Origin of the sequence: Caulobacter sp. 17J80-11 (assembly GCF_014349105.1) — a bacterium.
Lineage (GTDB): Bacteria > Pseudomonadota > Alphaproteobacteria > Caulobacterales > Caulobacteraceae > 17J80-11.
The window spans coordinates 54,555-164,684 of record NZ_JACSJI010000009.1 but is presented as its reverse complement, the minus strand read 5'-3'; the positions used below and the strand labels follow the sequence as shown (position 1 = coordinate 164,684).

114 protein-coding genes, 1 pseudogene and 1 riboswitch (1 of these 116 cut by a window edge) are annotated in these 110,130 nt (G+C 70.7%); of the genes and pseudogenes, 64 read left to right on the top strand and 51 right to left on the bottom strand.

The annotated features are described in order from the left end of the window. Positions 1–81: 81 nt before the first annotated feature. Positions 82–2,157, top strand: a complete 2,076-nt coding sequence (locus tag H8B08_RS11520; protein ID WP_187450337.1) for an outer membrane beta-barrel family protein — start codon at positions 82–84, stop codon at positions 2,155–2,157. 122 nt (positions 2,158–2,279) lie between these two features. Beyond that, positions 2,280–2,438, top strand: a complete 159-nt coding sequence (locus H8B08_RS11515; protein WP_187450336.1) for a hypothetical protein — start codon at positions 2,280–2,282, stop codon at positions 2,436–2,438. Between the two features lie 12 nt (positions 2,439–2,450). Here the strand turns inward: H8B08_RS11515 and fliP are convergent, their stop codons facing one another. Together fliP and H8B08_RS11505 are read right to left on the bottom strand one after the other, a co-directional pair. Then, positions 2,451–3,230: a flagellar type III secretion system pore protein FliP gene (gene fliP / locus H8B08_RS11510; RefSeq protein WP_187450335.1), complete on the bottom strand. Its 780-nt coding sequence runs from the start codon at positions 3,228–3,230 to the stop codon at positions 2,451–2,453. Then, positions 3,230–3,526, bottom strand: a complete 297-nt coding sequence (locus H8B08_RS11505; protein ID WP_187450334.1) for a flagellar biosynthetic protein FliO — start codon at positions 3,524–3,526, stop codon at positions 3,230–3,232. Before H8B08_RS11505 ends, fliP begins: the two co-directional genes overlap by 1 nt. Positions 3,527–3,674: 148 nt before the next feature. Here H8B08_RS11505 and flgB point away from each other — a divergent pair, with 148 nt between their 5' ends. Genes flgB through fliE form a run of 3 tightly spaced genes read left to right on the top strand, consistent with a single transcriptional unit; the run spans position 3,675 to position 4,859 of the window. Beyond that, positions 3,675–4,103: a flagellar basal body rod protein FlgB gene (flgB, locus tag H8B08_RS11500; RefSeq protein ID WP_187450333.1), complete on the top strand. Its 429-nt coding sequence runs from the start codon at positions 3,675–3,677 to the stop codon at positions 4,101–4,103. Positions 4,104–4,158: 55 nt separating this feature from the next. Then, positions 4,159–4,545 (top strand): flagellar basal body rod protein FlgC, encoded by a 387-nt coding sequence (gene flgC / locus H8B08_RS11495; protein WP_187450349.1) that lies wholly within the window; start codon positions 4,159–4,161, stop codon positions 4,543–4,545. A gap of 11 nt (positions 4,546–4,556) precedes the next feature. Then, positions 4,557–4,859: a flagellar hook-basal body complex protein FliE gene (gene fliE, locus H8B08_RS11490; protein WP_163263007.1), complete on the top strand. Its 303-nt coding sequence runs from the start codon at positions 4,557–4,559 to the stop codon at positions 4,857–4,859. Between the two features lie 90 nt (positions 4,860–4,949). On the opposite strand, the gene H8B08_RS11485 is transcribed toward fliE, so the two are convergent. Both H8B08_RS11485 and folE read right to left on the bottom strand, forming a co-directional pair. Continuing rightward, positions 4,950–5,354 carry a response regulator gene (locus H8B08_RS11485; protein ID WP_187450332.1) on the bottom strand — a complete coding sequence of 135 codons (405 nt, stop codon included), beginning with the start codon at positions 5,352–5,354 and terminating at the stop codon, positions 4,950–4,952. 67 nt (positions 5,355–5,421) lie between these two features. Beyond that, entirely contained in the window at positions 5,422–6,090 is a 669-nt protein-coding gene (folE, locus tag H8B08_RS11480) for a GTP cyclohydrolase I FolE (RefSeq protein WP_187450331.1), read from the bottom strand. A gap of 173 nt (positions 6,091–6,263) precedes the next feature. Here folE and fliQ point away from each other — a divergent pair, with 173 nt between their 5' ends. The 7 genes from fliQ to H8B08_RS11445 all read left to right on the top strand — a co-directional run bounded on the left by fliQ (position 6,264) and on the right by H8B08_RS11445 (position 16,589). Then, the gene (gene fliQ / locus H8B08_RS11475; protein WP_187450330.1) at positions 6,264–6,527 is read left to right on the top strand and encodes a flagellar biosynthesis protein FliQ; all 264 of its coding nucleotides are present in this window, start codon (positions 6,264–6,266) and stop codon (positions 6,525–6,527) included. Between the two features lie 8 nt (positions 6,528–6,535). Continuing rightward, entirely contained in the window at positions 6,536–7,297 is a 762-nt protein-coding gene (gene fliR, locus H8B08_RS11470; protein WP_187450329.1) for a flagellar biosynthetic protein FliR, read from the top strand. 4 nt (positions 7,298–7,301) lie between these two features. Further along, the gene (gene flhB / locus H8B08_RS11465) at positions 7,302–8,402 is read left to right on the top strand and encodes a flagellar biosynthesis protein FlhB (protein WP_187450328.1); all 1,101 of its coding nucleotides are present in this window, start codon (positions 7,302–7,304) and stop codon (positions 8,400–8,402) included. Positions 8,403–8,449: 47 nt separating this feature from the next. Beyond that, entirely contained in the window at positions 8,450–10,507 is a 2,058-nt protein-coding gene (gene cckA, locus H8B08_RS11460) for a cell cycle histidine kinase CckA (protein ID WP_187450327.1), read from the top strand. A 220-nt stretch (positions 10,508–10,727) separates the two neighbouring features. Continuing rightward, positions 10,728–12,572 carry a DUF885 family protein gene (locus H8B08_RS11455; RefSeq protein ID WP_187450326.1) on the top strand — a complete coding sequence of 615 codons (1,845 nt, stop codon included), beginning with the start codon at positions 10,728–10,730 and terminating at the stop codon, positions 12,570–12,572. Positions 12,573–12,744: 172 nt separating this feature from the next. Continuing rightward, the gene (locus H8B08_RS11450) at positions 12,745–14,601 is read left to right on the top strand and encodes a DUF885 family protein (protein WP_187450325.1); all 1,857 of its coding nucleotides are present in this window, start codon (positions 12,745–12,747) and stop codon (positions 14,599–14,601) included. 170 nt (positions 14,602–14,771) lie between these two features. Beyond that, entirely contained in the window at positions 14,772–16,589 is a 1,818-nt protein-coding gene (locus tag H8B08_RS11445) for a DUF885 family protein (protein WP_187450324.1), read from the top strand. A 64-nt stretch (positions 16,590–16,653) separates the two neighbouring features. Here the strand turns inward: H8B08_RS11445 and H8B08_RS19585 are convergent, their stop codons facing one another. Continuing rightward, positions 16,654–17,736 (bottom strand): S41 family peptidase, encoded by a 1,083-nt coding sequence (locus H8B08_RS19585; protein ID WP_187450323.1) that lies wholly within the window; start codon positions 17,734–17,736, stop codon positions 16,654–16,656. A gap of 167 nt (positions 17,737–17,903) precedes the next feature. On the opposite strand from H8B08_RS19585, the gene H8B08_RS19580 reads away from it, so the two are divergent. The 3 genes from H8B08_RS19580 (at position 17,904) to H8B08_RS11425 (ending at position 20,852) form a co-directional block, all read left to right on the top strand. Continuing rightward, positions 17,904–19,028: a histidine kinase gene (locus tag H8B08_RS19580; protein WP_187450322.1), complete on the top strand. Its 1,125-nt coding sequence runs from the start codon at positions 17,904–17,906 to the stop codon at positions 19,026–19,028. After that, a complete protein-coding gene (locus H8B08_RS11430) occupies positions 19,025–19,756 on the top strand; it encodes a LytTR family DNA-binding domain-containing protein (protein ID WP_222934424.1) in 732 nt (243 codons plus the stop codon). The genes H8B08_RS19580 and H8B08_RS11430 overlap by 4 nt, the downstream gene beginning before the upstream one ends. A gap of 85 nt (positions 19,757–19,841) precedes the next feature. Then, positions 19,842–20,852, top strand: coding sequence for a hypothetical protein (locus H8B08_RS11425; RefSeq protein WP_187450321.1), 1,011 nt, complete (start codon positions 19,842–19,844; stop codon positions 20,850–20,852). Positions 20,853–20,891: 39 nt separating this feature from the next. On the opposite strand, the gene H8B08_RS11420 is transcribed toward H8B08_RS11425, so the two are convergent. Further along, positions 20,892–21,104 (bottom strand): DUF2945 domain-containing protein, encoded by a 213-nt coding sequence (locus H8B08_RS11420; RefSeq protein WP_187450320.1) that lies wholly within the window; start codon positions 21,102–21,104, stop codon positions 20,892–20,894. A gap of 189 nt (positions 21,105–21,293) precedes the next feature. On the opposite strand from H8B08_RS11420, the gene recA reads away from it, so the two are divergent. From recA to H8B08_RS11405, 3 genes are all read left to right on the top strand, one after another. Next, a complete protein-coding gene (gene recA, locus H8B08_RS11415) occupies positions 21,294–22,367 on the top strand; it encodes a recombinase RecA (protein ID WP_187450319.1) in 1,074 nt (357 codons plus the stop codon). 341 nt (positions 22,368–22,708) lie between these two features. Then, positions 22,709–25,354 (top strand): alanine--tRNA ligase, encoded by a 2,646-nt coding sequence (alaS, locus tag H8B08_RS11410; protein WP_187450318.1) that lies wholly within the window; start codon positions 22,709–22,711, stop codon positions 25,352–25,354. 286 nt (positions 25,355–25,640) lie between these two features. Then, positions 25,641–26,150, top strand: coding sequence for a DUF4136 domain-containing protein (locus H8B08_RS11405; protein WP_187450317.1), 510 nt, complete (start codon positions 25,641–25,643; stop codon positions 26,148–26,150). Between the two features lie 15 nt (positions 26,151–26,165). Here H8B08_RS11405 and H8B08_RS11400 read toward each other — a convergent pair whose 3' ends face one another. Continuing rightward, positions 26,166–28,076: an APC family permease gene (locus tag H8B08_RS11400; RefSeq protein WP_187450316.1), complete on the bottom strand. Its 1,911-nt coding sequence runs from the start codon at positions 28,074–28,076 to the stop codon at positions 26,166–26,168. 119 nt (positions 28,077–28,195) lie between these two features. Here H8B08_RS11400 and H8B08_RS11395 point away from each other — a divergent pair, with 119 nt between their 5' ends. After that, positions 28,196–29,119, top strand: a complete 924-nt coding sequence (locus H8B08_RS11395) for an alpha/beta hydrolase (protein WP_187450315.1) — start codon at positions 28,196–28,198, stop codon at positions 29,117–29,119. A 128-nt stretch (positions 29,120–29,247) separates the two neighbouring features. Here the strand turns inward: H8B08_RS11395 and H8B08_RS11390 are convergent, their stop codons facing one another. Then, positions 29,248–30,150 carry an AEC family transporter gene (locus H8B08_RS11390; protein ID WP_187450314.1) on the bottom strand — a complete coding sequence of 301 codons (903 nt, stop codon included), beginning with the start codon at positions 30,148–30,150 and terminating at the stop codon, positions 29,248–29,250. Between H8B08_RS11390 and H8B08_RS19575 the strand changes: the two are divergent. Beyond that, a pseudogene (locus tag H8B08_RS19575) lies at positions 30,149–30,316 on the top strand (hypothetical protein); the annotation flags it as partial. The gene H8B08_RS11390 and the pseudogene H8B08_RS19575 overlap by 2 nt on opposite strands. 3 nt (positions 30,317–30,319) lie before the next feature. Here the strand turns inward: H8B08_RS19575 and H8B08_RS11385 are convergent. From H8B08_RS11385 to H8B08_RS11375, 3 genes are all read right to left on the bottom strand, one after another. Further along, on the bottom strand, positions 30,320–30,721 hold the full coding sequence (locus H8B08_RS11385; protein WP_187450313.1) for a VOC family protein: 402 nt from the start codon (positions 30,719–30,721) through the stop codon (positions 30,320–30,322). Positions 30,722–30,796: 75 nt separating this feature from the next. Continuing rightward, entirely contained in the window at positions 30,797–31,348 is a 552-nt protein-coding gene (locus tag H8B08_RS11380) for a DUF2939 domain-containing protein (protein ID WP_187450312.1), read from the bottom strand. Between the two features lie 181 nt (positions 31,349–31,529). After that, positions 31,530–32,750 (bottom strand): NADP-dependent isocitrate dehydrogenase, encoded by a 1,221-nt coding sequence (locus H8B08_RS11375; RefSeq protein ID WP_187450311.1) that lies wholly within the window; start codon positions 32,748–32,750, stop codon positions 31,530–31,532. A 278-nt stretch (positions 32,751–33,028) separates the two neighbouring features. Here H8B08_RS11375 and H8B08_RS11370 point away from each other — a divergent pair, with 278 nt between their 5' ends. The 8 genes from H8B08_RS11370 (at position 33,029) to H8B08_RS11335 (ending at position 37,422) form a co-directional block, all read left to right on the top strand. Then, the gene (locus H8B08_RS11370) at positions 33,029–33,823 is read left to right on the top strand and encodes a DUF2092 domain-containing protein (protein ID WP_187450310.1); all 795 of its coding nucleotides are present in this window, start codon (positions 33,029–33,031) and stop codon (positions 33,821–33,823) included. Continuing rightward, positions 33,820–34,131 (top strand): hypothetical protein, encoded by a 312-nt coding sequence (locus H8B08_RS11365; RefSeq protein WP_187450309.1) that lies wholly within the window; start codon positions 33,820–33,822, stop codon positions 34,129–34,131. Before H8B08_RS11370 ends, H8B08_RS11365 begins: the two co-directional genes overlap by 4 nt. A 53-nt stretch (positions 34,132–34,184) precedes the next feature. Continuing rightward, positions 34,185–34,967, top strand: a complete 783-nt coding sequence (locus H8B08_RS11360; RefSeq protein ID WP_187450308.1) for an RNA methyltransferase — start codon at positions 34,185–34,187, stop codon at positions 34,965–34,967. Positions 34,968–35,083: 116 nt separating this feature from the next. Then, the gene (locus tag H8B08_RS11355; protein ID WP_187450307.1) at positions 35,084–35,290 is read left to right on the top strand and encodes a hypothetical protein; all 207 of its coding nucleotides are present in this window, start codon (positions 35,084–35,086) and stop codon (positions 35,288–35,290) included. Between the two features lie 124 nt (positions 35,291–35,414). After that, positions 35,415–35,654, top strand: a complete 240-nt coding sequence (locus H8B08_RS11350; protein WP_163261300.1) for a BolA/IbaG family iron-sulfur metabolism protein — start codon at positions 35,415–35,417, stop codon at positions 35,652–35,654. Between the two features lie 6 nt (positions 35,655–35,660). Beyond that, entirely contained in the window at positions 35,661–36,602 is a 942-nt protein-coding gene (locus H8B08_RS11345; protein WP_187450306.1) for an aldo/keto reductase, read from the top strand. 53 nt (positions 36,603–36,655) lie between these two features. Continuing rightward, entirely contained in the window at positions 36,656–37,000 is a 345-nt protein-coding gene (gene grxD, locus H8B08_RS11340) for a Grx4 family monothiol glutaredoxin (protein WP_187450305.1), read from the top strand. Further along, the gene (locus H8B08_RS11335; RefSeq protein WP_187450304.1) at positions 36,997–37,422 is read left to right on the top strand and encodes a thioesterase family protein; all 426 of its coding nucleotides are present in this window, start codon (positions 36,997–36,999) and stop codon (positions 37,420–37,422) included. The genes grxD and H8B08_RS11335 overlap by 4 nt, the downstream gene beginning before the upstream one ends. A 149-nt stretch (positions 37,423–37,571) precedes the next feature. Here the strand turns inward: H8B08_RS11335 and H8B08_RS11330 are convergent, their stop codons facing one another. Next, positions 37,572–37,955: a hypothetical protein gene (locus H8B08_RS11330; protein WP_187450303.1), complete on the bottom strand. Its 384-nt coding sequence runs from the start codon at positions 37,953–37,955 to the stop codon at positions 37,572–37,574. Positions 37,956–38,115: 160 nt separating this feature from the next. Here H8B08_RS11330 and H8B08_RS11325 point away from each other — a divergent pair, with 160 nt between their 5' ends. Continuing rightward, positions 38,116–39,249: an NADH:flavin oxidoreductase/NADH oxidase gene (locus H8B08_RS11325; RefSeq protein ID WP_187450302.1), complete on the top strand. Its 1,134-nt coding sequence runs from the start codon at positions 38,116–38,118 to the stop codon at positions 39,247–39,249. A gap of 65 nt (positions 39,250–39,314) precedes the next feature. On the opposite strand, the gene rpsD is transcribed toward H8B08_RS11325, so the two are convergent. Beyond that, positions 39,315–39,932 carry a 30S ribosomal protein S4 gene (rpsD, locus tag H8B08_RS11320; protein ID WP_187450301.1) on the bottom strand — a complete coding sequence of 206 codons (618 nt, stop codon included), beginning with the start codon at positions 39,930–39,932 and terminating at the stop codon, positions 39,315–39,317. A 295-nt stretch (positions 39,933–40,227) separates the two neighbouring features. Between rpsD and H8B08_RS11315 the strand changes: the two genes are divergently transcribed. Both H8B08_RS11315 and H8B08_RS11310 read left to right on the top strand, forming a co-directional pair. After that, positions 40,228–41,472 (top strand): NRAMP family divalent metal transporter, encoded by a 1,245-nt coding sequence (locus H8B08_RS11315; RefSeq protein WP_370545459.1) that lies wholly within the window; start codon positions 40,228–40,230, stop codon positions 41,470–41,472. Positions 41,473–41,623: 151 nt separating this feature from the next. Then, positions 41,624–42,142, top strand: coding sequence for a DUF3617 family protein (locus H8B08_RS11310; protein ID WP_187450299.1), 519 nt, complete (start codon positions 41,624–41,626; stop codon positions 42,140–42,142). 30 nt (positions 42,143–42,172) lie between these two features. On the opposite strand, the gene fghA is transcribed toward H8B08_RS11310, so the two are convergent. The 3 genes from fghA to H8B08_RS11295 all read right to left on the bottom strand — a co-directional run bounded on the left by fghA (position 42,173) and on the right by H8B08_RS11295 (position 45,875). Continuing rightward, positions 42,173–43,051 carry an S-formylglutathione hydrolase gene (gene fghA, locus H8B08_RS11305; protein WP_187450298.1) on the bottom strand — a complete coding sequence of 293 codons (879 nt, stop codon included), beginning with the start codon at positions 43,049–43,051 and terminating at the stop codon, positions 42,173–42,175. After that, entirely contained in the window at positions 43,051–44,160 is a 1,110-nt protein-coding gene (locus tag H8B08_RS11300; RefSeq protein ID WP_187450297.1) for an S-(hydroxymethyl)glutathione dehydrogenase/class III alcohol dehydrogenase, read from the bottom strand. The genes fghA and H8B08_RS11300 overlap by 1 nt, the downstream gene beginning before the upstream one ends. 197 nt (positions 44,161–44,357) lie before the next feature. Next, positions 44,358–45,875, bottom strand: a complete 1,518-nt coding sequence (locus H8B08_RS11295; protein ID WP_222934423.1) for a M20 family metallopeptidase — start codon at positions 45,873–45,875, stop codon at positions 44,358–44,360. Positions 45,876–46,006: 131 nt separating this feature from the next. On the opposite strand from H8B08_RS11295, the gene H8B08_RS11290 reads away from it, so the two are divergent. Further along, positions 46,007–46,696, top strand: a complete 690-nt coding sequence (locus tag H8B08_RS11290; protein WP_187450296.1) for a hypothetical protein — start codon at positions 46,007–46,009, stop codon at positions 46,694–46,696. 4 nt (positions 46,697–46,700) lie between these two features. Here H8B08_RS11290 and H8B08_RS11285 read toward each other — a convergent pair whose 3' ends face one another. Then, positions 46,701–48,533: a hypothetical protein gene (locus H8B08_RS11285; protein WP_187450295.1), complete on the bottom strand. Its 1,833-nt coding sequence runs from the start codon at positions 48,531–48,533 to the stop codon at positions 46,701–46,703. Between the two features lie 103 nt (positions 48,534–48,636). Continuing rightward, positions 48,637–50,838 carry a phosphoribosylformylglycinamidine synthase subunit PurL gene (gene purL / locus H8B08_RS11280; protein ID WP_187450294.1) on the bottom strand — a complete coding sequence of 734 codons (2,202 nt, stop codon included), beginning with the start codon at positions 50,836–50,838 and terminating at the stop codon, positions 48,637–48,639. A gap of 202 nt (positions 50,839–51,040) precedes the next feature. On the opposite strand from purL, the gene H8B08_RS11275 reads away from it, so the two are divergent. From H8B08_RS11275 to H8B08_RS11265, 3 genes are read left to right on the top strand one after another with little or no spacing between them, the layout of a single operon-like run. Continuing rightward, positions 51,041–51,355, top strand: a complete 315-nt coding sequence (locus tag H8B08_RS11275; protein WP_187450293.1) for a hypothetical protein — start codon at positions 51,041–51,043, stop codon at positions 51,353–51,355. Between the two features lie 14 nt (positions 51,356–51,369). Next, positions 51,370–52,053 (top strand): hypothetical protein, encoded by a 684-nt coding sequence (locus H8B08_RS11270; protein ID WP_187450292.1) that lies wholly within the window; start codon positions 51,370–51,372, stop codon positions 52,051–52,053. 2 nt (positions 52,054–52,055) lie between these two features. Then, positions 52,056–52,271: a hypothetical protein gene (locus H8B08_RS11265; RefSeq protein WP_187450291.1), complete on the top strand. Its 216-nt coding sequence runs from the start codon at positions 52,056–52,058 to the stop codon at positions 52,269–52,271. Between the two features lie 65 nt (positions 52,272–52,336). On the opposite strand, the gene purQ is transcribed toward H8B08_RS11265, so the two are convergent. From purQ to purC, 3 genes are all read right to left on the bottom strand, one after another. Then, positions 52,337–53,002, bottom strand: a complete 666-nt coding sequence (gene purQ, locus H8B08_RS11260) for a phosphoribosylformylglycinamidine synthase subunit PurQ (protein WP_187450290.1) — start codon at positions 53,000–53,002, stop codon at positions 52,337–52,339. A 4-nt stretch (positions 53,003–53,006) separates the two neighbouring features. Continuing rightward, complete coding sequence (gene purS / locus H8B08_RS11255) at positions 53,007–53,246, bottom strand: phosphoribosylformylglycinamidine synthase subunit PurS (RefSeq protein ID WP_163262467.1); 240 nt, start codon at positions 53,244–53,246, stop codon at positions 53,007–53,009. An 86-nt stretch (positions 53,247–53,332) separates the two neighbouring features. Beyond that, positions 53,333–54,088, bottom strand: a complete 756-nt coding sequence (gene purC, locus H8B08_RS11250) for a phosphoribosylaminoimidazolesuccinocarboxamide synthase (protein WP_163262465.1) — start codon at positions 54,086–54,088, stop codon at positions 53,333–53,335. Positions 54,089–54,320: 232 nt separating this feature from the next. On the opposite strand from purC, the gene H8B08_RS11245 reads away from it, so the two are divergent. After that, positions 54,321–54,644: a DUF1476 domain-containing protein gene (locus tag H8B08_RS11245; protein ID WP_187450289.1), complete on the top strand. Its 324-nt coding sequence runs from the start codon at positions 54,321–54,323 to the stop codon at positions 54,642–54,644. A gap of 7 nt (positions 54,645–54,651) precedes the next feature. On the opposite strand, the gene H8B08_RS11240 is transcribed toward H8B08_RS11245, so the two are convergent. Continuing rightward, positions 54,652–55,383, bottom strand: coding sequence for a 2OG-Fe(II) oxygenase family protein (locus H8B08_RS11240; RefSeq protein WP_187450288.1), 732 nt, complete (start codon positions 55,381–55,383; stop codon positions 54,652–54,654). Position 55,384: 1 nt separating this feature from the next. Beyond that, positions 55,385–56,692: an adenylosuccinate lyase gene (gene purB / locus H8B08_RS11235; protein WP_187450287.1), complete on the bottom strand. Its 1,308-nt coding sequence runs from the start codon at positions 56,690–56,692 to the stop codon at positions 55,385–55,387. A 43-nt stretch (positions 56,693–56,735) separates the two neighbouring features. Between purB and H8B08_RS11230 the strand changes: the two genes are divergently transcribed. Then, entirely contained in the window at positions 56,736–57,458 is a 723-nt protein-coding gene (locus H8B08_RS11230; protein WP_187450286.1) for a Stf0 family sulfotransferase, read from the top strand. A 66-nt stretch (positions 57,459–57,524) separates the two neighbouring features. After that, positions 57,525–58,166, top strand: a complete 642-nt coding sequence (locus H8B08_RS11225; RefSeq protein ID WP_187450346.1) for a glutathione S-transferase family protein — start codon at positions 57,525–57,527, stop codon at positions 58,164–58,166. Between the two features lie 55 nt (positions 58,167–58,221). Here H8B08_RS11225 and radC read toward each other — a convergent pair whose 3' ends face one another. Both radC and H8B08_RS11215 read right to left on the bottom strand, forming a co-directional pair. Continuing rightward, a complete protein-coding gene (gene radC / locus H8B08_RS11220) occupies positions 58,222–59,025 on the bottom strand; it encodes a DNA repair protein RadC (protein ID WP_187450285.1) in 804 nt (267 codons plus the stop codon). A 49-nt stretch (positions 59,026–59,074) separates the two neighbouring features. Beyond that, positions 59,075–60,730, bottom strand: coding sequence for an FAD-dependent oxidoreductase (locus tag H8B08_RS11215; protein WP_370545458.1), 1,656 nt, complete (start codon positions 60,728–60,730; stop codon positions 59,075–59,077). Positions 60,731–60,810: 80 nt separating this feature from the next. On the opposite strand from H8B08_RS11215, the gene ligA reads away from it, so the two are divergent. Next, positions 60,811–62,937 carry an NAD-dependent DNA ligase LigA gene (ligA, locus tag H8B08_RS11210; protein ID WP_187450284.1) on the top strand — a complete coding sequence of 709 codons (2,127 nt, stop codon included), beginning with the start codon at positions 60,811–60,813 and terminating at the stop codon, positions 62,935–62,937. Between the two features lie 15 nt (positions 62,938–62,952). Here ligA and H8B08_RS11205 read toward each other — a convergent pair whose 3' ends face one another. The 3 genes from H8B08_RS11205 to H8B08_RS11195 all read right to left on the bottom strand — a co-directional run bounded on the left by H8B08_RS11205 (position 62,953) and on the right by H8B08_RS11195 (position 67,723). Next, the gene (locus H8B08_RS11205; RefSeq protein ID WP_187450283.1) at positions 62,953–64,773 is read right to left on the bottom strand and encodes an aspartyl protease family protein; all 1,821 of its coding nucleotides are present in this window, start codon (positions 64,771–64,773) and stop codon (positions 62,953–62,955) included. 111 nt (positions 64,774–64,884) lie between these two features. After that, on the bottom strand, positions 64,885–65,913 hold the full coding sequence (locus tag H8B08_RS11200; RefSeq protein WP_187450282.1) for a DUF2272 domain-containing protein: 1,029 nt from the start codon (positions 65,911–65,913) through the stop codon (positions 64,885–64,887). A gap of 4 nt (positions 65,914–65,917) precedes the next feature. Beyond that, entirely contained in the window at positions 65,918–67,723 is a 1,806-nt protein-coding gene (locus H8B08_RS11195) for an aminopeptidase P family protein (protein ID WP_187450281.1), read from the bottom strand. A gap of 112 nt (positions 67,724–67,835) precedes the next feature. Between H8B08_RS11195 and H8B08_RS11190 the strand changes: the two genes are divergently transcribed. Beyond that, positions 67,836–68,066 (top strand): hypothetical protein, encoded by a 231-nt coding sequence (locus H8B08_RS11190; RefSeq protein WP_187450280.1) that lies wholly within the window; start codon positions 67,836–67,838, stop codon positions 68,064–68,066. Between the two features lie 4 nt (positions 68,067–68,070). On the opposite strand, the gene H8B08_RS11185 is transcribed toward H8B08_RS11190, so the two are convergent. Next, positions 68,071–68,937 (bottom strand): 50S ribosomal protein L11 methyltransferase, encoded by an 867-nt coding sequence (locus H8B08_RS11185; protein WP_187450279.1) that lies wholly within the window; start codon positions 68,935–68,937, stop codon positions 68,071–68,073. A gap of 235 nt (positions 68,938–69,172) precedes the next feature. Here H8B08_RS11185 and H8B08_RS19465 point away from each other — a divergent pair, with 235 nt between their 5' ends. Continuing rightward, positions 69,173–69,850 carry a hypothetical protein gene (locus H8B08_RS19465; protein ID WP_304516285.1) on the top strand — a complete coding sequence of 226 codons (678 nt, stop codon included), beginning with the start codon at positions 69,173–69,175 and terminating at the stop codon, positions 69,848–69,850. Between the two features lie 107 nt (positions 69,851–69,957). Further along, on the top strand, positions 69,958–70,584 hold the full coding sequence (locus tag H8B08_RS11175; RefSeq protein WP_187450278.1) for an Hsp20/alpha crystallin family protein: 627 nt from the start codon (positions 69,958–69,960) through the stop codon (positions 70,582–70,584). Positions 70,585–70,611: 27 nt separating this feature from the next. Here H8B08_RS11175 and H8B08_RS11170 read toward each other — a convergent pair whose 3' ends face one another. Next, positions 70,612–71,244 carry an FMN-binding negative transcriptional regulator gene (locus tag H8B08_RS11170; protein ID WP_187450277.1) on the bottom strand — a complete coding sequence of 211 codons (633 nt, stop codon included), beginning with the start codon at positions 71,242–71,244 and terminating at the stop codon, positions 70,612–70,614. Between the two features lie 88 nt (positions 71,245–71,332). Here H8B08_RS11170 and H8B08_RS11165 point away from each other — a divergent pair, with 88 nt between their 5' ends. Continuing rightward, a complete protein-coding gene (locus tag H8B08_RS11165) occupies positions 71,333–72,790 on the top strand; it encodes a M20 family peptidase (protein ID WP_187450276.1) in 1,458 nt (485 codons plus the stop codon). 36 nt (positions 72,791–72,826) lie between these two features. Here H8B08_RS11165 and H8B08_RS11160 read toward each other — a convergent pair whose 3' ends face one another. Further along, on the bottom strand, positions 72,827–73,633 hold the full coding sequence (locus H8B08_RS11160) for an outer membrane beta-barrel protein (RefSeq protein ID WP_187450275.1): 807 nt from the start codon (positions 73,631–73,633) through the stop codon (positions 72,827–72,829). A 144-nt stretch (positions 73,634–73,777) separates the two neighbouring features. Beyond that, a riboswitch (glycine riboswitch) is annotated at positions 73,778–73,874 on the top strand. Positions 73,875–74,015: 141 nt separating this feature from the next. Here H8B08_RS11160 and gcvT point away from each other — a divergent pair. The 4 genes from gcvT (at position 74,016) to gcvPB (ending at position 78,520) form a co-directional block, all read left to right on the top strand. Next, entirely contained in the window at positions 74,016–75,134 is a 1,119-nt protein-coding gene (gcvT, locus tag H8B08_RS11155; RefSeq protein ID WP_187450274.1) for a glycine cleavage system aminomethyltransferase GcvT, read from the top strand. 12 nt (positions 75,135–75,146) lie between these two features. Continuing rightward, a complete protein-coding gene (gene gcvH / locus H8B08_RS11150) occupies positions 75,147–75,512 on the top strand; it encodes a glycine cleavage system protein GcvH (RefSeq protein WP_187450273.1) in 366 nt (121 codons plus the stop codon). 96 nt (positions 75,513–75,608) lie between these two features. Next, positions 75,609–76,952: an aminomethyl-transferring glycine dehydrogenase subunit GcvPA gene (gene gcvPA, locus H8B08_RS11145; RefSeq protein ID WP_187450272.1), complete on the top strand. Its 1,344-nt coding sequence runs from the start codon at positions 75,609–75,611 to the stop codon at positions 76,950–76,952. After that, positions 76,949–78,520, top strand: coding sequence for an aminomethyl-transferring glycine dehydrogenase subunit GcvPB (gcvPB, locus tag H8B08_RS11140; protein ID WP_187450271.1), 1,572 nt, complete (start codon positions 76,949–76,951; stop codon positions 78,518–78,520). Before gcvPA ends, gcvPB begins: the two co-directional genes overlap by 4 nt. Positions 78,521–78,590: 70 nt before the next feature. Here gcvPB and H8B08_RS11135 read toward each other — a convergent pair whose 3' ends face one another. Continuing rightward, complete coding sequence (locus tag H8B08_RS11135) at positions 78,591–79,853, bottom strand: DUF2382 domain-containing protein (RefSeq protein ID WP_187450270.1); 1,263 nt, start codon at positions 79,851–79,853, stop codon at positions 78,591–78,593. Between the two features lie 453 nt (positions 79,854–80,306). On the opposite strand from H8B08_RS11135, the gene H8B08_RS11130 reads away from it, so the two are divergent. Continuing rightward, positions 80,307–80,750, top strand: coding sequence for a hypothetical protein (locus H8B08_RS11130; RefSeq protein WP_255500782.1), 444 nt, complete (start codon positions 80,307–80,309; stop codon positions 80,748–80,750). 123 nt (positions 80,751–80,873) lie between these two features. Beyond that, positions 80,874–81,362 (top strand): DUF6789 family protein, encoded by a 489-nt coding sequence (locus tag H8B08_RS11125; protein WP_187450269.1) that lies wholly within the window; start codon positions 80,874–80,876, stop codon positions 81,360–81,362. 13 nt (positions 81,363–81,375) lie between these two features. On the opposite strand, the gene H8B08_RS11120 is transcribed toward H8B08_RS11125, so the two are convergent. The 9 genes from H8B08_RS11120 to H8B08_RS11080 all read right to left on the bottom strand — a co-directional run bounded on the left by H8B08_RS11120 (position 81,376) and on the right by H8B08_RS11080 (position 89,511). Next, complete coding sequence (locus H8B08_RS11120; protein ID WP_187450268.1) at positions 81,376–81,867, bottom strand: F0F1 ATP synthase subunit B; 492 nt, start codon at positions 81,865–81,867, stop codon at positions 81,376–81,378. A 14-nt stretch (positions 81,868–81,881) separates the two neighbouring features. Next, positions 81,882–82,460: a hypothetical protein gene (locus H8B08_RS11115; RefSeq protein WP_187450267.1), complete on the bottom strand. Its 579-nt coding sequence runs from the start codon at positions 82,458–82,460 to the stop codon at positions 81,882–81,884. 90 nt (positions 82,461–82,550) lie between these two features. Beyond that, complete coding sequence (locus tag H8B08_RS11110; RefSeq protein ID WP_163261252.1) at positions 82,551–82,775, bottom strand: F0F1 ATP synthase subunit C; 225 nt, start codon at positions 82,773–82,775, stop codon at positions 82,551–82,553. Positions 82,776–82,824: 49 nt separating this feature from the next. Continuing rightward, positions 82,825–83,586 carry a F0F1 ATP synthase subunit A gene (locus tag H8B08_RS11105; RefSeq protein WP_187450266.1) on the bottom strand — a complete coding sequence of 254 codons (762 nt, stop codon included), beginning with the start codon at positions 83,584–83,586 and terminating at the stop codon, positions 82,825–82,827. 40 nt (positions 83,587–83,626) lie between these two features. Continuing rightward, positions 83,627–83,989: an AtpZ/AtpI family protein gene (locus H8B08_RS11100; RefSeq protein ID WP_187450265.1), complete on the bottom strand. Its 363-nt coding sequence runs from the start codon at positions 83,987–83,989 to the stop codon at positions 83,627–83,629. Positions 83,990–84,184: 195 nt separating this feature from the next. Continuing rightward, on the bottom strand, positions 84,185–87,628 hold the full coding sequence (gene smc / locus H8B08_RS11095) for a chromosome segregation protein SMC (RefSeq protein WP_187450264.1): 3,444 nt from the start codon (positions 87,626–87,628) through the stop codon (positions 84,185–84,187). 9 nt (positions 87,629–87,637) lie between these two features. Next, a complete protein-coding gene (locus H8B08_RS11090; RefSeq protein WP_187450263.1) occupies positions 87,638–88,243 on the bottom strand; it encodes a DsbA family protein in 606 nt (201 codons plus the stop codon). Continuing rightward, complete coding sequence (locus H8B08_RS11085; RefSeq protein ID WP_187450262.1) at positions 88,240–88,851, bottom strand: DsbA family protein; 612 nt, start codon at positions 88,849–88,851, stop codon at positions 88,240–88,242. The genes H8B08_RS11090 and H8B08_RS11085 overlap by 4 nt, the downstream gene beginning before the upstream one ends. Before the next feature lie 105 nt (positions 88,852–88,956). Continuing rightward, positions 88,957–89,511: a DUF721 domain-containing protein gene (locus H8B08_RS11080; protein WP_187450261.1), complete on the bottom strand. Its 555-nt coding sequence runs from the start codon at positions 89,509–89,511 to the stop codon at positions 88,957–88,959. An 87-nt stretch (positions 89,512–89,598) separates the two neighbouring features. On the opposite strand from H8B08_RS11080, the gene mutY reads away from it, so the two are divergent. Further along, entirely contained in the window at positions 89,599–90,636 is a 1,038-nt protein-coding gene (gene mutY, locus H8B08_RS11075) for an A/G-specific adenine glycosylase (RefSeq protein ID WP_187450260.1), read from the top strand. On the opposite strand, the gene H8B08_RS11070 is transcribed toward mutY, so the two are convergent. The 3 genes from H8B08_RS11070 to H8B08_RS11060 all read right to left on the bottom strand — a co-directional run bounded on the left by H8B08_RS11070 (position 90,620) and on the right by H8B08_RS11060 (position 92,397). Continuing rightward, on the bottom strand, positions 90,620–90,967 hold the full coding sequence (locus tag H8B08_RS11070; RefSeq protein ID WP_187450259.1) for a hypothetical protein: 348 nt from the start codon (positions 90,965–90,967) through the stop codon (positions 90,620–90,622). The two genes, mutY and H8B08_RS11070, sit on opposite strands and share 17 nt — an antisense overlap. 2 nt (positions 90,968–90,969) lie before the next feature. After that, entirely contained in the window at positions 90,970–91,236 is a 267-nt protein-coding gene (locus H8B08_RS11065; RefSeq protein WP_187450258.1) for a hypothetical protein, read from the bottom strand. An 87-nt stretch (positions 91,237–91,323) separates the two neighbouring features. Beyond that, positions 91,324–92,397: a site-specific DNA-methyltransferase gene (locus H8B08_RS11060; protein ID WP_187450257.1), complete on the bottom strand. Its 1,074-nt coding sequence runs from the start codon at positions 92,395–92,397 to the stop codon at positions 91,324–91,326. 151 nt (positions 92,398–92,548) lie between these two features. On the opposite strand from H8B08_RS11060, the gene H8B08_RS11055 reads away from it, so the two are divergent. Then, complete coding sequence (locus H8B08_RS11055; protein ID WP_163261315.1) at positions 92,549–92,740, top strand: hypothetical protein; 192 nt, start codon at positions 92,549–92,551, stop codon at positions 92,738–92,740. 49 nt (positions 92,741–92,789) lie between these two features. On the opposite strand, the gene H8B08_RS11050 is transcribed toward H8B08_RS11055, so the two are convergent. After that, positions 92,790–93,473: a ribonuclease HII gene (locus H8B08_RS11050; RefSeq protein ID WP_187450256.1), complete on the bottom strand. Its 684-nt coding sequence runs from the start codon at positions 93,471–93,473 to the stop codon at positions 92,790–92,792. Then, a complete protein-coding gene (locus H8B08_RS11045; protein WP_187450255.1) occupies positions 93,460–94,056 on the bottom strand; it encodes a DNA-3-methyladenine glycosylase I in 597 nt (198 codons plus the stop codon). Before H8B08_RS11045 ends, H8B08_RS11050 begins: the two co-directional genes overlap by 14 nt. 142 nt (positions 94,057–94,198) lie before the next feature. Here H8B08_RS11045 and H8B08_RS11040 point away from each other — a divergent pair, with 142 nt between their 5' ends. Next, positions 94,199–94,858 carry a hypothetical protein gene (locus H8B08_RS11040; protein ID WP_187450254.1) on the top strand — a complete coding sequence of 220 codons (660 nt, stop codon included), beginning with the start codon at positions 94,199–94,201 and terminating at the stop codon, positions 94,856–94,858. 15 nt (positions 94,859–94,873) lie between these two features. Here the strand turns inward: H8B08_RS11040 and H8B08_RS11035 are convergent, their stop codons facing one another. Next, positions 94,874–96,628 carry a serine hydrolase gene (locus H8B08_RS11035; protein ID WP_187450253.1) on the bottom strand — a complete coding sequence of 585 codons (1,755 nt, stop codon included), beginning with the start codon at positions 96,626–96,628 and terminating at the stop codon, positions 94,874–94,876. Positions 96,629–96,679: 51 nt separating this feature from the next. Next, complete coding sequence (locus H8B08_RS11030; RefSeq protein ID WP_187450252.1) at positions 96,680–97,492, bottom strand: folate-binding protein YgfZ; 813 nt, start codon at positions 97,490–97,492, stop codon at positions 96,680–96,682. Between the two features lie 47 nt (positions 97,493–97,539). On the opposite strand from H8B08_RS11030, the gene H8B08_RS11025 reads away from it, so the two are divergent. Then, a complete protein-coding gene (locus tag H8B08_RS11025) occupies positions 97,540–98,529 on the top strand; it encodes a glycosyltransferase family 9 protein (RefSeq protein WP_187450251.1) in 990 nt (329 codons plus the stop codon). Then, complete coding sequence (locus H8B08_RS11020; RefSeq protein WP_187450250.1) at positions 98,513–99,841, top strand: dihydroorotase; 1,329 nt, start codon at positions 98,513–98,515, stop codon at positions 99,839–99,841. Before H8B08_RS11025 ends, H8B08_RS11020 begins: the two co-directional genes overlap by 17 nt. A 219-nt stretch (positions 99,842–100,060) precedes the next feature. Here the strand turns inward: H8B08_RS11020 and H8B08_RS11015 are convergent, their stop codons facing one another. Further along, on the bottom strand, positions 100,061–101,482 hold the full coding sequence (locus H8B08_RS11015) for a hypothetical protein (RefSeq protein ID WP_187450249.1): 1,422 nt from the start codon (positions 101,480–101,482) through the stop codon (positions 100,061–100,063). Between the two features lie 164 nt (positions 101,483–101,646). Between H8B08_RS11015 and H8B08_RS11010 the strand changes: the two genes are divergently transcribed. From H8B08_RS11010 to H8B08_RS10995, 4 genes are all read left to right on the top strand, one after another. Beyond that, on the top strand, positions 101,647–102,720 hold the full coding sequence (locus H8B08_RS11010) for an MBL fold metallo-hydrolase (RefSeq protein WP_187450248.1): 1,074 nt from the start codon (positions 101,647–101,649) through the stop codon (positions 102,718–102,720). Positions 102,721–102,731: 11 nt separating this feature from the next. Then, entirely contained in the window at positions 102,732–103,502 is a 771-nt protein-coding gene (locus tag H8B08_RS11005) for an enoyl-CoA hydratase-related protein (protein WP_187450343.1), read from the top strand. Positions 103,503–103,609: 107 nt separating this feature from the next. After that, on the top strand, positions 103,610–104,080 hold the full coding sequence (locus tag H8B08_RS11000) for a PEGA domain-containing protein (protein ID WP_187450247.1): 471 nt from the start codon (positions 103,610–103,612) through the stop codon (positions 104,078–104,080). A gap of 195 nt (positions 104,081–104,275) precedes the next feature. After that, positions 104,276–104,779: a GNAT family N-acetyltransferase gene (locus H8B08_RS10995; RefSeq protein ID WP_187450246.1), complete on the top strand. Its 504-nt coding sequence runs from the start codon at positions 104,276–104,278 to the stop codon at positions 104,777–104,779. Between the two features lie 3 nt (positions 104,780–104,782). Here the strand turns inward: H8B08_RS10995 and H8B08_RS10990 are convergent, their stop codons facing one another. After that, on the bottom strand, positions 104,783–105,775 hold the full coding sequence (locus H8B08_RS10990) for a MoxR family ATPase (RefSeq protein WP_187450245.1): 993 nt from the start codon (positions 105,773–105,775) through the stop codon (positions 104,783–104,785). Positions 105,776–105,936: 161 nt separating this feature from the next. On the opposite strand from H8B08_RS10990, the gene H8B08_RS10985 reads away from it, so the two are divergent. Genes H8B08_RS10985 through H8B08_RS10965 form a run of 5 tightly spaced genes read left to right on the top strand, consistent with a single transcriptional unit; the run spans position 105,937 to position 109,502 of the window. Then, positions 105,937–106,521, top strand: a complete 585-nt coding sequence (locus tag H8B08_RS10985) for a DUF1285 domain-containing protein (protein WP_370545457.1) — start codon at positions 105,937–105,939, stop codon at positions 106,519–106,521. Beyond that, positions 106,518–107,189, top strand: coding sequence for a CoA pyrophosphatase (locus H8B08_RS10980; protein ID WP_187450244.1), 672 nt, complete (start codon positions 106,518–106,520; stop codon positions 107,187–107,189). Before H8B08_RS10985 ends, H8B08_RS10980 begins: the two co-directional genes overlap by 4 nt. Before the next feature lie 23 nt (positions 107,190–107,212). Beyond that, entirely contained in the window at positions 107,213–108,403 is a 1,191-nt protein-coding gene (locus tag H8B08_RS10975) for a CCA tRNA nucleotidyltransferase (RefSeq protein WP_187450341.1), read from the top strand. Continuing rightward, positions 108,400–108,804, top strand: coding sequence for a DUF3052 domain-containing protein (locus tag H8B08_RS10970; protein WP_187450243.1), 405 nt, complete (start codon positions 108,400–108,402; stop codon positions 108,802–108,804). The genes H8B08_RS10975 and H8B08_RS10970 overlap by 4 nt, the downstream gene beginning before the upstream one ends. After that, positions 108,801–109,502: a type 1 glutamine amidotransferase gene (locus tag H8B08_RS10965; protein WP_187450242.1), complete on the top strand. Its 702-nt coding sequence runs from the start codon at positions 108,801–108,803 to the stop codon at positions 109,500–109,502. Before H8B08_RS10970 ends, H8B08_RS10965 begins: the two co-directional genes overlap by 4 nt. Here H8B08_RS10965 and H8B08_RS10960 read toward each other — a convergent pair whose 3' ends face one another. After that, positions 109,503–109,913, bottom strand: coding sequence for a MarR family winged helix-turn-helix transcriptional regulator (locus H8B08_RS10960; protein ID WP_222934422.1), 411 nt, complete (start codon positions 109,911–109,913; stop codon positions 109,503–109,505). Positions 109,914–110,006: 93 nt separating this feature from the next. Between H8B08_RS10960 and H8B08_RS10955 the strand changes: the two genes are divergently transcribed. After that, a protein-coding gene (locus H8B08_RS10955; RefSeq protein ID WP_187450241.1) for a rhodanese-like domain-containing protein crosses the window boundary here: on the top strand, positions 110,007–110,130 show its start. It continues 218 nt past the right edge of the window; the window shows 124 of its 342 coding nt (coding positions 1–124); the start codon lies at positions 110,007–110,009; the stop codon falls past the right edge of the window.

The window sequence follows — 110,130 nt, the reverse complement described above, 5'->3', positions numbered from 1 at the left end:
CTCCTGGCCGATTTAGGCTTCGCTTTCGCCACAATTGCTCAGCTAGAATTCGCCCATAGGTCTGCCTTAGGGGGCGTCGGCGTGCTATGCGTGTGTCTGGCCGTGCTCGCCCTCGGCGAGCCGGCGGGTGAAGCGTCGGCTGCGGCGCACACGCCGGTCCAGGCCGACGCGGGGCCGGATGTGGAAACCGTCACCGTGACGGCCGAACGGCCGCCGGTGGTCCACCTCATCGATCGCGAAATCTATTCGGTGAAGGACAATCCGCAGGCGCAGGCCGGATCGGCCGTGGACGCGCTGAAGTCGGTCCCGTCCGTGAGCGTTTCGGCGCAGGGGCGGGTGACGCTGCTGGGCAGCCCGGGGGTCACCGTCCTGATCGACGGAAAGCGGCCGCAGAACCAGGACGTGGTCTTGCGGGCCCTGCCGGGCGCCGACATCGACCGCATCGAGGTGATGACCAACCCGTCGGCGCAGTTCCGGCCGGACGGCGGGGGCGGGATCATCAACATCGTCACGCGCTCGCGACGGCCGTCCGGGGGCTCGGGAGCCGTGCTGGTCAGCGCCGACAGCCAGGGCGGCCGGCAGCTGACCCTGTCGCCCAACCTGACGCGCGGGCGCTGGACCTTCGGGGCCACCCTCGGCGACGGCCATAACGAACGCTCGAGCGCTGGCGGCCGGGATCTCACGACGTTCGACAGCGGCGGCGGGACAGTCATGCAAACGTCCGAGCGACGGGACGAGAGCCAGCGCTCCGACGACCGCTCGGCGTCCGTGAAGGTCGGCTTCAAACCCGCCGACGACCGCACCCTGACCCTGACGGCGAGCGGTAACGACAGCCAAAGTGTGAACCGTCAGGACATCTCGCGCGTGGTTCTTGTCGGCCCGTCCGGGAGCGCGGCGGAAACGGCCGACACGCGCAGTCTGGTCCGCATGGGCTCGCTCGGCCTCGACTACCAGTGGAGCAAGCCCGACGAGAGTTCGAGCCTGACGGTCTCCGCGTTGGCGAGCACCATGGACTGGGATCTCGACCGTCGGTTCCGGGCCGAAGGCGGCGCGGATTACCGCACCGACTCCCGCTGGCGCGTCGACGAAGTGCTCGTGAAGCTGGACTACCGGCGTCCAGCCGGCGCGGCGGTTCTGTCGCTGGGCGGCGAGCTGAACCGCGAGGACACCCGCATCGCCGAGGCGCTCGAGGCCGGGACGGGCGGGGCGCCGTTGCCCGATTACGCGTGGTCGCTCGACGGGCGGCGGGACATCGCCGCCGGCTACGGCACGCTGCAGTTCGACCGCGCCGGCTGGACGGTGTTGCCCGGTTTGCGCGTGGAGGGGGAGGCGCGTGAGGTGCGCTCGGCCGGCGCGTCGGCCGACCGTACGTTCGTCAGCCTGTATCCCAGCCTGCACCTCAGCCGCGCGCTCACCGAGCGGACGAAGCTGCGGCTGAGCTATTCGCGCCGGGTGGACCGGCCGGACATCACGGAGCTGAACCCGGCCGTCCGCCTGTTCGACTCGAACACAGCTTTTGTCGGCAATCCCGACCTGCGGTCCGCCAGCCGCGACGCCTTCGAGGTGCGGCTGCAGCACGCCACGGACGAGCTCGACTGGACCGTGACGCTCTATGATCGCGAGAGCCATGACGTCTGGGACAGCTACACGGAGCTGACCCCGGAGAACGTGAAGCTGTCGATGCCGATCAACGCCGGCGACGCGTCCAGTCGGGGGGCGGAAGTGTCCCTCCGCAAGAATTTCAACGAGCGGTGGCGGGTGAACCTCACAGCAAATCTGGCCTGGCGGGGGATCCAGGTGCTGGAGGCGGGCCGGTTCCGCTCCGCGGCGGACACGACCTATTCGCTGAACGGCCAGCTGGAGCGGCGCGGTCCGGCACGCGCCGACGGCGCGGACGGCGACCAGTTGCAGCTGCAGGTGCGCTACTTCGGCCCGCAGCAGTCCCTCCAGCGCGAGACGTCGGGCTTCGTGTACGCGGACCTGACCTGGCGGCGCTCGATCACGAAGAAGGCGGCGCTAACCCTCACTGCGAGCGACCTGCTGGACGGTACGGACTTCCGGTCCAAGGTCGCGGGCGAGGGCTTCAGCGAAGTCGAGACATCCCGCGGCGCCGGCCGGCAGGTGAAGGCGTCGCTGTCGTATCGATGGGGCGGATGAGCCTCGGCGTTGAGGCCGATCCGCCCGGTCAGGTCAGCGCCGGGCGGCGATGATCGCGAGCGCCTTCTGCAGCACCTCGTCCTTCGGCGGCTGGCAGGGCTTATCCCGAACAGGCGCTGCGCGTGTACCGCTGGCGGCCCGAGCTCGGCGTCGAGATCGCCCGCAGCTACGCCGGCCTGGGCCGCGCGGCGGAGGCGGCGGCGTGGTACCGCCGCGTGCTCGAGGACACGCCGCAGTATCCGGCGGCGTTGGACGGGCTTGGGGCGGCGAAGCGCGGCTGACCGCGGGCGTCGCTAAGTCCCCGGCGCGCCGTGCTGGAAGCTCTCGACCAGCGAGCCGCACACCAGGCGCCAGCCGTCGACCAGCACGAAGAAGATCAGCTTGAAGGGCAGCGAGACGACCACCGGCGGCAGCATCATCATGCCCATGCTCATCAGCACGCTGGACACCACCAGGTCGATGACCAGGAACGGCACGAACAGCAAAAAGCCGATCTCGAAGGCGCGCTTCAGCTCGGAGATCATGAAGGCCGGGGTGACCACGCGCAGCGGCAGGTCCTGAAGCGTCTGCGGGCGCTCGATCTTCGACAGGCGCACGAACAGGTTCAGGTCCTCGCGGTCGACCTGGCCTAGCATGAAGGTCTTCACCGGGGCGGAGGCCGCGTCGAAGGCCTGGGGCAGCTCCATCTGCTTGTCCATCAGCGGGCGGATGCCGTCCTGGTAGGCCTCCTCCCAGGTCGGGGTCATGACCACCGCCGAGAGGAAAAGGGCCAGCGACACCAGGACCGCGTTCGGCGGGCTCTGCTGCAGGCCCAGCGCCGTGCGCAGCAGCGACAACACCACCGTGATCCGCACGAACGAGGTGGTCATGATCACGATGGACGGGGCCAGCGACAGCACCGTCATCAGGCCGACCAGCTGGACCACCCGCTCGGTCAGGCCCGCGCCGGTGCCGAGGTCGACGTTGATCGCCTGGGCGGCGGACACCGCCGGGAACACCAGGGTCGCGGCCGTGGTGAGCGCCGACAGCAGCAGGGCGCGCCGGGTGTCCTCGTTGAGGAAGCGCTTCTTCATTATTGCACCGCCTTCGGGGCCGGCTTGGCGGGGCGACGGCGCGGCTCGACCAGCTCGCGGCCCTCGCCCAGCAGGATCAGGCGCTCTTCTTCGTCGACGCGGACCAGCAGGAGGCGCCGGGTGGGGTCCAGCACCAGGCTCTCGACCACCTTCAGCCGGCGCTCGCCCGGGCGGACGGCCTGCAGGCGCGCCATCAGGTCGGGGGCGTACTTGCGCACCGCCCAGGCCGCCAGGCCGATCAGGCCCAGCGTCACCGCAAGGGCCAGGATCGCCCGCAGGAAGTCGAGAAAGTCCATACGCCCCGCCCAGACCGCGTGAATCGGCTTAAGCCGACCATAGGGCGAAAGTTACCGCGCAGGGTTAACGCGACCTTTCTGAAAGGACTCGTTAACCCGCGGCTCGGCATTTTCTTCCCGGTGTAGAGTTAACGCTCTGGGGATTCGGATGCGCCTGGACGACATTCCGCTGTTCTCGATGCTGAAGGGGCGGCTCGGCTATCTGAACGAGCGCCAGCGGCTGGTGTCTGAGAACGTCGCCAACGCCGACACGCCCGGTTACGTGCCGCGCGACCTGAAGGCCTACAGCTTCTCCGCGGCGCTGGCGAAAGAGACCGGCGGCGCGTCGCTGGCCGGGGCTGGCGAGGGCGGCCTGGCCCTGACCCAGGCGGGGCACATGACCACCGAGTCCAGACCGATGCGGAACAGCCCGGTGCTGTCGCGCGACTCCGAGACCACGCTCGACGGCAACGCGGTCGTGCTCGAGGAGCAGATGGTGAAGATGGCCGAGAGCCGCATGGCCTACGACGCGGCGATCGGCTTCTACCAGAAGTCCATGAACATGCTGCGCATGGCCGCCCGCGCGCCGGGCCGTTGAGTTTTCGGGGGATTGAGCCGTGCCTGACGCCGTGAAGCCAGCCCACAACTCGACCATGGCCGTGGCCGCCAGCGCGCTCAAGGCGCAGCAGGCGCGCATGCGGGTGATCGCCGAGAACATCGCCAACGCCGACTCGACCGCCAAGACGCCGGGCGGCGATCCCTATCGCCGGCAGGTGCCGGTCTTCCAGACCGCCCGCATCGACGGGGCCAACGGGGTGAAGCTGGCCGAGGTCCGCCCGGACCAGAAGGACTTCGACCTCGAATACGACCCGTCGAACCCGGCCGCCGACGCCAAGGGCTATGTGAAGAAGCCGAACGTCGACGGGCTGATCGAGGCCTTCGACCTGCGCGAGGCGCAGCGGGCCTACGAGGCCAATCTGAACGTGATCGAGACCGCGCGCGCCATGGAGGCGCGCACCCTCGACCTGCTGAAGAAGTGAGGGCCTAAGCCGTGGTGTCCCCGCTCATCGCCGCCAAGGCCTATGCGGCCGCGCAAGGCTCCTCGTCGCCGACCGGCGGCGCGCAGAAGGCCGGCGCGACCGGCTTCGCCGAAATCCTGCAGAACACCCTGGGCCAGACCACCCAGGCGACGCGCCAGGCCGAACACATGATGGCCTCGCAGGTGGCGGGAAAGGCCGAGCTGGTCGACGTGGTCACCGCGGTGGCCAGCGCCGAGGCCTCGCTGGAGACGGTGATCGCCGTGCGCGACCAGGTCATCCAGGCCTATCAAGAGATCATGCGGATGCCGATCTGATCGGGGGCTGCGAAATCCTCGTCCTTCGACAAGCTCAGGATGAGGATTTCCACTGCGCTCTCAGTAGCCCTCCCTGTCCGAGGGCGGGCGTCAGCGCTCCAGCCGCTCGCGCACCGCGCCGACCAGTTCGTCCGGGGTGAACGGCTTGAGCACGAAGGCGCCGTCGGACACCGAGTTCGCCGCGTCGGAGCCGGTCGCAGCCCCGGTCACGTAGATCACCGGCAGGTCCGCGTTCTGACGCCGCGCGAACCGCGCCACGTCGAAGCCGGTGGTGCCTTCGCGCAGGTTGATGTCGGCGATCAGGGCCGAATAGCCGTGCGGATCGCGCTCCAGGGCCGCGTAGGCCTCGGCGTCGCTGTAGACGCAATCGACGGAATATCCGCTTTCGGCAAGGGCGTCCTCGATCAGGGCGCAGACGTCGGGTTCGTCTTCGACCACCAGGACGCGGAAGGCCGCGGTCCTGGGGACCCGGCTGGTCTGTCCGCTACGCTGCAACTCAAACGACCTTTCGACGCTTCACGACACGCAACTGCCGACGGACCATCCCGCCGAAGCCGCCTCCTCAGGAGCTTCGGGTCAGGCGCAAGAATTCTTCTCGCGTTCTGGGATCGTCGCGAACGACTCCGAGCAAATGGCTGGTGGTCAAAGAAGTTCCCGGCGCGTTGACGCCGCGTAGCGTCATACAGCTGTGCTCAGCCTCGACCACCACGCCTACGCCCTGCGGCTTCAGCACCTCCTGAATGGTGCGAGCGATGTCCGCGGTCATCTTCTCCTGAATCTGCAGCCGGCGCGCGAACCCCCGCACCACCCGGGCCAGCTTGGAGATGCCGACCACCCTGTCGGTGGGCAGGTAGGCCACGTGGGCGCGGCCGACCACCGGCAGCATGTGGTGCTCGCAGAAGCTGACGAAGCGGATGTCGCGCAGCACCACCAGCTCGTCGTAGCCCCCGACCTCCTCGAAGGTGCGCTCCAGGTATTCGCGCGGATCGACCTCGTAGCCGGCGAACAGTTCGCGATAGCTGCGCGCGACGCGGGCGGGGGTGTCGGTCAGGCCCTCGCGGTCGGGATCGTCGCCGGCCCAGCGGATCAGCGTGCGCACCGCCGCCTCGACCTCCTCGAAGTGCGGGCGGTCGGCGTCATGCGCGGGCTCGCCGCGGCGGGGCAGGGGCGTGCCGGCCTGGCGGGCCACGGCGGCGGGGTCGAAGGTGCGGTCGAGGTCGTCGCTCGTCATGGCGATTGAACGAACGAACCGGCGTTCCTTTTCCCGAAAGGCGTCGGTTAACAGCCCCGCAGGAAGAAGGAGGTCCGTTAACGCTTCGCCACCCTTCGTTAACCATCGGGGCGGCAGATTCTGCCCAGCGGGGGCGCGTGGAGCCGATTCCCGCCAGTCGAGGGGTTAACGGGATGACCGGGGCGGAAGTGTTGGACGTCGGTCGCGACGCCATCTGGTTGACCATCCAGCTGTGCGCGCCGGTGCTGATCGTGGGCCTGGTGGTCGGCGTCGCCATCGGCCTGATCCAGGCCCTGACCCAGATCCAGGAAGCGACCCTGATCTACGCGCCGAAGATCCTGGCGGTGTTCGTGACGCTGCTGCTGTTCCTGCCGCTGATGGGCGCGCTGCTCAGCGGCTTCATGCGCGACATCGCCGCCCGCATCGCCGGAATGTGAGGACGTAGGTGGAATCCTACGCCGCCGCCGACGAGGTCTGGGCCGCGGGGCTGGTGTTCGTCCGCGTGGCGGCGATCGTCATGCTGTTGCCGGGGCTGGGCGAAGCGATGGTGCCGCCGCGCGTGCGCCTGTCCTTCGCCCTGCTGCTGACGCTCGCCCTGACCCCGATCGTGTCGACCAGCCTGCCGGCCCTGCCGGGCACCGTCGGCGGCATGGGCGGCTGGGTGCTGCGCGAGACCCTGATCGGCCTGATGATCGGGGGGCTGCTGCGCATCCTGATGATGTCCCTGGCGGTGGCCGGCGAACTGGTCTCGCTGCAGACCGGCCTGTCCTTCGCCCAGACCGCCAACCCGCTGCAGGCGCAGCCGGGCACCACCGTCGCCTCGTTCCTGGCCCTGCTGGGCGTGACGCTGATCTTCGCCACCAACACCCACCACCTGTTCATCGGCGCCGTGGCCGACAGCTACAAGCTGTTCGCCCCGGTGAAGGGTTTGCCGACGGCTGACGCGGCCACCCTGGCCGCCCGCACGGTGTCGCAGGCGTTCGCGCTGGGCGTGCAACTGGCCGCGCCGGTGATCGTGTTCTCGCTGCTGTTCAACCTGGCCACCGGCCTGGTCGGGCGGGTGATGCCGCAGTTCCAGATCTTCTTCGCGGCCACGCCGCTCGGCGTGCTGCTGGGCCTGTCGGTCTTCGCGCTGAGCCTGGGCGTGATCGGCATGGTGTGGATCGAGGCCTATCGCGAATTCACCGACGTCTTCCTGAGGGGATAGGGCCGTGGCCGAAGAGCACGATCCGTCCTCCAAGACGGAAGAAGCGTCTCCACGCAAACTAGAAGAGGCCCGAAAGAAGGGCGACGTCGCCAAGTCGCCCGACGTCGCCAGTTGGCTCTCGCTGGCCGCGGTGTGCGGCGTGCTGGCGGTCAGCGGCGGCGCCTTCGCCGGCAAGATGGCCGAGGCCTTCCTGCCGTTCGTGGCCGCCCCGCACCAGCTCGTGCCGGCGCTGGAGAGCGGCGCGGGCGGCGACCTGGTGCGCCAGGCCCTGTGGGGCGCGGCGCCTCTGCTGGGCGCCGTGCTGGCCGCGGCCGCGATCGGCGGGGCCGGCGGCAACCTGATCCAGCACGGCTTCCTGTTCACGCCGGACAAGCTGAAGCCGGACCTGAACAAGGTCTCGCCGATGGCCGGCTTCAAGCGGATCTTCGGGGCCGATGGCCTGGTCAACTTCCTGAAGACGGTGCTGAAGCTGGCCGCGGTCTGCTGGGTGTGCTGGCTGGTGATGAAGCCGCACGCCGGCGAGCTGCAGAACATGGCGGCCATGAGCCCGCTGGCGCTCCTGCCGTTCGCCCGCGAGCTGATGCTGGCGCTGGGCGGGGCGGTGCTGGCCCTGCTGGGCTTCGTGGCCGGCGGGGACTTCCTGTGGCAGCGCATCCGCTTCCTGCAGCGCATGCGCATGAGCCGCGAGGAGACCAAGGAAGAATACAAGCAGACCGAAGGCGACCCGCACGTCAAAGCCAAGCTCAAGCAGCTGCGCGCCGAGAAGGCCCGCAAGCGCATGATGGCCAACGTGCCCAAGGCCACGGTGGTGATCACCAACCCGACCCACTACGCCGTGGCCCTGCGCTACGTGAACGGCGAGGACGCCGCGCCGGTGTGTCTGGCCAAGGGCGTCGACGCCATCGCCCTGAAGATCCGCGAGATCGCCGGCGAGCACGAAATCCCGATCGTGGAAGACCCGCCGCTGGCGCGCGCGCTGTACGCCACGGTCGACGTCGACGGGATCATCCCGCGTGAACACTTCGAGGCGGTCGCCAAGGTGATCGGCTTCGTCATGAACAAGGGCCGTGGCGCCGCGCGGTCGCAGCGCGCCACGCCCAGGTAGGAGCTATGATCGTGTCCGATTCGCAGGGCCTTACGGGGGCAGGGCCGATGACGCGCGCCGAACGCACCGGCTTCAAACTCGACCCGTGGTTCGCGGCGGTCGTGGTCTTCTTCCTGCTCGCCGTCGCCGGCGCGGCCTATCCGGCCCTGCGCAGCGATCCCAGCGCGCCGGGCCTTTTGCTGCTGGTCGGCCTGGCCGGCGTGGCGCTGATGGCCGTGTTCGCCTTCGGGGCCGCCGACGGCAAGGCCAAGCCCGAGGCCGGGCCAGAAGCCCTGGTCGAAGCTCTGGAAGAACCCGCCGCCCTGGTCACCCCCGACGGCCGCGTGCTGGCCGCCAACGCCGCCTGGCGCGAGACCGGCGCCGACGCCAGCCGCCTGCCGCGCGGCACCGCCGCGCCCGCCCTGTTCGTCGCCCTGTCGGAAGCCCGCGCCGGCCGCGTGGGGCGCGCCGACCTGAAGCTGGGCGAGCAGGAGTTCGAGACCGTGGTCTCGACGCTCGGCTCCAACCGCTTCCTGGTGCGCGCCGCCGCCGACGGCCTGGTCTCGGAACACCGCCGCCTGGCCGCGCCCGAGCCGGTCGTCGCCCTGAGCGCGCCGCCGGCCGCGCCTGCCGTGACGGGACCTGACCTGTATTCCGCCGCCGCTCCGTTCGGGGCCGCGGTGATCGACGCCGCCGACCCGCTGGCCGCCGCCATCACCGAGGCCAACCCGGCCCTGGTCCGCCTGACGGACGGCCGCGCCAAGCCGGGCGCGCGCTTCGCCGAGCTGTTCGACCCGGCCTCCCTGGCCGAGGCGGGCAAGAAGCTGGCGGCCGGCGCCTTCCCAGTCGAGGTCGAGCTGGCCGGGACCAAGCGCGCCGCGCACCTGTACGTCGCCGCCGACGCCGACCGCCGTCTCGTCTACGTCTTCGACGTCACCGATCAGAAGCAGCTGGAGCTGCAACTGGCCCAGTCGCAGAAGATGCAGGCCATCGGCCAGCTGGCCGGGGGCGTGGCCCACGACTTCAACAACCTGCTGACCGCCATCCAGCTGCGCCTGGACGAACTGCTGCAGCGCCACCCGGTCGGCGATCCCTCCTATGAGGGCCTGAACGAGATCCGCCAGACCGCCACCCGCGCCGCCGACCTGGTGCGCAAGCTGCTGGCCTTCTCGCGCAAGCAGACCGTCAAGCGCGAGACGCTGGAGCTGGGCGAGCTGATCAGCGAGTTCGAGGTCCTGCTGCGCCGCCTGCTGCGCGAGGACGTGAAACTCGAGACGTCGTACGGCCGCGACCTGCCGCTGGTGCACGCCGACAAGAGCCAGCTCGAGACCGCGGTCATGAACCTGGCGGTCAACGCGCGCGACGCCATGAAGGGCATGGGCGGGGGCGTGGTGCGCATCAAGACCGCGCGCCTCACCCCGGCCGAGGCCCGCGCCCAGGGCTGGCCGGAGGCCCCGGCCGGCGACTGCGCCTTCATTGAGGTCAGCGACACGGGCCCCGGCATTCCGCCCGACCTGGTGACCAAGATCTTCGAGCCGTTCTTCACCACCAAGGCGATCGGCGAGGGCACGGGCATGGGCCTGGCCACCGTCTACGGCATCGTCGAGCAGGCCGACGGCCACATCTCGGTCGCCAGCCCGCCGGGGCAGGGCGCGCACTTCCGCATCTTCCTGCCGGCCTACACCCCGCCGGCCGACGCCGCCCCGGTGGTCAAGCCGGACGCCAAGGCCAAGCCGGCCGCGCGCGACCTGTCCGGCGCCGGGCGCATCCTGTTCGTCGAGGACGAGGACGCCGTGCGCGGCGTCGCCGCCCGCCTGCTGCGCGCGCGCGGCTACGAGGTGATCGAAGCGGCCGACGGCGAGGAGGCTCTGATCCTGGCCGAGGAGAACGCCGGCCAGATCGACATGCTGATCTCCGACGTGATCATGCCCGGCATGGACGGCCCGACCCTGCTGAAAAAGGCGCGCGGCTATCTGGGCGCGGCCCCGGTGATGTTCATCTCCGGCTACGCAGAGGCCGAGTTCTCCGACCTGCTGGAGGGCGAGACCGGCGTGTCCTTCCTGCCCAAGCCGATCGACATCAAGACCTTGGCCGAGCGCGTGAAGCAGGAGCTGCGGACGGCGTGAGGGCCCGAAATCCTCGTCCTTCGACACGCTCAGGATGAGGATTTCTACTCCGGTCGCAGGAGGCCTCATCCTGAGCCTGTCGAAGGACGAGGGCGGCCACGCCGAGCTGCGCCATTACCAAAGCTTAACGCTCGCGGACCGCCGGTCTTATTGCCCGGGTTGGAACGCTGCCGTACCCCTGACAGTCCAAACGAAAAGACGCCTTCAGGGGAACGTCCACATGCTCGACCGTCGTCGACTTCTGCTTTCCGCCGCCGCCGTCGGCGCGACGAGCTTCGCCGCGGGCGGCGCGCTCGCCCGCGCCGCCGCGCCGACCGGGTCCGACCCGGCCACCGCCGCCAAGCTCAACGCCTTCTTCGACAAGGTCTTCCAGGAATCCCTGAAGTTCTCGCCGGAGGGCATGACCAGCCTGGGCCTGGACCGCACGCCCGACGGCGCCTGGGCCAAGTCCAAGCTGGACGACCGCTCCACCAAGGAGATCGAGCGGCAGATCGCGGTAAACCGCGGCTACGCGACGGAGCTGAAGGCCATCGACCGCAAGAAGCTGGCCGGCATGGACGCGGTCAACTACGACACCGTCGACTTCGCCGGCCGGGTCGGCCTGCACGGCATGGAGACCTTCACCTACGGCGCGCGGACCTATCCGCAGGCCTACGTGGTCAACCAGCTGAGCTCGGCCTACCTGACCATCCCGGACTTCCTGGACAGCCAGCACCAGATCTCCGACAAGGTCGACGCCGACGCTTACCTGTCGCGCCTGGCGGCCTTCGCCACCGCGCTGGACCAGGAGACCGACCGGGCCCGCGCCGACGCCGGCGCCGGGGCCGCGCCGCCGGACTTCATCATCGACAAGACCCTGCTGCAGCTGCGCGGCATGCGCGCCACGCCGGCCGCCGACACCACCATGGTCAAGTCGGTCGCCCGCCGCGCCAAGGAAGCCGGCGTGACCGGCGACTACGGCGCCGACGCCCAGAAGATCGTCGAGACCCAGGTCTATCCGGCGCTGGACCGCCAGATCGCGGCCATGGAGGCCATGCGCCCGAAAGCGACGCACGACGCCGGCGTGTGGCGCCTGCCGAACGGCGACGCCTATTACGACTGGGGCCTGGAGTCCTACACGACCACCAAGATGACCGGCGCCGAGATCCACAAGATGGGTCTGGAGCAGGTGGCCGAGATCTCCGGTCGCATCGACGCGCTGATGAAGGCCCAGGGCATGACCCAGGGCACCGTCGGCCAGCGTCTGAGCGCCATGTCCAAGGACCCGCGCTTCCTCTACCCGAACACTGACGCCGGCAAGGCCGAGCTGATCGCCGACCTGAACCGTCACATCCAGGTGGTCAGCGCCAAGCTGCCGGCCTGGTTCGGGGCCCTGCCGAAGGCGGGCGTCGAGGTGCGGCGGGTGCCGGCGGCCATCGAGGCCGGGGCGCCGGGCGGCTACTACCAGGGCCCGACGCTCGACGGTTCGCGTCCGGGCGCCTACTACATCAACCTGCGCGACACGGCCGAGTGGCCGAAGTGGTCGCTGCCGACCCTGACCCACCACGAGGCGATCCCGGGCCACCACCTGCAGATCACGCTCGCGCTGGAAGCCCAGGGCATTCCGATGCTGCGCAAGGTGATGGGCTTCAGCGCCTATTCGGAAGGCTGGGCGCTGTACGCCGAGCAGCTGGCCGAAGAGATGGGCATGTACGACAACGACCCGTACGGCCGCATCGGCTTCCAGCAGAGCTACCTGTTCCGGGCCGTGCGCCTCGTGGTCGACTCCGGCCTGCACTACAAGCGCTGGACCCGCGAGCAGGCGATCAAATACATGACCGAGCACCTGGGCGAGCCCGAGAGCGCCCACGTCACCGAGGTCGAGCGCTACTGCGTGTGGCCGGGCCAGGCGTCCAGCTACAAGGTCGGCCAGACCAAGTGGATGCAGCTGCGCGAGAACGCCAAGAAGACGCTCGGTCCGAAGTTCGACATCAAGAGCTTCCACGACGCGGGCCTGCTGTCGGGCGGCATGCCGATGGCGGTGCTGGAGCGGGTGATCCAGGACTGGACCGCCTCGAAGGCCTGATCGCCGCCGATCGCGTTCGAATGATCACGCCGCCGACGGCCCGCGCCGTCGGCGGCGTTTTCATTTGCGGCGGTTGTTGGCGGCGAAACATTTGCAGCCGCTCGTCTTGCCGAGCTTGAGGCGAGCGCCTACGCCTTGGCGGTAACGCCGAGATACGCCGAGGAAACTCCCGATGCTGGATCGCCGCCGCCTCTTGCTCTCCGCCGCCGCGACCGGCGTGGCCGGACTGGTCTCCGGATGCGCGACCACGTCTGCGGCGCCGAAGCCGGCCGCCAGGCCTTCGCCGTCGGCCGCGGCCGAAGAGGCCAAGCTGAATGACCTGTTCGACCGGATCTTCCAGGAGCAGCTGAAGGAATCGCCGACCACGATGACGAGCCTCGGGCTCGACACCGGCGAGGGGGCCTGGGCGCGCAGCAAGCTCGACGACCAGTCGGCCGCGACCATCGAGAAGAACCTGCAGATCGGCCGAGCCTTCTACGGCGAGCTGAAGGCCATCGACCGCCAGGTCCTGTCGGGCATGGCGGCGGTCAACTACGACACGCTCGACTTTTCCAGCCGGGTGTCGCTGGAGGGCGCCGATCGCTTCCACTACGGCGCGCCGGGCTATCCGGCGCCTTACGTGCTCAGCCAGCTGAGCGGGGCCTACCAGGGCATTCCCGACTTCCTGGACAGCCAGCACCCGGTCGAGACCCGCGAGGACGCCGAGGCTTACCTGTCGCGCCTGGCGCAGTTCGCCACGACGCTCGACCAGGAGACCGAGCGGGCCCGCGCCGACGCCGCGCGTGGGGTGATCCCGCCGGACTTCGTCATCGACCGCACGCTCGAGCAGATGAAGACCCTGCGCGGCACGCCGGCGGACAAGACCACCCTGGTCGCCTCGCTGGCGCGGCGCACGGCCGAAAAGCAGATCGCCGGCGACTGGGCCGGGCGGGCCAGGCCCCTGGTCGAGGGGCCCGTCATGGCCGCGCTGGACCGGCAGATCGCCCTGCTGCAGAGCTGGCGGCCGAACGCCGTGCACGACGCCGGCGTGTGGCGTCTGCCGGACGGCGAGGCCTACTACCGCTTCGGCGTGAAGCTGCAGACCACCACCGACATGGCCCCCGACGAGATCCACGCCCTGGGCCTGCAGTTGGTCGGCGAGATCTCCGGCAAGATGGACGCCATCTTCCGCGCCCAGGGCATGACCCAGGGCACGGTCGGCCAGCGGCTGAACGCCCTCTACAAGGATCCGAAGTTCATCTACCCGAACACCGAGGCCGGCAAGGCGCAGCTGCTCAGCGACCTGAACGGCCTGGTGAAGGTCGTCTCCGCCAAGCTGCCCGACTACTTCGGGACCCTGCCCAAGGCCGGGCTGGAAATCCGGCGTGTGCCGGCGGCCATCGAGGCCGGGGCGCCGGGCGGCTCCTACCAGCCGGGCACGCTCGACGGTTCGCGCCCGGGCGCCTACTACATCAACCTGCGTGACACCGCCGAGGTGCCGCGCTGGACCCTGCCGACCCTGACCTACCATGAGGGGGTTCCGGGCCACCACCTGCAGGGGACGCTGGCCCTGGAGGCGCAGGGCATCCCCATGCTGCGCAAGACCATGTGGTTCGCCGGCTACGGCGAGGGCTGGGCGCTGTACGCCGAGCAACTGGCCGACGAAATGGGCATGTACGAGAACGACCCGTTCGGCCGCATCGGCTACCTGCACGACGCCCTGTTCCGGGCCGTGCGTCTGGTGGTGGACAGCGGCATGCACGCCAAGCGCTGGAGCCGCGAGCAGGCGGTCCGCTACAACGTCGACACCCTGGGCGATCCGGAGGCGTCGGCGATCACCGAGATCGAGCGCTACTGCGTGTGGCCGGGCCAGGCGTGCAGCTACATGGTCGGCAAGATGACCTGGCTGCGCCTGCGCGAGGCCGCCAAGGCCAAGCTGGGGCCGAAGTTCGACATCCGTGGCTTCCATGACGCCGGCCTGCTGGCCGGGGCCATGCCGCTGGAAGTGCTGGAGCGCGTGATCGGCGACTGGGCCGCGTCGCGGGCCTGATCCGGGAGCGGCCGCCGGCGGGCGATGCGCCGGCGGCCGCGTCCGATTGTTTGTGCGGCAACGTTAGCCGCTTGCCCAGCTTCGGCGTCTCCCTTACCCCTTTGCGTCGACGAGCTCCGCAGGGAGCCGCACGGCCCCGCGAGGGCCCGCATCATCGGGGAGTGAATAGCGTGATCGATCGTCGTCAACTGCTCGCCGCGGGGGCGGGCGCCGGCGCCCTGGCCGCCGCCGTTCCGGCTCTGGCTCAGGTCCAGACCGAAGACCAGAAGCTCGACGCGCTTCTGACCCGCCATCTGGAAGAGAACCTGAACGACTCGCCCGAGCAGGTGACGAGCCTCGGCCTCGACACCGGAGCCCGCGCCGCGATGAAGTTCAAGCTGGACGACCGTTCGCTGGCCTCGGTCGCCGACGACCGCGCCCGCGCGGCGCGCCGGCTGAAGGAGTTCGGCGCCATCAACCGCGCCAAGCTGTCGCCGGCCTCGCAGGTCACCTACGACATCACCCAGTTCCGCTACCAGGTCTCCGCCGACGGCGCGAAGACGTTCAACTACGGCTCGATGGGCGGGCGTCCGAACCCGTACATCGTCAGCCAGCTGGGCGGCTCCTACCAGGGCCTGCCGGACTGGCTCGACAACCAGCACAAGATCGCGACCAAGGACGACGCCGACGCCTACGTCTCGCGCCTGAACGCTTTCGCCACGGCGCTCGACCAGGAGACCGAGCGGGTCAAGCACGACGCCGGCGTGGGCGTGATCGCCCCCGACTTCGTGCTGGCCAAGGCCATCGTCCAGCTGAGCGCGCTGCGCGACACCGCCCCGGGCGAGACTTCGCTGGTGCGCTCGCTGGTCCGCCGCGCCCAGGCCGCCGGCGTCGCCGGCGACTACGAAGCCACCGCCACGGCCATCGTGGCCGGCCCGGTCCGCGCCGCCCTGGATCGCCAGATCGACGCCCTGAAGGCCCTGCAGCCGAAGGCGACCCACGAGGCCGGCGTGTGGCGCCTGCCCAAGGGCGAGGCGCTCTACGCCCACGGCCTGAAGTCCAACACCACCACCAGCCTGTCGGGCGAGGAGATCCACAAGATCGGCCTCGACCAGGTCGCCAAGCTGCAATCGGAAATCGACGTGATCCTGAAGGCCCAGGGCATGACCCAGGGCACGGTCGGCGAGCGCATCACCGCGCTCAGCAAGGACCCGCAGCACCTCTATCCGAACACCGACGCGGGCAAGGCCGAGCTGCTGTCCGCCCTGAACGCCCAGGTCCAGGCCATGTGGGCGCGTCTGCCGGAAGTGTTCGCCACCGTGCCGAAGGCGCGCGTGGAGATCCGCCGGGTGCCGGTCACCATCGAGGCCGGCGCGCCGGGCGGCTACTACAACCGCCCCTCGCTCGACGGCTCGCGCCCGGGCGCCTACTACATCAACCTGCGCGACACCTCGGAGTGGCCGAAGTGGGGTCTGCCGACCCTGAGCTACCACGAGGCGGTGCCGGGCCATCACCTGCAGAACGCCCTGGCACTCGAAGCCGGCGAACTGCCGCTCTACCGCCGTCTGGGCAGCTCCTCGTCCTACAACGAGGGCTGGGGCCTGTACGCCGAGCAGCTGGCGATGGAGATGGGCGTCTATGACAACGACCCGCTGGGCCGGGTCGGCTTCCTGCAGTCCTATCTGTTCCGCGCCGTGCGCCTTGTGGTCGACACCGGCATGCACCACAAGCGCTGGAGCCGCGAGCAGGCGATCAAGTGGATGGTCGACAACTGCGGCGAGCCGGAGACCTCGGCCGCCCGCGAGATCGAGCGCTACTGCGTGTGGCCGGGCCAGGCCTGCAGCTACAAGATCGGCCACACGGTCATCGCCCGCATCCGCGACGAGGCCAAGGCCAAGATGGGCGCCAAGTTCGACCTGAAGGGCTTCCACGACGCGGTGCTGCTGAACGGCTCGGTGCCGCTGACCGTGCTGGAGCGCAACGTCGCCGGCTGGGCGGCCAACGCCTGATAGCCCAAGACTGAAATTGCGAAGGCCCCCGGCGTTTCCGCGCCGGGGGCCTTTTGCTTTCAGATCAGGGCGTGCGGGCGAGGGCGGCCTCGGCGTCGGATCTGGCCTTGTCCAGCTCGCGCGCCTGGCCGGGCGTCAGGCCCTCGGTCGGCAGGTCCTGCAGCGCGCGGGCGTAGGCGACCTTGAGCGCGTCGGCCGGCGCGGTCGGCACGTCGGGCTTCACCCCCGTGCCGTTGGGCGTGCCCTTGGTCACCGGGTGCTCGGAGCGGCCGTTCGAGACCCAGGCGCGCAGGCCCGCGCCCAGATCGTACGGCGGCCGGTTCATCGGGTTGGCCCCGCCGCGGGTGGTCTCGCCGACCACGGTCACGCGCCCGGCCGCCTGCAGGTCGTAGGCGAAGGCCTCCGCGGCGGAGATAGTGAAGTTGGCGGTCAGCAGGAAGACCGGGCGGGCGTAGCGCTTCTCGGCCGGATAGTCGGTGGTCTCGCCTGGGACGCGGGTGAAGGTCTCGCCCTCGCGCCAGATCAGCTCGGAGCGGGGGATCGGCGTCGAGGCCATGCGTCCGATCAGGGCGGCCATGGCCGCGCCGCCGCCGCCGCGGTTGGCGCGCAGGTCGATGATCAGGGCCTGCGTGTCCTGCACCAGGTCCATGGCCGCCTCCGCGCGCCTGGCGCCCTCCGGGCTGTCGGAGAACTGGCGCAGGTCGATGTAGCCGATATTGCCCGGCATGCGCTGGACGGTCGCGAAGCCGTAGGCGTCGGCGGCTTCGGTCGCCAGCGGGTTCGCCGGGGCCGGGCGCGGGCCCGGCGCGCTGGCGCGGACGTAGAAGTGGTGGTCGTCCAGCGCCGCGCCGATGTCGCGGGTCAGCCGCTCGGCGAAGGCCGCCTTGTCGCCGATCGCCAGATAGTCGTTCCAGCCGGCCTTCAGCGCCTTGCGCGCCTTCGCGGCCGCGTCGGGGAAGATGTAGGTGTCGAGCGCGGCGTCCAGCGCCTTCAGGGCGGCCGTCGCTTCGGCGCGCGTCAGGGGCTCGGAAGTGGCGGCGGGCGTGGCGGCCTGCGGCGTGGTTTGGGGCGCCGTCTGGGCGGTCACGCCGGCGGCGGATCCGGCCAGCACGGTGGCGAGCACGGCGGCGGCGAGGGTCTTGTGCACGGGGCGGCTCCGAAGCTTTGCTTTGACGCTTGTATCACCCTCTCCGCGCGTCGCGTCCGCCGCCCTGCGACCGAGCGCCGGAACCGCGACGAAGCTGCGACGAAGGTCCGAGCGCTCAGACGCCTGTCCGTGTAGGGTCGATGCGTGTCTTGCTCAGGTTCACGCCCGTGACGTCCACCGCCCAGCCTGTCGTTTCCGATCGCCACTGGCCCCAGGCCCTGCGGCTGATCGGGGGCGTGTGGACGCTGGGCCTGCTGCTGATGATGGCGGGCGGTCTGGCCGAGCCGGACCTGTTCTCGCCGCGCGAGGCGGTGCGGTGGACCGCGCTGGCCGCGCTCGGCGTGATCCTGTGCGCCGGCGCCTGGCGGCTCGCGATCGCCCTTCCCGAGAACCGCCGGCCGGGGCGGATCGTGGTCCTCGGCCTCGTGCTTGCCCTGGCCTGGGCGCTGCACGTCACGGCCGACCTGCAGACCGCCGGCTGGCTGCATCCGGGCGAGGCCCCGCAAGGACAGGTCGTGTCCGACAACCCCCTGTTCGCCCTCACCATGCGCTTGGTGATCACCACCAACGCGGTGCTCTACCTGGCGCTCTACGGCTTCTTCGGCATGGGAGCGACCGGGCTGATCTCGGTGATCGAGACCCGCGAGCGCGACCGTCGCCTGGCCGAGGCCCTGGCGGCGGCCAGTCGCGCGCAGCTGGCGGCGCTGCGCTTCCAGCTCAACCCGCACTTCCTGTTCAACACGCTGAACGCCATCGGCAGCCTGGTGGTCACCAAGCGCGCCAAGGAGGCCGAGGCGATGATCGGCAAGCTGTCGGACTTCCTGCGCGCCTCGCTGGCGGCCGACGCCGAGCCGTTCACGCCGCTGGAGGACGAGCTGGCCGTGACCCAGGCCTATCTGGACATCGAGGCCGAGCGCTTCCGCGACCGCATGCGGGTGGTCTGGGACTGTCCGCCGGAGCTGCTCCGGGCCATGGCGCCCAGCTTCCTGCTGCAGCCGCTGGTCGAGAATGCGGTGAAGTACGCGGTCAGCCCGGCCCTGCGGCCGGTGACCCTGCGCGTGGCGGCGAGCCGCGAGGGCGAGGATCTCGTCCTTTCGGTCGAGGACGACGGGGCCGGCGAGGTGCAGACTGGTCCGCGTCCGCCGGGAATCGGCGTCGGCCTGAACAACGTGCGCGAGCGGCTGGCCTTGTTGTACGGGGCGCGCGCCGCGCTGGACGCGGGCGCGAATGGCGAGGGCTTCCGGGCCGCGGTCCGGTTCCCGCTGACCTGGGCGGAGAGGGCTGCCGCGTGAGCGAGACGATGAGGGTGGTGCTGGCCGACGACGAGCCGCTCGCGCTGGAGCGCCTGGCGGTGGCCTTCGAGGACGTGCCGGGGACCGAGGTGGTGGCGACCGCCCGCAACGGCGTCGAGGCGCTGGACGCCATCGCGCGCCTGCAGCCGGACCTGGCGGTTCTGGACATCCAGATGCCGGGCCGCTCGGGCCTGGGCGTCGCGGCCGACATTCCGGCCGAGCGGCGCCCGGAGATCATCTTCCTGACCGCCTTCGAGCACCACGCGGTCGACGCCTTCGACGTGGAGGCGGCCGACTATCTGCTCAAGCCGCTGCGGCTGGACCGCCTGCGTCAGGCGGTGGACCGGGTGCGCCGCCGCCGTGAGGGCCGCCGGCCGGCGGCGGTGGACGCGCCGCCGGTGGCGGGAGACTTCTGGGTGCAGGGGCGCCTGGGGCTGGAGCGGGTGCCGCTGAAGGCGATCGAGTGGATCGAGGCGGCCAAGGACTACGTCTTGCTGCACACCGCCCAGCGCAGCCATATCCTGCGCGCCACCATGGCGGCGCTGGAGGAGCGGCTGGATCCGCAGGAGCTCATGCGCGTGCATCGCTCAGCCTTCGTGCGGCCTGAAGCGGTGCGCGAGTTCCAGCCGAACGGAGCCGGCGGGGCGGTGCTGATCCTCGCCGACGGCGTCGCCGTGCCGGTCGGCCCCAGCTACATGCCCGCCGCGAAGCGCAAATTCTCGACCTGAGGCGACCATACCTGCGGCCAGGGTGAACTGCGGCGGACACAAGCCATGAGGTCCTGAGTTGAGCCGCCGTTTGGAGGCGCTTTCCATGACCGTGATCATCAATGACGATCCGATTTTCGGGACCGTGGAGTTTGGCGACGACTCCGGCACCCTCGCCGACCGGACGCGTGCCGGGGACCAGACCATCCACGAACTGGAGGGTGGGTTCGGCGCGCTGGTCGGCGACGCCCGCACGCTCGCTGAAGGGGCCAGCGGCGGGGACGACGATATTCTCGGGCAGAACGAGAGTGCGGTCACCGTCGTCGGCGATGCGTTCGACATGCTCGGCAAGACCCGCGGCGGCGACGATATTCTCAGCGCGCGCGGGACGTTCGAGGCCAAGGCCGTCGGCGACGCCTTGACCATGAGCGACCGGGCTGTCGGCGGGAACGACGATATCCGCGTCGCCGGCGACTTTGGCGCGATCGCTTACGGCGACGCCGTGAGCATGACCGGCCGGACCCGCGGTGGGGACGACCACCTGGGCGGCGTCACCCCCTTCCACGGCGGCATGGAGCTGTACGGCGACGCCGACACGATGAGCGGTCGCGCCGGCGGCGGCGATGACACGATCATGGGTGACGACCTGTTCAGCAGGCTCGTCGGCGACGCCAAGACCCTGAGCGACAACGCCCGCGGCGGGAACGACGTTCTGATCGCGAAGGACCAGAACCCGACCTTCTTCCCCGCCATCACCGAGATGTACGGCGACGGTTTGACGCTGGAGGGCCAGGCCCGGGGCGGAAACGACCGGCTGGTCAGCGGCCAGGGCGAGACGGACCGGATGTGGGGCGACGCAGCCGCCATGTCCGATCAGGCGCGCGGCGGGGCGGACCGGTTCGTGTTCGGCGCGGAGAACGGCAAGGACACCATCGAGGACTTCCAGACGAGCCGCGACCGTATCGAACTCCACGACACCGACGTTCACAATTTCCGCGAGCTCTCGGCGCTGTTCGAGCAGACGGCGGACGGCGTGCTGATCCAGTTCGACGCGGACAACTCGATCCTGGTGAAAGGCGTGAGCGAGCTGCACCGCGGCGACTTCCTGTTCACCTGAGCGGAGCAGAGCCGCGGCGAACGAGTTTGAGCGCGGCTTTCAGTCGCGGCGCAGGGCCTCGGGGCGGTGGATCGCCTCGCCGCCGGTCCTGTCGCTGCGCACCCGGTATTCGGGGTGGGCCTTGTCCGGCCTGGCCAAGTGTCCGCCGGCGCGGGTGGTCTTGGTCTCTTTCCGCACGACCTCGCCGCGGGTCTCGCCCTGCGGCGTGTTCCAGCGGACCTTGTCGCCCGGCTTGAAATCCTTGTCGACCATGGGGTTCGCCTCCGTTTCGGGGAGAGCGGGCGAGGGCGGAACGCGTTCCGTTCGCGGGGTGAAAGAGAACATCTTGCGAACATGGAACGAAACGAGTACGGTTCAGCTCATGGGGACGCTTCGAGCGGTCGAGACGGCGGGGCTCTCCGGCAGACACGGTTTGGAATCGTGCGATAGGGGAGGCCCGAAGTGACACAGGCGGCATTGAGACTCGTGGGCAAGGACGAAGCGGACAAGCAACGCGCGCTGGAAGCGGCGCTGGCTCAGATCGACCGGGCGTTCGGCAAGGGCTCGGTGATGAAGCTGGGCGCCGGCGGCAAGGTGGTGGAGATCGAGTCGGTCTCGACCGGCTCGCTTGGCCTCGACCTGGCGCTGGGCATCGGCGGCCTGCCGAAGGGCCGCATCGTGGAGATCTACGGGCCGGAAAGCTCGGGCAAGACGACGCTGGCCCTGCACACCGTGGCCGAGGTCCAGAAGGCCGGCGGCGTGGCCGCCTTCGTGGACGCCGAGCACGCGCTGGACCCGGTCTACGCCAACAAGCTGGGCGTCAACCTCGACGACCTGCTGGTCTCTCAGCCGGACACCGGCGAACAGGCGCTGGAGATCACCGACACCCTGGTCCGCTCCGGCGCGATCGACATCATCGTGATCGACTCGGTGGCGGCCCTGACGCCCAAGGCCGAAATCGAAGGCGAGATGGGCGACAGCCTGCCGGGCCTGCAGGCCCGCCTGATGAGCCAGGCGCTGCGCAAGCTGACCGCGTCGATCTCCAAGTCCAAGTGCCTGGTGATCTTCATCAACCAGATCCGCCACAAGATCGGGGTGATGTACGGTTCGCCGGAGACCACCACCGGCGGCAACGCCCTGAAGTTCTACGCCTCGGTGCGCCTGGACATCCGCCGCACCGGCGCGATCAAGAACCGCGACGAGGTGGTCGGCAACGCCACCCGTGTGAAGGTGGTGAAGAACAAGGTGGCCCCGCCGTTCCGCGAGGTCGAGTTCGACATCATGTACGGCGAGGGCGTGTCGAAGATCGGCGAGATCATCGACCTGGGCGTCAAGGCCGGGGTGATCGAGAAGTCGGGCTCCTGGTTCTCCTACTCCAGCACCCGCATCGGCCAGGGCCGCGAGAACGTGCGCGAGTTCCTGAAGACCAACCCCGACGTGGCCGCCGAGATCGAGCGCCGGGTGCGCGGCCAGTCCGCCAAGCTTTCCGAAGAGCTGCTGGGCACGCCCGAGCCCGACGAAGGTCAGGACTCCTGACCCTCTAGAGTTCCCGTCGAGGGCGACCGGCGCGACCCGCCGACCGACCCCGCGCCGTCAGCGTCCTCACGGTCCCTGAGGCGCCCGCCCTCCCGGCGGGCGCCTCAACTTTATCTGGGGAAACCAGGCGCCCGCCCTCCCGGCGGGCGCCTCAACTTTATCCGGGGAAACCAGGCGCCCCGCCTTCCCGGCGGGCGCCCGGTTCTTTTCCGTGGCGCGACCTTCGTGCGCCTGGAAGGCCCGTCAGCCCGCTTGCCGCGCCGCAGCAAAGCGCTTGGCTCCCCGGGGGGGCTCTCTCTATATGAGCGGTCTCTTTTCCGCTCCCGCGCGCGCGAGTCCCCATGGCCTCCCTGAACCAGATCCGCAGCACCTTCCTCGACTACTTCGGCAAGAACGACCACGAGGTGGTGCCCTCGGCTCCGCTGGTGCCGCAGAACGACCCGACGCTGATGTTCGTCAACGCGGGGATGGTGCCGTTCAAGAACGTGTTCACCGGCGGCGAGACCCGGGCGATCCCGCGCGCGACCTCCTCGCAGAAATGCGTGCGCGCCGGCGGCAAGCACAACGACCTGGACAACGTCGGCTACACCGCGCGCCACCACACCTTCTTCGAGATGCTCGGCAACTTCTCGTTCGGCGACTACTTCAAGGAGCGCGCGATCGAGCTGGCCTGGAACCTGGTCACCAAGGAGTACGGCATCCCCCAGGACCGTCTGATGGTGACGGTCTACATCGACGACGACGAGGCCCACGGTCTGTGGAAGAAGGTCGCCGGCCTGTCCGACGACCGCATCGTCCGGATCGCCGGGTCCGACAACTTCTGGTCCATGGGCGACACCGGGCCGTGCGGCCCCTGCACCGAGATCTTCTACGACCACGGCCCGAGCGTGGCCGGCGGCCCTCCGGGCAGCGCGGACGCCGACGGCGACCGCTGGGTCGAGATCTGGAACCTGGTGTTCATGCAGTTCGAGCAGTCGGCCGACGGCTCGCGCAAGCCCCTGCCCAAGCCGTCGATCGACACCGGCATGGGCCTGGAGCGCCTGGCCGCCGTGCTGCAGGGCGTGCACTCCAACTACGACACCGACCTGTTCCGCGCCCTGATCGCGGCCAGCGAAGAGGCCACCAAGGTGAAGGCCGAGGGCGACCGCGCCCCGTCGCACCGGGTGATCGCCGACCACCTGCGTTCGTCGTCGTTCCTGATCGCCGACGGGGTCACCCCGTCCAATGAGGGCCGCGGCTACGTGCTGCGCCGCATCATGCGCCGGGCCATGCGCCACGCCCACCTGCTGGGCGCGCAGGAGCCGCTGATGCACCGTCTGGTGCCGGCCCTTGTGGCCCAGATGGGCGACGCCTATCCGGAGCTGAAGCGGGCCGAGGCCTTCGTCACCGAGACCCTGCGCCAGGAGGAGGAGCGGTTCCGCACCACGCTGGGCCGCGGCATGAGCCTGCTCGACACCGCCACCAAGGACCTGGGCGAAGGCGGGGCCATTCCGGGCCAGACCGCCTTCACCCTGTACGACACCTACGGCTTCCCGCTGGACCTGACCGAGGACGAGGCGCGCCGCCGCGGCCTGACCGTCGACGTCGAGGGCTTCAACGCCGCGATGGACGAGCAGCGTCAGCGCGGCAAGCAGAACTGGAAGGGCTCCGGCCAGGTCGCCGCCGCGGCCGAGTGGTTCGCCATCCGCGACCGCCTGGGCCCGACCCAGTTCGTCGGCTACGACCACACCGAAGCGACGGCCGAGACCCTGGCCATCCTGAAGGACGGCCAGCCGGTCGACCACGCCGACGCCGGCGACACCGTCGAGGTCGTGTTCGACCGCACGCCCTTCTACGCCGAGAGCGGCGGCCAGGCCGGCGACACCGGCGAGATCGAATGGGCCGGCGGCTCGGGCCACGTGCTGGACACCGCCAAGCAGGCCGGCGACCTGCACGTGCACAAGATCCGGATCGGCTCGGCGCGCCTGTCGGTCGGCGACCACGCGCACCTGTACGTCGACGCCGAGCGGCGCACCCGCACCCGCGCCAACCACTCCGCCACCCACCTGCTGCACGCCGCGCTGAAGAACGTGCTGGGTCCGCACGTGGCCCAGAAGGGCCAGATGGTCGACGGCGAGCGCATCCGCTTCGACTTCAGCCACGGCCAGCCGCTGACCGCCGCCGAGCTCGACCGGATCGAGGACGAGGTGAACGCCGTCGTCCGCCAGAACCTGCCGGCCGACATCCAGGTCATGGCTCCGCAGGCGGCCATGGAGGCCGGCGCGGTCGCCCTGTTCGGCGAGAAGTACGGCGACGAGGTCCGCGTGCTGACGCTGGGCCAGGCGCTGGAAGGCGAGGGGGCCTATTCGGTTGAGCTGTGCGGCGGCACCCACGTGGCCCGCACCGGCGACATCGCCCTGTTCAAGATCGTCTCCGAAGGCGGCGTCGCCGCCGGCGTGCGCCGCATCGAGGCCCTGACCGGCGAGGCGGCGCGCCGCTACCTGCTCGACCAGGCCAACGTCTCTGTCGGGCTGGCCCAGCAGTTCAAGGTGCAGCCGGCCGACGTCCCGGCCCGCATCGAGGCCCTGATCGCTGAGCGCCGCAACCTCGAGAAGCAGCTGGCCGACGCCAAGCGCCAGCTGGCGCTGGGTGGCGGCGGCGGCGCGGCCGCCGGCCCCGAGGAGATCGGCGGGGTGAAGTTCATGGGCCGCGTGCTGGACGGCGTCGGCGGCAAGGAGCTGCGCCCGATCGCCGAGGAGTTCAAGAAGCAGGTCGGCTCGGGCGTCGTCGCCGTGGTCGGCGTGGCCGAGGGCAAGGCGGCGGTGACCGTCGCCGTCACCCCGGACCTCACGGGGCGCTTCAACGCCGCCGAACTGGCTCGCGCCGCGGTGATCGCCATGGGCGGCCAGGGCGCCGGCGGCAAGCCGGACTTCGCCCAGGGCGGCGCGCCGGACGCCACCAAGGCCGACGCCGGCGTCGAGGCGGTGAAGGCGGCGCTGGCCGGCTGAGGCGGCGCACAGGCTGAAATGCGAAGGGCCCGGAGCGAGAGCTCCGGGCCCTTTCGTTTGCGCGGGCGTTCGATCTTGCCGAGGCCGGTGCCGCCTATCCTGTTCCTCGTCGTTTTCGGCCTGCTCGTGCTTCAGGATATCCTGCCCGCTTGGCGTCAAGACCGCAGCAGAGCCTAGACCTGCGAGTTTCGTCGAGGCGCCTGCGCCTTCGCCGCCTGCGATAGCGCGAACTTCAAACAGTCCGAGCCGGTTCTCCGCAGGCAGCTGCCGAGTGAGGGCGGTCGAGATGTCGAAGATTTTGGCGCCCCTTCTGGCGTCCGCGTTCGTAGGTCTCGCGGGATGCGCGACCGAGGTCACGACCGAGACCGCGCCCGACGCGAACCTGTCGGCCTATCGCAGCTACGCCTGGAACGATCAGACCGCGCCTCAGGGCATGAGCCCGGTCCTGTTCGACAACGTCCGCGCGGTGATCGACCGTGACCTGCAGGCGCGCGGCTTCGCCCGTGGGCCCAATCCCGATTTCATCGTCTCGATCGAGCTGATCTCGTCGGCCTGGAACAACACCTACGACTACTACGACATGCCGAGCTGGTATTTCGGTTGGGGCATCACGCCGGACACCCGCGTGAACGGTTCGCTGATGATCACCGTCTACGACGCCCGCACCCAGCAGCCGGTCTGGCACGGCAAGGGCACCAAAAGCCTCGGATCGCACGTGAGCCAGTCCGACATCGAACAGATCGTCGATCCGGTCGTGGCGCAGTTTCCCGTCGGCGCCCCGCCGCCTTCCCGCTGATCCGGGCACGTCCGCTCACTCCAGCCGCCACGGCACGTCGATCAGGGTCACGTCCTCGCCGCCGTGCTTGAGGATGTGGGCGCGCAGCGCCCGCGCGCGGTGGGCGTGCAGCGGGTACTCCCACCAGCGCCGGCCGACGATCTGGGGGATCAGCACGGCGATGCTTCGTCGAGGGCCGAAGCTCTCCTCCAACTCCTCGGTCAACTTCAGGAACGGCTCGTGCAGCGAGCGGCGCTGGGCCGCCAGAACGAACAGCCTGGGCGGCGGCCGTCCGGCCGTGCGCGCCGGGTCCTCGACATAGATCCGCCAGTCCCGCTTGAGGCCGGTCAGGTCCTCGTCCTCGTCGGGGCCGGAGAGCTGGCTCAGGTGCACGCCGATGACGTCGGGCGACAGGGTCAGGGCGAACTGCACCGCCTTTTCCGCGACCCGGTTCCACCGCTCCAGAGCGACCAGGACCAGCATCGGCCGCCCGGGGCGGAAGACCACCGGGCGGGTGGCGGCGACCTCTTTCTCCAGCCGCCGATAGTAGCGGCCGATGGTGTGCAGGAGGGCGATCACCAGCGGGATGGCCAGGGCGGTGATCCAGGCGCCCTCGAAGAACTTGGCGGTCAGGATCACCGCCAGGGCCGCGCCCGTGGTCAGGGCGCCGACGGCGTTGATCGCCAGGTGGGCCGAATGGCCGCGGCGCTCGGCGGCGCTTTTCGCCTGCCTCAGCATGCGCCGCCAGTGCAGCACCATGCCGGCCTGCGACAGGGTGAAGGTCAGGAAGGCGCCGATGGCGAACAGCGGGATCAGCCGGTCGGTGATGCCCCCGAACGCGACCAGCAGCACGCCGGCGCAGGCGCAAAGGTAGAGCATGCCCACCGAGAACACGAGGCGGCGTCCCGACAGGGTGAAGGACTTGGGCAGGAAGCCGTCGGCGGCGACCGTGCGGCAGAGCCGGGGAAAGCCCGCGAAGCTGGTGTTGGCCGAGAGCGCCAGCACGCTCAGCAGGGCGCCGATCGCCACGTAGTAGAACACGCCCTGGCCGACCACGGCGGCGGCCAGCTGGGACAACACGCTGCGATAGCCGGCGCGGCTCTGGTCCATGGCCCCGACGTGGTAGGCGCTGGCCAGCCAGGCGATGCCGGCCAGCAGCACGCCCAGTATGGCGACGATGGCGGCGAGCGTCCGGTGGCCGTAGCGCACGCGCGGCTCGCGAAAGGCGCCCATGCCGTTGCTGACCGCCTCTACGCCGGTCATGGCCGTGCAGCCGCTGGCGAAGGCGTGCAGCAGCAGCCAGGCCGACGCCGCCTGGGTGGCCGGCCCCAGCGGCGCCGGGCTGACCAGCGGGTGCGGCGCGCCGGCGGCGGCCAGAGTCCGCACGACCCCGATCAGCAGGATCAGCAGGAAGCTGGCGACGAAGAGGTAGGTCGGGATCGCGAACAGCCGCCCGGCGTCGAGCGTGCCCCTCAGGTTCACGACCGTGACGACGGCGAGGATGCCGAGGCACAGGGGCAGGATGTGCGGGTGCAGGGCCGGCACGGCCGAGACCAGGGCGCCGACCCCGGCCGATATGCCGACCGCCACGTTCAGCACGTAATCGATCATCAGGGCGGCGGCGGCCAGAAGGCTGGCCCCGGTCCCCAGGTTCTCGCGCGCCACGATGTAGGCTCCGCCGTTCGACGGATAGGCGGCGATGGTCTGCCAGTAGGAGGCGAACAGGACGGCCAGCAGGCACACGATCGGGGCCATCACCCAGCCGATGAAGGCCAGGCTCGCCGCGCCCAGCGGCATGAGGATGGTCAGCGCCGCCTCCGGCCCGTAGGCCGAGGAGCCCAGCCCGTCCAGGCCCATGGCCGGCACGCCCTCGAACGCGCCGATCTTGCGTTCGGGAGAGTCCCGGTTGGCCAGCCGGCGGCCCAGGATCAGTCGCCAAAGGTTCAAGCCGCCTCCGCTCGCCGTCGGCGGCTAAACTGCCGGGCGCGGGGATTGTGCGGGCGCTCAGGGCCGCCGTGTCGCCACATTCTCGCTTACGGTCGAACGGCTCAGCTGGGGGCAAGCGTATGAAGGCTCTGGTCTCAGTGGCGGTCCTGGCCGCCGCCCTGCTCACGGGCGCCTGCGGCGAGCGCGCCGACGCTCAGGCCGCCGCGCCGGCTTCGACCGCCGCGTCCGAGGGCGGGCCTTACGTGCTGACGGGCACCCAGGTCTGGAGCGTTCCGGACCCCGTGTCCGGGCGCCAGTACGAGGTGTTCGTCAGTCTGCCGGCCGACTACGAGGCGCATCCTGAGCGGCGCTATCCGGTGCTCTACGTCACCGACGCCGACTACGCCTTCCCGGTGATCCGCAGCATCGCCCGGCGCGTGAACCTCGACGGTCCGGTGCTGGAGGACTTCATCCTGGTCGGACTGTCCTACGCCCGCGGCGACAGCGGCGCCGACAGCCGCCGGCGCGACTACACCCCCACCCCGAACGGCCCGAACAAGGCCGTGCATGGCCAGGGCGCAGCCTATCAGGCCTATCTGAAGTCGCAGGTCCTGCCCTTCGTCGAAGGCCGCTTCCGCGCCGATCCGGCGCGCCGGGTGCTGCTGGGCCATTCCTACGGCGGCCTGCTGGGCGCCCAGATCCTGCTGACCGACCCGACCCTGTTCCACGGCTACGTGCTGGGCAGCCCGTCCTTCTGGTACGACCAGCGCCACGTCATGAAGATGGAGGCGGCCTACGCCCGCGCGCACCGCGACCTGCCGGCCGAGGTGTTCATGTACGTGGGTGGTTTTGAGACGATCGGGCCGGGCCCGCGCCAGAACCGCACAAACGACCTGGTCGGCGACATGGCCGCCTTCGAGCGGGTGCTGAAGTCGCGCCGCTATCGCGGCCTGCACGTCCGGTCCGTGGTGTTGGACGGCGAGGATCACCTGACCGTGGCGCCGGTGGGCTTCACGCGTGCGCTGATGGCGGTGCTGCCGGCGAAGGCCGATGCGGGCGCGTAGACGTCAGGCGAACGCCACGCTGGCGACGACCAGCAGGATGAGCGCGGGAAGGATCACTTTGTGCATGGCCGGGGTGTCCCACACGTGGATGTCCGCCCGGGGTGCTGCAAGGCCGGCGCCGTTGCGGCTCAGGCGGTGAGCCAGCCGGCCAGCAGGGTCAGGGTCACGGCCGAGGCCAGGGTGGCCAGGGCCACGACCTGGGCCGCGCCGCGCGCGAACACGCCGTAGGCCCGGGCCTGGACGAAGACGGTGACCGCGGTCGGACAGGCGGCCATCAGCACCGCGACCGTGCGGAAGGCGGCCGAGGCCCCGACCAGGCCGGTGGCGATCCAGACCAAGGCGGGGGAGACGAGCAGCTTGGACGCCGCCGCCCAGGCCACCGGCGGCAGCTCGGCCCGGGGCGCGTGGCCGGCCTCCAGGGTTAGCACCGCGCCCAGCGCCACCAGGGCCACGGGGCTGGCGGTGGCGGCCAGGGCGCCGGCCGCGGCGTCGATCGGGCCGGGCAGGACCAGGCCCGCCGCCAGCATGATCGCCCCGACCAGGGCGGCTACGACCACGGGGTTGCCAGCCACGCTCTTCAGCGCGCCGGCCCCGCGGATCACGCCGACGCTGCACGACAGCAGGATCACCGCGTCTATGGCCATGATGGCGCTGGCGGCCGAGCGGGCGTCCTCGCCCAGCACCGATACGGTCAGCGGCAAGCCCAGGAAGGCGGTGTTGCCGACGGTCGCCGCCATGGCCGCCCCGGCCCGCACCTCGCGCGGCCAGTTGAGCGCCCGGCCGAGGCCTATGGTCAGCAGCAGGGGCAGGGCGGCGGCGGCGACGTAGGCGCCAAGCCCGCGCGCGTCCGCCAGGCTGGGCGGCGCCGCATGCGACAGGCCGAAGATGAGCAGGGCCGGAAAGCCGATCCAGTAGACGTAGCGCGACAACCCCTGTGCGGCGGCCGCGTCCAGCAGCTTCAGCCGCGCGGCCAAGCCGCCCGCGCCGATGATCAGGAAGAAGGGGAGGACGCGCGAGAGGACGAAGAGCATGACGCCGCCTCGGTGCGCGCGCGTGGGCGGCGGGTCAAGGCGAGAGAGCGCTGCGGACCTGAGCGGGCCCGAAATCCTCGTCCTTCGACAAGCTCAGGATGAGGATTTCTACAGCGCTCCCATTAGCCCTCACCCTGAGCTTGTCGAAGGGCGAGGGCGGCTCCTCAGCTCACTCGGCCGGCTGGTACGTCGTGCAGAACGCCGCCAGCTTGTTGCCGACCGGGTCGCGCACATAGGCCAGGTAGTAGTTCGGGCTGCCGTACTGCGGGCGCGGGCCAGGCGCGCCTTCGCAGGTCCCGCCGGCGGCCAGGGCTGCGGCGTGGAAGGCGTCGACGTGGGCCGGGGTCGGGGCGTGCAGGCCGACCATGATGCCGTTGCCGGCGCGCGCGGCGTTCCCGTCGGCCGGCTTGGCCAGCATGACGCCCGGCGCGTCCGGATTGGCGGTCGAGCCGTAGCCGGCCCAGCCGTCCTTGTCCCACTTGCGCTCGCAGCCCAGCGCCGCCAGCACCGGGTCGTAGAAGGCCATGGCCTTGTCGAGGTCGTCGTGGCCGATGGTGACGTAGCTGATCATGTCGCTCTCCTGAGGGCGGCCGAAGCGTAGCGCTTCGTGCGAACGAAGCAAGAACGCAGTTCGCCGGTCAGGACGCTAGTGCGCGGGAACGGGCGCGGGCGTGGCGGCCGGGGCCGTCGCCGCCGACGCGGACGTCGGCAGGCCGAGGTGCACCAGCTTCCACTTGAACAGGCCCTTGCGCTCGAAGGTGAAGATGGTTTCGCCGGACGGGCCGGGTACGCCCAGGCGGGCGCGGTTCGGCCCCCAGTAGCGCACCGAGGGCGTGTTCGCCGGCTGGTCGACCGGCGTGTCCTTGGGCGCGGCGCGGCCGGCGCCGAGGGTCAGCCGATAGAGCGCCTTGGGCGAAAGGTAGGCGTCGGCCCCGGGCGCGGTGAACGGCTCGATGGCGTGCTTCAGCGCGCCGAGCGGGTCCTGGAACACGTCGGGGCCCGGCGTCGGGGCGGCGACCAGCTGCGGCTGCAGGCTGCGGCGCACGGCGGCGAAGTCGACCAGGTCGGAAAGCGCGTCCACGTCCTCGGTCTGGGCGGCCGAGCGCAGGGCGAAGAACGCGCCGATCGGCGCGAACACGAAGGCCCCGGCCGCGCCGAGCACGGCGACGATCAGCAGGATCGGCAGCAGGCGTTGCATCTTCCCCTCGCTTCCCCGAGCGAGCGGCGGACCATGCGCGTCGCGCCGCTGTTAACCTTCACCTTGTCCCGGTTTTGCGAAGGTTTGTCGAGGAACGTCGGTCGACGAGCCGCGCAAACGAAAACCCCCGCCGCGCGGAGCGCGCGGCGGGGGCTGATGGTGGACCGTAAGGTCAGGCGGCTCAGGCCGCCTTGGCCATGGCCTTCTCGAGGTTCTCGGCGACCTTGTCGAGGAAGCCCTCGGTGGTCAGCCAGCCCTGCTGGTCGCCGACCAGCAGCGCCAGGTCCTTGGTCATGAAGCCGTCTTCGACGGTCGCGACCGTGACCTTCTCCAGGGTCTCGGCGAAGGTCTGCAGCTCGGCGTTGCCGTCCAGCTTGGCGCGGTGCTTCAGGCCGCGGGTCCAGGCGTAGATCGAGGCGATCGAGTTGGTCGAGGTCGACTCGCCGCGCTGGTGCTGGCGGTAGTGGCGGGTGACGGTGCCGTGGGCGGCTTCCGACTCCACGACCTTGCCGTCCGGGGTCATCAGCACCGAGGTCATCAGGCCCAGCGAGCCGAAGCCCTGAGCCACGACGTCCGACTGCACGTCGCCGTCGTAGTTCTTGCAGGCCCAGACGAAGCCGCCCGACCACTTGATGGCCGCGGCCACCATGTCGTCGATCAGGCGGTGCTCGTAGGTCAGGTTCCGCGCCTTGAACTCGGCCGCGAACTCGGCGTCGAACACCTCCTGGAAGATGTCCTTGAAGCGCCCGTCATAGGCCTTGAGGATGGTGTTCTTGGTCGACAGGTAGACTGGGAAGTTGCGCTGCAGGCCGTAGGCGAAGCTGGCGCGGGCGAACTCCGCAATCGAGTCGTCGAGGTTGTACATGCCCATGGCCACGCCGGCCGACGGGAACTGGAACACCTCGTGCTCGATGGTCTTGCCGTCCTGGCCTTCGAACTTGATGGTCAGGCGACCCGGGCCCGGGACCTTGAAGTCGGTGGCCTTGTACTGGTCGCCGAAGGCGTGACGGCCGACGACGATCGGCTGGGTCCAGCCCGGCACCAGGCGCGGGACGTTCTTGCAGATGATCGGCTCGCGGAAGACCACGCCGCCCAGGATGTTGCGGATGGTGCCGTTCGGCGACTTCCACATCTTCTTGAGGTTGAATTCCTTCACCCGGGCTTCGTCCGGGGTGATGGTGGCGCACTTCACGCCCACGCCGTGGCGCTTGATGGCCTCGGCCGCGTCGACCGTCACCTTGTCCTCGGTGGCGTCGCGGTTCTCGATCGACAGGTCGTAATAGTCGAGCTGCAGGTCGAGGTACGGGAAGATCAGCTTGTCCTTGATCAGCTTCCAGATGATGCGGGTCATCTCGTCGCCGTCGATGTCGACGACCGGATTGGCGACCTTGATCTTGGCCATGTGACTTCCATCCCTCTCTTACAGTTCGCGCGAGCGCAGGCGGCGCACAGGGCCGGGCCGCGGCGCGGGTGGGCGCCCGTATAAACGCTCGGACGAAGCGGCGCCAGCGGGGACCCGGGGCGGAGGCGCGTCAGGCCCTCGGCAGAATCCCGGGTGAGGGTCGGGATTAGGCCTGAGCGACTTCGGGACGGGATGGCCGGATGGTCGGCGGCCACGCGTGGTCGCCCGGCCGGGCTCCGCGTGCGTCACGACGAGGGGGCCGGGGAGGGAGCCGAACCATGACCCGAGCCGTCCCGCGCTCGACGCTCGCGCTCGCGACCAGAGCCCTGGCCGCCGCGGCCGTTCTCGCCGCCGCGGCCTCGCCGGCCTCGGCCGACGACGACGCGCGCGCGATCCTGAAGTCCATGTCGGACTATCTGGCCAGCCAGAACAATCTCTCCGCCCGGTTCGACGTCGACCTGGACGTCATCACCCCGGAGATCGAGCGGATCAGCTACAGCGCCTCGGGCGAGCTGGCGCTGGCCCGGCCCGACAAGCTCCACGTCCAACGCACCGGCGGCTACTCCGACGTGGAACTGGTGTTCGACGGCAAGACCGCCACGGTGTTCGACCGCTTCCACAAGACCTACAGCCAGGTGCCGGCGCCGGGCTCGGTGGACCAGCTGATCGACCTGCTGCGCACCAAGTACATGTTCGAGATGCCGGGCGCGGACCTGCTGCTGACCCGCAGTTACGACGAGCTGATGTCCGGCGTGATCGAGGCCAAGCACATCGGCGAGGGCGTCATAAACGGGGAGGAGTGCGAGCACCTCGCCTTCCGCAACGTCGACACCGACTGGCAGCTGTGGGTCCGCAAGGGCGCCCAGCCGCTGCCGTGCAAGTACGTGATCACCAGCAAGATGGTGGCCGGCGGGCCGCAGTACGCCGTCACCCTGCACGACTGGAAAACTGGCGCCGCGCCCGCCACGGCGTTCTCGTTCAACGCGCCCGCGGGGGCGAAGTCCGTCGCGCTCGACGCCATGTCGAGCATCGGCGAACTGCCCGCGCCTGCGCAGGCCGGAGCCAAGCCATGATCGCCCGACGCCTGTTCACCGTCGCCGTCGCGGCCGCCGCCTTCGCGGGCGGCCTGTCGTGGAGCGGCGTGCTGCTGCCCGCCAAGCCCTCAGACCTGGTCAGCCAGGCCCAGGCGGTGGTCGGGCGGCCGGCGACCCCGGTCAGCTACGCCGGCGTGGCGCGCCGCACGACCCGGCGCACCGTCGCCGCCACGGCCGCGGTGACCGCCCCGGTCTACGCCGCCCCGGTCGCGGCCGCGGCGGTCTACGCGCCCGGGTGCGTGGCGGTGGTCGACAGCTACGGGCGCACGGTCTACCGCTGCCCCTGAGGAGAGGCTACGCGGGGTGACGGCCGGGGCGGAGCGGCGTAAACGCCTCGCCCATGACCGAGCTCGTTCCGCCCTGCGTGATCCTCAACGAACCCCAGCTGGCCGAAAACATCGGCGCGGTGGCGCGGGTGATGGCCAACTTCGGCCTTAGCGACCTGCGCCTGGTGCGACCGCGCGACGGTTGGCCCCAGGAGCGGGCCTGGGCCTCGGCGTCCGGGGCCAACTGGCCGCTGGACGGGGCCAAGGTGTTCGAGCGGATCGAGGACGCGATCGCCGACCTGCGGCTGCTCTACGCCACCACCGCGCGGCCGCGCGAGACCCAGCTGCCGGTGATCACGCCCCGCGAGGCGGCCGCCAAACTGTACGACGCCAGCGCCGAGGGGCTGGGCACGGGCCTGCTGTTCGGCGGCGAGCGGGCCGGCCTGGAAACCCACGACATCGCCCTGTCGCAGGGCATCGTCACCATTCCGATCGACCCGAAGTTCCACTCGCTGAACCTGGCCCAGGCGGTGGCGGTGAACGCCTACGAGTGGCGCACGCGGGTGCTGGACGCGCCGCCGCCGCGCTTCCGCGAGGGCCCGCCTCCGGCCGACCAGGCGATGATGATCGGCCTGTACGAACAGCTGGAGCACGAGCTCGACGAGGCCGGCTTCTTCCATCCGCCGGAGAAGCGCCCCTCGATGGTGCGCAACCTGCGCGTGGCCCTGTCGCGGGCCCGCTTCTCTGATCAGGAGGTGCGCACGTTCCGCGGCGTGGTCACCGCGCTGAGCCGCGGGCGCGGCCGTGTGCTGGCCAAACTGGCGGCGGCCCGCGAGGCGCAGAAACCGCAGGGGTGAACCGACGCCGCGGACGGACGCGCAACTCGCAAGCCGGCCGTGAGTTTGAAGAGGCGCAACTTCGTCCGTTTGCGGCGCAGGCTCCGGCCGCGCCGATCGTTGCCGGAGCGCGAGCCATGGGCCGCGGTATGAAGCGCCTCTTCATCTTCCTGACCATCCTCTACTGGGTGGCCATGGGCGCATGGGCGCTGGACGGGACTTCCGTCGGCTTCGACTCCGAGGACGTCAGCGGCGACCGGATCGGCTTCGCGCTGGGCCTCTACGCCTTCGCCTTCGGCGTCGGCTGGACCATCTGCGGGTTCATGCCGAGGAACCGGGATTGACCTTCGCGGCGCGTCCGCCGGGGTGACGGGAAGGGGCGACTTGCGATAGGTCGCCGTCGGAGCCCGGCCGTCAGGCGGATGTTAACCGGAATCCGCCATTCACCATTCCAGAGAGGACCCGCCCATGCCCATGTCGCAGGACGATCTGAAGGCGCATATCCGCGAGGCGTTCCCGGACGCGGACATCGTCATCCAGGACCTGGCCGGCGACGGCGACCACTATCGTGCGAAGATCACCTCCAAGGCCTTCGCCGGCGTGCCGCGCGTGAAGCAGCACCAGATGGTCTACGCGGCCCTCAAAGGCAAAATGGGCGGCGAACTGCATGCCCTCGCGCTGGAGACCAGCGCGCCCAGAGAGGACTGAAAGCGCGTGCGCTACCGTCAGTTCGGCCGGTCAGGCATGACCCTGTCGGCCATCACCCTGGCCCTGACCGACGAAGCCACCATGCGCGGGCCGCAGGCCTGCCGCGAGCTGATCTACGCGGCGCTGGAGCAGGGCATCAACAGCTTCCACATGGCCAGCGCCGACCCGGACCTGCCGGGCATCGTGGGCGAAGCCCTGTCGGTGGTGGACCGCAACCTGGTGTTCGTGTCCCAGCGCCTGGGCGTGGTCGCCGACGGACGCAAGACCACGCGCGACTTCTCGGGCGAGGCGCTGAGCGCCGCGGTCGACCACGCGCTGGAGACCTCCAGCCTCGAGCAGATCGACCTGGTCATGCTGGACAACCCCAGCGCCGACGAGTTTCCGCAGCGCGCCCTGTCGGCTCTGAAGGCCCTGCGCTCGGTCGGCAAGGTGCGCCTGCTGGGCGTGGCCGGCGACAACGACGCCATGGAGGCCTACGTCTCGACCGGCGCCTTCGACGTGCTGGCGACGCCCTACCACCTGCGCTCGGGCTGGAAGGAGCGCAACCGCCTCAAGGCCGCGGTCAGCCTGGACATGGGCGTGCTGGCCTACGACTGGTACCCGGCCGAGCTCTCCAGTCCGAAGAAGGTCGAAGCCATGGCCCAGCCGCAGCCGGCGCGCCGCGGCTTCCTGTTCGGCGGCGCCAAGCCTGCACCGGCGGCCCCGACCAACAGCCCGTTGCAGGGCATGGGCACCTACGCCTTCCTGCACCAGACCAAAGGCTGGACCGCCGAGGAGATCTGCCTGGCCTACGCCCTGACCGAGCCGGCGGTGGCCAGCTGCATGGTCTCGGCGGCCGACGCGGTCCGCCTGGGCTCGCTGGGCGCGGTGCCGGATCGCGATTTGCCGTCCGGCCTGCCGGCCCAGATCGAGATGGCCCGCTTCGGGCCGGACCATTCGTCGTCTTGACCCAGCGGGATCAGGCCCCTAGCTCAGGCTCGAGATTCTAAAGGGGTATCCCCGTGACCGAAGCCGCCGCCGCCGATCCCGTCCACGCCTTCATCGCCGACACCGTCGGCCAGAACGACGTCGTCCTGTTCATGAAGGGCACGCCCGACCAGCCGCGCTGCGGCTTCTCGTCGGTCGTGGTGCAGATCCTCGACCACCTGGGCGTCGGCTTCGTGGGCGTGGACGTGCTGCAGGACGAAGACCTGCGCAACGGCATCAAGTCCTACTCCGACTGGCCGACCATTCCGCAGCTCTACGTGAAGGGCGAGTTCGTCGGCGGCTCGGACATCGTGCGCGAGATGTTCCAGTCGGGCGAGCTTCAGCCGTTCTTCACCGAAAAGGGCGTGTCGGCGGCGTGAGGAACGCCTTCCAGCCGCCGGCCGACCGGAAGGTCTTCACCCTTCCGCTCGAGATCCGCCCCGAGCACATCGACGACAACGGCCACGTCAACAACGTGGTCTATGTCGGCTGGCTGCAGGACGTCGGCACGGCGCACTGGAATTCGCTGTTTCCGGCCGACGAGCGGGCCAGGTGGTCGTGGGTGGCGCTGCGCCACGAGATCGACTACCGCCGCCCGCTGATGCCCGGCGACGCCGCCCGGGCCGTGACCTGGGTGGGTGAGCCGAAGGGCCCGCGCTTCGATCGCTTCGTGCTGATCGAGGGGCCGAACGGGATCGCCGCCCAGGGCCGCACCGAATGGTGCCTGGTGGACGCCCGGACCATGCGCCCGGTGCGCATCCCCGACGTCATGCTGGAGCCCTTCGCCCAGGCGGCGGAGTAGATTTCCCTCTCCCATAGGGAGAGGGCGGGGCCCACGCGAAGCGTGGGAGGGTGAGGGGTTAGGCGGCTGGCCGCGGGTCCCTCATCCTTCCCATCCACCTTCGGCGGACGGGCCCCTTCCTTCTCCCGGCCGGGAGAAGGAAAGCGTTCTCACCACGGCATGAAGCTGTTCTGCACCTCGACCACCTGCTCCTTGGAGAGGCCCAGCTCCTCCAGGCTCCAGGTCAGCCACACGCCTTCACGCATGAAGGCGCGGCAGTTGTCGGGCTTCAGGCGGACCACGGCGATCTTCGGGCGGGCGCCCGAGCGGTCGACGCGCGCCTCGACCGTGTCCTTGGTGGTGCAGCCGTTGGAGTTCAGACGGGCGGAGAAGCCGCGCTCGTCGAACTGGGCGCCGTAGATCGATTCAAAGCGGGACGAGGCCGGCGTGGTGACGCGCACGTCCGCGTCGGTGTCGGCGGCCACGATCACGCAGCCGGACAGGGCGGGCGCCACGGCCAGGGCGGCGACGACGGCGAGAGACTTCACGTTCATAGGGTGGGAGATCCCCGTTCTTGTTGACGGGGCTACCTGCGCCGTTTCGCGCTGAACCGCACGTGAACAATCGGCAAGACGGGCGGGTTCGGACGCCGGGGTTGAAACCGGCGGGGGACAACTTAGCTGTTCAGCCGGATCCGCAACACAGGTTGTTTCAATGACGCGTCTGTTCTCCCCGATCCAGCTGGGCGGCCTGACCCTGCCCAACCGGGTCGTCGTCGCCCCCATGTGCCAGTACAGCGCCGTCGACGGCGTGCCCCAGCCCTGGCACGCCATGCACCTGGGCTCGCTGGCCGTGGGCGGCCCCGGCCTGGTGATCGTGGAGGCGACCGGGGTGGAGGCGGCCGGGCGCATCTCCCCCGGCGACACCGGCCTGTGGAACGACGCGCAGGAAGAGGCTTTCGCGAAGCTGCTGGCCGGGATCCGCACCTATTGCGATACGCCGATCGGCGTCCAGATCGCCCACGCCGGCCGCAAGGCCTCGACCAACGCCCCCTGGAACCGCCACGGCGCGCCGCTGACGCCGGAGGAGGGGGCGTGGACCACGTTCGCCCCCTCGGCCGTGCCGTTCGACAACGGCTGGCATACGCCGCAAGCCCTGGACGAGGCCGGCCTGACGCGCGTGCGCGACGCCTTCGCCCAGGCGGCCCGCCGCGCCGACCGCGCCGGCTTCGACGCGGTCGAGCTGCACGCCGCCCACGGCTACCTGCTGCACGAGTTCGCCTCGCCGCTGTCGAACAGGCGCGAGGACCAGTACGGCGGCTCGCTGGAGAACCGCCTGCGCTTCCCGCTGGAGGTCGCCGCCGCCGTGCGCGAGGCCTTCCCGCGCCACAAGGCGCTGGGCGCGCGCATCACCGGCTCGGACTGGATGGAGGGCGGGATCACGCCGGACGAGGCGGTGGCGTTCGCCGTGGGTCTGAAGGCGCTGGGCTACGACTTCGTGGACGTCACCAGCGGCGGGGTCGCCCCGCGCGCGCCGATCCCCGGCGCCGAGCCGGGCTACCAGGTCAGCTTCGCCGAGCAGGTGAAGCGCGAGGCCGGCCTGCCCACCATGGCGGTCGGCATGATCGTCGAGCCGGCCCAGGCGGCGGCCATCGTCGCCTCCGGCCAAGCCGACATGGTCGCGGTCGCCCGCGGCTTCCTGGACGACGCGCGCTGGGCGCTGCACTCGGCCGCCAAGCTCGGCGACGAGGTGCGGCCGCCGGTGCAGTACGCCCGCGTGGTCCCGCAGCACTGGCCGGGCTGGCGGCTGGCGCACCCGACGCTCGAGGAGAGCGGCAGCGGGGACTGAACGCCAAAAAGAAAGGGCTCCCCGAGGGGAGCCCTTTCCAGATCCGTTGGTCGGATACGGGTCGATTACGACGCGTAGTATTCGACGACCAGGTTCGGCTCCATCTTCACCGGGTACGGCACTTCGGCCAGTTCCGGGGCGCGGACGAAGCGGACCGAGAAGCCGCGGTCGCCCTGCTCGATGTAGTCCGGGATGTCGCGCTCGGCCGACTGCAGGGCTTCCAGCACCAGGGCCATGTTGCGCGAACGCTCACGCACTTCCACGACGTCGCCGGCCTTCACGCGGTAGGAGGCGATGTTGACGCGCTTGCCGTTCACCAGCACGTGGCCGTGGTTGACGAACTGACGGGCGGCCCAGACGGTCGGCACGAACTTGGCGCGGTAGACCACCGCGTCCAGGCGCGACTCGAGCAGCGAGATCAGGTTTTCCGAGGTGTTGCCCTTGCGGCGCGCAGCTTCCGTGTAGGTGCGGACGAACTGCTTCTCGGTGATGTTGCCGTAGTAGCCCTTCAGCTTCTGCTTGGCCTTCAGTTGCAGGCCGAAGTCCGAGACCTTCGACTTGCGGCGCTGGCCGTGCTGGCCGGGGCCGTAGGAGCGCTGGTTGACCGGGGACTTCGGGCGACCCCAGAGGTTTTCACCCATCGCCCGGTCGAGCTTGTACTTCGCGTTGTGACGCTTCGACATAAGTCGTCTCTTTCACTCGACGCGGGCCGGCGATCCCCCGATGGGACCGCGATTTCAACGGCGGCGCTCACGTCACCCGTCATGGATTTCCGGCGCGCAGGCCGAGGGCCGCGCGGGAAAGCGGGCCTTATGGCGGGGCGGGGCGGGGGAGTCAACGGGGCGGGACGGTTCGCGCGCTCATAGGGCCTCCGGACAAGCCCTCGCTTTCATCCGCCGTCGCCAGCTGCAATCCTGCGGCCCGCCAGACTTGGGGGTCGGTATGGCGTTGACCGTGAGCGCTCCTGCCGGAGCCCGAGTGCGCAAGTTCTTCGAACAACTGGGCCCGGGCCTCGTCACGGGCGCGGCCGACGACGACCCGAGCGGCATCGGCACGCACAGCCAGGTCGGGGCGCAGTTCGGGTACGGCCTGGCCTGGACCTTCGTGTTCAGCTTCCCGCTGATGGTGGCCATCCAGGAGGTGGCCGCGCACATCGGCTGCGTGACGGGCGCGGGCATCGCTCGGAACCTGCGCCGCCACTATCCCCGGCCGCTGCTTTGGGCGGTCGTGCTGCTGTTGCTGGTCGCCAACGTCGTCAACCTGGGCGCTGATCTCGGCGCCATGGGGGCTGCACTGGCGCTGTTGCTGGGCGGGGGCGGCGCGGCGTTCACGATCATGTTCGGCATGATCTGCGTGGTGCTGGAGGTCACGCTGAACTACGCCCGCTACTCAGCGGTCCTGAAATGGACGACGCTGTCGCTGTTCTCCTACGTCGCGGTGGTGGCGGTGGCGGGCGTGCCGTGGGGGCGGGCGCTGAGCGCGCTGGTGATCCCGGAAATCCAGTGGAACGCCGCCTACGCCATGGCGATGGTGGCCATCCTGGGCACGACGATCAGCCCCTACCTGTTCTTCTGGCAGGCCGCGCAGGAGATCGAGGAGCAGCACCGGCATCACGCCAAGCCGCTGTGCGTCACCCCGCGCGAGGCCGGCCCGGAGTTCCGGCGCATCCGCGTCGACACCCTGACGGGGATGGCGTTCAGCACCGTCATTTCTGTCGCCATCGTCTTCGCCACCGCGGCCACCCTCAACGCGAACGGGGTGACCGACATCACCACCTCGGCGCAGGCGGCCGAAGCGTTGCGGCCCATCGCCGGCCCCTTCGCCTTCGCCCTGTTCGCCGTAGGCATCATCGGCACGGGTCTGCTGGCCGTGCCGGTGCTGGCGGGGTCGGCCGCCTACGCGGTGACCGAGATGGTCGGGGTCGCCGGCAGCCTGGACGCCAAGCCGCTCAAGGCCCGGCTGTTCTACGCCACCATCGCCGTCACCACCTTGCTGGGAGCGTCGCTGAACTTCTTCGGCGTCGACCCCGCGCGCGCGCTCTACTGGGCGGCCGTGGTGAACGGGGTGCTGGCCGCCCCGCTGATGGTGGTGATGATGCTGATCGCGCGTAACGGCCGCGCCATGGGCCGGCTCACCCTGCCGGGGCGGGCGACCGTCTTTGGGTGGGCCGCGACGGCGGTCATGGCCGCCGCGACGGCGATCTTCTTCCTCACGGCCTTCTGACGCGGTCGGCGATCACTGCACCTCGACCAGGAGCGCGCTTGGTCGCGCCTGCGCCGGGCCTGGCCGCAAACCGGCTGGAGCGGGCGCGGCGGGCGCGCGAGCCATCGGCGACCGGCTTCCAATCCTGGACGCCCCTCGCTTGGAAGCTCGTATGCGCCGCCTGTTCCTGCTCTCCGCCGCCGTCCTGGCCCTGGCCGCCTGCGACCGCAAGGCCGACGCCCCCGCCGACAAGGCGTCGACCTCGACCGAGGCGGCCCCTGCCGGGGTGGTGCTGGACGCCGCCGGCCTGCCGAAGGTGCGATCCGGGCTGTGGGAGGTGACCAGCACCGAAGACCGCGGCAAGACCACGAAGGTCGAGAAGCAATGCGTCGGCGAAGAGGGCACGCGCGAACTGCGCGAGATCCTGACGCGCCGGGACACGCCGGAGTGCAAGTTCACTCAAGGGCTCAAGGCGGGCGGGTTCGTCGTGACGGCCGTCTGCGAGCAGGGGGGCGGCGTGAAGTCCCTGTTGACGGTGGTCTGGCACGGCTCGGAGACCGCGTTCGACATGAAGATGTCGGTCGGGGCCGAAACGCCTCAGGGCAAGATCGACGCCGGTGAGATCCGCGCCAAGGGCCAATGGACCGGGCCCTGCCCGGCGGGCGTGAAACCGGGTGACGAGATCGAATGAGGCTTTGGCCTCTCCCCGAAGGAGAGAGCGTTACTGCACCTCGACCCGGCCGCTCAGCTTCACGCCGTCGCCGCCCAGGCGCGCGGCGTGGAAGGCCAGGTGGTCGTCGATGAAGGTCTGGATGAAGAAGTAGCTGTGGTCGTAGCCCGGCTGCATGCGCAGGGTCAGCTTCTGGCCGGCCTTTTCGCAGGCCTCGGCCAGCAGCTCCGGCTTCAGCTGCTCCTTCAGGAACGGGTCGCTGTCGCCTTGATCGACCAGGATGTCGTCGAAGGCGCCAGCGCCGACGCCGTCCTCGATCAGCAGGGTGGCGTCATGCGCGCGCCAGGCCGAACGGTCCGGGCCGAGATAGGCGGTGAACGCCTTCTCGCCCCAGGCGCAGCGCGTCGGCGAGACGATCGGCGCGAAGGCCGACACCGACTTGAACAGGTCCGGATTGCGCAGCGCGATGGTCAGCGCCCCGTGGCCGCCCATGGAGTGGCCGAAGATCCCGCGCGCGCCCGGCAGGGTGTTGAAGCTGGCGTCCACCGCCTTCAGCAGGTCCTGGGTGACGTAGGACCACATGTGGAAGTGCGGCGCCCACGGCGCCTCGGTGGCGTCGACATAGAAGCCGGCGCCCTGGCCCAGGTCGTAGTCGGGGCTGTCGGCCACGCCCTCGTCGCGCGGGCTGGTGTCCGGCGCGACCACGATCAGGCCGTAGCGTGCGGCGGCGCGGTAGGCGCCGGCCTTCACCGTGAAGTTCTCCTCGGTGCAGGTCAGGCCCGAGAGCCAGACCACCACCGGGAAGGGACCCTCGCCGGCCGGCACGAAGGCCGAGAACCGCATCGGCACGCCGGTCGCGGTGCTGAAGTGGCGGCAGTAGTTCAGGGTGCCGCCGAAGACGCGATGCTGGGCGAGGGTTTCGATCGTCATTAGAAGACAACCACCGAGCGGATGCTTTCGCCCGCGTGCATCAGGTCGAAGGCCTCGTTGATGCGGTCCAGCGGCAGGACGTGGGTGATCATCGGGTCGATCTCGATCTTCCCGTCCATGTACCAGTCGACGATCTTCGGCACGTCGGTGCGGCCGCGCGCGCCGCCGAAGGCCGAGCCCTTCCAGACGCGGCCGGTGACCAGCTGGAACGGGCGCGTGGAGATCTCCTTGCCGGCCTCGGCCACGCCGATGATCACGCTCTCGCCCCAGCCGCGGTGGCAGGCTTCCAGCGCCGTGCGCATGACGTCGGTGTTGCCGGTGCAGTCGAAGGTGTAGTCCGCGCCGCCGTCGGTCAGGGCCACCAGGTGGGCGACCAGGTCGCCGGAAACGTCCTTCGGGTTGACGAAATGGGTCATGCCAAAGCGGGCGCCCCACTCGGCCTTGTCCGGGTTGATGTCGACGCCGACGATCTTGTCCGCGCCGACCATCTTCAGGCCCTGGATCACGTTCAGGCCGATGCCGCCCAGGCCGAAGACGATGCAGTTCGAGCCCGGCTCGACCCCGGCGGTGTTCACGACCGCGCCGACCCCGGTGGTCACGCCGCAGCCGATGTAGCAGGCCTTGTCGAAGGGGGCGTCGGGCCGGATCTTGGCCACCGCGATCTCGGGCAGGACCGTATGGTTCGAGAAGGTCGAGCAGCCCATGTAGTGGTAGATCGGCCGGCCCTTGTAGGAGAAGCGGCTGGTGCCGTCCGGCATCAGGCCCTTGCCCTGCGTGGCGCGGATCTTGGTGCACAGGTTGGTCTTGCGCGACAGGCAGCTTTTGCACTCGCGGCATTCGGGCGTGTAGAGCGGGATCACGTGGTCGCCCGGCTTCACCGAGGTCACGCCCGGCCCGACCTCCAGCACCACGCCCGCGCCCTCGTGGCCCAGGATCGAGGGAAACAGGCCTTCGGAATCTAGGCCGTCCAGGGTGTAGGCGTCGGTGTGGCAGATCCCCGTCGCCTTGATCTCGACCAGCACCTCGCCGGCCTTCGGCCCCTCCAGGTCGACTTCCACGATCTCCAGCGGCTTCTTGGCTTCGAAGGCGACGGCGGCGCGGGTCTTCATGGGCGGGCTCTCTGGTTCGGCGAACGACGGCCGGCAGATGGCCCGCGCCGCGGGACAACGTCAACGGGTAGGGACGGCGGCGCCGCCGCAAATACGGCGTCACCCTCGGGCTTGTCCCGAGGGCCCATGGTCAGGCTTGGCGCGAACGGAACGATGGGCCCTCGGGACAAGCCCGAGGGTGACGATCGTTGGCGGGTTCACTTCTTCCCGAACAGTCCGCCGAACAGGCCGCCGCGGGCCTTCGGCTGGGGCGCGCCGGCGCCGACCGGGGTCGCGGTCGGCGCGGCCTTGGCGGGCGCGGTGCGGGCGTGGTGGTCGGCCAGCACCATGGCCACCACCTGGGTGACCTTCTCGCCGGTCGGGACGTGCAGGAATTCGTTGGGGCCGTGGGCGTTGGACTGCGGGCCCAGCACGCCGGTGATCAGGAACTGGGCCTTGGGAAACTTCTCGCCCAGCATGGTCATGAACGGAATGGAGCCGCCTTCGCCCATCAGGGCCGCGGGCGCGCCGAACGCCGCCTGCGAAGCCTTCTGCACCGACTCCTCCAGCCACGGCGCCAGCGGCGGGGCGTTCCAGCCGGGGTTGGCCTGCTCGGCCTCGAAGGTGACCACAGCGCCGTAGGGCGGGTTCTCGGTCAGCAGCTTCTGCACCACGGCGGCGGCCTTCCCGGCGTCGGCCGTGGGCGGCAGTCGGACGCTCAGCTTGGCCGAGGTGAACGGGCGCAGCACGTTGCCGGCGTTGGCCGACGGCGGCAGGCCCTCGGCCCCGACGGTGGCCAGCTGCGGGCGCCAGGTGCGGTTCAGCACCAGCTCGGCCGGATCAGCGGTCACCGGCTTCATCCCGGCCTCGAACGGGAACTTGGTCCACACCTCGTCGCCCAGCGACGCGGCGGCGCGCCTGGCCTGCTCGACCCGCTCGGCCGGGATGTCGACCCACAGCTCCTTGGGGCGGATCTCGCCGGTGGTCTCGTCCTCCAGGCGCGAGATCAGCTGGCGCAGGATGCGGAAGCTGGAGGGCACCACGCCCGAGGCGTCGCCGGAGTGCACGCCTTCGGTCAGCACCTTCACCGTCAGCTGGCCGCCCATCAGGCCGCGCAGCGAGGTGGTCAGCCACAGCTGGTCGTAGTTTCCGCAGCCCGAGTCCAGGCACACCACCAGCGACGGCTCGCCGATGCGGGCGGCCAGATGGTCGACGTAGAAGGGCAGGTCGTAGCTGCCGCTCTCCTCGCAGGCCTCGATCAGGATTACGCAGCGGGCGTGCGAGACGCCCTGGTCGCGCAGGGCCAGGATGGCGGCCAGCGCCCCGAACATGGCGTAGCCGTCGTCGGCGCCGCCGCGGCCATAGAGCTTGTCGTCCTTCAGCACCGGGACCCACGGCCCCAGCCCCTCGGCCCAGCCGCTCATCTCCGGCTGCTTGTCGAGGTGGCCGTAGAGGAGGACGGTCTCCGGCCCGGTCCCGGGGATCTCGATCAGGATCACCGGCGTGCGGCCTTGCAGGCGCACCACCTCGAGGCTGGCCCCCGGGACGCTCGCGATCTTGGCGCGCGCCCAGCCTTCCAGCAGCGAGACCGCCTGATCCATGTAGCCGTGCTCGGCCCACTGCGGGTCGAAGTGCGGCGACTTGTTGGGAATGCGGATGTAGTCGGTCAGGGTCGGCACGATCTCGTCGCGCCACACGCCGTGGACGAAGCCCTGCAGCTTGGCGGCGTCGATCATGGCGGAGGCTCCCTGGCGGCGACGGCGCCCATCTAGGCCGATCGATCCGCGTTCGTCGAGGGAGGTGCGACAAGCTTGACAGTTGGTGCCGCGACGTCGCTCCCTTGCCGTCTCGCTCGGAGGAGACGGTCATGGCCAGCCCATGGAAGCGTGTCGTCTGCTTAGCGTTCGCTTTCTCAGCCGGCCTTTTGCTGTCGGCCTGCAACCTGGTCACGACCGAAGCGCCGCTGTTCACGGCCGCCGACGCCGCGCCGACGCCCCCGCTGCGCGAAGGAATCTGGGTGGGCGGCAAGGAGAAGGACTGCCGGTTCGACGAGACGCGGCCGGTCACCAGCTGGCCCAAGTGCGCCAACTGGTTCCTGGTCCGCGGCGACACCCTCAGCCACTACGACGCCGACAAGAAGTCCTGGGAGTACGCGATCCTGCGCGACGGGCGAGTCTCGACCTTCGAGGACGGCAAGTGGAAGGAGGAGGGCGGCTTCCTGCTGGTGGCCGGCGATCCGATGATCGGCCAGCTCGGGGAGGAGAAGCCGGACCAGCCCAAGGCGTACTTCTACATGGGCCTGCGGCCGACGCTCGACGACCAGGGCCGGGTGATCCAGATGAGCGTCTGGCCGGTGCAGTGCGGGCCGCCGCCGCCCCCGGCCAAGGACGGCGAGAAGCCGGCCTTCGCCACCCAGGCGCCGTTCGCGGGCATGACCATGGTCGAGAACAACTGCACGACCTCTTCCCAGGACGCGCTGCGCGCCGCGGCGAAGGCCAGCGAGGGGCTGGACGCCACGACGCCCACCGCGCACTGGCTGCGCGAAGGGGACCATTGAGCCCTCAGTTCGCGGCGGCGAGCTCCGCGTCCATCCGCTCGAACAGCCGGGCCATAAATGCCCGGCAGGTTTCCCGGCGGGCCTTGTCGTAGGACCAGCGGGCCTGGCTCGCGCGCATCACCGCGCCCTTGCCCATGCGCGCGGCCCAGGCCGCCTGGCCGGCGGCCTCGGCGGCCATCTTCACCGCCCAGGCGCAGTTGTGGCTGCGCGCCTTGTCGGGATCGCGCCGGTCGGCGGCGTTGAGCGCGGCGACGCGCGCGTCGGCGCGGGCCAGCAGGCGCGCCTCCGTCGCGGCCGGGCCCCGGCCGGGGATGACGCCCAGGGCGTCGCGGCCTTCCCAGCGCGTGATCTCGTCTCGCGAGCGCATCTGCCGGAGCGCGTCCAGGTACATGCGCCAGCGGGGCTCGGCGCGCGGCGCGTTCGCGGCCGCGGCTTCGGCGTGCGCCACCGCGGCGTCCAGCAGGTCGAGTTCGATCCGCTCCCAGGCGGCGGCGTCCAGGGCCGGCCAGGCGCGCGCCCGGGCCACGAGGCCGGCGCACAGCTCGGCCTGCCCGTCTTCGCCCAAGCCTTCGCCCAGCTTCATGGCCAGATCGGCCAGCCAGCCCGGCATGAGATCGTCAGGGCAGAGGTTCTCGTCGTAGATGTCCCAGCCGAACACGGCCAGCGGACACCACCACTCTTCGGTTTTCAGCGGGAAGGCCGGCCGGCGCGTCGCCGCGACGACCGCGCCGTTCGCCACCAGGCGCTCGGCCAGGACCACGCGCTGCTCGCGTGTGGGGTCCGGGCCCGGGTTCGCGCATTCCCGCGCGTACGGCCGGTGCTCGCGCGTCTCGCGCTCTTCCTCGGCGACCTCGATCTCCTCCAGCGTCGGCGGGCTCGGCGCCGGCGGGGCGGGGGACAGGCCGGCCGCCGCGTCCATCGCCCGGACCAGCACGTCGATCAGTCGTACCGCCGCTTCGGCGCGCGCCTGCTCGCGGGCGAGGTCGGCGCCCAACGTCGCGTGGATCATGTGCCCGCCGCTTCGCGACAGCTCCGTCGCCCAGGCGGCCCAGCCGGCGGCGTCCACCGCCAGCAGCGCGTTTTCTTGCGTCCGCACCGATCTCGCGTCCTCGCGCGCCCGCGCGGCCGCCTGGCGCACGCCCGCGCGCCCGGCCAAGACGACGGCCCGCCAGCGGCGCAGGTCTTCCAGCGTCTGCTTGCCCTCGACCAGGTCGCGAAGGCCCGCGAACCCGTGGGCCACGCCCCGCAACGGAGATCTTGGACGCGGCAGGGCGGCGACCGCCGCCGCGGCGATTCCGACGGCCGCGGCGCGGGTCAGCGCCAAGGCCCGCTCGACCCCGGCCGGATCGGCGTCGCGCCATTCCCGCTTGGCGCGGTGGAAGTGCGCGTCCGACCAGTCCCGCGCCCACCGGCCGGCCCAACGCGGCTGCGCCAGCGACAGATTTCCGCCAAGACGGCCCAGCAGGGTGATGGTGTGGGAAATCTGCGCGTCCGTGTCGCGATCCCACAGCCGCCGCCGCGCCCCGGACTCCACGTCGATTCCGGCCAGCAGCCGGTCTATGAGGCGCTCGGCGACGGCCTTGGGATTGCTTTCGGTGAAGGCGCGCAGGCCGCTCTCCAGCCGGTCCCAGGCGGCCGCGTCGAAGGCGGACCACGCCTGCGCGCGCTGGGTCAGGCCATAGGCGAGCCGGGCCTCGTCCGACGGGTTCAGCCTGTTGCGGAGCTCGGCGACCATTTTCGGCAGCCAGGCGGGCACGCCTTCGGCCTGCAACTGCGCGGCCAGGGTCTCAGGCGGGGGCGCCCACGCCGCCTCGGTTTCCGTCGACTCGCCCTGCACGCACGCTCTCCCCGCTCGCGCCGAACATAGGGCCGCCCCCCAAACGAAAGAAGCCGCCGTCTTCCGACGGCGGCTTCCTCGCGTTTCAGTCCGACTGGGGGCCTCAGGCCATGTAGGCCGGCATCCAGCCTTCGTGGGCCTTGCGCAGTTCGGCCAGCGGCACGCTGAACAGCTCGCGCGAGGCGAAGGCGTCGCCGCCGGCCTCCCCGGCCACGATGGCGTGCACGCCCGCCGCCTTGGCCTCGGCCAGCAGGGCGTCGGCGTCGCGGGTGGCGATCAGGTAGCGGCCCTGGTCTTCGCCGAACAGGAACGGGTGGGCGTGCTCGGTCGAGGTGGCGATCAGGGTCACGCCGACGTTGGCGGCGAGCGCCATGTCGGCCGCGGCGGCGACCAGGCCGCCGTCCGACAGGTCGTGCACCACCTTGGCCCGGCCCGAGCGGATCAGGCCGCGCACGAAGTCGCCGTGCTTCTTCTCGATCGCCAGGTCGACCGGCGGCGGGGCGCCTTCCTCACGGCCGAACAGGGCGCGCAGGTACATCGACTGGCCCAGCTCGCCCTTGCTGTCGCCGATCAGCACCAGGGTGTCGCCGTCCTTCAGCCCGCCGAAGCCGGCGCGCAGGTCGTAGTCGGGGATCAGGCCGACCGCGCCGACCGTGGGGGTCGGCGGAATGGCGACGCCGTTGGTCTCGTTGTAGAGGCTGACGTTGCCGCTCACGACCGGGAAGTCGAGCGCGCGGCAGGCCTCGGCCATGCCTTCAATCGCGCTGACGATCTGGCCCATGATCTCCGGACGCTCGGGATTGCCGAAGTTCAGGTTGTCGGTGATGGCGATCGGGTCGGCGCCGACGGCGGTCAGGTTGCGCCAGGCTTCCGCCACCGCCTGCTTGCCGCCCTCGTACGGATCGGCCTGCACGTAGCGCGGGGTGCAGTCGGAGACCACGGCCAGCGCCTTCTTGGTGCCGTGCACGCGCACGATGCCGGCGTCCGCGCCGGTGGCGCTGTCGGCGACCGTGTCGGCCATGACGTGGCGGTCGTACTGCTCCCAGATCCAGCGCTTGGACGCCATGTCCGGGGTGCTCATCAGCTTCAGCACCGCGTCGTTCCAGTCGGCCGGGGCCGGGACCTGCTTCGGGTCGAGGCGGGCCGGCGGGGTCGGCTTCACGAACGGACGCTCGTACAGCGGCGCGTCGTCGGCCAGCGGGGCCAGCGGCAGGTCGCAGACCACCTCGCCCTTGTGGCGCAGCACGATGCGGCCGGTGTCGGTGGTCTGGCCGATCACCGCGGCGTCGAGGTGCCACTTGGAGAAGATGCGGTGGGCGTCGGCCTCGCGGCCGGGCTTCAGGATCGCCAGCATGCGCTCCTGGCTCTCCGACAGCATCATCTCGTAGGCCGACATGTTCTCTTCGCGCTGCGGCACGGCGTCGAGGTCGAGCTCGATGCCGACGCCGCCCTTGCCGGCCATCTCGACCGACGAGGAGGTCAGGCCGGCGGCGCCCATGTCCTGGATCGCCTCGACCGCGCCTGAGGCCATCAGCTCCAGCGTGGCTTCGATCAGCAGCTTCTCGGCGAACGGGTCGCCGACCTGCACGGTCGGCCGCTTCTCCTCGGAGTCCTCGCTGAACTCGGCCGAGGACATGGTCGCGCCGTGGATGCCGTCGCGGCCGGTCTTGGAGCCGAAGTAGACCACCGGCAGGCCGGCCGCCGGGGCGGCCGAGTAGAAGATCTTGTCGGCGTCGGCCAGGCCCACGCACATGGCGTTGACCAGGATGTTGCCGTTCCAGCCGGGGTGGAAGTTGGTCTCGCCGCCGACGGTGGGCACGCCCACGCAGTTGCCGTAGCCGCCGATGCCGGCCACGACGCCGGCGACCAGGCGCTTGGTCTTCGGATGGTTCGGATCGCCGAAGCGCAGCGCGTTCAGCAGGGCGACGGGACGCGCGCCCATGGTGAAGACGTCGCGCATGATGCCGCCCACGCCCGTCGCCGCGCCCTGGTAGGGCTCGATGTAGGACGGGTGGTTGTGGCTCTCCATCTTGAACACGGCCGCCTGGCCGTCGCCGATGTCGACCACGCCGGCGTTCTCGCCGGGGCCCTGAATCACCTTGGGGCCGGAGGTCGGGAACTTGCGCAGGTGGGCGCGCGAGGACTTGTAGGAGCAGTGCTCGCTCCACATCACGCTGAACACGCCGAGCTCCACCAGGGTGGGCTCGCGCTCCAGGCGCTTCAGGATCAGAGCGTACTCGTCGGGCTTCAGACCGAACTCGGCGGCGAGCTCGGCGCTGGTCTTGGCGGGGGCGGCTGAGGTCATGGCCGGGCGAATTAGCGGATTCAGACGCCGGGGAACAGGGCGCCTCGCTCGCGCGCTTCACCCATGTGGTCCGGCCCCAACAGGTGGTCCCCGGCTGTTGGGGTGAGGCCGGACCACAAGCTTATGAATCTGCGGCCCTACTCCGGGAGGCGGAACTGCCTGTCGGAGGAGGGCCGCGGGGGGTGTGTATGGAGTTTTTGTGATGAGTCCGGACGTCCGAGACCAGTCCTCCGGCGGCCATGCGGCGTCGCCGTACGGCCGCGACATCCATCAGAACGAGAAGGCCCCGGGCGAGGAGAAGGTGTTCGCCTCGGACGTCGACGGCGGCGCCGGCGGCGACGCCGAAGAGGTCGACATCGCGGCCGACGACGTCGGCGCCTCGGCCATGGCCCAGCATTTCGAAGAAGAATGCCGCGCTCACCAGGACAAGCGGGTCGGCTCGACCCCGGCGATCAATCGCAGCGGCGCGATCGTGTGCGGCCCCGAGGGCGACGAAGTCGACCCGGGCGCGGGCTGAGGAGAGGTCAAACCATGCCGCATCTTCCCGACCTGCCGCAGACCCCCGACCTGGACAGCCCCGAAGAGCGCCGCGCGTTCGAGCGCCGGGCGGCTGAAGAGGCGATGGAGAGCGAACACCAGGTCTTCGCCGGCAGCGCCCGCCACGTCGGCGGCGTCGAGTTCGACGACCCGGGCGTGTTCGAGATCGACGATCCGGAAGTGGACCCGGACGACCTGATCGTGCCCGGCGAGGTCAGCGGCGGGCCGCTGGAGACCGGCTACGAATTCCGCACCGAGGCGGAGATCCGCGACCGCGATCCCGGCGATGCGGCCGGCAGCCTCAGTCCCGACCAGCCCGGTGTGACCACCGTGGTCGCCCGGGCCGACGCCGACCTTGGCGGCGCGCCCGCGCCGAACGTGGTCGCGCCCCAGCAAGGAGCCGCCGAGATGAGCGCCGGCAGAGACGATCATGAACGGGACCGCGCCTCCGCGCGGCGCGAATGGAAAGGCGATCGTACCGGCGAGCCGGCGGACGACCTGTACAACCCGACGGAGGTGAGCTCCACGCGCATGCGCCAGCAGGGCTTGGGCATGGGCGAGGAGGAGCTGCGCATGCAGCGCGACGCCCGGCGCGAATACCACGTCCGCGAGGACATGCCTGGCGGCGAGCCGCCCCCGCCTGAGCCGCGGCCGCGTCGCCCGGACAAGCGGCAGTAGTCGTGTTCGGCCGTCGCGGCACCGCCCGGGCGGCCGCCGCCCGGCCGCAGATCGTACGCTTCGAGAACTGGGGCGCGCGCCGGCTGAACGCGCCGTTCGTCCAGGAGCGGCGCGCCTGGCGCACCGCGCCGGACACGTCGTGGCTCCAGCCGTTGGCGGCCGAAGCCGTGGCGCTCTGGAACCGGCTCAGGACCCGGGCGGCCGCGCCGATCGCCTGAAAAGCAAAAACCCCGGCGTGCCGAGCGGCGCGCCGGGGTTTCCGATTTCAAGTTCGGTCAGCGCCTCAGGCGGCCGAGGCCATCACGCTCTGGAACAGGGCGGCGCCGTCGGCCGAGCCCAGGGCCGCTTCGAAGGCGCGGTCCGGGTGGGGCATCATGCCCAGCACGTTGCCCTTTTCGTTGACGATGCCGGCGATGTCGCGGGCCGAGCCGTTCGGGTTCTCGACGTAGCGGAACACGACCTGACCCTCGCCCTCGATGCGATCCAGGGTGGCTTCGTCGGCGAAGAAATTCCCCTCGCCGTTGCCCTGGGTCATCATCACGTGGCGCTTCTCGCGGTAGCCCGAGGTGAAGCGGGTCTGGGCGTTGGTGACTTCCAGCTCGATCGGCTTGCAGACGTACTTCAGGCCCGAGTTGCGCAGCAGGGCGCCGGGGAGCATGCCGGCCTCGCACAGGATCTGGAAGCCGTTGCAGATGCCGACCACGGCCACGCCGCGCTCGGCCTCGGCCTTCACGGCGCGCATCACCGGCGACTGGGCGGCCATGGCCCCGCAGCGCAGGTAATCCCCGTAGGAGAAGCCGCCCGGCAGCACGATCAGGTCGAGACCCGACGGCAGGGCGGTCTCCTGGTGCCAGACCATCTCGACGGGGGCGCCGGTGGAGCGTTCGACCGCGACCTTGCAGTCACGATCGCAGTTGGAACCCGGAAAAACGACGACGGCGGCTTTCATCGGCTCAGGCCACCTCGATCCGGTAGCTCTCGATCACCGTGTTGGCCAGCAGGCGCTCGGCCATCGACTTGATCTCGGCTTCGGCCTTCGCCTTGTCGGCGTGGTCGAAGTCGAACTCGATAGTCTTGCCCACGCGGACGTGGCCGACGCCGGACCAGCCGAGGTCGTGCAGGGCGCCCTCGACCGCCTTGCCCTCGACGTCCAGCACGCCCGGTTTCAGGAAAACGTGGACCTTGGCCTTCACCTCAAACTCCGTTCGTCGGTCGGCGGATGCGCCGGAAGCGCCGCGGGGAGGCGGCGCGGGAAGTCTTGCGGACCGCGGCGGGGCTGTTAGCCCACGCCGCCTTCGATCACCCGCGGCATGTCCTTCATGATGCCCAGGCGCTTGGCCACCTCGGTGTAGCTCTCGATGACGTTGCCGAGGTCGCGGCGGAAGCGGTCCTTGTCGAGCTTTTCGTTGGTGGCGGTGTCCCACAGCCGGCAGCTGTCCGGGCTGATCTCGTCGGCCAGGATGACGCGGCTGAAGTCGCCTTCGAACACGCGGCCGAACTCGATCTTGAAGTCCACCAGGGTGATGCCGACCGCGCCGAACATGCCCGACAGGAAGTCGTTCACGCGCAGGGTCATGGCCAGCATGTCGTCGATCTCCTGGGTCTGGGCCCAGTTGAACGCCGTGATGTGCTCTTCGGTGACCAGCGGGTCCCCGAGCTTGTCGTTCTTGTAGTAGAACTCGATGATCGAGCGGGGCAGCTGCTGGCCTTCCGGCAGGCCGAAGCGGGTCGCCAGCGAGCCGGCCGCGACGTTGCGGCACACGACCTCGAGCGGGACGATCTCGACTTCCTTGATCAGCTGCTCGCGCAGGTTCAGCCGCTTGATGAAGTGGTTCTGCACGCCGATGGCGTTCAGCCGCGTCATCACATACTCGCTGATGCGGTTGTTGATGACGCCCTTGCCTTCCAGAACCGCCTTCTTCTGCGCGTTGAACGCGGTGGCGTCGTCCTTGAAGTACTGGATCAGGGTGCCCGGCTCCGGACCCTCGTAGAGGATCTTGGCCTTGCCTTCGTAGATTTTCTTGCGGCGGGTCATTTGAATTCGCTTCCCCGGGGAGGGGTGTCGGTCTCCGGAAACAAAAACGCGCGGCCCCAGATTTCCGTCTGGACGGCGCGCGCTCCGGAATCGGCCTCGACACGTATATAGGGCCGGGATCAAACTAACGGAACGGGGCACGGGGCGCAAACGGCGCGACCTGTCGTCGTGGCGTTGCGCCGCAGGCTCGAGAGGTTCAGGTTAACGATCGGGGCACCCTGCGGAGAGGCGGATGACGACCTTCGACGAGCGCGAGCAGGCCTTCGAGGCGAAGTTCGCCCACGACCAGGAGGTCGAGTTCAAGGCGCACGCGCGCCGCGACCGGCTGCTGGGCCTGTGGGCGGCGGAGCGGATGGGGCTGTCGCCCGAGAGCGCCGAACAGTACGCCGCCGTCCTGGTCCGCGCCGACGTGGGGCGCAGCGGCGAGGACGACGTCGCCCGCAAGGTCATCCAGGACCTGGCCGCGTCCAATGTCGCGGTGCCGGAAGCGGTGCTTCACCAGAAGATGGACGAGCTGCTGGCCCAGGCGCGCGAGCAGATCCGCTCGGGCCTTTAGCGCCGACTCAGTCGTCCCGCAGCCAGCCGACCACCGACAGGCGCGGGGCGGCCGCGTAGGGCGCGACCGGGGCCACCGAGTGCATGCGCGGCACGCCGAACAGGGTCAGCATGTTGAAGCCCGGGGTCAGGCCGCGTGCGATCTCGCCGGCGTCGTCGTGGAACAGCAGCTGGCCGCCCCAGTCCGGCCGCCAGCCGCGGGTGAAGCCCAGCGTGTAGGCCGCCTTGCGGCGCGCGGTGCCGGCGGTCTGGTCGGTGCGGTCGTCGTGCAGGGTCAGGAAGTCGTTCGGCCGGTAAAAGGTCGCCTGGGCGTCGGCCTTGGTGACGGCGGCCGCCCGGATCACCGCCGCCCCGAAGTCCAGGAACGGGCGGCTGTTGATGAACTCGGTCACCTGATGGATCGGGTGGCCCGGATCGCGCCGCTGCACGTAGGCGCGGATCATCGGGTAGCAGAGATAGACGTAGGCGAAGCCGGAGGCGGCGCGGGCCGAGACGTCCTGCAGCTTGCGCGCGATCCCGTCGCGGCCCAGGGCCGCCAGGGCGTCGCGGGACAGGGTCTCGTCGCCGCCCATGGCGTTGGAGAGCGCCATCTCCCAGGGCATGGCGTTGTTCAGCATGGCGGCGACGTGCTCGGCCGCTTCGGGTTCGAGCACGTCGCGGATCTGCACCACGCCCTCGCGCGCGAAGGTCTCGGCGTAGGCCTCGACCTCCAGCGCGGGGTTCAGGCGCAGGGCCGTCACCTCAGGCGTCCCCGAACACGCGGGCGAACACCGTGTCCACGTGCTTGGTATGGTAGTCGAGGTCGAACACGGCCTCGAGCTCGGCGGCGGTCAGGTTGGCGCTGACCTCCGGGTCGGCCTTCAGGAAGTCCAGGAAGGCGCCTTCGCCGCGCCACACCTTCATGGCGTTGCGCTGGACGGCCGCGTAGGAATCCTCGCGGCTCATGCCTTTCTGGGTCAGGGCGAGCAGCACGCGCTGAGAGTGCACCAGCCCGCCCAGACGGTCGAGGTTCTTGGCCATGTTCTCGGGATAGACGTTCAGCCGCTCCATCACCCCGGCCAGGCGGCGGAGCGCGAAGTCGAGGTGGACGGTGGCGTCCGGGCCGATGCCGCGCTCCACCGACGAGTGGCTGATGTCGCGCTCGTGCCAGAGGGCGACGTTCTCCATGGCCGGCACCACCGACGAGCGCACCAGGCGGGCCAGGCCGGTCAGGTTCTCGGTCAGGATCGGGTTGCGCTTGTGCGGCATGGCCGACGAGCCCTTCTGGCCCGGATCGAACGGCTCTTCCGCTTCCAGCACCTCGGTGCGCTGCAGGTGGCGGATCTCCACCGCCAGCCGCTCGACCGAGGAGGCGACCACGCCGAGCGCCGCGAAGTAGGCGGCGTGGCGGTCGCGCGGGATCACCTGGGTGGAGACCGGCTCCACGGCCAGGCCCATCTTCTCGGCGACGTAGGCTTCGACCCGCGGGTCGACGTTGGCGAAGGTGCCGACCGCGCCGGAGATGGCGCAGGTGGCGACTTCCTCGCGGGCGGTCTCGAGGCGCTTTTTGGCGCGCACGAACTCGGCGTAGTAGCCGGCCAGCTTCAGGCCGAAGGTCACCGGCTCGGCGTGGATGCCGTGGCTGCGGCCGACGCACGGCGTGAACTTGTGCTCCAGCGCGCGGCGCTTGATGGCGACCAGCACCTTGTCGACGCCTTCGATCAGCAGGTCGGCCGAGCGGACCAGCTGGACGGCGAAGCAGGTGTCGAGCACGTCCGAGGAGGTCATGCCCTGGTGCAGGAACCGGGCTTCGTCTCCGACGATTTCCGCCACATGGGTCAGGAAGGCGATGACGTCGTGCTTGGTGACCCGCTCGATCTCGTCGATGCGGTCGGAATCGAAGCTGGCGTCCTTGCCCTTGGCCCAGATCGCCTCGGCGGCGCTCTTGGGGATCACGCCGAGCTCGGCCATGGCCGTGGCGGCGTGGGCTTCGATCTCGAACCAGATCTTGTATTTGGTCTCAGGCGACCAGATGGCGGCGGCTTCGGGGCGGGCGTAACGAGGGATCATGGCGCGCTGATTAGAAGAGGAGCGCCGCGTGTCAATCTCGGCCGTGAAACTTCCGGACGAAACGGGCGGGCCGAGTGTCGCGGAGCTGCGCGGCTACGCCGTGTGCGCGGCCCCGCGCGCGGGGACGAATCTGTTGTGCCAGGTGCTGGCCTCGACCGGCGTGCTGGGCCGCCCGCTGGAGTATTTCAACGGTCCGGGGCGGCGGACCTGGGACATTCCCGACTACCCGGACGAGCCCCGTCGCCAGCTGGAGGCGGTGGTCCGCCACGGCCGCACGCCGAACGGAATCTACGGGCTGAAGCTTTTCGCCTTCCAGTCCGACGCGCTGGGCCTGCCGTGGGCGAACGTCCTGCCCGGCCTGCGGTTCGTGCACCTGCGCCGGCGCGACCTGCTGGGCCAGGCGCTGTCCTGGGCGCGGGCGGACCAGACCGGCGCCTTTCGCGCCGACGCGGCCGACGCGCGCACGCCCGCCTACGACGCGGACCTGATCGCCGACTGCCTGCGCCGGGTCGTCGTCGAGGAGGCGCGCTGGCGGCTGTTTTTCGCCCGCAACGGCGTGACGCCGTTGGAGCTCGCCTACGAGGACGTGGTCGCGGCGCCGGAAGCGGCCGTTCACGCGGTCGCCCGCCTGGTCGGGGTGACCGAGGCGCCGGCGCTGGACGCGTCGCAGGTCTCGGTGCGGGTCCAGCGTGACGCCGCCAGCGAGGCTTGGCGCGAAAGGTTTCTGCGCGAGCGGGGCGACCTCGGCTTCGTCGATGCGTTCTGACCGGGTTGCGTCGCGCGCCGTCGCGACTAGAACCGAAACGACGTTCGGTGAAAGGCGAGGCTCATGTTGGAACTGGTGATCGGCGACAAGAACCTGTCCTCCTGGTCGCTCCGGCCTTGGCTGGTGCTGAAGCGCACGGGCGCGCCGTTCACCGAGACCCTGGTGCGCCTGAACCGCGAGGACACGCCCGCCCAGATCCAGAAGCATTCGCCCAGCGGCATGATCCCGGCGCTGAAGGTCGACGGCGAGGTGATCTGGGACTCCATGGCGATCTGCGTGTACCTGGCCGAGACCTTCCCGCAGGTTCAGATGTGGCCCAAGGACCCGATCGCCCGGGCTCTTGCGCGTTCCGCCGCCTGCGAGATGCACGCCGGCTTCGCCTCCCTGCGCGGCGAGTGCCCGATGGATCTGTCCAAGCGGGTGAAGATCGACGTCTCGCAGGCCACGGCGGCGAACCTGCGGCGGCTGTCCGCCCTGTGGGGCGGCATGCGCGCCCGCTTCGGCCAGGGCGGGCCGTTCCTGTTCGGCGAGTGGTCGATCGCCGACGCCTTCTACACGCCGGTGGCCACCCGCATCCGGACCTACGGCCTGGTGATGAGCGACTACGGCGACACCGGCGCGGCCGGGGCCTACGTCGAGACCCTGCTGGAGCAGCCGGATTTCCTGGAGTGGGAACGCGCGGCGCTGGAGGACGCAAAGGCGGCCTAGAGCAGGCCCTTCTCGCGATAGAGCGCCGTCTCGTCGCCGGCCACGAAGGCGCGGATCACATCAGCCCGAGCGCCTTCAGGCTGGCGACGCCGTCGCGGCCGACCACCAGGTGGTCGTGCACGCCGACGCCCAGAACGCGCATGGCGTCGACGATCATCTTGGTCATGTCGGCGTCGGCGCGGCTGGGTGTCGGGTCGCCCGACGGGTGGTTGTGCACCAGGATCAGCGACGCGGCCGACAGCTCCAGCGTCCGGCGCGCCACCTCGCGCGGATAGACCGCCGCGTGGTCGATCGTGCCGCGCAGCATCACCTCGTCGGCGATCAGCTGGTTTTTCTTGTCGAGGTAAATGACGCGGAACTGCTCGCGCGTCTCATGCGCCAGCGCGACCCTCAGATAGGCCAACAGCGCGGTCCAGGACGAGATCACGGCGCGCTTCTTCACCGGCTCGGCCGCCACCCGGCGGGCCACGTCGTGCAGGGCGCGCAGGTCCAGCGCCGTCTCCGGCCCGATCTTCAGGACCTTGCCCTTGGCGTCCAGCGCCGAGACGGTGGTCAGGGCCTCGACCGGGGCGGCCAGCGCGGCGGCCAGGGAGCCGAACCGGGCCAGCAGCGCCTTGGCCAGCGGCTTCACGTCCCGCTGCGGAATCGAGCGGAACAGGAACAGCTCCAGCAGCTCATAGTCGGGCAGGCTCTCCAGCCCCGCGGCGTGGGCCCGCGCCCGCAGGCGCTCGCGATGGCCGGCGGTGCTCTGGGCGTGGGTGGGCGGCGGGGCGGCCGGCGCGACCAGCTCGAACGGCGCCGTCGCGCATCCGACCACGTCCCTCGCACTCTGCTCCGCCAGACCCGACGCACGCCCCATGACCGCCTCCCAAGTCTGGCGCGATCATGCCGGAACAAACGTGGAACGTCTAGGCGGGCTCAGGTCGGCGCGTCCGGGCCAGGTGGGCGTAGACGGCGGCGGCGACCTGCGCGCCTTCGCCGACCGCGGCGGCCACGCGCTTGATCGAGCCCGAGCGCACGTCGCCGACCGCGAAAACCCCGGGAAGGCTCGTCTCCAGTGGATGGGCCGCGTCGGTCCCGGTCACCACGAAGCCGCGGTTGTCGAGCGCCACGCCCGAGCCCGCCAGCCACGCCGTCTCCGGCTCGGCTCCGATGAACAGGAACAGGTGGCGCACCGGCCGTTCGGTCACCGCACCCGTCCGCACGTCGCGCCAGCGCACGGCCTCCAGCACGCCGGCGTGTCCCACCAGGCCGCAGACCTCCGAGCGGGGGACGACCTCCACGTTCGGCCGGGCGGCGATGCGCTCGACCAGGTAGCTGGACATCCGCTCGTCCAGTCGGTCGCGGCGGATCAGCATCCAGACCTTGGCCACGTGCTGGGACAGGAACACCGCGGCCTGGCCGGCCGAATTGCCGCCGCCCACCAGCACCACCTCCTGGTCGCAGCACAGCCGCGCCTCCAGCGGCGAGGCCCAGTAATGGATCGAGGCCGCTTCGAACGCGTCGGTTTCCACCGTCTGCAGCCGGCGGTAGGCGGCGCCGCTGGCGATCACCACGGTGCGGGCGCGCACCCGCTCGTCGTCGGCCAAGTCGACCGTGAAGGTTCCGTCCGATGCGGCGGCCAGCCTGACGACCTTGTCGGGGATCGCGACTTCCACGCCGAACTTCTGGGCCTGGGTGTAGGCCCGGGCCATCAGGGCCAGGCCGGTGATCCCGGTGGGAAAGCCGAGATAGTTTTCGATCCGCGCCGAGGCGCCCGCCTGGCCGCCGAAGGCGCGGCAGTCCAGGACCAGCACCGACAGCCCGTCCGAGCCAGCGTAGACGGCCGAGGCCAGGCCGGCGGGACCCGCGCCGACCACCACCACGTCGTGGACCTTGTCGGGATCCAGCGTCCCGACCAGGCCGAGGCAGCGGGCCAGCTGGCCCTCGGTCGGATTGCGCAGCAGCTGCCCGTCCGGGCAAAGCACGATCGGCAGCTCGTCGGGCTGCAGGTGGAAGCGCTCGATGATCTGCGCCGCGGTGGGATCGCCGCCCGGGTCGAGGTGGTGCATCGGGTGGCCGTTGCGGGCCAGAAAGCCCTCCAGCCGCACCACGTCCGGATGCCCCTCGGGGCCGACGATGATCGGGCCGCCGCCGCCGACCTCCAGCAGGGCGACCCGGCGCAGGATCAGGGCGCGCATGACGCGCTCGCCCAGGTCCGCCTCCTCGATCATCAGCGCCCGGAGCTGCTTGGGCGGAATGGCCGCCGCCTCGGTGTCCGCCGTAGCCCGGATGGTCACCAGGGCGGGACGCCCGGCAAGCTGGCCGACCTCGCCGGTGAATCCGCCGCGTTCGTAGGTGGCGACCTCCCGTTCCTGACCGGCGGCGTCGCGGTAGCTGACCCTCACGCCGCCCGAGAGGATCAGGTTGAGTCCGAGCCCCACCTGGCCTTCCGACACCAGGGCCTCGCCCGCCCGGAAGCGCCGCGGTTCGCCGAAGCGGCTCAGCCGCTCGATTTCCGCCGCGTCGAAGACGGGGAACATCTGGTCGCGGCGGGCGGCGAGGGTGGGGGGCAGGTCGACCACGCCTCATCGACCCGGAAGTGCGCCTGTGGTTCCGCGAGCGGGGGCTCCCGGCGCGCCCCCGGACGGGCTAAATCGCTTCCATGCCCGTGCTCGAATCCCCCGCCGTCGCCGACCTGACCGAAGCCGACGCCGCCCGCGAACTGGAGCGGCTGGCGCAGCTGATCGCCGAGCACGACCAGGCCTATTATCGCGACGAGGCGCCGACCGTGTCGGACGCCGAGTACGACGCCCTCAAGCGCCGCAATGAAGAGATCGAGGCGCGCTTCCCGGCCCTGATCCGCGAGGACTCGCCGTCCCGGCGCGTCGGCGCCGCCCCCTCGACCCAGTTCGCGCCGGTCACCCACGGCGTGCCGATGCTGTCGCTGGACAACGCCTTCGCCGAGGACGAGGTGCTGGAGTTCGTCGGCCGCATCCGTCGCTTTCTGAAGCTGGCGCCCGAGGAGCCGGTGTGGTTCGCGGTCGAGCCCAAGATCGACGGCCTGTCGGCCAACCTGCGCTACGAGAAGGGCGTGCTGGTGCGCGGCGCCACCCGCGGCGACGGCCGCACCGGCGAGGACGTCACCGCCAACCTGCGGACCATCGCCGACATCCCGCACCGGCTGAAGGGCGAGGGGATTCCCGACGTGATCGAGGTGCGCGGCGAGGTCTACGCGCCGCTGGACGGCTTCGCCGCCTTCAACGCCGCGGCCGAGGCGGAGGGCGGGCGCACCTACGCCAATCCGCGCAACTTCGCCTCCGGCTCGCTGCGCCAGATCGATCCGGCCGTGACGGCGAAGCGGCCGCTGCGCTTCTTCGCCTACGGCTGGGGCCTGACCAGCTCGGAGTTCGCCGCGAGCCAGAGCGAGGCGCTGGAGAAGCTGCGCAGCTGGGGCTTCGTGGTCAATGATCGTTCCGAGCGGCGCGAGGGCGCGCCGGGCCTGATGGAGGCGTATCGCTGGACCGAGGCCGACCGGCCGAAGCTCAACTACGACATCGACGGGCTGGTCTATAAGGCCGACCGGCTGGACTGGCAGAACCGGCTGGGCTTCGTCTCTCGCTCGCCGCGCTGGGCCGTGGCTCACAAGTTCCCGGCGCAGCAGGCCCGCACCGTGCTGGAAGGCATCGACATCCAGGTCGGCCGCACCGGCTCGCTGACCCCGGTGGCGCGGCTGAAGCCGGTGACCGTCGGCGGCGTGGTCGTGCGCAACGCCACCCTGCACAACGCCGACGAGATCGAGCGCAAGGATGTCCGGGTCGGGGACACGGTGATCCTGCAGCGCGCCGGCGACGTGATCCCGCAGATCCTGGGCTCCATCCCCGAGGATCGCCCGGCCGACGCCGTCCCCTACCACTTCCCGCACGAGTGCCCGTGCGACCTGAAGACGGCCGTGGTCCGCGAGACCATCGGCGAGACCAAGGAAGGGGAGCCGATCTACGGCGTGGTGCGCCGCTGCACCGGCGAGTTCGCCTGCCCCTACCAACGCATCGAGCACCTGAAGCACTTCGTCTCGCGTCGGGCCTTCGACATCGAGGGGCTGGGCGAGAAGCAGCTGCAGGCCTTCTACGACGACGGCCTGATCCGCGAGCCGGCCGACATCTTCACCCTGGCCGAACGCGAGAAGACCAGCCTGAAAAAGCTGAAGGACCGCGAGGGCTTCGGCGAGACCAGCGTGAAAAACCTGTTCGCCGCCATCGAGGCGCGCCGGACCATCTCGCTGGACCGCTTCATCTACGGCTTAGGGATCCGTCACGTCGGCGAGACTACGGCGATCACGCTGGCCCGCGGCTACGGCTCGGCCGAGCACTTCCTGGAGGCCGCCGACGCTGTCGCCAAGGGGGACGAGGCGGCGGTGGCGGAGATGGACGCCCTGGACCAGGTCGGCGACGCGGTGATCGACGCGGTCGCGGCCTACTTCGCCGAGGACCACAACCGCGGCGTGGTCGAGCGGCTGAAGGCGCAGCTGCAGGTCCAGGACGCCGAGAAGCCGAAGACCGATACGGCCGTGGCCGGCAAGACGGTGGTGTTCACGGGCGCGCTGGAGCGCATGACCCGTGACGAGGCCAAGGCCCAGGCCGAGAGCCTGGGCGCCAAGGTCGCTTCGTCGGTGTCGAAGAAGACTGACCTGGTGGTGGCCGGCCCGGGCGCAGGCTCCAAGCTGAAGCAGGCGACCGAGCTCGGCATCGAGGTGCTGACCGAAGACGAGTGGCTGACGCTGGTGGGGCGCTAGCCGCTCGCACCGGGATCAGAAGTACGTCTTCAGCGTCAGCTTCCGCTTGGTCCCGTCCACCATGGTCAGGTCGACCGTGCGGCCGGCCTCGCCGTTGCGCCATTTCGACAGCTCCGAGCCGTTGTAGTCCGCCCCGATCGTGTGGCCGTCGACGGCGGTGATCTCCTCGCCGGCCTTCCAGCCGGCGGCCTGGCCCGGCGAGCCCGGCGCGACGTAGAGCACCTTCAGCCGGTCGCCCTGAGCGACGATCTGCAGGCCCGAACGATCCTTTGGGAACGGCAGGGCCGCCGCGTCCGCCTGCGGGACCAGGTAGAGGGTGTCCTTCGGATAGTCGGTGATCAGGCGGAAGCGGCTGATCACCGGCAGGCCGAGGTTGCCGAAGGTGCGGTCGGAATCGACCGCGGCGGCGCCCGGCGTGGACAGCACGGTGGGGATGTCGCGGAACTCGACCCCGCCGAAGCTCAGGCTCTTGACCGTGACCATGCCCTGTTCGCGCGCGCCGCCGATGGCCCCGGCCAGGGCCTTGGACGCGGGGCGCCCGTCCATCAGCTTCTGCGGCTCCCAGAACGAGCTGTAGAGCAAGAGCGGCGAGCCGTTGCCGATGTCGAAGTCCAGCAGGACCGGCGGGCGGCCCTCGACCGACACCTCGACCGCGCGCAGGCCGCCGACCTCCTTGACCGGAACGGCGACGGCGCCCGGCGGCGGGACCAGCTTGGCCGGGTCATGGAAGGCGATGCGGTGGCTGGCGAAGTCGATGTCGACGGCCAGCTGGTTGAACGCTTCCTTGCCCAGGATCACCGGCATCGGCCGGCCGATCCGCTTCTCCACCTCGGACAGGTCGATGATGGCGACCGTCAGGTTCTTCAGCGTCATGTCGCCGATCACCACGTCCACGCCGGTGGCGAGCGCGGCGGTGGAGGAGCCGCCGGTGCCTTCGGCGGGCAGTTCGCCGACGGTCTTCAGGCCCAGCTTCTCGGCGAAGCGCTTGTCCAGAACGGTCGCCTCCGCGCCGCTGTCCAGCAGAACCTGTACCGGCGTGCCGTTCACGGCGGCGGGGATGTAGATGCGGTTGCCGTTGAAGAAGTCGAAGTCGACCCAGCCGGTGCCCGACGCCCCGTTCGCGAAGGCGTAGGTCGCCGCGTCGGCCGGGCGCTGGAACAGCTCGGCGGCCGGCGCGCGGTTCAGCTCGATCTTGCCGTAGACGACCTTGGCGTTCGCGGCGGCGTTCTCGTTCTCGCTGCTTTCGGAGAAGGCCATGCGCACGCCGTCGACCATGCGCCAGTCGCCGTAGCGGACGATGCGCTTGCGCTTGTTCTCGACCGCGCGCAGGGCGTGCAGGGCCCCGGTCTTCGGATCGAGGAACAGGTCGTAGGTGTCGGGGTCGCCGAAGTTCACCCGCACCACCGACCAGCTGCGCCCGTCCATGGTTTCGGCCGGCAGCAGGTTCAGCTTCGCGCCGCCTTCGCCGTGCAGGGCGCCGGCGAACATCAGGGCCGCGCCGTCGCGGGCGTCGTCGGCCATGTGGGCGTCGAGGTCCTCGATCTGGCCGCTCATGTTGCGGGTCCAGGCGTCGGCGGCGGTGACGGCGGTCAGCTCGCGCACCGCGCCCAGGTCGACGTCCTGGCGGGCCTCGCCCTTGCGGTCGGTCCAGGCGTCGACCGTCCCGCTCAGGCCGGCGGCCTCGACCCGGCCCTGCTGGTGGACCGAGGTCAGGGCTTCGAAGGCCCCGCCGCCGCGCCAGGCCAGGTGACGCGAGACCACGTCGGACAGCGGGTCGGCCGCGGCCGGCGAGGCCAGAACGGCCAGGGCGGCGGCGAGGGGCAGGGTGCGCAGCATGCGGTCGGCTCCTTCGGGCGACGCGGGGAGGAAGCGTCGCTTTTTGACTAGTAGTTCACGCTACTAGCGTCAGGGCGAGCGCCTGTCGCCTTAAGCTTTCGTAAGACGCGCTCAGCGGCCCTGCAGGCTATGGACCGTCGGCGTGTGGTCCAGGGCGTCGGCCTCGATGTCAGGCGTGCGCAGCTTCAGGTGGGCGAACCAGCGTCGCGCGCCTTCCAGCTCGTCCTCGGCCACCGGGGTCCAGCGGCCGTTCACCTGCACGGCCTTCAGCACCGACAGGCTGACCGAGTTCAGCACGTTGCCGCCGACCGTCAGGATCACCGCCTGCCGCGGGTCGACCTTGACCACCAGGTCGCAGTGCAGCGGCGCGTACTCGCCGACCTGGGCGGCCCGGTCGGCGACGGTGCGATAGGTCGTCTCGCCGCGCGCGTTGCACAAAAGGTCGCCGGGCGAGATGTCCCGCTCGCCCAGATCGTAGGCGACGAAGGCCGCGTAGGGGGCGCGGCCCTGGCGGGCCGCTATGGCCTGGTCGATGTATTCCCAGTGCGCGACGGAGCGGGCGAAGACGTTCGGATCGCCAAGGCCGCCTTCGCACATCAGCCAGGACACGAAGGCCGCAGACCAGGGCTGGATCCAGCCCCGGCCCTCGCCCGCCGGTTCGCGCCAGATGGCGTTCTGCCGGAGCAGCACCTTCCAGCCGTCCGGCGTGGCGGTCCAGTAGCCGGCGACGGTGGCGTAGGTGTCTTCCTCGTCCTCGGAACTGCCGAGCCGCAGGATACGCCGGGTCAGCCGGGGCTGGGGCAGGGGGGGATTGAGGGCGTCGGGCACCAGCTCGAGGTCGCCCTCGCCACCGGGCAGCAGGCGGGTCTCGGTGGTGGCCAGGTCCAGGGTCTGGAAGCCGAACACCGCCCACTCCTGGACGGCGACGTCGACCAGGCGGCGGCGGGTGTCGTCGTCCAGCGGCGCCACTCGGCAGGCGCGCTGCCAGACCTCGAACGAGCCGGGGCCGCCGGTCACCCGTTCCTCGGGCGGGATGACGTCCAGCACCGAGCGGGGCAGGCGCTGGCTCGGAGACGGCGCGTCCGGGCCGGCGGCTCCGGTCAGGAGCGTCGCCGCCAGCAGGACCGCCGCCCGGAGCATGGGATCACACCGGCGCGCAGGCCTCGGCCAGCCAGGCGCGCACGTCCGGCTCGACCTGCGGCCCGACCACGGCCAGCACCCGGGCGTGATAGGCGTTCAGCCAGGCTCGCTCCTCGGCGCTGAGCAAGGCCGGTTCGATCAGCCGGCGGTCGATCGGGGCCAGGGTGAGGGTCTCGAAGCCCAGCATCGGCCGCTCGCCGCCCGGAATCTGGGCTGCGGCCGTGACCACCTGCAGGTTCTCGATGCGGATGCCGTAGGCGTCCGTCTTGTAGTAGCCGGGCTCGTTGGAAAGGATCATGCCCGGCCGGAGGGCGATCGAATTCGGCGCCTTCGAAATGCGCTGCGGCCCCTCGTGCACGCTCAGGAACGAGCCCACGCCGTGGCCGGTGCCATGGTCGTAGTCGAGGCCCGCCTCCCACAGCGGCTGGCGCGCCAGGGCGTCGAGCGCGTGGCCGGTGGTTCCGGCCGGGAAGCGCACCCGCGACAGGGCGATGTGGCCCTTCAGCACGCGGGTGAAGCGATCGCGCATCTCGGCGGTCGGCTCGCCCATGGCGACCGTACGGGTGATGTCGGTGGTGCCGTCCTGGTACTGGGCCCCGCTGTCGACCAGCAGCAGCGAGCCCTTCTCGGTCTTGCGGTTGGTGCGCTCGGTCGGACGGTAGTGGACGATGGCGCCGTTCGGGCCGGCTCCGGCGATGGTGTCGAACGACAGGTCCTTCAGCGCGCCGGTGGCCTCGCGGAAGCTCTCCAGCTTCTGGGTGACCTCGATCTCGTCGGGAAGCGTGGTCTGCGCTTCGGTCGCCAGCCAGTGCAGGAAGCGGGTCACGGCCGCGCCGTCGCGGGCGTGGGCGTCGCGCGCGCCCTGCACCTCGACCGGGTTCTTGGCGGCGCGGGGCAGGGCGGTCGGGTCGAGGCCGCGGACCACGGTGGCGCCGGCCGCCTGCAGGCGGTCGAAGTACCAGGCCGGCGATTGGCTCGGGTCGACCAGCACCTTCTTGCCCTTCAGCGCGTCCAGGGCCGAGGGCAGGGCGGACGGATCCTCCAGGCTGACGGCGTTGCCCAGCCACTGCTGCAGGTTCGGGGTCACCTTGGCGGGATCGAGGAACAGGCGGGCGGTGCCGTCCTTGTTCAGGATGGCCTGGCCCAGCGGCATGGGCGCGCGTTTCACATCGCCGCCGCGGACGTTGAACAGCCAGGCGATGGACGGGGCGACACTGATCACCGCGGCGTCGGCGTTCAGGCTCTCGCTGACGCGCTGGCGCTTGCTGGCGGCGTCCTCGCCGGAGAAGTCGGCGGCGTGCGGAACGATCGGGGCGGTCGGCTGGGCCGGGCGATCGGCGCCCCAGGCGGCGTCCAGCGGATTGGCCTCGACCGGGCGCAGGGTGGCGCCGACCTTCTCGGCCGCGACCCGCAGGTGATAGAGCGCGTCGGGGCTGTGCAGCTTGGGATCGTAGCCGATCACCAGGCCCTCGCCCGGCAGGGTCTCCAGGTAGGCCGGCACGCCGCCCTCGACCAGGTCGCGGATCTCGAACAGGCCCTCGTCGACCTGATCGCGCACCTGCAGGGTGTAGCGGCCGTCGACGAACACGGCGGCCTTGTCCTTCAGCACCACGGCGGCGCCGGCCGAGCCGGTGAAGCCGGTCAGCCAGGCCAGGCGGTCGTTGGCCTCGGGAAGGTATTCGTTCTGGTGCTCGTCCTCGTGGGGCACCAGGAAGCCGTCCAGGCCCTGGCGCGCCATCTCGGCGCGCAGGCGGGGCAGGTGCTTGGAGCCGAAGGACGGGTCGGTGGTTTCGTCGAAGGTCTGGCGCATGGCGCGGACCCTAGCGCCGGGAGCGCGGGCTGCAAGCGCCCGCGGCGAATTTCCGATCACATTGCCAAGCCTCGGCGAACGCGGTTCACTCGCCCGCATCAGGGAGGGGACCATGGCCGACGCCGAAACGACCGAAGCGCTGAACCGCATGGAAGCGCTGCTGAAAAAACAGAACGAGCTGGCCGGGCACACCGTCGCCAAGATCGGCTCGGCCTTTTACTTCACCGGGCTTCTGATCTCGCTGGGCATGAACTGGGCGATGGGCGGCAACCTGGCGGCCTGCCTGCTGAGCTGGATCAACGTCGGGGTGCTGGCCGCCCGCGCGTCGGGGCTGGCGCACTGAGCGCTCAGCGCCGCTCCAGCACCAGGGTGCACCAGGCGTCCTTGCGGATGCGCTCGACCAGCTTGAAGCCGCGGTTCAGGTAGGCGGCGCGGACGTAGCGCTCCTGGGTGCGCAGCAGGCCCGACAGGATGGCCGTGCCGCCCGGCTTCAGCGCGCCCTTGATGTCCTGGGCCAGCGAGACCAGCGGGCGGGCCAGGATGTTGGCGAACACCAGGTCGTAGGGCGCGTCCCTGCGCACCTCCGGGTGATCCAGGCCCGAGGCCCAGACGAAGCGGGCGTTCGCGCTGTTCACCGCCGCGTTCTCGCGCGAGATGCGCACCGACACGGCGTCGATGTCGGTGCCGACCGCCTTCTTCGAGCCGGTCCGGGCGGCGGCGATGGCCAGCACGCCGGTGCCGGCGCCGACGTCCAGAACCTTGGCGAAGCGCTTCTTGCGCAGCAGTCGGTCGTAGGCCTTCAGGCAGCCGACGGTGGTGCCGTGGTGGCCGGTGCCGAAGGCGGCGCCCGCCTCGATGCGCAGGTTCACGGCGTTCGGCGGGGTGCGGCCGCGGTCGTGCAGGCCGAACACGAAAAAGCGGCCGGCGCGCACCGGCGGCAGGCCCGACAGCGCCATGGCCAGCCAGTCGGCGTCGGCCAGGGTCTCGGTGACCACGGTCAGTTCGGCGAACTCGCCCAGCACGCGGCGGAAGCTTTCGGCCTCCTCCGAGCTGGTCGGAAAGGCGTCGATGCGCCAGATCCCGCGGTCCTCGTCCTCCTCGAGGATCGAGTAGGTCGCGCCCTCCAGCAGGGCGTCGTTGTCGACGGCGACGGCGGCGGCTTCGGCTTCGGCGCGGGGGCCGCGGGCGACGATCTGGACGGCAGGTTCGTTCATGGGCGCGCTCCTAGCGCATTTTCCGCCGGAGGGGACGCGGTCGGTGAAGAAAATGCGCTGCGACGCGAGTCTTTCGAGGACCGGCGGCGTGCGAAATGCAGCGCCCGGGCCCGGATCGAGGGGCGAACGTGTTGCGTAAAGACTTTCCTAAGGCGCGCTTGGGTTACACTCCGATTCGGACATGTCGCGCCCTCGCGCGGCGCGAGGATCGAAATTCCGGGGGTTGAGACCAGTCATGGCGAAGAGTCCGGCGAAGGCGGGAAGCGCCGAAACCAAGAAAACCACCGCCAAGCCGAAGGCCGCGGCTGCGAAGCCGGCGGCGGCGAAGGCGACGACGACCAAGGCGGCGGCTCCGAAGGCCGCGGCCGCGAAGGCTCCGACGGCGAAGGCCGCTGCGCCGAAGGCGGCCAAGCCGGCCGCCCCGAAGGCCGCCGCGGCCAAGGCTCCGGCCAAGGCGGCGGCTCCGAAGGCCGCGGCTGCGAAGCCGGCCGCCAACGGCGACGCCAAGAAGGCCCCGGCCAAGGCCGTCGCCGCGAAGGCTCCGGCCAAGGCCGCGGCTCCGAAGGCCAAGCCGGCGACCGCCGCCAAGCCGAAGGCTGCCGCTGCCAAGCCGGCCGCCAAGGCTACGGTCGCGGAAGCGCCGAAGCCGGTCGAGGCTCCCAAGGTCGAGTCGGTGATCGCCGAAGCGCCGAAGGTCGAGGCCGCGAAGGTCGAAGCCGCCAAGGTCGAAGCCAAGGTGGAAGCTGCCAAGCCGGTCGAAGCGCCCAAGCCGGTCGAGGCTCCGAAGGTCGAGCCGAAGCCCGAGCCGGCCCCGGCCGCCAAGCTCGACGCGCCGCGCGAATACGCCAAGTCGAAGAAGTCCGGCGGCTTCTTCTCGCAGCTGCTGAGCATGGTGTTCGGCTCCAAGCGCTGAACCGCCGGGCCGGGGAACAACCGGTCGGGATCGACGATTTGCGAGGCGGGCGGGGGCTGACCCCGCCCGCCTTTCTCGTTCGTCGAGCTGTCGCAGGAGGCCCCGCCATGGCCGACCCCGAATCCCGCCGCCCCGAAACTCAGGGCCAGCCGTCGCGCGAGCCTGGTCGCGTCGAGGGCGCCCGCTCCCCCGAGGACCGCAGCTTCCAGGGCGGCCGCGACCTGGCCCAGAGCGGCCGGCGCGCGGCCGACCGCGGCGCCGAGATGTGGCGCCAGTCCATGCACCCGCTGGCCTTGATGCAGTCGGAGATGAGCCGCTGGTTCGACGACCTGTGGCGCCAGGGCTGGACCGGCGGCGCGACGACGCCGGCCGGCTTCCGCGGGGCCGGCGGCCTGGGCTTCCCGACCGCCGACCTGCGCGAGACCGACCGGGCCTACATGCTGGCGGTCGAGCTGCCCGGCCTGAAGCCCGAGGACGTCGAGGTGAGCGTGGACGGCGACATGCTCACCGTGCGCGGCGCCAAGTCCGAGGAGCGCGACGAGGGCGAGGGCGCCTGGCACGTCAGCGAGCGCCGCTTCGGCCGCTTCGAGCGCATGTTCCAGCTGCCGCGTGACGTGGATGCCGGCGACATCCAGGCCAGCTGCCGCCACGGCGTGCTGCGCGTGACCCTGCCCAAGCGCGGGGGGGCGCCCGAGAGCCGCCGGCGGATCGAGGTGAAGGGGGAGGGGCGGTAGCGCCGCCGATCTGGGCTCAGAGCCCCCTCAGCGAACGGTTTCCTCCCGCTCGCGCATCAGCTCCGCCATCATGCGGTCGCGCGGGTCGTCCGACGCGGCCAGGCCGGCGATGACGCCCAGGCGGTCGGGTAACGACTTGGGCTGCGACAGCCGACGCGTGGCCTCGACCCGGGTGATCGCCAGCTCGACGCCGACGATGCCGGCCAGCAGCCGTTCGAGATAGTCGGCCGGGGCGTCCGTCACCCGCCAGGGCGTGGGGCGGCCGGCTTCGTGCAGGTCGGTCAGGCGCTCGAGCAGGTCGAGCAGGCGCGCGCGGTCGTCGAACCAGCTGAGCCGCCCGTGCACGTGCGCCGCCTCGTAGTTCCAGGTCGGCACCTGGCGGCCGTGCTCGGCCTTTGACGGATAGAAGTCCGGCGAGACGTAGCCGTCGGCGCCCGCGAACACCGCCAGCGCCTCGCCGTCGCCGCTGGCGCCCGGCTGCGGGTTGGCCCGGGCCAGGTGCGCCACCAGCACGTTGCGCTCTCGGTCGAACACGAAGGGCAGGTGGGTGGCGATCAGGCCGCCCGGGCCGTGGGTGACCAACAGACCCAGCCGCGCGCGGCCGATGACGGCGGCGATCATGTCGGGGTCGGTTTCGGCGAAGGCGGCGGGCGCGAACATGGGCGCCGTTCTACACCGTTGTCGAAATGATGGGGGTCACACTAAGCTTCGCATTGTCACCATCGGGGAGGGGACAATGAAGGGCTTGATGCGAAGCGTCGCGTTCGCGGCCTTGGGCGCGGTGGTTCTGGGCGGCGGCGTGGTCGCCTGGCGCACGGCCACGTTCGAAGCGCCGGCGAGCGCCAAGGCGGTGCCGCTGGCTCCGGCCGTGGCGGTCGACGCCGAGGCGGCGGCGCGGCGCCTCGGCGAATCGATCCGCTTCCAGACGGTCAACAATCAGAACCCCGCCGACAACCGCTGGGAAGAGTGGGACAAGCTGCACGCCTGGCTGGCGACCAGCTATCCGGCCGCCCACAAGGCCATGACCCGCGAGATCGTGGGCAACCGCACCCTGGTCTACAGCTGGCCCGGCTCCGATCCGAAGCTGGAGCCGATCATCCTGATGGCCCACCAGGACGTGGTGCCGATCACCGCGGGTTCGGAAAAGGACTGGAAGCACGCCCCGTTCGGCGGCGAGCTGGCCGACGGCTACGTCTGGGGCCGCGGCGCGGTCGACGACAAGGGCTCGCTGATCGCCCTGTTCGAGGCCATGGAGGCCCTGGCGGCCCAGGGCTATGCGCCCAAGCGCACCATCTACCTGGTCTCCGGCGCCGACGAGGAGACCCGCGCGGGCGGGGCCAAGGTCGCCGCCGACCTGCTCAAGCAGCGCGGCGTGAAGGCCTGGTTCGTGCTGGACGAAGGCTTCAGCGGCACCACCAGGGACCCGCTGACCGGCAAGCCGGTGGCCCGCATCCTGGTGGCCGAGAAGGGCTACGCGACGCTGCGCCTGACCGCCGAGGCCGAAGGCGGCCACTCTTCGGCCCCGCCGCGCGAGACGGCGGTGGTCAGCCTGGCCAAGGCGGTGACCCGCATCGCCGAGCGGCCCTACCCGACCCGCATCGAGGGCGCGGTCAGCCAGGGCTACCAGGCGCTGGCCCCGCAGGCTTCGTTCCAGGACCGGGTGATGCTGGCCAACCTGTGGCTGTTCGAGCCGTTCATGGCCCGCAAGCTGGAGAAGAGCCCGGCCGCCGCCGCGACCCTGCACACCACCATCGCGCCGACCATGCTGGAGGGCGCGCCGAAGGAGAACGTGCTGCCCCAGAAGGCGATCGCGCGGATCAACTTCCGCCTCGCGCCCGGCGACACCTCCGCGGAGGTGATGGCCCGCTCCAAGGCCGAAGTGGCCGACCTGCCAGTCGAATTGAGCTGGGAGAAGCCGCCGTTCGAGGCGACGGCGGTGTCCTCCACCACCTCCGACCCGTGGAAGATCCTGTCGACCCTGGTGGCCGAGACCTCCGGCGCGACGGTCGCGCCGGGCCTGATGCGGGCGGGCACCGATTCCTGGTTCTTCCGCCCGATCGCGACCGACACCTACCTGTTCACGCCGGTCATCCTGTCTCCCGAAGAGGAGAAGATGGTCCACGGCACCAACGAGCGGGTGAGCGTCAAGGCGCTGGGCGAGATGGTGAGCTTCTATTCGCGCCTGATCCGCACCGCGGCCGGCTGACCGCGGGCGCCCGCGGCCGGCCGGGCCGGGTTCGGATCAGACCCCGCTCAGCATGTTGACCAGGCGCGCGGCGCTGGGCAGGGCCGGGCCGCTGCGGTCGCGGGTCAGCAGGTCCGGCGAGAAGTTCCAGCGCAGGCCGATGGAGACGGTGTTCGCCGAGAAGTCGTCGATGTCGTTGTCGAATTCGGAGTGCGCGAAGGACAGGAAGCCGCTGATCGGCAGGTTGTCCATCTGGTACTCGGCCCCGAAGCCCGCGCTCCAGACCGTGCCGTTGTCGCCGAGGACGTCGCCGTCGACGGCCGAGGCGCCGATGTCCAGGCGGAAGTTCGGCTTCAGGAAGTAACGCACCTCCAGCGAGCCGCCCCAGCCGTTCGAGTCCAGGTCGTCGATCTGCGCGTAGCCGACGGAGCCGTAGACGCTGGTGTAGCCGAAGAAGTTCAGGCCCTCCAGGCCCGCCGCCCAGCCGCTGGCGTCGCCGAAGTCGAGGTCGGTCGACGAGACCCCGGCGAAGGCGCCGAGCAGGGCGCTCTGCGAGCGGCTGAAGATGTGGCCGCCGAATTCGGTGCCCGTGGAACTGTCGTCACCGACCTCGGTCCAGCCGACGCGCGCGTCGCCCTGCACGCCCCAGGTGCTGTCGCTGTACACGCCGTCGCCGGCGATGGAGGCCGAGCCGCCGATGCTGAAGGTGTCGGCGTTGAAGTTCGCGAAATCGGTGTCGAAGTCGGTTTCAGTGTAGCCCACGTCGACGAAGCCCATCGGCTCGCCAGGCTTCGCTTGCGCCTGCGCTTCGGCCGCCAGGGCCAGGGCGCTCAACGCCACGCACGCACAAAGCGACTTGCGCATGGGATCCTCCCCCCAGAAATTGCACTTGGGAAAAACGCCCCGACCCGTGGCGCTTGAACGCCTGACGGCCGAGCTTTGTTCCCGCCAAGCTTTGCGCGCCTGCGTCGCGCTTGACTCCCAAGGGGGCCTCGCACAGTTTCCGCGCCGACTCCCGCGGGAGAGTTCGGCCGTCTTCGGAAGGTCGACGCCGAAGGCGCAACCGCCCCGGAAACGCTCAGGCCCAAAGGACCGCGGGGGCCGGTAGACACGCTGGAAAGCAGGCCGTGCGAGCGGCCTCGCCGAAGGAGCAAGGGCGACCCGTCGCTCGGAATCTCTCAGGCCGTCAGGACAGCGGGGGCGCATCGACGGGCGAGGACCGTCCGCGCGTCTACTGGAAGGGCCGATGACCGAAGCAACAATGAAACGCACGCCGCTTTACGCCGCCCACGTGGCGCTGGGCGCGCGCATGGTGCCGTTCGCCGGCTACGAGATGCCGGTGCAGTACGAGGGCGTGCTGGCGGAGCACCGCTGGACCCGCGAGCACGCCGGCCTGTTCGACGTCTCGCACATGGGGCAGGCCAAGCTGCGCGGCGCCGCGCCGCTGGCCAGCTTCGAGAAGCTGGTGCCGGGCGACTACATCGGCCTGAAGGAAGGCAAGCAGCGCTACTCCGTGCTGCTGTCGGCGGAAGGCGGCATCCTCGACGACCTGATGGCCGGCCGCCCGGACGGCGACGGCCTGTACGTGGTGGTCAACGCCGCCTGCAAGGACGCCGACTTCGCCCTGATCGAGCGCGAGCTGGGGGCCGAGACCAGCCTGGAGCGCCTGGAAGACCGCGCCCTGCTGGCCATCCAGGGCCCCGAGGCCGTGGACGTCATGGTCCAGCACGAGCCGAAGCTGGCCGAGCTGGGCTTCATGGAATGCGGCGTGTTCGAGCTGTTCGGCGCCAAGTGCTTCGTCTCGCGCTCGGGCTACACCGGCGAAGACGGCTACGAGATCTCCATCCCGGCCGACAAGGCGGAAGCCGCCTGGAACGCCCTGCTGGCCGACGCCCGCGTGAAGGCCATCGGCCTGGGCGCGCGCGACAGCCTGCGCCTGGAAGCCGGCCTGCCGCTGTACGGTCACGACGCCGACGAGACCACCTCGCCGGTCGAGGCGGCCCTGACCTTCGCCCTGTCCAAGCGCCGCAAGGAAGCCCGCGATTTCAAGGGCGCGGAGCGCATCATGGCCGAGCTGGGCGGCGCGGCTTCGCGAGTGCGCGTCGGCCTGTCCGTGCTGGAAGGCGCGCCGGCCCGTGAAGGCGCCGAGATCGCCGACGCCGAAGGCAAGGTCGTCGGCAAGGTCACCAGCGGCGGCCCGTCGCCGACGCTGGGCCGCAACATCGCCATGGGCTACGTGCCGCCGTCGCTGTCGGCGCTCGGCACTCGCCTGAACGTCATCGTGCGCGGCAAGTCGCAGGCGGCCGAAGTGGTCGCCACGCCTTTCGTCGCTCAACGCTACTTCCGCAAAACCGCCACGGCCTGAGGGGTCTCAATCATGCGTTTCACCAAGGATCACGAGTGGGTCTCCGTCGACGGCGACGTGGCGACCGTGGGCATCACCAAGTACGCCGCCGACGCGCTGGGCGACGTGGTGTTCGTGGAAGTGCCGGACGCCGGCAAGGCCCTGTCGAAGGGCGACAGCTTCGCCGTCGTCGAGAGCGTGAAGGCGGCTTCGGACGTCTACGCTCCGGTCGCCGGTGAAGTGGTCGAGGGCAACGCCGCCCTGTCGGCCGCGCCGGAAACCGTCAACGCCGATCCGGAAGGCTCGGGCTGGTTCGCCAAGATCCGCGTCGCCGACGTCGCCGACGTGGACGCCCTGATGGACCGCGCCGCCTACGACGCCTACCTGGCCTCGCTCTAATTCCAGACCCGTCCGTCCTCGTCCCGCCTCGGGGCTCCGCGCGACCGCGCGAGGCCTGAGGCGGGGCGGGGACGACGGCGTTTCAGGGACCTCCTCATGCGTTACCTCCCCCTCAGCGCCGACGATCGGGCCCAGATGCTCGACGTGATCGGCGCGAAGTCGATCGACGACCTGTTCGTCGACGTGCCGGCCGCGGCGCGTCGTTCGGGCACGGTCGACCTGCCGGCCCACGCCGGCGAACTGGAAGTCGAGCGCGAGCTCGCCGCCCTGGCCGCCAAGAACACCGCCGCGGGCTCCGTGCCGTTCTTCTGCGGCGCCGGCGCCTACAAGCACCACGTGCCGGCCACCGTGGATCACATCATCCAACGGTCGGAATTCCTGACCAGCTACACGCCCTACCAGCCGGAAATCGCGCAGGGCACGCTGCAGGTCCTGTTCGAGTTCCAGACCCAGGTCGCCAACCTGACCGGCATGGATGTGGCCAACGCCTCCATGTACGACGGCTCGACCGCCACCGGCGAAGCCGTGCTGATGGCCGCCCGCGTCACCCGCCGCAAGAAGGCGGTGCTGTCGCCGGGCCTGCACCCGCACTACGCCGGCACCACCGAGACCCTGGCGCACGCCGTGGGCATCGAGACCGTCACCTTGGGCGCCAAGGTCGACGCCGAGGCCGACGTGATCGCCGCCATCGACGCCGACACCGCCTGCGTGGTCGTCCAGACCCCGAACGTGTTCGGCACCGCCACCGACGTCACCAAGATCGCCGAAGCGGCCCACGCCGCCGGCGCCCTGGTGATCGTGGTCGTCACCGAGGTGATGTCGCTGGGCCTGCTGAAGGACCCGGGCTCCATGGGCGCCGACATCGTCGCGGCCGAGGGCCAGTCGATCGGCAACGCCCTGAACTTCGGCGGTCCCTACGTCGGCCTGTTCGCCGCCAAGGAGAAGCTGACCCGCCAGATGCCGGGCCGCCTCTGCGGCGAGACCGTCGACGCCGAAGGCCGCCGCGGCTTCGTGCTGACCCTGTCGACCCGCGAGCAGCACATCCGCCGCGACAAGGCGACCTCGAACATCTGCACCAACTCGGGCCTGTGCTCGCTGGCCTTCACCATCCACATGTCCCTCCTCGGCGAGAAGGGCCTGCGGCAGGTGGCGGCGATCAACCACGCCAACGCCCGCAAGCTGAAGGACGCCCTGTCCTCGGTGAAGGGCGTCGAGGTGCTGACCCCGCGCTTCTTCAACGAGTTCGCGGTTCGCTTGCCCAAGCCCGCCGCCGGCGTGGTCGAGGCCCTGGCGAAGAAGGGCGTGCTGGGCGGGGTTCCGTTCTCGCGCCTCGACCCGAAGGCGGGTCTGGACGACGTGCTGCTGGTCACGGCCACCGAGGTCACGACCGACGCCGACATCAACGAGTTCAAGTCGAAGCTGGCCGAGGTGCTGTCGTGAGCATGGTCAATGTCGGCCGCCCCACGCGGCCTGAAGGTTCCACCACCGAAACCCGCCCCGCCACCCTCACGGGCGGCCGCGGCCTGCTGCAGGACGAAGCGCTGATCTTCGAACTGGGCGGCTGGGACAAGACGGGCGTCGATCTGCCCGCCCCGGCGCTGGACGCCTCGGACCTGGGCGACCTGGTCCGCAAGGACCCGATCGGCCTGCCGGGCCTGTCGGAGCCGGAGGCCATGCGCCACTTCGTGCGCCTGAGCCAGAAGAACCACGCCATCGACCTGGCGCTGTATCCGCTGGGCTCGTGCACCATGAAGCACAACCCGCGCCTGAACGAGAAGATGGCCCGCCTGCCGGGCTTCTCGGACGTGCACCCGCTGCAGCCGCAGTCGACCGTGCAGGGCGCGATCGAGCTGATGGACCGCCTGGCCCACTGGCTGAAGACCCTGACCGGCATGCCGGCGGTGGCCCTGTCGCCGAAGGCCGGCGCCAACGGCGAGCTGTGCGGCCTGCTGGCCATCCACGCCGCCCACGACGCCAAGGGCGACACCGCCCGCCGCGTCGTGCTGGTCCCGACCTCGGCCCACGGCACCAACCCCGCCACCGCCGCCTTCGTGGGCTATTCGGTGCGCGAGATCGCCCAGACCGAGGACGGCCGCGTCGACCTGAAGGACCTGGAAGCCAAGCTGGGGCCGGACGTGGCCGCCATCATGGTGACCAACCCGAACACCTGCGGCCTGTTCGAGCGCGACATCATGGAGATCTCGCGCCTGGCCCACGCCGCGGGCGCGTACTTCTACTGCGACGGCGCCAACTTCAACGCCATCGTCGGCCGGGTGCGCCCGGGCGACCTGGGCGTCGACGCCATGCACATCAACCTGCACAAGACCTTCTCCACGCCGCACGGCGGGGGCGGGCCGGGCGCCGGTCCGGTGGTGCTGTCCGAGGCCCTGGCGCCCTTCGCGCCGGCGCCCTGGGTGGTGTCGGGCGCTGACGGCTACAAGCTGGTCGAGTTCGAGGAAGCCGAAGCTGCGGACGCCTTCGGGCGCATGTGCGCCTTCCACGGCCAGATGGGCATGTACGTCCGCGCGCTCAGCTACATGATGAGCCACGGTGCGGACGGCCTGAAGCAGGTGGCCGAGGACGCCGTCCTCAACGCCAACTACATCAAGGCCCGCCTGCAGGGCGTCATGAGCCCGGCCTTCCCGGAAGGCCCGTGCATGCACGAAGCCCTGTTCGACGACAGCTGGCTGGAAGGCACCGGGGTGACCACGCTCGACTTCGCCAAGGCGATGATCGACGAGGGCTTCCACCCCATGACCATGTACTTCCCGCTGGTCGTCCACGGCGCGATGCTGATCGAGCCGACCGAGACCGAGTCCAAGTTCGAGCTGGACCGCTTCTGCGACGCCCTGCTGGCGCTCGCCGGCGCGGCCAAGGGCGGCGACACCGAACGCTTCAAGGGCGCGCCGTTCTACGCCCCGCTGCGTCGCCTGGACGAGACCCGCGCGGCCCGCCAGCCGAAGCTGCGCTGGACATCCGAGCCGGGGGCCAACCTGGCCGCCGAGTAAGGCTTTCCGGCTCACGCCGGAACAGGGAAGGGGCCGCCGAAGGGCGGCCCCTTTTCAGTTTGCGCTCTGGTCAGCGGCGCGGGCGCGGCTCGTCCGGCGAGATCCGGTCCTCGCGCTGGCGGCGGCGGCGCTCGGCGTCGGTCTCCTCGCGACGCTCCAGGCCTTCCTCGGCCCGGAAGCTCGCCCGCTCGCGCAGGCCGAAGTCGTCCTCGACGTCGACCTCGGTGTGGCGGACGCTGTCGTCGATGTCCTCGCCGCGCATCTCGGCCTCCTTGCGAAGCACCAGTTCCTCGCGGACCCGGGCTTCCTTGCCGACGACGGCTTCCTCGCCCATTTCGCGCGCTTCGATCTCGCGTTCGCGGAAGAGCTCCTCGCCGGCCGGACGGTCGGCCGCGCGCCGTTCGAGACGCACGCGTTCCTCGCGCAGGTCGACGTGCTCGTGCACCGGCGTGGTGACGATGTAGGAGCGCACGCGCGCGTGGCCGCGCTCGACCTCCCGCTTGCCGACCACCAGCCGCTCCTCGACGATCGGAATGGCCCGCTCCTCGCCGGCCTTCAGCTCGTCACGGCCCTGCCAGCCGGCCTTCATCCACTCCTCGCGCCGCTGGTCGATGTCGACCGCCCGGGTGTCCTCCAGCGCCCGGATGGCGGTGTCCGCGCGGGTGTCGTCCACCTGGGCGCTGAGCAGGGCCCCGCCTCGGCGCAGGCCTTCCGCATAGGTCTGGCGGTCGGCCTCGGGCACGAAGAAGTCCTTCAGCGTCCCGAAGAAGCTGTTGTGATGGCTCGGGTCGCCGCGGGCCATGCTCTGGTCGGTGATGGTGATCTCTTCGACGCGCACGCCGACTGCGGCGAGGCGCGCCTTGGCCTCTTCGGCGTGCTGGCGCGTGTCGAAGAAGGCGGTGACGGTTCGGTTCATGGGGTACTCCTCAGCGCTTCCGGACGGCTCGTCCGGTTTTCCCCGTCGTTCGATCTCCGCTTCGGTCCGGCGCAGCGTCACCGGGGTGACCGTATGCTCGACGCTCCGGCGGCGGCGGATGCGGATCTCCTCTTTCAGGCGCAGCCGCTTCTCCACGACCACGACCTCTTCGACGACGGGCACGATGAGCACGTCGCCTTCCATGCGGACCTGCGGCGGCTGATCGACGTCGCGACCGACCGGCACCCGCTCGACCTCGACGTCCTCGCGCGCCAGATCCGCTTCTATGTTCACGTCACGCGTGCGCACGCGCGTGCGCACGCGCACCCGCCCGGTCTCCACCGTGCGTTTGGTCACCACCACGCGCTCCTCCACGAGAGGCAGGATCAGTTCGCCTGGATCGTCCTTGGCGGACATCGGGGCCGACCTTGCGTGCGGGTCACAGTAGTGGGGACATCTAAGCGAACACCTTGATTGTCGCGGGGTTCCTAGCGCCCCGGCGCCTTCCTGGCGCTGCGGGCTCGCGTTCGCGTGAGCGCCGGCCGGCGTTCCTTGGGAGGAACGCTGAAGGCGGAACCGGGCGTCTACCGGCGGGGTTCAGCGGCTTCCATCTCTAGGGAAAGCCGGCGTTTCCGTCGGTGTGACGGAGACTGAGCGATGCGTGCTCCAGGCGTTCGAACGACGGCGCGGCTCCAGGCGGCGGGAGCGGCGTCCTCGAAATCACCCGCCGCCGGCCACAATCCCGCCCGTGAAATCTTCGTAACTGGGCGGCGTGCTCCTTCCCTGGGAGCATGGCGTTCCACATATGCGGGGCGCCACCTCGCGGCCGCTCGGGCGTTCTGGGGGCCTGACCGACCTTCGGAGACGAGCTTGCTGCAGGCGATGACGTTTGGCCTCATCAGCGACAACGGCCGGGAGCGCGAGCGACACGACACGCTGGCGGAGGGCTTGCGCCGGCTGATGCGCTTCCTGGTCATGCTGCTGGGCGCGGGGATCATGGTGCTGGGCTTCGCCATCGCGCCGCTGCCCGGGCCCTTCGGCCTGCCGATCGCGGTGGTCGGCATGATGCTGATCCTGCGCAATTCGATCTGGGCCAAGCGCAAGTTCATCAAGCTCCAGCACGCCCGTCCGAACTGGGTCTATCCGATCCGCCGCCTGATGCGCCGCGAGCCGGAGGTCGCCCCGGTGATGTGGCAGCAGACCCTACGCACCGAGCGCCTGCTGTTGAACCGCGACGCGCGCTTCCTGGCCCGCACGCGCCGCAACGTGGTGCGCTGGAAGCGCCGCCGCCGGGGCGAGCGCACCCGCAGCTAAGCCTTTCGCCCGCCTGAAGAATCCTTAATCCAGCCGACCGGCCCCCGCGGTTCTACCGCGGGGGCTTTTGGCGTAGAGTCGGCGTCGCGCAGGTCGGGGGTCCTCAAACAGAGGCGACTTGCAATGAAAGGCGACATCGGCAAGGGCGTGGCGGCGGGGTTTGTCGCGACCCTGGCGCTCTCGGCCCTGATGATCCTCAAAGACCTGCTCGGCCTGTTCCCCAAGGTCGACCTGATAGCCCTGCTCAGCGGCTTCATCCATGCGCCGGCGGCGGTGGGGTGGGTCGTCCACCTGTTCATCGGCTCGGTGATCTGGGGCGGGCTGTTCGGCCTGCTGGCCCTCAAGATCCCCGGCGCGACGGCGATCACCAAGGGCGTTCTGTTCGCCGTGGCGCTATGGCTGGTGATGCAGCTGATCGTGCTGCCGCTGACCCCGGCCGGCTTCTTCGGGATCGGCTTCGGCTTCTGGGCGCCGGTGGTGAACCTGGCGCTGCACGTGGTCTACGGCGCGGTCCTGGGCTCGGTCTACGCCATGCTGAAGGGGCACTGGCATGCAAAGAGCCCCACGGACGACGCCCGCGGGGCTCTGAGGTACACGCACTACACGCACTAAGGCGTGAAAGGTATCAGGCGAGCTTGGAGGCGAGTTGCTCCACCGCGCCGTCGACCAGCGGGTCGGAGCGCTTGCCCTTCAGCCGTTTGGACAGCAGGGCCTCGGCCGCTTCGGCGGCCAGGTCGGCGGCCGCGGCCTTGACGTCGGCCGCCGCCTGCTGCTCGGCCAGAGCGATGCGACGCTCGGCCATTGCGGCGCGACGGGTCAGCTGCTCGTCCAGCTTGGCCTTGGCGTCGGCTTCCAGCCGCTTCGCCTCGACTTCGGCTTCAGCGAGCATGGCCTTGGCCTGGGCCTCGGCTTCGACGCGCTGGGCCTTCAGCGAGGTCAGCAGCTCCTGCGCTTCCTGTCGGATGCGCACGGCTTCGTCGAGTTCGGCCTGGATCGAGGCGGCCTTGCCGTCCAGCGCGCCCAGCAGCTTCTGGGGCACCTTCAGAAAGACCAGCAGGCCGAAGAACACCAGCAGGCCCACGCCCACCCAGAATTCGGCTTCGGAGAACAGTTCCATCGGATCGATCCCTCTTAGGCCGCGGCCTGGCCGAGCGCCGCGTCCACGTCCTCGCGGGCGGGGGCTTCGCCGGTCAGCTTCTCGGTGATCGCCGCGGCGGTGTCGCCGGCGATGGCGCGCACGTTCTTCATGGCCTTGTCGCGCGCCTTGCGGATGCGCGTCTCGGCTTCATCGAGGCGCGCGTTCAGCACGGCTTCCTCGGCGGCCTGGCGCTTGGCCGATTCGGCCGCGGCGCGGGCCTTGGCGTCGGCGGCGGTGCGCTGGGCGCGGCCGCGGGCCTCGGCCATTTCGGCCGCGGCGGCCTTGGCCTGGGCCTCCGCCTCGTCGCGGAGCGCGCGGGCGTTGGCGAGGTCTTCGGCGATCTTGGAGCCGCGGGCGTCGATGGCGCCGCGCATCTTCGGCACGAACAGCTTCGCCAGGGCGAAGTAGACGATCGCGAAGATCAGCAGCAGCCAGACGATCTGGCCGGCCCAGTGCTCGAACTGCAGCTGCGGCAGCCCGCCGCCGCCGTGGCCTTCGGCCTCGGCGTGACCGACGGTCTCGTGCACGTCTTGCGCCGCTTCCGGCGCGAGGGCTTCAGGCGCTGTGGCCATGGGGGACGAAGCTCCCTGGAAAAGCGACGAGGACGGCGCGGGGTCGCCGGAATGGCGCCCGCACCGTCCCCGACAAAGCGACTGCGCGGATTAACCGAACAGGATCAGGAAGGCGACGACGAGGGCGAAGATGCCCAGCGCTTCCGTCAGGGCCATGCCCAGGAACAGCATCGGGCGCTCGCCGGCGGCGGCCGACGGGTTGCGCAGGGCGCCGGCGAAGTAGTTGCCGAACATGACGCCCAGGCCGATGCCGGCGCCGATCATGCCCAGCATGGCCAGGCCCGCGCCGATGTACTTAGCGGCAGCAGCTTCCATCGATTTAACTCCCCTAGGATTTGCGATGGTGTGAGGTTTGGTCCGACCGTCAGTGCGAGTGCAGGTTGACGACGTCGTTGAGGTACACGCAGGCCAGCACCGCGAAGACGAAGGCCTGCAGGAAGGCGACCATGAACTCGAGGGCGGTCAGGGCGACCACCGAGCTCAGGGCCAGCGCCGCGCCCACCCAACCGGCCAGGCCCAGAGCGCCCAGCGAGATGATGAAGCCGGCGAAGATCTTCAGGACCACGTGGCCGCCCAGCATGTTTCCGAAAAGACGGAGGGCGAGGGTGACCGGACGGATCAGGAAGGAGAGGATTTCGATCGGGACGATCAGGAACAGCATGGGCCACGGCACGCCCGACGGGACGAACAGCTTGAAGAAGCCCAGACCGTTCTTGGCGATGCCGACGCCGACCACCGCCAGGATGGTCAGCAGGCCGAGCGTGGCGGTCACCGCCAGCTGCGAGGTCGCCGTGAAATAGAGGAACATGCCGACCATGTTCATGCCGAGGATCAGCAGGAACAGGCTGAACACGAACGGGAAGTACTTGCGGCCGTCGTGGCCGATGATCGATTCCGCCAGGTTGTCGATCAGGCCGAACAGGCCTTCGCCCACCACCTGCAGGCGGCCGGGGACGACCTGGGCGCGCATGGAGGCGGCCCCGAAAACGCCCAGCACGAGGACGGCGGCGATCATGGTCGCCAGGGTCGAGTTGGTGATCGACAGATCGATCGGCATGCCCGCGACGTTCACGGTCGGCAGTTCCACGATCTTCTGGATCTGGAACTGGTGCATCGGATCGGCCATGGCCGACGACCCTCTCTGTTAAAGCACGGGCGCGCCGAACTCAGCGCGCCGCGTCGTCCTCGTCCTCGTCGTCGAAGGGGACCGACGGAGCGATCCCGTGTTCCTGTGTCGCCTTGGCGCTGAGCCGGCTCGCCGTTTTCACGACGAGATAGACGCCGACCCCGGTGCCCAGCAGCGTCCCGGCGACCATCCCCCAGGGGGCGGCGCCGGTGTACCGGTCAACGAGCCAGCCAAGGCCCAGGCCGCACAAGAGGCCGCCGATGAGCTCGGCCACCATCTGGTAACCGACGCTCGTCACGTCCTCGCCGTAGCGCTTCGGCTTGCGCTGGGTCCGCGCTTCAAGCGTCTCGAGGCGCTCCCCGAGTTGCTTGAGCGCTTCCTCGTCAGAAGGGCGCTTCGGCATGGCGACAACAGAAAACCGGCCGTTCCGCCGGGTGGCGAAGCGGCCGTCTTCGAACGCGGCGGAACCTATAGGGGGCGCCCTTCTACGTCAAGGCGCGGTTGCGCTGCGGTAACGTGATGATTTGACGGGGAAAATCGCGCCCGCGACGTGTTGTCCAGCGCCGCCGCCGACTCGGACCGGAGCAGCGCAGGAGCTTTACTGCGCCGCGACCATCTCCTCGGCGGTGCTCAGGTCGACGGAGACCAGCTGGGAGACGCCGCGCTCGGCCATGGTGACGCCGAACAGGCGGTCCATGCGGGCCATGGTCACCGGATTGTGGGTGATGGCCACGAAGCGGGTGTTGGTGCGCGCGCGCATCTCCGCCAGCATGCGGCAGAAGCGGTCGACGTTGGCGTCGTCCAGCGGCGCGTCGACTTCGTCCAGCACGCAGATCGGGGCCGGGTTGGCCAGGAACACGCCGAAGATCAGGGCCGCGGCGGTCAGGGCCTGCTCGCCGCCCGACATCAGGCTCATGGTCGCCAGCCGCTTGCCGGGCGGGCAGGCGTAGATCTCCAGGCCGGCCTCCAGGGGATCTTCCGACTCGACCAGGCGCAGCTCCGCCTGACCGCCGCCGAACAGGGCCTGGAAGAGGGTCTGGAAGTGGCCGTTGATGACCTCGAAGGCGGCCAGCAGGCGCTCGCGGCCTTCGGCGTTCAGTTCGTCGATGCCGTCGCGCAGCTTGGCGATCGCCTGGGTCAGGTCGGTGCGCTCCGAGCGCATGGAGTTCAGGCGCTGCTGGTACTCGTTGGCCTCTTCCTCGGCCCGCAGGTTGACCGCGCCCAGCGCCTCGCGCTCGCGCTCCAGCCCGTAGAGCAGGGACTCCGCGCCCGCAGCGTCGGCCGGTTGGGCGATGGCCTCTTCCTTGAGCTTCTGGCCCAGCTCTTCGGGCGACATGTGCACGGTCTCGCGCACGTGGGCCTCGACCTCGGTCAGGCGGACGCCGGCGGCTTCGTCGCGGGCCTCGGCCCCTGCGCGCTTTTCGCGGGCCTCGGAGGCGGCGCTGTCCGCCGCGCGGCCGGCCCGGTCGGCGGCCTGGGCGGCGGCTTCAGCTTGCGACAGTTCGTCGGCGGACGCCCGACGGCGGGTCTCGGCCGTGGAGAAGGAGTCGAGCAGCTTCTCGCGCTTTTCGACGAAGGCCTCGGGCGCGGCCTCGGCGATCTTGAGGTGGTCGGCGGCGCGCTGGCGGTCGTCGGCCAGGGCCTCGACCCGCACGCCGGCGCCCTGCGAACGCTTGGTCCAGTCGGCGTGGTCGCGGGTGAGGGCGGCCAGGCGCTGCTCGCGGCCGGCCTTCTCGCGACCCTCGGCCTCGAAGGCGGCGCGGGCGGCGGCGGCGGCGGCGCGGGCCGAATGGGTCCGCTCGCGGGCGGCGCCCAGCTCGGCGCGCAGCGCGTCGAGGTCCGTCCCGGCCCCGCCCTCGGCCCGGGCGGTCTCGGCGGCCTTGCGGGCCTCGGCCAGGTCGGCCTCAAGGCGGGCGACGGTCTCGTCCAGGGCCTGGGCGCGAGCCTCCTTACGGGCCTGCTCGCGCGACAGCCGGTCGACCAGGTCGCGTTCGGTGGCCACCGCGCGCTCGGCCTCGGGCGGGCGCTTGCGGGCGTCGCGCAGGGCGTCCTCGGCGGCGCGCACACGCTCGGCGGCGTCCTTCAGGGCCTTCTGCGCGGCGTCGGCGGCCGGCTTGAGGCTGTCGATTTCCTCCTCGACCTCGGAGAGGCGGGTGCGCTGGGCCAGCCGCACGGCGGCCGGCTTGGGGGCGTCGGCGCGGGCGACGAAGCCGTCCCAGCGCCACAGGTCGCCTTCCTTCGAGACCAGGCGGGCGCCCACCGGCAGCGACTTGGCCAGGGCCAGGCCGTCGGCGCGGGCGACCACGCCGACCCAGGCCAGGCGGGCGGCCAGCTGGGCGGGGGCGGCGACCTGCGGGGCCAGCGGTTCCACGCCGGCGGGCCAGGCGGGGGCGGCCGCGTCGGCCCCGGCCCAGTGGGCGGGGGCCTTGGCGTCCAGCGCGGCGTCCAGGTCTTCGCCGAGCGCGGCGGCCAGCGCCGCCTCGTAGCCTTTCGCGGCCTTCACGGCGTCGAGCGCCGGCGGGAATTCGCGGCGCGAGCCGGTCAAGAGCTGCGCCAGGCCGCGGGCCTCGGTCTGCAGCCGGCCCAGCCGGTCTTCCTGGGCGCGGGCGTTCTGGCGCGCGTCGGCCTCGGCCTTGATCGTCTCGGCGCGGGCGGTTTCGGCGGCTTCGACGGCGGCGCGGCCGGCCTGCAGGGCCTCGACGGCGGCGGCGAGGCGGGCGCGGGCCTGTTCGATCTGCGGATCTTCCAGCGGGCCCAGGGCGGCGCGCTCGCCTTGGGCGGCGCGCAACGCCTGCTCGGCCCGGGCCAGGCGGGCATCGGCGTCGCGCAGGCGGGCGGCCTCGGCGTTCGCGCGGGCCTCCTCGGCGGCGAGCCGCGTGGCGAGTTGCTCGACCTGGGCCTCGATCTCGTTGCGAGCGGTGGAGGCGGCGCGCCAGGCGGCCTCCAGCTCCGGGCCGCGCTCGGGGGCGGCGGCGATCTCCGCCTCCAAGGCGACGATCTCGGCGTTCAGTCGGTCGAGCTGGCCCTTGGCGTCCTCGACGAGCCGGCCTTCGCGCTCGGCGTCGGCGTCGATGCGCGCGACCTCCGCCTTCAGCCGCTCCACTTCGGCGCGGGCCTGCTTCTCCTCGAGCTGCAGCCGATCCTTCTCGATGGTCAGGCGGTGCAGGACGGCCGCGGCGACGGCGTCCTCCTCACGCAGGGGCTTCAGCGCCTCCTGCGCCTTCAGCGCCTCGGCGGTGGCGACGGCGGCGGCGCGGGCGGTCTCCTCCACCGCGCGCTCGATCTCGCGCAGCTCGGACTTGGCCTTCTGGGCCGCGTCCTTCGCCTCGCTCCAGCGGGCGTAGAGCACCGCGCTCTGCAGGGCGCGGATCTCGGCCGAGATTTTCTTATAGCGCTCGGCCTGGCGGGCCTCGCGCTTCAGCCGGTTCAGCGCCGAGTCCAGTTCGCGGCCGATATCCTCCAGGCGCGACAGGTTGGTCTCGGCCGCCTTCAGGCGCAGCTCCGCCTCGTGGCGGCGGGTGTGCAGGCCCGACACCCCGCCGGCCTCCTCGAGGATGCGGCGGCGGTTCTGCGGCTTGGCGGCGATCAGTTCGGAAATCTGGCCCTGGCGGACCAGGGCCGGCGAGTTGGCGCCGGTCGAGGCGTCGGCGAACAAGAGCTGCACGTCGCGGGCGCGCACCTCCTTGCCGTTCACCCGGTAGGTCGAGCCGGCCCCGCGGTCGATGCGGCGCACCACCTCCAGCACCGGCGCGTCGGTGAAGGGCTGGGGCGCGCGACGCAGGCTGTTGTCGATCGAGAGCGAGACTTCGGCGTGGTTGCGCGAGGGCCGCCCGCCGGACCCGGCGAAGATCACGTCGTCCATGCCGGCGCCGCGCATGGCCTTGGCGCTGTTGGCGCCCATCACCCAGCGCAGGGCCTCGAGCAGGTTCGACTTGCCGCAGCCGTTCGGCCCGACGATCCCGGTCAGGCCGGGCTCGATGCGGAATTCCGTGGCGTCGACGAAGGACTTGAACCCGCTGAGGCGAAGGCGCTGGAAGTGCACGGCGCGCGCCTACTTCTTCGGCTTCTTCGCCTTGGCGGTCAGCAGCGGCTGGATCGCCTGGTCGAGCTCTTCGAGGGTCGGCGGGGCGTCCAGCTTGCGTCCGTTGACGATGAAGGTGGGCGTGCTGTTCACGCCGTACTCGGCGGCGTTGGCCTCGACCCGCGCCTTGGAAGCGTCGAGCGCGGCCTTGTCCATCAGGCACAGCTGCAAGCCGACCGGGTCCAGGCCCGACGCGTTGCGCAGCCAGCGGTCGCTGCCCCCTCTCAGCTGCAGCAGCGCCTGGCTGCGAAGCAGGGCGTCGACCACCTGGAAGTACTTGGCGTCGCCGGCGCAGCGCGCGGCCATGAAGCCGGCGGTGGCCGCTTCGAACGGCGGGGTCGGCAGTTCGCGCAGGACGTAGCGGACCTGGCCGGTGTCGACGTACTTGGCCTTGAAGGCGTCGAACACCGTCTCCTGCCAGTGGGCGCAGTGGCTGCAGGTGACCGAGGCGTACTCGATCACCGTCACCTTGGCCTTGGGGTCGCCCAGGCTCATGTCGCCCTCGGCCGCCGAGGCCGCGCCCGGCAGGGCGAGCGCGAAAGCGGCGGCGAGCAGGAGACGGCGCGTCGGGCTCATTTCAGCAGCGGCTGAATGGCGGCGTCGAGCTGCTCCATGCTCTGCTCGCCTTCGAACTTCTTGCCGTTGATGAAGAAAGTCGGCGTGGCTTCGACGCCCGCCTTCAGGCCGGCTTCGGCGCGGGCGTTGAAGGCCTTCAGGGCGGCTTCGTCCGACACGCACTTGTCGAACTGGGCTTCGGTCATGCCGGCCGACTGGGCCACGCGCAGCAGGGTGCCGCGCATGTCGCCGGACTCGAACATTTCCTGCTGGCTGCGCATCAGCGCGTCGACCACCTGGAAGTACTTGTCGTCGCCGGCGCAGCGGGCGACCAGGAAGCCGGCGGCGGCCACTTCCATCGGCGGGGTCGGGAACTCGCGGAAGGTGTAGTGGACCTTGCCGGTGTCGACGTACTTCTTCTTGAAGGTCGGGAAGACCTCCTGGTTCCAGCGGCCGCAGTGGGTGCAGGTGACCGAGGCGTATTCGATCACCTTCACCTTGGCGTTGGGATCGCCGAGGCTCATGTCGCCTTCGGCCTTCTTGGCGCCCTTGTCGCCGCAGGCGGCGAGGCTGAGCGCGGCGACGGCCGTGGCGGCGAGGATCAGGGTGCGGCGGGCGATGGCGCGCATGTCGAGGCGTCTCCCAGTCGAATTACGAGTTAAGCGCGATTCCCCTACGGCGCCGCGCCCACGTCTTGTTTGTCCATAGTCGAGAACAGGGGCGGCGAAGTTTTGTCAACGCCGCTCGGGATCGTTGCGCAGGACGCCGCGCCCCAAACGCAGCAGCGCGTCCTTCATCGGGCCTTCCGGAGCGTTGTCCAGCGAGGCGGAAAGCTCGGCCTCCGCGGCGGCGTCCAGCGGGACGGAGCGGCGCTTGCGGCCGCCCGCCGCGGGCGGCAGGGGTTGGGCTTTCACCGGGCCCTGGACGATGCGCAGCCGTCCGACCGCGCCGGCCCCCAGATAGAGGTTCACCCGCTCCAGGATTTCGCCGGTCTGGTGCTGGATCAGGGCGGCCGCCGGGCCGGCCACGCGAATCTCCAGCGCGCCGGGGGCACCGGCGCGGCCCTTGGTCAGCTTCACCGGCTCGGTCTGGCGCGAGAGGCGCTCGCCGACGATCTCGCGCCAGCGGGCCTGCAGGACGCCCGGCCCTTGGCCGAACTTCTCGTCCATCGTCTTGATGAACTTGGCCAGCGACCGGCCGGCCGTGCGCGGCGGCTTGCGGGCCGGGCGGGTCCGCTTCTGCGCCAGAATGCGCAGGGTCTCTTCGGGCGTGGGCAGGCGACGAGGCATCGGTCGACCCTAACCCATCGCCGGGCGCGGGCGAAGGCGGCGAAGCGCGCTTTGCGTGCGCGTCACGGAGGCGGCTATGGGAGGGGCATGAACCCCGCCGCGCTCCGGTCCGCCCTGCTGTCCTGGTACGACGCCCACGCGCGCGCCTTGCCCTGGCGCGTCGGCCCGGCCGAGCACGCCAGCGGGATGCGCGCCGATCCTTACCGGGTGTGGCTGTCGGAGGTGATGCTGCAGCAGACCACCGTGCCGCACGCCGCCCCGTACTTCCTGGAGTTCACCCGCCGCTGGCCGACCGTGACGGACCTGGCCCGGGCGGCCGACCCCGAGGTCATGGCCGCCTGGGCGGGGCTCGGCTACTACGCCCGCGCCCGTAACCTGTTGGCCTGCGCGCGCGCCGTGGCGTTCGAGCACGGCGGCGTGTTCCCGGACACCGAGGCGGGGCTGGCGGCTCTGCCGGGCGTCGGGCCGTACACCGCCGCGGCGGTGGCGGCCATCGCCTTCGACCGGCCGGCCAACGTGGTCGACGGCAACGTCGAGCGGGTCATGGCCCGGCTGTTCGCGGTGGAGCCCCCGCTGCCCTCCGCCAAGCCCGAGCTGAAGCGGCTTGCCGGCGGCCTGGTCGGCGACGAGCGGCCGGGCGACTGGGCCCAGGCCCTAATGGATCTGGGCGCGACCGTGTGCCGGCCCAAGGCGCCGCTGTGCGACCGCTGCCCGGTGGCCGAGCCTTGCGCCGCGCGCGCCGGCGGGGCGGCCGAGACCTACCCGCGCCGCGAGGCCAAGGCCGCGCGACCGCGACGGTACGGCGTCGCCTGGGTGGTCACGCGCGGGGAGGAGGTCGCCCTGGTGCGCCGGCCGCCCAAGGGCTTGCTGGGCGGCATGCTGGGCCTGCCGACCACCGACTGGCGGGACGCGCCTTGGAGCGAGGCCGACGCGCGCGCCGCCTCGCCGGTGGGCGCGCCGTGCGCCGCGGCGGGCGAGATCGAGCACGTCTTCACCCACTTCGCCCTGACCTTGCAGGTGCGCCGGGCCGAGGCCGAGGCGCTGGAGACGGCGGAGTGGACGCGACGCGAAGGGCTGGCGGCCTTGCCCAGCGTCTTCCTGAAGGCGGTCAGGCGAGCGTCATGATCCGCTCGGCCGCCCAGGGCGCGAGGTAGGCGGCGAAGGTCAGCCACGCGATCGAGATCGCGACGTGGATGCCCAGCGCATAGAGGCCGGCCCTGAGCGCGTCGAAGCAGGCGACCACGGTCAGCAGGAAGTCGGCGGCGACGTAGACCGCTCCGAAGCGGCTCCAGTCGTCCTCCAGCATGCCGTAGACGACCGCCGTGCCGGCCGCGGCCAGCACGATCACGCCGCGGCAGACCAGGGCCAGCCGCAGCGGCGCGGCCAGGGGGTGGGGGACGGACCGGGCGGGCGTAGGGGGCGACGGCCTCGCCGGTCGGCGCAAGCCGAGCGACATGTTCAAAGCAACTGCGCCACGAAGAACAGCCCGCAGCCCCAGCTGACCGCCAGGGCCAGGTGAAGGGTCTGGGCGCGCGGCCCCAGGGGCGAGAGCAGGGGGCGCAGGGCCAGGGTCAGGAGGAGGTCGGCGGTGATGTAACCGCCCAGCCAGTCGTCCTGCCCGATCAGGGCGGACAGCGCCAGGCCGGGCAGCAAGGCGCCGATCATGATCAGGGCGCGCCAGGCGGCGACCTGCCAGAGGACGCCCACCTGCTCGAGGGGCTTCATCGCGGCCTCCCGGCTCCGACCGTCGTCAGGGTGACGGTCGGAGGTTCAAACCTCGGGTCGCGGCGACGGTTCCGTTTCGAAAAACCCTCAGTTCATGCCGGCGCGGATCTTGGCGCGCAGCACGTCGATCGGGGCCAGGCCGCGGTCGCTGCGGAAGTGCCAGTAGGTCCAGCCGTTGCAGGCCGGGGCCTGCTGCACCATGGCGCCGACCTTGTGGATCGAGCCGCTCATCTCGCCGTGCACCAGGCTGCCGTCGGCCCGCACGCGCGCCTCCCGCTCGCCCTTGGGGCAGAACAGGCGGTCGCCCGGCCGCAGCAGGCCGGCCTCGATGATGGTGCCGAACGGCACGCGCGGCTCGGCCCGCTTGGAGCCGACCACTTCCAGGTCCTCGGGGCTGACCGGCTGGACCTTCTCGATCCGCTCGCGGGCCAGCTTGGCGTAGGTTTCGTCGCGCTCGATGCCGATCCAGCGACGGCCCAGGCGGCGCGCCGCGGCGCCGGTGGTGCCGGTGCCGAAGAACGGGTCCAGCACCACGTCGCCGGGCTTGGTCGAGGCCAGCAGCACGCGGTGCAGCAGGGCCTCCGGCTTCTGGGTCGGGTGCGCCTTGACGCCGTTGTCGTCCTTCAGCCGCTCGTCGCCCGTGCACAGCGGCAGGGTCCAGTCCGAGCGCATCTGGGTGTCGTCGTTGAACACCTTCAGCGCGTCGTAGTTGAAGGTGTAGCGCTTCTGGTTGCGCGACTTGGTGGCCCAGATCAGGGTTTCGTGCGCGTTGGTGAAGCGGGTGCCCTTGAAGTTCGGCATGGGGTTGGACTTGCGCCACACCACGTCGTTCAGCACCCAGAAGCCCAGGTCCTGGACGGCCACGCCCAGGCGGAAGACGTTGTGATAGCTGCCGATCACCCAGATGGCGCCGTCGTCCTTCAGCACGCGGCGGCATTCCCGTAGCCAGTCGCGGCAGAATCGGTCGTATTCTTCGAAGCTGGCGAAGCGGTCCCAGTCGTCGTCCACGGCGTCGACCTTCGAGTTGTCGGGCCGCAGCAGTTCGCCGCCGAGCTGCAGGTTGTAGGGCGGATCGGCGAACACCAGGTCGACAGAGCGATCGGGGAGGCTCCTCAGCACCTCGATGCAATCGCCGGTCAAAACAACGTCGGTCTGGATCATCGGTCCGCTCACGATTCCGAATCTCCACCCATGCGTCCGGTTGGTGAAAACGCCGTTACCAAGCGTGGTTAACGGGGCCGCGCCGACCTAGGAACGTCAAGGGGAAACCCACGTTACGTCAACAGTGACTGGCGTGTGTGGAGTACCCGTGATGGCCGTTTCCATTCGTCCGGCCGCATGCAACGACAACGATCGCATTCGCAGCGTCCCGCGCGCCCAGGCTCGAGCCCGGGCGATCCCCCAAGACGACTACGTCGAACTGTCCGACACCGCGGTGGCCATGATCGGCACGGTGTTCTGGGCCTTCGTCGGCATGCTCGCCGGCGCCTGGCTCCACCTCTAGAGCGCGATAGCCGAAAGTGGTCGCCGGTTTCGGCTATCGCGCTCCGACTCTAGTCGACGACCTCGTCCTCGAAATCGAACAGCTCGCCCGCCAGGGCCGCCTTCACCGGCGCCCAGGCCATCCGATGGATCGGGGACGGCCCCAGCCGGCGCAGGCCGTCGCTGTGGATTTTGGCGTTGTAGCCCTTGTTCGAGGCGAAGCCGTAGCCGGGGTAGAGGCTGTCGGCCTCGACCATCAGCCGGTCGCGGGCGGTCTTGGCCAGGATCGAGGCCGCGGCGATCGACAGCGACAGCGCGTCCCCCCCGATCACAGGGCGCACTTCGCACGGCAGCGGGAAGCGGTAGTTGCCGTCGACCAGGGCGACCACGGGCGTGACGCTCAGGGCCTCGACCGCCCGGCGCATGGCCAGGCCGGTGGCGTGCAGGATGTTCAGTTCTGCGATCTCTTCGACGGTGGCGAAGGCCACTGCCCACGCCAGCGCCCTGGCCTTGATCTCGCCTTCCATCGCCTCGCGCTGCTTGGCGTTCAGCTTCTTGGAGTCGTCGATCCCCTCTGGCCCGCCGTCGGCCGGCAGGATCACCGCGGCGGCGCAGACCGGGCCCGCCCAGGGACCGCGGCCGGCCTCGTCGACACCGCAGACGACGCCCTCGCACAGGGCCTCGAGCGTCAGGTTCGGGCCGAGGCGCGGGGCCGGGCGGCGAGGGGACTTGCCGGGGGACTTAGGCGACTTCATCGAGCCCGGCCATACGACGGACGTCGGCGTGACGGAAGCAGGTCGTCAGGTGGTCGTTGACCAGGCCGGTCGCCTGCATCCACGCGTAAACGATCACCGGGCCCACGAAATTGAAGCCTTTCGCCCGCAGCGCCTTGGATACGTCGACCGAAAGCGGGGTTTGGGCCGGCACCTGGGACATGGCGTCCCAGGCGTTCTGAAGCGGTCGTCCGTCGACGAAGGACCACACCCAAGGGCCGAACTCCTGGCCCTTCTCGCGCATGTCGAGAAACACCCGCGCGCCGTTGATGGCGGCCTCGATCTTGGCCCGCGATCGGATGATGCCGGCGTCGCCCAGCAGGCGCTGGATGTCGTCCTCGCCGTAGCGGGCGACGACCTCGGGATCGAAGTCGGCGAAGGCGCGGCGGAAGGCGTCGCGCTTCTTCAGGATGGTGATCCACGACAGCCCGGCCTGGAAACCGTCCAGCACCAGCTTCTCCCACAGGGCGCGGGAGTCGTGCTCGGGCACGCCCCATTCCTCGTCGTGGTAGGCGCAGTAGAGCGGGTCGTCCTTCGGCCAGGGACAGCGGCAGAGAGCGGTCATGACGCCACGCTTACCCGGAGTCGGGTTCGGCGAGAACCTAGCGTGAACATTCGGGGATTGAGTTTCAAGCGTCGCCGAACAAAGATCGCCCGGCCGGCGCGGCTCCCGTGAAGCGGGCCCCGGCGGTTTGGTCGGGGATCCCATGTTCGAGAGCTTGCTTCTGGCCCTGTTGGCCCCGGCCGCCGCGACGCCGGCCTTCACGCCCACGCCGGACTGTCCGCGCCAGGAGGTCTGTCGTTTCGTGCCGGCGTTCTCGGTTCGCGACCACGGCCGGGAGGTGACCGTGAAGGCGGACGTCTGGGGATCGTACGTGGGGCGCGAGGGCCTGCTGAGCCTGTTCCCCGGCGACATCGTCCTGGTTCGCCTGGAGGCCGACGCCGCCGGCCGGCTCACGCCGGTGTTCGTCCGCGCCGACAAGCCCGACGCCGACGCGCCGACGCGGGAGGCGGACGCGGCGGAGCAGGTCGCTCAGGCCGGCGACGCGGCGCTGGAGGGCGCCGTCGGCTTCTCCACGCGGGGGCGCGAGGTCGAACCCGACCTGCTGCGGTTCAGCTTCAAGCAAATGCCCGGCAAGGACGACATGCTGCTGGTCGTGGAGAACGGCTACGGTCGCCGGCTGGACTATCGGGCGTTGATGACCACGACCGAGGGGCGCGCGCATGTGACCAGCGTCTGCGAGGTGCCCGCCGGCCTGCTCTCCTTCGAGCACTGGCCGCACGCGATCGTCACCCTCGAGCTCACCGATTTCCGGCTCGTTCCCGCGGAGCCGGGATTCCATCCGAACGAACTGCCCTGCGACTGACGCAGGGCGGAGGCCTCACGCCTGGAGCTGGAACCGGGTCGAACCGACCACGATGGAGTCGCGGCTGTCGATCCGCACGCCGACGATGCGGCGCGTGACGAAGTCGTAGGTCACCAAGGTCTGGTCGCCGGCGGTGGCCATCGGCAGCACCACCGAAGACGGCGCGCCGGTCTCCGAGATGGTCTCGTAAAGCTCTTCGCCGTTCCAGGTGAACTCCAGCACCACGGCGGCCTTCTCGAACCGGAAGGTCAGGTGCGTGCGGATCTGGTCGGTCCCGAAAGGGGTCGGCCGCGAGGTGGGACGGCCCAGGCCCTGGAACGCCCCTGACGCCTGGCGCCAGGCGGCGAAGTCGGCCAGCCAGCCCTTGATGAAGAAGCCCAGGTCGCCGAGCAGCGGCTTCAGGGCTTCCGCGTCTTCGCGGGCGATCGCCTCGGCCAGGCGCAGGGTGCGCGCGTTGGCGGCGGCGAGACGCTTCTCCAGTTCGGGGTCGCCCCCGACCAGGGCGTCGGCGGCCGGCTGGCCGGTGGCGATCACGGTGAGGTGCTGATCGCTAGGATCCAGGCGCTTGAACTCGATCACGCCGTCGCCGGCGACCCAGCGGCCGGCGAGCCGGCGCTCGACGTCGCGGCGGACCGCGGTGACTTCGGGCGGCGCGTCGACCGGGACGTCCTCGCGGTAGCGCACGACGTCGCGGACGATCCCGCTCTTGTAGGTGGCCACGCCGGCGCCGGAGTCGTCGTAGGCTTCACGCGTGGCGATCACGAAGGCCCAGCGCCGCGTCGACGGATACCAGCGCAGTTCGCTGTGGTAGCCGGGGTTGTCGCCGCCGTGGAAGACGAAGGGCGGGCTGGTCTCGGGCTTGGCGGAATACCAGCCGTAGCCGTAGCCCTCGACGCCGCCCATGCCGGTCGGCGGCGAGTGCGGCGCGAACATCTGGGCCAGGCTGTCGGGACGCACGATGGCGCCGGCCTCCAGCGCGGTGACGTAGCGCTCCAGGTCGACAGCGGTCGAGACGATGTTGCCCGCGCCTTCGTACCAGCCCGGGTTTTGCTCCTCGCGGAAGCTGGCCAGCGCCTTCCACTCGTTGCAGCCGCGCGCGATCGTGGCGCGTGTGCGGTAGTCCTGGGCGAAGCCGGAATTGGCCATGCCGGCCGGGGTGAAGATTTCCTCGTCCACGACGGTGCGGAAGCTGCGCTTGGACGCGACCTCGACCACGGCGGCCAGCAGGCGGAAGCCTTCGTTGGAGTAGGTGAAGCGTTCGCCGGGCGCGGCGCCGAGCTTCGAGCCCAGGATCTGCGCCGTCGCGTCCTCGCGGGTCAGCGGTTCCTTGCCGCGCAGGACCTGCCGTTCCAGGCCGGAGCTGTGCGATAGCAGTTGGGCCAGCGTAATCGCCGCCTTGTCCTCAGGCGCGTCAGGGAAGAACCGGCGCAGTGGATCGTCCAGGGCGACCACGCCTTCCTCGACCAGGCGCATGACGGCGGCGGCGGTGAAGGTCTTGGTGATCGAGGCGATGTTGAATGGCGTGTAGCGGGAGAAGCGGACGCCCAGGCCCTTGTCGGCCCAGCCCAGCTCGCGGTGGAACGCCGTGCGGCCGTTCTCCACGGCGAACAGGGCGCCGGAGAAGCCGAAGGTCTGCAGGCGGTCCAGATAGGCGTCGATCCCGGCCGGCCGGTCCTCGCGCGGCTTGCGCGCGGCGAGCGCGTCGAGCGGCCGGGCCATCGCGGCCAGGCCCGCCGCGCCGGCGATGAGGCCGCGACGATCGATGCGCATGTGACTCCCCCCCCGAAACTCGCGAGGAGCTTAACCGCAAGAACGTTGTAATTAAAGGGGTTCCACGTCGGCGAACCAGGCTGGCCGCTCGATCCGGACCGGGCGGCCGTCGACCGTCAGATCGACGCCGTCGATCCGGTCCAGCCGCACCAGGGCCATGGCCCGGCCGTCGCGGCCCGACAGCACCTCGCCGGCGCGCAAGCTCCCGGCCAGCACCTCCGCCCCGAAGGCGGGGGCGGGGCCGTCGAAGGCTATCGGCAGCATGCGGTTCTTGATCTGGCCGCGCCGCTTCATGCGCGAGGTGGTCTCCTGGCCGACGAAGCAGCCCTTCTTGAAGTCGACGCCGTGCAGCAGGTCGAAGTTGGCCTCGATCGGGAAGGTCTTGTCGGCCAGGCAGTCGCGCGCCGGATCGGGCACGCCGAGGGCGAGGCGATGCGCCTCGTAGGCGTCTTCGGAGACGGTCGGCTCCGCCGCGCCGTAGCCGCGAAGACCAAGCTCCGGGAGGCGCGGGTCGGCGGCCCAGAAAGCGGCGCCCTCCGGCGCGGGCTGGCCCCAGAGCGCGAACACCGTCCGGTCGTCTTCGGCGATCTCGGCCTTGGCGCGCAGCTTGTACATGGTCAGCCGCCGGGCCAGGTCGGTGCGGCGGTCGGCCTGGACGTCCAGCAGCAGGGCGTCGGGCTCGGCGATCACGAACAGGTCGAACAGGAACTTGCCCTGCGGGGTCAAAAAGGCGGCGAAGCGGGCCTCGCCCGGGGGCAGGCTTTCGACGTCGTTGGTCAGCAGACCCTGAAGGAAACTGGCCCGATCGGGGCCGGTCACGCGCAGCAGGGCGCGGCTGTCGAGGCGGGCGAGCGAGGCGGTCATGCGTCGCCATTTAGTCCTCTGCGCGTCAAGCCGCTATAACCGCGCTGATGGCGGGACGTTTTCCGATTCTCTACGTGACCGAGGCGCGGGTCGAAGACTCGATCCTGTCGTCTGGCGTGCTCAAACGCCTGCACGACGAGATCCCCAACGCGGCCTTCACTGTGGTCGGCGGGCCCGAGACGGCGCCGCTCTACCGCGACGTGCCCGGGCTTGAGGCGCTGCACGTGGTGCAGGGCGACAGCCGCGGCGACTGGCTGAAGCTGTGGGCGTCCTTACGCCTGCGCCGCTGGGGCCTGGTGGTCGACCTGCGCGGCTCCAGGCTGTCGGACTGGCTGAGCCGCAAGAAGCGCGCGGTGCGCGCGCCGCTCGATCCGGAAGCCGGTCCGATGCACAAGGTGCTGCAGGCCGCCCGCGTGCTGCAACTGGACGACGATCCGCCCGCGCCCTTCCTGTTCACCGGCGGCAAGACCGAGGCCGCCGCCGACGCCCTGATCAAGCGCGACGGGCCGATCCTGGCCATCGGGCCGGGCGCGGACTGGGTCGGCAAGACCTGGCCGGCCGAACGCTTCACCAAGGTGGCCACCGCGCTGCTGGGCGCCGACGGTCCGATGCCGGACGGCCGGCTGATGATCGTGGGGGCCGAGGCCGACCGCGACGCCGCCCACACCATCCGCTTCGCCGTCCAGCGCGACCGGGTGATCGAGACGCAAGGCAAGCTCGACCTGCTGCAGACCTGCGCGGCCCTGAAGCGGGCGCGGCTCTACGTCGGCAACGACTCGCTGTGGACCCACCTGGCGGCGGCCGCCGGCGTGCCGACCCTGGCCGCCTTCGGTCCGTCCGACGAGACCATAGAAGGGCCGTGGGGCGCGGACGCGCGAACGATCCGCGGGCCGAAGCGGTTGCAGGAGTTCCGGGCGATCGACCCGGGCCTGAACCAGGCCATCAATCACATGTACGACCTGAGGGCGGATCCGGTGGTCGACGCGGCGGTTACGCTGCACGCCCAGACGGAGAGTGAAGTTGCAGAAGCCGTTTGATCTGATCGTCCGTGGCGGCGAGGTGGTGAACCATGCCGGCCGCGGGATCGCCGACGTCGGCGTGCGCGACGGCAAGATCGCCTTCGTGGGCGACCTGGGCCAGGCCTCGGCCGGCGAGACGATCGACGCCGCCGGCCTGACCGTCCTGCCCGGCGTGATCGACACCCAGGTGCACTTCCGCGAGCCCGGGCTCGAGTGGAAGGAAGACCTGGAGACCGGCTCGCGCGCCGCCGTGCTGGGCGGGGTGACCACGGTGTTCGAAATGCCGAACACCGAGCCCAACACCACCGACGCCGACACCCTGGCCGACAAGCTGGCCCGGGCGAAGGGGCGGATGCACACCGACCACGCCTTCTACATGGGCGGCACCCACGAGAACGCCGCCTATCTGGGCGAGCTGGAGCGCCTGCCGGGCTGCTGCGGGGTGAAGGTGTTCATGGGCGCCTCGACCGGCACCCTGCTGGTGCAGGACGACGCCGGCGTGGCCGACGTGCTGAAGCACGTGAACCGCCGCGCCACTTTCCACTCCGAGGACGAGTACCGCCTGGCCGAGCGCCGATCGCTGGCCCGCACCGGCGACTGGACCAGCCACCCGGAGGTGCGCGACGCGCGCGCCGCCATGCAGTCGACCGAGCGGCTGGTGCGCATCGCCCGCGAGCTGGGCAAGCGCATCCACGTGCTGCACGTCACCACGGCCGAGGAGATCGAGTTCCTGGCCGCGCACAAGGATCTCGCCACTGTCGAGGTCACGCCCCAGCACCTGACCCTGACCGCGCCCGAAGCCTACGAGCGGCTGAAGGCCCTCGCCCAGATGAACCCCCCGATCCGCAGCGCCGAGCATCAGGCCGGCCTGTGGCGGGGCGTCCAGCAGGGCGTGGCCGACGTGCTGGGCTCCGACCACGCCCCGCATACGCTGGAAGAGAAGGCGCGGCCCTATCCGGCCTCGCCGTCGGGCATGCCGGGCGTCCAGACCCTGCTGCCGGTCATGCTGACCCACGTGGCGGCCGGCCGGCTGACCCTGGAGCGGCTGATCGACCTGACCTCGGCCGGGGCGCAGCGGGTGTTCAACATCGCCGGCAAGGGCCGCATGGCCGAGGGCTGGGACGCCGACCTGACCATCGTCGACCTGAAGGCGAAGCGCACCCTGCGCCACGCCGACATGGCCACCCGGAGCGGCTGGACCCCGTTCGACGGCATGGAGGTCACCGGCTGGCCGACCGCCACCATCGTGCGCGGCCGCGCGGTCATGCGCGACGACGAGGTGATCGCCCCGCACCTGGGCGAGCCGGTGCGCTTCCAGGAGACGCTGTAAAGCGCGCGCGGCCCTCTCCTCCTCTGTGGAGCGCAGCGGAACGGGGAGGGCGGTGGAGGGGGCGAGCCGGCGCACGACGGCCGGCCCCCAATTCACTGATATCAGGCTGAGAAGGGAGCGACCGCGGTTCTCACACGCCGCTGGCGCCCCGACTAGGCAAAGAAAAAGGCCCGCCGGATCGCTCCGGCGGGCCTCTTTCGTTTCAGCCTGAGGCGTCGGTCAGACGTTCTCGGGCAGGGCGCACTTGTCGCCGCCGCGCGAGGCCGACTGCTGGCAGCTCAGCACCTGCTTCGGCTGGGCCCGCTCGACCGGCAGGTCGACGATGTAGCCCTTCTTCTCGCCGCCGCCGCAGGCGACTTCGAGCACTTCGCCGTCGCCCACGGACGGGCCGAGCACCTGGTAGTTGACCACGGTGCAGGACTTGCCGCCGGCGGTCATGGCCGAGGTCAGGGCGTTCATGATCGAGGCGCGCGGGGTCAGCTGGCACTTCAGCGCACGGCTCTCGGCGCGCAGGCAGTCGATGGCCGACGCCTTGCCCGAGGCCGGGAAGAAGCCGACCAGGCCCATCGGCTTGCCGGCGCAGACGAACTCGACGACTTCGCGCTGGGTGTTGCCTTCGCGACCGATGAAGCGGAACTGCTCGACGTTGCAGTTGACGCCGGCGGCGGTCAGCTGCTTGGCGTATTCCGCGCCCTTGGAGGACTGGATCGCCGAGACGTCGGTCAGCTTGCAGCCGCCGCCGATGCCGGAGGCCTCGATGCAGTCGATCGGCTTGCCGATCTTGCCGGTCGCGTCGGTCTCGAACACGAAGCCCGAGGCGCCGGTGCAGGCGACTTCATAGTAGTTGGTGCCGCGCGAGGTGGCGCCCAGCAGGCGGGCGTCGGCCACCTGGCAGGGACGGCCGGTCTTGGCCGCCAGCGCGCCGATGTGAGCGACGATCGCCGACTTCGGCGTGAACTTGCACTGATAGCCGCCGGCCGAGGCCACCAGGCAGTCGGTGGTCTTCACCTGGCCCGCGCCCTTCGGCAGGTCGACGATGTAGCCGATGCCCTCGGAGCAGCCGACTTCGAAGCGGTTATTGCCGGTCGAGGCGCTGAAGCCGATCCAGGTCGCGTCGGTGACGGTGCAGCGGGCGCCGGCCTTCTGGGCGATCGACTGGAGCCGCGCCTTCGGGTCGGCGTTGGCCGGCATGGTGCAGACCAGGCCGGGCTTCTGACCCTTGGCGACGGCGTCGTCGGCCGAAGCCTTGGCGGCCAGACATTCGATGGCGTCCGCCGACTTGTCCGGCTTGGACAGCAGCACGTAGCCCGGGCCGTCCTGGCACGAGATTTCGTAGGTCTGGACGTTGACCGAGCCGGACTTGCCCGCACCGGTGAAGCGGGCGTCGGCGATGGTGCAGGCGACGCCGGCGGCCTGGGCCACGGCCGGCGCTTCAGCCATGCCGCGCTCGGTGGCCTTCTTGTCGTCGATCTTGCCCTGGCGGTTGCTTTCGTTGCCAGTTTCCTCGCGGGTGACTTCGCGCCCGCTGGTGCGCGCGCCGATCGAGCGGTCGTCGCGCGACTTGTCGGCTTCCGCGTAGGCGGCCGAGACGGCCAGGCCGAGCGACGCGACGGCGGCGAGGGTTAGGCCCAGACGCCTCATAGGTGTTCCTCCCGAGAACAATACCACTTGGACCCCATCGCCGCGTCCGCCGGACGGGTCAAGGTCTTTCTCTTCGCGCGCGCGGAGGGGGATAATCGGCCTTTGACGGGGGGACGGTTTCGGACCAGATTGCGGGCCGTACCGTTTTCAAAGGAGACGCGCTGGTGCGCGACGGCCTCCCCGACGAGGCGCACGCGGACGCGGCGCCCCGTCGTCCCAGCCTGATCTATCCCTTCGACCGACGCCCGGAGCCGGGCGAGGCGATCGAGGTCGCCGACGGCGTGCTGTGGCTGCGCCTGCCGCTGCCCTTCGCGCTGGACCACATCAACGTGTGGGCGCTGCGCGACGGCGAGGGCTGGACCGTGGTCGACACCGGCGTGGCCTCGTCCGCCTGCAAGGACGCCTGGCGCGACGCTTTGTCCGGGCCGCTGCAGGGCCGGCCGGTGACGCGCGTGATCTGCACCCACATGCACCCCGACCACGTCGGCCTGGCCGGCTGGCTGGTGCGAAAGTTCGATTGCCGGCTGTGGATGACGCGGCTGGAATACATGATCTGCCGCGTGCTGGTGGCCGACACCGGCCGCGAGGCGCCGGAGGAGGGCGTCCGCTTCTACCGCGCTTGCGGCTGGAGCGCGGAACAGCTCGAAGGCTACCGGGCTCGCTTCGGCGGCTTCGGCAAGGGCGTGCACCCTCTGCCGGACGGCTATCGCCGCATCGAGGACGGCGACAGCATCCAGATCGACGGACGCGCCTGGCGGGTGGTGGTCGGCGACGGCCATTCGCCCGAGCACGCCTGCCTGTGGCGGGCCGAGGACGGCGTGCTGATCTCCGGCGACCAGGTGCTGCCGAAGATCTCGTCCAATGTCTCGGTGTGGCCGACCGAACCCGAGGCCGATCCGCTGTCCGACTGGCTGGCCTCCCTGGCCAAGCTGAAGCGCGAGATCCCCGCCGACGCCCTGGTCCTGCCCTCGCACGGCGATCCGTTCCGCGGCCTGCATGACCGGCTCGACGCCCTGACGCGCGGCCACGAGCGCTCGCTGGAGCGGCTGCAGCGGATGCTGAAGGAGCCGAAGCGCGCCACCGACGTGTTCGGCGCCCTGTTCGCCCGCGCCATCGGCGACGACATGCTGGGCATGGCGACCGGCGAGAGCGTGGCGCATCTCAATTGCCTGGAGCGACGCGGCCGCGTGGTCCGCGAGCTCGACGACAACGGCGTGCTCTGGTGGCGCGCCGCATGAAGGAAGAATCGATGACCGACCTGGTGTTGACCAGCCTCGAGGACGGCGTCCTGACCATCGCCCTGAACCGGCCCGACAAGAAGAACGCCATCACCGACGCCATGTACGCGAGCATGGCCGACGCCCTGTGCGAGGGCGCCGTCGATCCCGACGTGCGCGTGGTGCTGCTGCGAGCCGAAGGCGAGTCCTTCAGCGCGGGCAACGACATCGGCGACTTCGCCATGATCGCCATGAGCGGCCGGCCCGCCGAGGAGATGGCGGTCTTCCGCGTGCTGAAGGCGCTGGCGCACTTCGAGAAGCCGGTCGTCGCGTCGGTCAAGGGCGTGGCGGTCGGGATCGGCACGACCGCGCTGCTGCATTGCGACCTCGTCTACATGGCCGAGGACGCCCGGCTTTCAGCGCCGTTCGTAAATCTCGCCCTCGTGCCGGAGGCGGCGTCCAGCATTCTCCTGCCGGCGCGTATCGGTCATGTCCGGGCCTACGAAATGTTCGCCCTCGGCCGGGCGGTGGACGGGGTCACGGCGGCCGCCTGGGGCCTGGCCAACGCCGCCCTGCCGGCCGAGGTCGTCGACCAGGCCGCTACGGACGCCGCGAAGGCGCTGGCCGCCCGCCCGGCCGGCGCCCTGGCCGCGACCAAGCGGCTGATGCGCGACGGCGCGGCGATCTGGGCTCACATGCAGGTTGAGAGCCGGGTGTTCGGCGAACGACTGATGAGCGCCGAGGCGCGCGAGGCGTTTACTGCGTTCGCAGAACGTCGCGCGCCCGACTTTTCCAAGGTCTAGATCTTCACCGACGCAAAGCTTGGCTTTTCTTTTTCTAGAATCCTGCTTTTAGTCGCGCGCAGAGCGTGTGGGGCGCTCTTGCAACTAGTTCTGCCTGGGGGGCAACCTTGAAATCCGTCGCTCGTATCGCCGTGGCCGTTTCGGCCGCCGCCAGCCTGTCCGCCTGCGCCACCGTCACGCGCGGCACCAACACCGCCTGGGAAGTCCAGACCGATCCGGCTGGCGCCACGGTGACCACCTCGCACGGTCACCAGTGCCCGTCGACGCCGTGCGCCATCAAGATGCCGCGCAAGTCGGAGTTCACGGCCACCATCACCAAGGAAGGCTATGAGACGGCCACCGTGTCGGTGACCAACAAGGTCGCCGGCGGCGGCGCGGTCGGCGTGGCCGGCAACGTGCTGGTCGGCGGCATCATCGGCGTGGGCGTGGACGTGGCCTCCGGCGCGGCGCTCGATCTGACGCCGAACCCGGCGATCGTGAAGCTGGAGCCGAAGAAGACCGTCGCCGCCGCTCCGGCCGCTGCTCCGGCCCCGACCGCGGAAGCCGCTCCGGCTCCGGCGGCCCAGCCGGGCGCCTGATCCTAAAAGTATCGGACCTGACAAGACGCGCCGCCCGGGAGACCGGGCGGCGTTTTTCGTTTTCGGGCCGCGTCCCGGCCGCCTCTGGGGTGCGCTGACAAAGCCTTTGACGGCGAGGCTCGCCGTTCGTATGTGCGCGCCTTCGTCGAGGCGCGCGATGATCGAAAAGCGGCGGCGCTTTGAGAGTGTTCGATCATGAGTATGCCGGCCGCGGCGCCCGTCGCCTTCTCCCTTGTCCTCGAGACCGCCGCCGACGCGGCGCGCGTCGACGCGCTGGTGGCCGACGCCTTCGGCCCGGGACGGTTCGCCAAGACCGCCGAGCGCCTGCGCGAGGGCAATGCGCCGGTCGCTTCGCTCAGCTTCATGGCCCGCGCGGCCGGGGAGGCGATCGCGACCGTGCGTCTGTGGCCGGTGCGGATCGGCGAGACGCCGGTGGTGTTCCTGGGCCCCATCGCGGTCGAGCGGGCCTGGCGCAGCGAAGGCGTGGGCGCGGCCCTGGTCGAGGCCTGCTGCGCGGCCGCCCGCGCCGAGGGCTGGCGGGCGGTGCTGCTGGTCGGCGACGAGCCGTATTTCGGGCGCTTCGGCTTCGTGCGTGCGCCGGACGTGCGTCTGCCCGGGCCGGTGGATCAGCGCCGCGTGCTGGTGCTGGACTTCGACGCCGAAGCGGCGCCGCTGGCGGGGCCGGTCTGGAAGGGCTGACGCCTAGAGGCGCGCGGTCAGCGTGCCGACCACTTCTTCGGCGGTGATCCCGTGCCGGCGCGCCGCGTCGGTCAGCACCAGGCGATGCTTCAGCACCGGCAGGGCCAGCGCCTTGACGTCGGCCATGGACGGACTGACCCGGCCCTCGACCAGGGCGCGGGCGCGCGCCAGGCGCATCAGCGCCTGACCGGCGCGCGGGCCGGGACCCCATTCGACCGCCTCGGTGACGACCGGCGGCGCGGCCGGATCGTCGGGGCGGGCGCGGCGCACCAGCTCCAGGATGGATTCCACGATCTTCTGGCCGACCGGCAGGTCCGCCGACAGCTTCTGCGCCTCGAACAGGCGGTCGGGGCTGAGCGCGGGCGTCACGTCGGTCTCGTCACGGCCGCCGGTCTCCAGCAGCACGCGGCGCTCTTCCTCGCGGTCGGGGTAGGTCATGTCGACCTGCACCATGAACCGGTCGACCTGGCTCTCCGACAGCGGATGCGGCCCCGGCCCCTGCGCGCCGCGGGTGGCGAACACGTGGAACGGGCCGGTGATGTTGTGGCGCAGGCCGCCCACCGTCGCGCGGCGCTCATGCATGGCTTCGAACAGCACGGCCTGGACGGCCGGGGCGGCGCGGTCGACCTCGTCGGCCAGCAGCAGGTGGGTGAACAGCGGGCCGGCGGCCCAGCGCGCCTTCGGACCGAGCGCGCGTTCCTCGACCACCTCGCGGCCGACCAGGTCGTCGACGCCGAGCGCGGGATGGAATTCCAAGCGGCCGGAGCTCAAGCCCAGGGCCCGGCCCAGCGCCCTGATCAGGCGGGTCTTGGCCATCCCCGGCGCGCCGACCACGAGCGCATGGCCCTCGGCGACGACGGTGGCGAGGGCGAGTTCGATAGCGGCGTCCTGGCCGAACACGACGCCGCGCAGCGCCTTGCGCGCGGCCGCGAGCCCCTGGCTCGCGCGCTCGAAGGCGGCGATCTTGTCGTCGGACGCTTCCCTCGCCGGCTGCATGGGCCTACCTCAAACTAAGCGCGCTTTCAGGTGAGTGGTCGCCGGTGGACCGCCCGGAAAGCGCGTCAACAAGATGAGCGCGTTCGGACGCAAAACCGGCGTCCACTTTTGCTGAACGCGCTCTAGCGAATGTAGCAGAACGAGCTTCACAGGAAGCGCTTGTGACCGAGCGGGTGGAAAAATCCGATAAACGTGGCCTTGGCGCCGTAGTCGAGGCCGCGCGCGCGACAGGGGAAAAGCGCGGCCTCCCGCCGGTCCACCTGTGGAATCCGGCCCACTGCGGCGACATCGACATCGTCATCCGCCGCGACGGGACGTGGCTGCACGAGGGCGCGCCGATCGGCCGGCCGGAGCTGGTGCGCCTGTTCTCCACCGTGCTGCGCAGAGATCCCGACGGCTTCCACCTGGTCACCCCGGTCGAGAAGCTGAAGATCACCGTCGAGGACAGCCCGTTCAGGGCCGTGCGGGTCGACCGCCGCGACGGTGCGCTGGTGTTCACGACAGACGTGGGCGACGAGGTCGAGGCCGGCCCGCAGGACCCGCTGCGGGTCGAGACCGATCCGGTCACCGGCGAACCGGCGCCCTACGTCCACGTACGCCGCGGCCTGGAGGCGCGCGTCGAGCGGCCGGTCTTCTACGAACTGGTCGAGATGGCTGAGGAACGCCAGACGCCCGACGGCCCTCAGCTGGGCGTGACCTCCCAGGGCGCGTTCTTCCCGCTCGCGCCGGCCGGAGCGCACCGGTGAGCCCGGCCGAGGTGCGCGCGCGCCTGCTGGAGCGGCTCGACCCGCTGGACGGTTGGGACCCGGCCATGGTCGCCGACCGGTCGGATTTCGACCTGAACCCGGAGCTCAAGCGCGAGCGCACACGGCTGCTGCGCGACGCGGCGGTCCTGGTGCCGCTGGTCGAGCGGCCCGAGGGCCTGCAGGTGATCCTCACCCGCCGCGCCGACACCCTGTCCAGCCACACCGGCCAGATCGCCTTTCCAGGCGGCCGGCTCGATCCCGGCGAGGGCCCCCTCGAGGCGGCCCTGCGCGAGGCGGAGGAGGAGATCGGGCTGGACCGCGGCTTCGTAGAGCCGCTCGGCCTGTCCGCGCGCTACGAGACGGTGACCGGATATGTCGTCACCCCGGTGGTCGCCTTCGTGCGGCCGGGATTCGAACTGACGCCCAATCCGGCCGAGGTGGCAGACGTGTTCGAGACGCCGCTGGCCTTCCTGATGGACCCGGCCAACCACCAGCGCCAGTTCTACGAGGCGGGGGAAGGGAGCCGGCGCTACTTCTACGCCATGCCCTGGGGCGAGCGGTTCATCTGGGGCGCCACGGCCGGCATGCTGCGCGCCCTCTACGACCGGCTCTACAGCGACGAGGGCGGGTTGATCTCCGCGCCGGAAACGCGAACCTCGGCCTCGTGACTCGGATCGAACCCCAGCCCTGGATGACCGCGCCGGAAACGCGAGCGGTGCTGGACGCCCTGGAGGCGGCCGGCGGACCCGACTGCGCCCGCTTCGTCGGCGGTTGCGTGCGCAACACCCTGATGGGCCGCCCGGCCGACGACGTCGACATCGCCACCGTCCTGACCCCGCGACAGGTGATCGCCGCCCTGGAACGGGCCGGTCTGCGCGCCGTGCCAACCGGCGTGGAGCACGGCACGGTCACCGCCATCGCCGACCACCATCCGTTCGAGATCACCACGCTCCGCCGCGACGTCGAGACCGACGGCCGCCGCGCGGTGGTCGCCTTCTCCACCGACTGGGCCGAGGACGCCGCGCGCCGCGACTTCCGCCTGAACGCGCTCTACGCCGACCGCGAGGGGCGGCTGCACGACTACGCCGGCGGCGGGGTCGAGGACGCGCTGGCCGGCCGCATCGTCTTCGTCGGCGACGCCGAGACGCGCATCCGCGAGGACTATCTGCGCATCCTGCGCTTCTTCCGCTTCTTCGCCTGGTACGGCCGCGGCGAGCCAGACGCCGTGGGCCTGGCCGCCTGCGCCGCCCTGGCCGGGGGCATCGCTGCCCTGTCGGCCGAGCGGATCTCCAAGGAGCTGCTGAAGCTGCTGTCCGCGCCCGACCCGCGCACGGCCGTGCGGCTGATGGTGGAGGCCGGCGTCTGGGCGGCCGCCGTGCCGGTCGAGGCCAACCTGGCCCGCTTCGAGGCCATGGTGCAGATCGACCCGGATCCGGAGCTGCGCCTGTCGGCCCTGCTGCCGGACGACCCGGAGCTGGACGCTTCGCTGGCCGAGAACCTGCGCATGTCCAACGCCCAGCGCGACCGGCTGGTCGCGGCCCTGCCGTCGGGCCCGGCGGTGAGCCTCGACATGTCCGAACCGGCGGCGCGCGCGGCCATCTACCGGCTGGGGACGCGCACCTTCACCGATCGGGTGAAGCGCGCCTGGGCCGAGCACCCGAAACACTCTGAACCGGCGCGGGCCCTGCTGGACCTCGCCGCGCACTGGAAGACGCCGAAGTTTCCGCTTGGCGGCGCCGACGCCAAGGCCGCGGGCGTGCCGCACGGCCCGGCCGTCGGCCGGCTGCTGCGTCAGACCGAGGACTGGTGGGTGGAACACGATTTCCCCGAAAACGGCGCGCGCGAACGCCTCGAGGCCCTGGCCCGCGAGGCGGCGGCGTGAGCGTCGCGATCGGCTATTCCGGCAAGTCGGTGATCGCCAAGCTGGGCCTGAAGCCCGGCCAGGCGATGGGCGTGATCGATCCGCCGCCGCACTGGCGCGACCTGGTCGAGCCGCTCCCGGACGGTGCATGCGCCGAGGAGGGCGGCCACGACCTCGCCATGGTTTGGCTGTTCGTTCGCAACCGGACCGCGCTGGAAGCGCGGATCCAGCCGGCGTTGGCGGCTATCGCCCCAGGCGGCGCGCTCTGGGTCTCGTGGCCCAAGAAGAGCTCGAAGCTGTTCGTGGACCTGACCGAGGACGGGCTGCGCGAGATGGTTCTGCCGGCCGGCTGGGTGGACGTGAAGGTCTGCGCGGTGGACGCGGACTGGTCGGGGCTCAAATTCCTGAGGCGCAAGACGTGAAGATCGGCATTCTGGAGACCGGCACGCCGCCGGAACCGCTGGGCGACACCTACGGCGATTATCCGGCCATGCTGCGCCGGCTGCTGGGCGAGGACGCCTACGCCTGGAAGACCTATGCGGTCGCGGACGGCGCCTATCCGGAGCGGATCGACGCCTACGACGCCTACCTCGTCACCGGCTCGCCGGCCGGGGTCTACGACGGCGACCCCTGGATCGCCCGGCTGATGGATTTCCTGAACGAGGCCAAGGGCAAGGCCGCCCTGGTCGGCGTCTGCTTCGGCCACCAGGTCATGGCCGAGGCGTTCGGCGGGCGGGTGGTGAAGTCCGACAAGGGCTGGGGCGTCGGCCTGCACCGCTACGACGTCCACACGCGCGAGCCGTGGATGGACGACGCGAAGACCATCTCGATTCCGGTCTCGCACCAGGATCAGGTGGTGGAGCTTCCGCCGGCGTCGCGGGTGATCGCGTCGAGCGACTTCGCGCCGATGGCCATGCTGGCCTATGACGACCAGCCGGCGATCTCCATGCAGTTCCACCCGGAATTCGAGCCGGCCTACGCCACGGCCCTGGTTGAAAAGCGCCGCGGCACGCGCCTGACCCATGAGGAAGCCGACCGCGCGGTCGAGAGCCTCAGGGCCGCCGACGACCGCGCGCGGGTGGGCGCGTGGATCCGCGGGTTTCTCGCCAGCGGCCGCTGATCAGCTCAGCTTTCCGAGCAGGGTCGCGAGCGTCTCCAGCTCGGTCTTGTCCAGCCGGTCGCCGACGTGCGAGTGCACGGCGGCGGCGTAGACCGGCCACACCTGCCGACGGGCCTCCCGGCCCGGATCGGTCAGCACGATCGCGGAGCTCCGCGCATCGTCGGGCCACGGCTCTCGCCGGACCAGGCCGGCCGCCTCCAGCCGGTCGAGCAGGCGGGTGAGGTTGTAGCGGGCCAGCAGCAGCCGCTTGCCCAGATCAGTCTGCCGCAGGCGTCCGTCCGGTTCGCGATCCAACTCCAGCAGGACGTCGTACCAGTCCAGAGGCGGCAGCCCCTGCGCCTTTAGGTCGGCCTGGACCCGCTCCAGCACCGCCGGCGCGGTCCGCATCAGGCGCACCCACGCCTTTTCCAACGCGGGGCTCCATTTTGCGCCGTTTGTTGCACTTGCAATCATCTCGCGCCGACCTCATGTTGCACTTGCAACAAACTAGCCGAGGAGGCTGTGATGGTGAAGTCGATCACGCGTGAAGAGTTGAAGCGCCGCCTGGACGCCGGCGAGCCCGTGCGGCTCATCGAGGCCCTGCCGGAAAAGTACTTCGTACACGCGCACCTGCCCGGCGCGGTGCGGC

What these genes read in the sequence shown, in the direction of transcription:
- H8B08_RS11205 (WP_187450283.1), bottom strand. Translation starts at nt 64,773, where the DNA reads ATGCTGCGCACCCTGCCCCTCGCCGCCGCCCTGGCCGTTCTGGCCTCG.
- H8B08_RS11295 (WP_222934423.1), bottom strand. Translation starts at nt 45,875, where the DNA reads ATGATCGACGCCGCCAAGCTGCAGGGCTTCGTCCACGGCGTGTGGCGC.
- H8B08_RS10990 (WP_187450245.1), bottom strand. Translation starts at nt 105,775, where the DNA reads ATGCAGCCGGCGAGGGAAGCGTCCGACGACAAGATCGCCGCCTTCGAG.
- H8B08_RS11360 (WP_187450308.1), top strand. Translation starts at nt 34,185, where the DNA reads ATGACCGAGCTCGTTCCGCCCTGCGTGATCCTCAACGAACCCCAGCTG.
- H8B08_RS11065 (WP_187450258.1), bottom strand. Translation starts at nt 91,236, where the DNA reads ATGAAGCCCCTCGAGCAGGTGGGCGTCCTCTGGCAGGTCGCCGCCTGG.
- H8B08_RS11110 (WP_163261252.1), bottom strand. Translation starts at nt 82,775, where the DNA reads ATGGAAGCTGCTGCCGCTAAGTACATCGGCGCGGGCCTGGCCATGCTG.
- purL (WP_187450294.1), bottom strand. Translation starts at nt 50,838, where the DNA reads ATGACCTCAGCCGCCCCCGCCAAGACCAGCGCCGAGCTCGCCGCCGAG.
- H8B08_RS11350 (WP_163261300.1), top strand. Translation starts at nt 35,415, where the DNA reads ATGCCCATGTCGCAGGACGATCTGAAGGCGCATATCCGCGAGGCGTTC.
- H8B08_RS10975 (WP_187450341.1), top strand. Translation starts at nt 107,213, where the DNA reads ATGACCGCGCCGGAAACGCGAGCGGTGCTGGACGCCCTGGAGGCGGCC.
- H8B08_RS11135 (WP_187450270.1), bottom strand. Translation starts at nt 79,853, where the DNA reads ATGTCCGCCAAGGACGATCCAGGCGAACTGATCCTGCCTCTCGTGGAG.
- H8B08_RS11330 (WP_187450303.1), bottom strand. Translation starts at nt 37,955, where the DNA reads ATGAACGTGAAGTCTCTCGCCGTCGTCGCCGCCCTGGCCGTGGCGCCC.
- H8B08_RS11245 (WP_187450289.1), top strand. Translation starts at nt 54,321, where the DNA reads ATGACGACCTTCGACGAGCGCGAGCAGGCCTTCGAGGCGAAGTTCGCC.
- flgC (WP_187450349.1), top strand. Translation starts at nt 4,159, where the DNA reads ATGGCCGTGGCCGCCAGCGCGCTCAAGGCGCAGCAGGCGCGCATGCGG.
- H8B08_RS11105 (WP_187450266.1), bottom strand. Translation starts at nt 83,586, where the DNA reads ATGGCCGATCCGATGCACCAGTTCCAGATCCAGAAGATCGTGGAACTG.
- mutY (WP_187450260.1), top strand. Translation starts at nt 89,599, where the DNA reads ATGAACCCCGCCGCGCTCCGGTCCGCCCTGCTGTCCTGGTACGACGCC.
- H8B08_RS11015 (WP_187450249.1), bottom strand. Translation starts at nt 101,482, where the DNA reads ATGAGGCGTCTGGGCCTAACCCTCGCCGCCGTCGCGTCGCTCGGCCTG.
- fliP (WP_187450335.1), bottom strand. Translation starts at nt 3,230, where the DNA reads ATGAAGAAGCGCTTCCTCAACGAGGACACCCGGCGCGCCCTGCTGCTG.
- H8B08_RS11200 (WP_187450282.1), bottom strand. Translation starts at nt 65,913, where the DNA reads ATGCTCCGGGCGGCGGTCCTGCTGGCGGCGACGCTCCTGACCGGAGCC.
- gcvPA (WP_187450272.1), top strand. Translation starts at nt 75,609, where the DNA reads ATGCGTTACCTCCCCCTCAGCGCCGACGATCGGGCCCAGATGCTCGAC.
- H8B08_RS11310 (WP_187450299.1), top strand. Translation starts at nt 41,624, where the DNA reads ATGCGCCGCCTGTTCCTGCTCTCCGCCGCCGTCCTGGCCCTGGCCGCC.
- H8B08_RS11365 (WP_187450309.1), top strand. Translation starts at nt 33,820, where the DNA reads ATGATCGCCCGACGCCTGTTCACCGTCGCCGTCGCGGCCGCCGCCTTC.
- H8B08_RS11165 (WP_187450276.1), top strand. Translation starts at nt 71,333, where the DNA reads ATGCGAAGCGTCGCGTTCGCGGCCTTGGGCGCGGTGGTTCTGGGCGGC.
- H8B08_RS11355 (WP_187450307.1), top strand. Translation starts at nt 35,084, where the DNA reads ATGGGCCGCGGTATGAAGCGCCTCTTCATCTTCCTGACCATCCTCTAC.
- H8B08_RS11275 (WP_187450293.1), top strand. Translation starts at nt 51,041, where the DNA reads ATGAGTCCGGACGTCCGAGACCAGTCCTCCGGCGGCCATGCGGCGTCG.
- radC (WP_187450285.1), bottom strand. Translation starts at nt 59,025, where the DNA reads ATGGGGCGTGCGTCGGGTCTGGCGGAGCAGAGTGCGAGGGACGTGGTC.
- H8B08_RS11375 (WP_187450311.1), bottom strand. Translation starts at nt 32,750, where the DNA reads ATGGCCAAGATCAAGGTCGCCAATCCGGTCGTCGACATCGACGGCGAC.
- H8B08_RS11450 (WP_187450325.1), top strand. Translation starts at nt 12,745, where the DNA reads ATGCTGGATCGCCGCCGCCTCTTGCTCTCCGCCGCCGCGACCGGCGTG.
- H8B08_RS11035 (WP_187450253.1), bottom strand. Translation starts at nt 96,628, where the DNA reads ATGCGCATCGATCGTCGCGGCCTCATCGCCGGCGCGGCGGGCCTGGCC.
- H8B08_RS11425 (WP_187450321.1), top strand. Translation starts at nt 19,842, where the DNA reads ATGACCGTGATCATCAATGACGATCCGATTTTCGGGACCGTGGAGTTT.
- H8B08_RS10995 (WP_187450246.1), top strand. Translation starts at nt 104,276, where the DNA reads ATGAGTATGCCGGCCGCGGCGCCCGTCGCCTTCTCCCTTGTCCTCGAG.
- H8B08_RS11160 (WP_187450275.1), bottom strand. Translation starts at nt 73,633, where the DNA reads ATGCGCAAGTCGCTTTGTGCGTGCGTGGCGTTGAGCGCCCTGGCCCTG.
- ligA (WP_187450284.1), top strand. Translation starts at nt 60,811, where the DNA reads ATGCCCGTGCTCGAATCCCCCGCCGTCGCCGACCTGACCGAAGCCGAC.
- purB (WP_187450287.1), bottom strand. Translation starts at nt 56,692, where the DNA reads ATGATCCCTCGTTACGCCCGCCCCGAAGCCGCCGCCATCTGGTCGCCT.
- fghA (WP_187450298.1), bottom strand. Translation starts at nt 43,051, where the DNA reads ATGACGATCGAAACCCTCGCCCAGCATCGCGTCTTCGGCGGCACCCTG.
- H8B08_RS11455 (WP_187450326.1), top strand. Translation starts at nt 10,728, where the DNA reads ATGCTCGACCGTCGTCGACTTCTGCTTTCCGCCGCCGCCGTCGGCGCG.
- H8B08_RS11405 (WP_187450317.1), top strand. Translation starts at nt 25,641, where the DNA reads ATGTCGAAGATTTTGGCGCCCCTTCTGGCGTCCGCGTTCGTAGGTCTC.
- H8B08_RS11420 (WP_187450320.1), bottom strand. Translation starts at nt 21,104, where the DNA reads ATGGTCGACAAGGATTTCAAGCCGGGCGACAAGGTCCGCTGGAACACG.
- H8B08_RS11090 (WP_187450263.1), bottom strand. Translation starts at nt 88,243, where the DNA reads ATGAGCCCGACGCGCCGTCTCCTGCTCGCCGCCGCTTTCGCGCTCGCC.
- H8B08_RS11115 (WP_187450267.1), bottom strand. Translation starts at nt 82,460, where the DNA reads ATGGCCACAGCGCCTGAAGCCCTCGCGCCGGAAGCGGCGCAAGACGTG.
- H8B08_RS11395 (WP_187450315.1), top strand. Translation starts at nt 28,196, where the DNA reads ATGAAGGCTCTGGTCTCAGTGGCGGTCCTGGCCGCCGCCCTGCTCACG.
- folE (WP_187450331.1), bottom strand. Translation starts at nt 6,090, where the DNA reads ATGACGAGCGACGACCTCGACCGCACCTTCGACCCCGCCGCCGTGGCC.
- H8B08_RS11170 (WP_187450277.1), bottom strand. Translation starts at nt 71,244, where the DNA reads ATGTTCGCGCCCGCCGCCTTCGCCGAAACCGACCCCGACATGATCGCC.
- H8B08_RS11380 (WP_187450312.1), bottom strand. Translation starts at nt 31,348, where the DNA reads ATGCAACGCCTGCTGCCGATCCTGCTGATCGTCGCCGTGCTCGGCGCG.
- H8B08_RS11100 (WP_187450265.1), bottom strand. Translation starts at nt 83,989, where the DNA reads ATGCCGAAGCGCCCTTCTGACGAGGAAGCGCTCAAGCAACTCGGGGAG.
- H8B08_RS11190 (WP_187450280.1), top strand. Translation starts at nt 67,836, where the DNA reads ATGGCCGACGCCGAAACGACCGAAGCGCTGAACCGCATGGAAGCGCTG.
- H8B08_RS11325 (WP_187450302.1), top strand. Translation starts at nt 38,116, where the DNA reads ATGACGCGTCTGTTCTCCCCGATCCAGCTGGGCGGCCTGACCCTGCCC.
- gcvH (WP_187450273.1), top strand. Translation starts at nt 75,147, where the DNA reads ATGCGTTTCACCAAGGATCACGAGTGGGTCTCCGTCGACGGCGACGTG.
- H8B08_RS11390 (WP_187450314.1), bottom strand. Translation starts at nt 30,150, where the DNA reads ATGCTCTTCGTCCTCTCGCGCGTCCTCCCCTTCTTCCTGATCATCGGC.
- H8B08_RS11050 (WP_187450256.1), bottom strand. Translation starts at nt 93,473, where the DNA reads ATGAAGTCGCCTAAGTCCCCCGGCAAGTCCCCTCGCCGCCCGGCCCCG.
- H8B08_RS11070 (WP_187450259.1), bottom strand. Translation starts at nt 90,967, where the DNA reads ATGTCGCTCGGCTTGCGCCGACCGGCGAGGCCGTCGCCCCCTACGCCC.
- H8B08_RS11120 (WP_187450268.1), bottom strand. Translation starts at nt 81,867, where the DNA reads ATGGAACTGTTCTCCGAAGCCGAATTCTGGGTGGGCGTGGGCCTGCTG.
- H8B08_RS11300 (WP_187450297.1), bottom strand. Translation starts at nt 44,160, where the DNA reads ATGAAGACCCGCGCCGCCGTCGCCTTCGAAGCCAAGAAGCCGCTGGAG.
- H8B08_RS11175 (WP_187450278.1), top strand. Translation starts at nt 69,958, where the DNA reads ATGGCCGACCCCGAATCCCGCCGCCCCGAAACTCAGGGCCAGCCGTCG.
- H8B08_RS11370 (WP_187450310.1), top strand. Translation starts at nt 33,029, where the DNA reads ATGACCCGAGCCGTCCCGCGCTCGACGCTCGCGCTCGCGACCAGAGCC.
- H8B08_RS11195 (WP_187450281.1), bottom strand. Translation starts at nt 67,723, where the DNA reads ATGCGCCAGACCTTCGACGAAACCACCGACCCGTCCTTCGGCTCCAAG.
- H8B08_RS11005 (WP_187450343.1), top strand. Translation starts at nt 102,732, where the DNA reads ATGACCGACCTGGTGTTGACCAGCCTCGAGGACGGCGTCCTGACCATC.
- flgB (WP_187450333.1), top strand. Translation starts at nt 3,675, where the DNA reads ATGCGCCTGGACGACATTCCGCTGTTCTCGATGCTGAAGGGGCGGCTC.
- fliQ (WP_187450330.1), top strand. Translation starts at nt 6,264, where the DNA reads ATGACCGGGGCGGAAGTGTTGGACGTCGGTCGCGACGCCATCTGGTTG.
- H8B08_RS11030 (WP_187450252.1), bottom strand. Translation starts at nt 97,492, where the DNA reads ATGACCGCCTCGCTCGCCCGCCTCGACAGCCGCGCCCTGCTGCGCGTG.
- H8B08_RS19465 (WP_304516285.1), top strand. Translation starts at nt 69,173, where the DNA reads ATGGCGAAGAGTCCGGCGAAGGCGGGAAGCGCCGAAACCAAGAAAACC.
- H8B08_RS11185 (WP_187450279.1), bottom strand. Translation starts at nt 68,937, where the DNA reads ATGAACGAACCTGCCGTCCAGATCGTCGCCCGCGGCCCCCGCGCCGAA.
- H8B08_RS11125 (WP_187450269.1), top strand. Translation starts at nt 80,874, where the DNA reads ATGAAAGGCGACATCGGCAAGGGCGTGGCGGCGGGGTTTGTCGCGACC.
- purQ (WP_187450290.1), bottom strand. Translation starts at nt 53,002, where the DNA reads ATGAAAGCCGCCGTCGTCGTTTTTCCGGGTTCCAACTGCGATCGTGAC.
- H8B08_RS11040 (WP_187450254.1), top strand. Translation starts at nt 94,199, where the DNA reads ATGTTCGAGAGCTTGCTTCTGGCCCTGTTGGCCCCGGCCGCCGCGACG.
- H8B08_RS11085 (WP_187450262.1), bottom strand. Translation starts at nt 88,851, where the DNA reads ATGCGCGCCATCGCCCGCCGCACCCTGATCCTCGCCGCCACGGCCGTC.
- H8B08_RS11290 (WP_187450296.1), top strand. Translation starts at nt 46,007, where the DNA reads ATGGCCAGCCCATGGAAGCGTGTCGTCTGCTTAGCGTTCGCTTTCTCA.
- gcvT (WP_187450274.1), top strand. Translation starts at nt 74,016, where the DNA reads ATGACCGAAGCAACAATGAAACGCACGCCGCTTTACGCCGCCCACGTG.
- alaS (WP_187450318.1), top strand. Translation starts at nt 22,709, where the DNA reads ATGGCCTCCCTGAACCAGATCCGCAGCACCTTCCTCGACTACTTCGGC.
- H8B08_RS11025 (WP_187450251.1), top strand. Translation starts at nt 97,540, where the DNA reads ATGGCGGGACGTTTTCCGATTCTCTACGTGACCGAGGCGCGGGTCGAA.
- H8B08_RS11055 (WP_163261315.1), top strand. Translation starts at nt 92,549, where the DNA reads ATGGCCGTTTCCATTCGTCCGGCCGCATGCAACGACAACGATCGCATT.
- H8B08_RS11385 (WP_187450313.1), bottom strand. Translation starts at nt 30,721, where the DNA reads ATGATCAGCTACGTCACCATCGGCCACGACGACCTCGACAAGGCCATG.
- H8B08_RS11270 (WP_187450292.1), top strand. Translation starts at nt 51,370, where the DNA reads ATGCCGCATCTTCCCGACCTGCCGCAGACCCCCGACCTGGACAGCCCC.
- H8B08_RS11505 (WP_187450334.1), bottom strand. Translation starts at nt 3,526, where the DNA reads ATGGACTTTCTCGACTTCCTGCGGGCGATCCTGGCCCTTGCGGTGACG.
- H8B08_RS11060 (WP_187450257.1), bottom strand. Translation starts at nt 92,397, where the DNA reads ATGATCCAGACCGACGTTGTTTTGACCGGCGATTGCATCGAGGTGCTG.
- rpsD (WP_187450301.1), bottom strand. Translation starts at nt 39,932, where the DNA reads ATGTCGAAGCGTCACAACGCGAAGTACAAGCTCGACCGGGCGATGGGT.
- cckA (WP_187450327.1), top strand. Translation starts at nt 8,450, where the DNA reads ATGACGCGCGCCGAACGCACCGGCTTCAAACTCGACCCGTGGTTCGCG.
- purC (WP_163262465.1), bottom strand. Translation starts at nt 54,088, where the DNA reads ATGACCCGCCGCAAGAAAATCTACGAAGGCAAGGCCAAGATCCTCTAC.
- H8B08_RS11045 (WP_187450255.1), bottom strand. Translation starts at nt 94,056, where the DNA reads ATGACCGCTCTCTGCCGCTGTCCCTGGCCGAAGGACGACCCGCTCTAC.
- H8B08_RS11080 (WP_187450261.1), bottom strand. Translation starts at nt 89,511, where the DNA reads ATGCCTCGTCGCCTGCCCACGCCCGAAGAGACCCTGCGCATTCTGGCG.